Here is a 109193-nt window from a genome sequence, read left to right as displayed (position 1 = left end):
CAACACCAACACCAACACCAACACCAACACCAACACCAACACCAACACCAACACCAACACCAACACCAACACCAACACCAACACCAACACCAACACCAACACCAGTGGGCTGCCATGCTGCCTGGAGTGCTGCGACAGCCTATTCCAACGGTCAGCGTGTGACCTATGGTGGGCGTAACTACGAAGCCAAGTGGTGGACCATGGGGGAGGCGCCGGCCGCCAATACCGGCAGCGGCAAGCCCTGGGCAGAGCTGAGTGCTTGTGGGACACCGACGCCGACACCGACACCGTCACCGACACCGACACCGACACCGACACCGACACCGACACCGACACCGACACCCACCCCAACGCCAACGCCAACGCCAACGCCAACGCCCACTCCGGCCGCATACAAGCCACAGGTCCGGTTGATTGCTGCCCCGTCCGCGTATCCCACCGAGGCGCAGTTTGGCGCAGCCGAGCAGGCACTTGCCGGCCAGGCGGGTGCTGATGCGCAGGCGCTTGCCCGTATCCGCGCGGCGCTCAGGGTCAGGGCGGACAGCGAGGTGAACCTGGTGGTGCCCGGCCGTGCGGCCAACCCCGATAATGTGAAACGGATAGAGCAGCTACTGGGCCAGGCGCGGTTTGACCAGTTGTTCCCGGTACGCCATATCAACTACACCTATACGAATTTCCTGCGTGGGGCGGCCAAGTTCCCCGCCTATTGCGACAACTACAGCGATGGCCGCAATGCCGATGCCATCTGCCGCAAGCTGCTGGCGACCTCGTTTGCCCATTTCACCCAGGAGACCGGCGCCAATTGGCCAGCGCTGACCCCGTCAACAGCCCGGACCTATAGCGAGCACAACAACCCGGTGCTGGCCGCAATGCCACAAAACGAAGCCATACCCACCTATAAGCAGGCACTGTGGTACCTGCGTGAGTCAGGCTATAGCGAAGGGTCGGCAGTGGGCGCTTACCAGGATTGTTTCCGAGGCGCGGGCAGCTCCATTTTCTCCATCTTCTACCCCTGTGCGCAGGATGCGCAGAACCGCAACATTGACTACTTTGGCCGTGGTTCCAAGCAGCTGTCGTGGAACTATAACTACGGGCCGTTCAGCAAGTCGCTCTACGGCGATGCCGATGTGCTGCTCGATAATCCAGGGCGGGTGGCGGATAGCTGGCTGAACTTTGCTTCCGCCATCTGGTTCGCGGTCTACCCGCAATCACCCAAGCCGCCCATGACCTGGGTGGTTGATGGCACCTGGGTGCCCAACGCAGTGGACCTGGCCAACAATATGAAACCGGGATTTGGTGCCACGGTATTCATCATCAATGGCGGTATCGAGTGCGGTGGTGGCGGTGCCGAGAAGCAGCAGGTGGTCAACCGTATCGCCGCCTACCGCGAGTTTGCCCGAGAGCTGGGTGTAGCCATTCCCGCCGAGGAGCCGCTGGGCTGCGCTGCCATGCGTGGTTTCCAGGCAGGCTCGGCCGCTGCAACCAAGACCTATCTCGACAAGGATTGGGGCTATAACCCCAACAACCCGGGCGGGGTCAGCTGGGCCTGCAAGCTGGTGGATTACCAGATGCCCTTCAGCCTGGCCAATGCAGGTGACTATAAGCAATGCGTAGATTATATGTTCCGAGGACAGGTATTCTGGAATGGCACCAAGGTGATAGACAATACCCGCTAAAATCAGCGGTGCTGAGAGCTGAAATGGCATGCCGGGTGGCATGCCATTTTTTTCGTATTACTTTGATGGCGGATGGCGTCATATTGCAATGGAGCAGCTAGGGTGGTTCATCTAGGCCAAAGCCCTTATTCCCATGGCTGACGTCCAGAGTGTAGGCTGTTATGGAGAATCCCTCGATCCAGTTCCTGAAACCCGGTTTATCCTTAAGGCGTGCAGTGGCAGTTTTGGCCTGGCGTGACGAACTGAATACACCGATCAGCTTGGCGTCGTCACCGTATTCATCATCTTTGCGGGTATGCCAAACCAGATATACGCTGTGGAGTTGGTGCGTAACACTCTCTGTAATGGATTGGTGCGTGCGGCCATGTTGTTGCAGATTGGCAGCACGGCATTGATTTGTTTGGATTTTCTGTCGACTGTCTGCCGTAGTTTAAGGCCGTTGCAATGTCTGCGCTACATAAATTTCATCATGAAAAGCTATGAGGTTTCATGAATTGATCATTTAAATTTCTTACCCTATTGGGGTGTGTGAATGGCCTGAGAATACAAGTTGGATGAGCATCGGGTAATGGTGTGTTTTTCTATGGTGAAAGTGCTGTAAATATAAGCGGTTACAGCGGGATTTAAACCGGGATTGTGAGGGTTTTCTTGCTTGGATTTTGTTGGGTGTCAATACCACTTTGGCGTTTGTGACAATGCATGCAGTCAGGTATGGGAATAATGGTTGAATTGCTGCTTTGCATCAATTTGTAGTCATTTTTTCCGCACTACATTTATGGGTTTTTATTTTAAATGGAGAGGTAAAACATTTTGTATTTGTCATAGCATGATGGCGGCCTCGGTCTGGGCCTGAGTAGCCAGCGTAGCGATTCAGGCAGAAAGGGTAGCGTCCTTTGCATAAGGAGTGGCGAGGTCGAATGGGTTTCCCTGCCCACTTTGTTTCCAACATCAAGCACGGAGCAAACAACACCATGCAATTCCTTTGCAAGCCAAACCGGCGCTATGCCTTGCGCGCTGTCAGTCTTAGCCTCGCTACGGCAGGCCTGCTGTATGCCCCCCAGGCCATGGCGGCCAATTGCGCCACAGCATGGGCCGAGGGCAGCACCTATATGGTGAACACGCCGGCCTCTTACCTAAGCAAGAACTACAAGGCACTGCAGACCCATACGGCCCATGTGGGCGCCAACTGGAACCCGGCATCGACGCCTACCCTGTGGGGTTTTGTAGAGAACTGCAGCAGTACGCCGACACCGACACCGACACCAACACCAACACCAACACCAACACCAACACCAACACCAACACCAACACCAACGCCCGAGACCTGCTACAACGCCTGGAGTGCCGGGACGGCCTATACCGGCGGCCAGCGGGTGACCTATGCCGGGCGCAACTACGAGGCCAAGTGGTGGACCATGGGCGAGGTGCCCGCGTCTAATACCGGGGCCGGCAAGCCATGGACTGACCTGAGCGCCTGCGGAACCCCGACCCCAACGCCCACGCCCACACCCACGCCCACACCCACACCCACACCCACACCCACACCCACACCCACACCCACACCCACACCCACACCGACACCCACCTTCCCGGATGAGGCCTGCCGCCCCGATGGACTGGTACGGGTGGCGCAGGTGAACGTGCCCTACTGCCTGGCGTACGACAACCAAGGCCGGGAAAAGCTGGCCAATGGCAACAAGCGGCGCATCATCGGCTACTTCACCAGCTGGCGTACCGGCAAGAACGGCCAGCCGGCCTATCTGGCCAAGGATATTCCCTGGACCAAGCTGACCCATATCAACTACGCCTTTGCCCATGTCGATGGCAGCAACAAGGTTTCGGTCAACGAGATGGTGACAGGCAACGAAGCAACCGGCATGGAATGGCCAGGTGTGGCAGGTGCGGAGATGGATAGCTCGCTGAGCTACAAGGGGCATCTCAACCTGCTGACCAAGTACAAGAAGCTCAACCCCGGTGTGAAGACCCTGGTGTCGATAGGCGGCTGGGCCGAGACTGGCGGCTACTTTGGCAGCGATGGCAACCGCGTTGCCTCGGGCGGCTTCTACAGCATGACCACCCATGCCGATGGCAGCATCAATACGGCTGGTATCAATACCTTTGCCGACTCGGTGGTGGGCTTCCTGCGCAAGTATGGCTTTGATGGGGCAGATATCGATTACGAGTACCCCACCACCATGAGCAAGGCCGGCAACCCGCTGGACTGGGGCATTTCGGAGCCCAGGCTGAAGGGCCTGCAGGCGTCTTACCGTGAGTTGCTCAAGGTGCTGCGCAAGAAGCTCGACGAGGCTTCGGCAGCGGACGGCAGGTACTATCAGCTGACCATTGCCTCGCCCTCGTCCGGCTATCTGCTACGCGGCATGGAAACCTTCCAGGGCGTGCAGTATCTCGATTTCGTCAACATGATGACCTATGACCTGCACGGTGCCTGGAACGAGTTTGTCGGCCCCAATGCCGCGCTGTTTGACGATGGCAAGGATGCCGAACTGGCCAAGTGGGGCGTCTATACCGCCAGCCAGTACGGCGGCATAGGCTATCTCAATACCGACTGGGCCTACCGTTACTTCCGTGGCGCCTTGCCGGCTGGCCGCATCAATGTCGGGGTGCCTTACTACACCCGAGGCTGGAAGGGTGTCACTGGCGGCAGCAACGGCCTGTGGGGCACCTCGCCCAAGTCCAGCAACTGTGGCCCAGGCCTGACCGAGTGCGGTACCGGTGCCACGGGCATCGACAACCTCTGGCACGATCTGGACGCGCAAGGCCGCGAGATGGGCGCGGGCTCCAACCCCATGTGGCACGCCAAGAACCTGGAGAATGGCATCGCCGGCAGCTATCTTGGCGTCTACGGTCTCAGCGGTAGCGATCTGGTGGGCAGCTACAGCCGCCACTATGATGCCACCCTGGTGGCGCCGTGGCTGTGGAATGCCCAGAAGAAGGTGTTCCTGTCGACCGAGGACGAGCAATCAATGGCTCGCAAGGCACAGTGGATAGTCGACAACGGCATAGGCGGGGCGATGTTCTGGGAACTGGCGGGCGACTATGCCTACGATGGCATCAAGAAGGAGTACTACATCGGCCAGACACTCACGTCAATCTTGCACAACAGCTTCAAGTCGGCAACGGCCTATGGCAACAAACGCGCCAAGCAGACCATGCCGGCCGAGGCGCTGAACCTGCAGTTCGATGTGGTGGACTTCAAGCTGGGCGACCAGAACTACCCGCTCAACCCCAAGCTGCGCATCACCAACAAGGGTAGCGCAGCCTTGCCGGGCGGTGCCCAGATCGAGTTCCAATACCCGGTGGCCGCGCCCAACAATATGGCCGATCAGTCGGGGGCTGGGCTCAAGGTGGTGGCATCGGAGCATACCGGCAGCAATGTGGGTGGTTTCAAGGGCGATTTCCATACGGCGCAGTTCAAGCTGCCCGCCTGGCAGTCGGTGGCACCTGGGCAGTCGGTGGATATCACCCTGAACTACTACCTGCCCATCACCGGGCCGTCCAACTATGTCATCACGGTGGGCAGCAAGCGCTTTGCCATCAAGCAGGAGTATCCCAACCTGCCGGTGGGCAATCTGCCTTGAGGTGACCAAGGTGAGCTGACGGTGTTATCACGCGGGAAGGCCCTGCAACCTAGTTGCGGGGCCTTTCTGACATCAGAATGTCCTGGCTGGGCGTACAGTCTGCCCTTTGACGGGTTCTCCACGCGCTACTGGTTGATCGTCGGCCAGATACTGTACAAACTGCGCCGGCAGGCTGGCGGCCGAGCCGAAGGTCGGACCATCCTGTAGCTGGTAATGCAGGTGGGGCTCGGACGAGTTGCCACTGTTGCCACACTCACCTAGCAGTTGGCTGCTCACGACTATGTCACCGGCCTTGACTCTGGTGCTGCCTTGCCTTAGGTGGGCAAGCAGTGAATATTCGCCATTACCATGATTGATGATGACGTGATTGCCCAGCAGGGCGGCGGGATTCAGCTTGCAGGGCAGATTGTCTGCGACTCCATCTACAGCTTGCACCACCGTACCGCCGGCCGGGGCAAGTAAGGGTTTGCCAAAGCAGTAGTAGTCATCATTTTCCTGTGACTTACCGGCACGGCTGGTACCCGCTTGACTCACCAGCATATCGTAGGCAAAGCGCTGGTTGGCATGGGCCGCGTGATAGTTCTGCACTAATGTGCGGCCGCCCCAGAATACTAAGAAGGGTTGGTCGAAGGGGAGTCGTAGCAATGTCTTGGTCCGGTAGTTCTCATGCTTGCTGGCGGCGGGAATCTGACCGGCCTTGGCGGGGGCAATCTGAAAGCCGGCCACTTTGCCATCCGGTGTCAGTGCCCACTGCACGATGACGTAGCCTGAAAACTTACTGAACTTCGCCTTGCGCGTGTACATCTGCAGGCCCGCGTCGGTCTCGACGGTTTCCTCGATAACTGACTCCTCTACTCCCAGCTGATTCTCGACTTGGTCGCGAAATTCAGTCAGCGCTACTTGGCTTTTCATGGCAGCTTGCATCCTGTCGTCCATGCGTGACCACAGTGTAGCGATATCGCGGGCGTAGAACTGCTGGGTCAACGTCTTGCCATGCTCGGCTGGCCCTATGGGTGCAGCGGAAACAATCAAGGACAGGAGCGCCAATGCGACGGTCATGGATTGGTACATCTGCTTCACTCCTTTAGGTGTAGGCGGTCTGGAATTTCGGCGATCACTCTGCTCAAGTGCTGGCGATATTCGGACAAGGCGGTCAAGCCGGCCGCTGTGATGGCCAGCGTGGTCAACGGCCGCTTGCCACGGAACGACTTGTGTATGGTGATTAGTCCGCCTGCTTCCAGTTTGCTCATATGACTGGACAAGTTGCCCTTGCTAAGGCCGCTGAGTTTCTCGATAAAGCCGAACTCGACCGACACAGCTCCGGCCAGGATGGTGAGCACCATCAGTCTCGCAGGCTCATGTACTAGACGGTTTAGGTGTAGTGCGCAGGGTTCCATCGAGATCACTTAGCCATGGTTGCAGCATGCATCAGGATATCTAGCCTAGCCCGCAAGCGGAGGAAGCGGCGGTGATCGCGTAAGCCAACGATGATGCTTTGTACCGCGTACAGAGCAAAGAGCATGGCGATGCCGATCAGTGGATAAGACCTGCCGGTGGCTACTACAGCGGCCTGGCAGAGCAGGAATACGCCCATGATGTAGTCGAGCGGGTTGCGTAGGTAGCGCCACGCGACAAAGGGCATTGCCAGCGCAATACCTACATACCCCAGGCGGGTCCAATCCCAGGCGGCATTGCCCAATGGCTCCGCCACTATGATATTCCCCACAGCCAACCAAGCACAGATTAGCCCGGTGACGGCGACGCAGAAGTAATGACTGCGTAGTGAGCTGTGATCGGGCCGCTCTTCCACATGACCATAGGCTTGATAGTAATACCTGGCCATCAGCTGCTTGCTGACAAGCCAGACCAAGGGTAGTGCCAGCAGCACGGCGCGCAGCAGATCAGTCAGAGGGAGCAGCCCGCCTGCAAGGTAGGACATCAGACAAAGGACGCCACCGAGCACTGAGGATATTCCTCCGGCGCTGCGGGAGTAGCGTGCGTATTCAGCAGTGAGTTGCTGCAACTCGTCAAGATGATCGGCCTGCATGTTTGCTCCAATTTGTCTATGCAAATAAGTTTGTGATGCAAACCTAAGGATGTCAAGTATGCTGCTGCAGGGAGAGTCTGGAGGGAAGATGTCGATGGGCATGCGCTACTCTAGTTGCGCTGCGCAAAGGTGAAATACATGCACCCAGAGAGGCGCTGCAATAGGTGGGATATTCAAGCGGCAGCATCCCATACCAGCAGTCCGGGCGTTTGATGGCAGCAGAAACTCAACCTCTGATCGCTGCTGGAATCTGTACCCTTGCTCTCGCCAACGCGAGGGAGCCTCGCTGGTGCCCGATAGTGTGGGCTATTGCAGAGGCCCCTTAAGCACTATGCTGCGGGCATGGTGCAGACTGTCTATCAAATCATTCATCTCCATACCAAAGCCCCGGCCAAACCGGCCTGGGGCGAACCTTGCAACGGCTGTGGCGTCTGTTGCGCGGCCGAGCCCTGCCCGGTGGGGCAGCGCATCTTCGGTTTGCGCCAGGGCGCTTGCCCGGCCTTGGTCTGGCAGGCGCAAGCAGGCCGTTATGGCTGTGGCCTGTTGCTGCAACCAGGCCGGCATCTGCCTTATCTGCCCACGCCCTTGCACGGCCTGGCCCGCCGTTGGTTTGCCCGGCGCATCGCGGCAGGGCAGGGGTGTGATTCCGATGCGGAGGTCGGTGATCAGGCGCCTTGAGTGGGGCCGGGTACGGTATCGCAGTAGTAGGTCATGCGCTTGCGCGGATTGAGGTAGGTAAACACCTGCTGGGGCAACTGCCCCGGGCGTATGCTCTTGATGATGGTGAGCTCGGCCTCGCTCTCCAGATCGAGGATGATGGCCTCGTGTTTGGGTACGCTAGGGTCGTAGATCAGCACCGTGGGTTTGAGCGGTTTGCTGGAGTTTACCGCCATGACCAGCCCCAGCGCATTGTTGGAGAGCTGCACCAGGGTGCCGGGCGGGTAAACGCCCATGCAGCGGATAAAGATGCCCAGTGCCTGTGCCTCGAAACGAGCACGCTGCTGGCCGAACATGGTGGCAAGCGCTTCATAGGGCGTGAGCGAATCGCGGGGATTGGGGCGGTTGCAGAGGTTGTCATACTCATTGACGATGGCCACCAGGCGCGACAACGGCAATATGCCTTCGCCGCGCAAAGCATGGGGGTAGCCGCTGCCGTCCACGCACTCATGGTGCTGGAACACGATGGCCAGCGCCTCTGGCGACAGGCCCAGCTTCTTGCCTATCTCCAGGCCGTAATGGGTATGCCGCATCATCAGATCCTGCTCGCTGGGGCTGAGCGCATCGGTCTTTTGCAGCAACTGGCTGGGTAGCTCCATCTTGCCGATATCGTGGAACAGCGCCCCCATGCCGATCTCGGTCAGTTGCTCCCTGTCCATGTGCAGCTGCTTGCCCAGCATCATGGCCAGTACGGCGACATTGAGCTGGTGGAAATACACTTCCTCGCCGCCCAGCTTGTCGTTCATCAGGTGGATGGCGATATCGCGATCGGTGAGCATGGAATCCACCAGGCTGTTGATCAGCTCGGCGGCTTCTGCCATGGATTCGCCTGGGCGGGCGAACAGGTTGCGGGTAATGGTCTTGAGTGCCCGTGCGGCCCCCTGGAATTTGCGTTCGCATTCATTGAGGGCGGTGCGGTGCTGGGTGAGTTTTTCCACCCTGACCCGCTTGGCGACGATGGCAGCGTCCTGGGCCTCTCGCTGGGCAGCGGGCACGGCCGGTTCGGGTTCGGTCGGGGCGGGCAGGGGCTGCACATCGCTGCGTTTGACGTCGATGCGTATGCGTTCCAGCCCCAAGGAGCGCAGGGTGTCGATCTGCTCCTGCTTGGTGATCTTGAACTGGTTGAAGGTAAACGGGTGCGATAGCCAGTCGAGCTCCAACCTGACATACAGGCCAAGCCGCAATTGCGCAGGAACGATATACGTAGGTTGGCTGGGGCTGGTGTTTGTCATGGTGGCGATGCCGGTGGACTTAAGCAGTAGAATAGCAAGCCTGATCCGCTTCCCCTATTACGCCATGACAAACGAGCACGAATCCGTCATTACTGCCACCCGCGACTGGCTGGAAAAAGCCGTCATAGGGCTGAATCTCTGCCCCTTCGCCAAGGCGGTGTATGTCAAACAGCAGGTGCGCCTGGTGGTGAGCGATGCCCGCAATCTGGATGCCCTGCTGGAAGACCTGGACCGTGAGCTGGACAGGCTGGCCGAGGCCGACCCTGAAGAACTCGATACCACCTTGCTGATCCACCCCTATATCCTGAATGACTTCCTCGATTACAACGAGTTTCTCGATGTGGCCGACGGGGTGGTGGCCGAGCATGAGCTGGAAGGGGTGATACAGATTGCCAGTTTTCACCCGCAGTACCAGTTTGCGGATACCGAGCCGGACGACATCAGCAACTACAGCAACCGTTCGCCCTATCCCACCCTGCATTTGCTGCGCGAGGACAGCATAGACAGGGCGGTGGCAGCCTTCCCCGATGCGGCCGATATCTTCGAGAAGAACATCGCTACCTTGCGCGAGCTGGGGCAGACCGGCTGGGACGCTCTGGGCATGACAAAGGCATCGAAATAGGGGTGGAATCGACCGTTTGGCGCGTTTTTGGCAGGTATTTGACGAAATGCTTTGCCAAGCGGGTTTGATTCGCGTACAACGCACGCTGCAGGCAGTTCAAGTCGTAGGTTCCAGGCAGTTCTCATACCCTCGCGGTATTCCGATTCGCCCTCCTTTGTTTGATCGTCCGCACTCTTTACATTATTTCCAACAAGGAAAAGTATCATGGCAACCGGTACCGTTAAGTGGTTCAATGACTCCAAGGGCTTCGGCTTCATCACCCCTGACGAAGGCGGCGACGACCTGTTCGCTCACTTCTCGCAAATTCAATCCAACGGCTTCAAGTCGCTGGCTGAGAACCAAAAGGTCTCGTTCGACGTGACCACTGGCCCCAAGGGCAAGCAAGCTTCCAACATCAAGCCCGTCTAATTCATTAGACCTGTTTGAGTGGTAGCAAAAACCCGGCGCAAGCCGGGTTTTTTATTGCCTGATACCCCAATCCACCCAAGTTGGGCCGAAGTCATCAGTAGCCTATGAGCAGCGTGACGCTTCATTAGGCATTGGAGGCGGCCCCCATCTGTGCATGTGATACAGGTAGGCGAGTCGCGGGCCGAAGTGGGAGTGGCGATGGTTTGCCCACTCATTGCCATGCCAGAACAAGTGCGTGTTCCAGCGTCCCCCAGGCAATACACTCACCAGTGTTGGCAAACCTTGTCCATAAAGGTGAACACCCCAGGGTCAGGCGCGCCTGTCTCAGGTGCATCGGCGAGAGCCGTCTGCAGCCAAGCGTAGCAGTACAAGACCATACCATATAGCTCATGAGCAGCAGCCTCCTCGGGAAGCTTGGCCAAGATTGCAGTCGCCGCCAGCGCCTCAAAGCTTCCCAGTGCCACCAAGTGGTCGAAGTGTTCCTTGGTCAAATAAACGCGTTCCCGTTGCTCGGACGTCGCACCTCTCGTGGCGAGCAACACCTCTACAGCGGGCTAGGCAAGCATCTGCAACTGCCCCGTTAGCCCATAGCAACCGTGCTTGGTGTCCTTGAGCATCTACCGCCGCGGGCTGGTAAACCAAGTCGCGGTCCCAGCAAGGTGACGCTCGGCCATTGGAACTGAATCGACTGTGGCAGCTGTGCCGTTGGGAGCCCGTGTGCCACGTTTGTGGTTGCGCTTCGCTTGTCTCAGCAAATTCAACATGCACCTGCTACGCTGTCCCAAACAAAAGCAGCGTTAAAGGAGGCAAGCATGTGTTATTGGCATACCCCCCATCCTCTCGGGCTACCCAGCATCGCGCCGGACATACTCCGGCTGGAGCCCGCATTTTCTTCCGCTACGCCTTGCACGTAGGGGCAGAGATCCTGGCGCACATGGCCGAGCGCTACCGGCTCGGTAAGTGTGCACGATCCATTTCCAATCTGACGGATTGATTGCCCAAGGTTGCCGCATTCGTCGCCGATGGCGTGCCTGTGTCGATATGCGAGGTACCGCAAGCGATCTTCAACCAGACTTTTTCGATATTTAACCAAACTGATGAGGAGACAAAACCATGAAGTTAAAAACTGTCCGTTACGCATTGTCCAGTGCCGCGATCTGCCTTCTGCCCATGCTGGCGCAGGCTGCCGATGCGGGTGCCGATGTCAATGCGTGCGTTTATCTTCCCACTAAACCGTTGCAGCCCTTAACCGTGAACTTCATTGCTGGTGGCGCGACAGACCATTGTATGAATCATATCGGTAATAACGTCAGTGTCGTCGCATCGGCTCAAGGCATAACCTGCGGCTCTGTCGGATTCGTTCAGGAAAAAAATGGCGACAACCACGGCAAAACCTGCTTTGGCTCCAAGTCGAACTGGGTGCTCAGCTATACCATCCCCAACACACAGTATAGCGGCGCCACCAACGCGCATTTCAATTACGACTTCAGCCACTATCACGTAGATCTCAGCCCAGCTAAATCGGCCCAAGTATGTGCCAACGCAACACTCTGTGGCAGCACATCGCAAAAATGGGACAGCGGCACCAAGGGGCCTTTGTACATCATCTTCTCACCCGGCACAGCAAACTAAGGCTGAGTGCCGTCGTTTACCTCATTGTTGCTTGAACGAGTATTGGGCTTCATACAATCGATGACTCACGCCATACCGTCCCTGTCAGCCTTGGGACGGTATGGCTGCTGTCGACACCAAAATAGATGCGGATAGGAGGCGCTTATCATGAGCGGCAGCAGTCAATACCAGAATTCCCAAGCGTTTAACCAGTCTTTTTCTACCGCAGAATCCGTAAATCCTAACACCGGATCATTTTCCTTTTCCAAATTGCTCGTGAACCTTCGGGGTATCACCTCCAGCATAGGGCTCAACATCAATCTGTCCTACGCGTCAGGTACCACGGGCCTGATGGGCTTGCCGTCAGGGTGGAGTTTTGGCATTGCGTTCGTGGTGCCCGGCTCGTCCCTTACTACTCAAGGCCAAACCAGCATCGTTGACCTCACTTGGTCGGACGAAACTGGTTATCAGTCAGGGCTGCGTTACGTGAACGACCATGGGATCAAGTTTTCGCCAGTGGTGCCTGACCAGCCTCTACCCTCGGGCCAGCCGGGCACATATGCCTACACACTGACCTATGGCGATGGCGGATGCGACTACTACGATGCCACTGGCAAGCTGGTCGAGCACGCCGACTTGTTCGGCAACCACATCAATTACTTCTATACCGATCAGTTCAGCGGGGCATTGAACAATCAGCTTGATTACATCACCGATAGTTTTGGTCAGGTTGTGCGTTTTGGTTATGGTTCGAACGCAATCATCATCACCACTCCAGACGGCGGACAAAACACGATCAATTTTTCCTCGCGTGGCGTGGAAAACATCGTCGATCCTCTTGGCAATGCGACGGTGCTGAACTACACCGCCTTCGCTAACCAAACCGTGGTCTCGACTATCCAGTACCCCACGGGTCTGAATACCACGATGACGTACACCCGTATTCCCTATGTGGACGCCAATGGCGCGGAATCGGCTTTTCCTGCGGTCTCCATGCTAACCCACTTGGATAGTGATGCCAGCATCGCCGATTGCACGACGTATGCCTTCGGGACCGACAGCGACGGTAATACCTTTACCGGTTATGCGGCAGGGTATCGGATGTCGGCTGGGACCGATAGCCTGATGGACAGCAACAACACCTTGTATCTCTACGACGTATTGACTTCCAAGTGCGATGCAAGCGGTGCCCTGCTTTCGGCATCCAGGGTGTATTACAACTATCTGCACGCGCCGGTCCGCGAGGAACACTATCTAGTAGATGCCTCACACGAGGTCCAGTGCGGGTACCGCGCGCTATACAGCTATTTGATCAATCCGGATTTGCATGCACGCTCGGTCAATTACAACAGGCCTGTCACGACCGAGCAGTTCGTCTATTCCGCCGCCGTGAGCGACTACCTGCCGATACGAAAATCGACTAGCAGCTATGACGATTATGGGCAGATGTTGTCATCGGAAGAGCTTTGCTATGACCGGACTGCGCAGGCTTTCAAAAGCCAGATTGCTGCGAGCTTCAGTTATACGGTGGCATCCTGGGGCGGGGAGATGCCTGCCACAGAAATTTATATCGACAATGTCACCGGCTTTCAGCGGCAGGTCGCCTACACGCTGTCAGCCGATCAAAAGAGCCTGGCTTCGGCAGCCGTACTGTTCAGGACCAATGCACAGGATAGCTGGGCTCCCTGGAAAACCACCTGCTACGGCTACGACCAGCAAGGGAGGTTGATATCCACCGTGCTGGCTTGGTCGCAGGATGCAAGCTATTCAGAGGGCAGCGTGGCGTCGACCAGTTCGACCTGTGCCTATGCGTATGACCCCAGTTCTTACCTCCTGACGGTATCACTGACCAACGCCATAGGGGCCGTTACCAAGACTACCTATGATGTCACCAAGCCATCCGGTCCGGCGGTACTCATGACAACCCCGCTTGGCGAGAGCCAAACCTTCGAGTTCGACTTGCTCGGTCGCGTAAGCAAGCAAACTGATGCGCTCGGATTGACGACGTTGACCACCTACAAGCTGTTTGCAACCGATCAGGCTAACAGTGTCTTGAGCAGTGCTCCGAATGGCTATCTCACAGAACTGTTTTTCGACGCACTTGGCCGGCCGGTCAAATTGATGGATAACGGCGACCCATCCATGGAGGGGGGCAGCCCCAATCGCTGTCTGCGCCAGAAGTGCTATGGACCGCTAGGCAATCCGTCGCAGGATATCGATGAGCTGGGCCTTGTCACGCGTTACCAGTATGACAGCCTGAATCGCCTGGTTCAGTCTACCGATCCACTGGGCAATGTGGGCACCACCGTATTCGATGACGCGCAGCTCTCGGTGTCCGCTTACACCAACGATATCCTGCGCGATGTGACCCAGCTGGATGGATTGGGCCGGACCCAAACGTTGACGTCCTACCCCGACCCAGATGACAGCACCAGCTCGTACGCCAAGCTGAATGAATCCGAATATAGCGGGCTGGGCCAAATACTGCGTACGGTCATCAGCCAGCTTCCCAAGCAGGGTGGGAATCCGCAGGCGCTGTATGAAAACAGTTATAGCTACGATGTCGAAGCAAAGGTGATTACCGAAGTTTGCAGCGGATACAGCGGGCCGCAGCTTACAACGACCCGTAATACGTTTTACGACCTGTTCGGCAATCCGCTGGGGTACGCCAAGCAGACCGATTATGCGGATGGCCGGAGCTTCCAGAACGACGCGTGCATACCCCGTTACAACGCTGCCAACCTGCTTGTTTCGGTCACCAATCAATTGGACCAGGTCGAATCCTACAGCTACGACGACGACGGCCGGATGCTGACGCGGACCCGTTTCGACGGTACCGTCATCTCTTATAGCTATGACAAAGTGGGCAAGCTGCTACAGACCGCATGGAATGGTGGCAGCATCGATTGCAGCTATTACCCGAACGACCGTATCCAGAGCGTGACGCTCGGTGGCGCTGCCATTCTGTACGACTATTATCTGGACGGCAGCGCGAAATCCATCACCTACCCTGATGGTCGGTCGCAATCGTATAGCGTTGATACTTTTTCGAGGATCACTTCGCAAACTGATGCATCCGGCATGGTGACTTCCAATCTGTTCGATACCTATGGCCGCATCGCCAAGCGCACCAACGGCATAGATACCATCACCAACGTATATGGAACCATCAACCATACGGCAGGTGTGCTGCAAGGTGTTGAATTGACTGGATCGGGCCAATTCACGTGGCAGTATGCGTACAACGGCTTCGGGGAACTCAGTGCTACCGCCATCGCGAATGCTGCCGGCGCCAGCGTATTGAATACGCGCTACACGCGAGATACCGCCAGTCGCCTGATAGAAACCGCGGTCTCGTCCGCTACCTGTAACGATTCTGCAGTCAACTACAGCAGGAGCTACCTGTATGACGGGTTGAATCAGCTGGTCGGCACGACGACTACCTATAGCAACGGTAAGCCAGCCTTACAAATTGCCTTTGCCTATGACGGTAACAGTAACCCGCTCAGCAAGACTACCAATGGCGTGGTCAGCAACTACACCTATAACGCAATCGACCAGCTTGTCGGTGCCGGTATTGTGTACGACCAGAATGGCCGTATGACGTCCGACGGTAGCGGACGCCAATACGCCTACAATGCGCTGGATCAGCTGATTCAGGTCTCGGGTACGGCCCCCGCACCGGCTGACTATGACTACTACCCTGACGGTGCCTTGGCGTCGAACAGCAATACCGCAAGCGGCAGCAAACTGCAGTACTACTACAGCGGTGCAGTCAACGCGATCTTGTCGCAAAGTACCGCAGAGGACTGGACCAGCTTCCTGTTCAGCGGTCCTGACCGACTGGCAGCGTACGAAGGTCAGCAAGCATCCGGTTATTACATGGCCGCAGCGGGTTCGACGGCCTTGCTGCAGGACGCTAACGGTGAGAGTGCCATCTTCAGCTATGACCCCTATGGCGCAGTCACCAGTCAGGGGGATATCAGCGCCAAGCAGAGCTTCACCTGGAATCAGGAGTATGCGGATCCATCTAACGGATTGGTTTATTTGCGCGCACGTTGCTACCACCCAGGCTTGATGCGTTTCATGACCATGGACAGCGTGCTGAACGATAACCGCTACGCCTATTGTTCGGGTGACCCGATCAATCTGATCGATCCGACTGGGCACTCAGAAGCGGCCAACATTGCCGGCGCGGTCGTCGGTGGGATCGTCGGCAGTTTCGCTACCGTCTTCACCGGCTTTTTCGGCGGCATGGCAGCGGCCATGGTCTTCGGCCCAGAGAGCCTGCTTGCAAGCACCGGTGTGACGGCACTGGCCGGTGCAGCCGGTAGCATCACCGCCAACGGTTATCGTGCCGCTATCTCTGGTCAGAAACTCAGCGGTGGACGCGCCTTGATGGATTTGGCCAGCGGCGCGCTTGGCGGCGCTGTCGGTGCAGGGGTCGGCGGTTATGCTGGACGCGTTGCAATGCGTAACGCGCTGTCCCAAGGTTTGTCGCAAAGCGCGATTGCCCGTATCGGGTCTGTCTGCTCGGCGGGGATCGGCGGATTGGCCGGTGCCGCGACCTCGGCCGGTGTCACCTCGTTGGCGACCGGACAACCTTTTTTCAGCAAGACGACTGCACTCAGTATGACGGTCGGTTTCTTCGGCGGCGCGGGTGGTGGCCTACTGACGTCGGGCGCGTATCTGGGCTTGCTCAGCAACAAGATCATTCCAGTCCCTTTGACGGAAAGCGAACTGGATTTGATCACCCCTGCTCGGAATCAAAGAGGTGCTAGGCTGAGCAAGCGTCTATTGGTCATGGCGCCACAGGCCGAGGCCAATACAACCGCAGACAGATTCATCGCCCGTTATGGCAACTACGACGCGGCACTTACCCTTGATTATCAACCTGACTCGCAGACCTACGACACGATTGCTGCACATGGAGCCGGTAACACCATGTTTGCCAGTGTGGAATATAAGCCAGGCGGCATCCTGAACCGCGAGCCAAACATGGTGCGGCCAATCACAGGGAAATTGTTTGCCCGCTATGCGAGGGACGAATGGAGAGGCCGTGATGCGACTGAAGCTATCAAGGTGATGAGCTGCCACTCTGCTTTTTCCAATGCGCAAAGCATTGCGGACGCGTTCGGGTCTGAGACTTTTGGTGGCTATCCGGAGATCAACCGATATACGTTTACGGATTGGCAGGTGCGACAGCCAAGGCGTCAAGGCTAGTATTGCCGGCTGGTATTGGCAGGTAATCACCGGGCACCATCATTTACCCAAGTTTGACAGGCATTTTGGCTCGTGCCTGTCGTGCTGAGTACTAGGTCATGCGCGTATCAACAGCGGGTGCGGTGCAATGCGCTATGAACTGTTTGAACGCAATGGCAGCTGCATTTACCTGAATCGGCGTGATAACTCCGATGCTTTGCGCGGCTGCTTCCAGGTGCGCCTTTATGAGACGAGTGGTCAGCAACGCCAGAGCCGCATGGACCTTAACTTGGATGGATTGCCTGATGCCTTGATCGAGATTGTGTCAGGACGCAAAAAAAGCCGGCACATGGTGCCGGCTTTCTACTTAGCTGCTTGCAGCCTATTTGGGCGCCTTCTTTAGCAGCGCACCCAGCAGGCCCTTGGGTTCCGGGGCCGCTGCCTGGCCGCCCGAGGCCTTGCCGAAACGATCGGGTACATCGCTCTTGGCTAGCTTGGTGTTGATCTTCAAGCCGCGCAGCTTTTCCAGTTCAACTTTCTTCATGCTTTATCCTCAGTGATGACGGCCGGTAGGGCGGCGTCCTACGCCGGGTCCCCGGCTATTATGGTTGCCCGCCTGGGCTACCGGTTGGCGCGACTGGGTCTTGCCCTGGCCTTGGCTGCCAGCGGGCTTGCCGCTGCCACTGCCTTGGGGCTGGCGTGGTTGACCACTGCCACCACCGCTGCGGCCGCGCCCCTGGCCTTGACCCTGACGGCCACCGCCGCCGGAGCGCTGCTGGATGGGTTCGGGCTTGGCATGGGGATCGGGCTCGAAACCCGGTACGATCTCGCGCGGTATCTCGCGCTTGATCACACGCTCGATATCGGCCAGCAGCTTCTTCTCGTCCACGCAGACCAGCGATACGGCCTCGCCCTCGGCGCCGGCACGGCCGGTGCGGCCGATGCGGTGCACATAGTCTTCGGGCACATTGGGCAGTTCGTAGTTCACCACATGGGGTAGCTGATCGATATCAATGCCACGGGCGGCGATATCAGTGGCCACCAGTACCTGCAGGGTGCCATCCTTGAATTCACTGAGCGCACGGGTGCGAGCACCCTGGCTCTTGTTGCCGTGGATGGCCAGGGCGCTGATGCCATCCTTGTCCAACTGTTCGGCCAAACGGTTGGCGCCATGCTTGGTGCGGGTGAAGACCAGCACCTGGAACCAGTTGTGTTCCTTGATCAGGTGCGCCAGCAACTGGCGCTTCTTATCGCGGTCCACCGGGTAGATCTTCTGGGCGATGGTATCGGCGGTGGCATTGCGGCGCGCAACCTCGATCAGCTCTGGCGATTGCAGCAGGCTGTCTGCCAGGGCCTTGATCTCGTCGGAGAAGGTGGCCGAAAACAGTAGGTTCTGCCGTTCGCGTGGCAGCAGCGAGAGTATCTTCTTGATATCGCGGATAAAGCCCATGTCCAGCATGCGGTCGGCTTCATCCAGTACCAGGATCTCGACCTTGGAGAGATCCAGCGTACCTTGCTGCACGTGATCCAGCAGTCGGCCAGGCGTGGCGACCAGGATGTCGACCCGGCTGCGGAGTTGCTTGATCTGCGGGTTGATGCTGACGCCACCAAACATGGTCATGGACGTCAGCTTGAGGTATTTGCCGTAGTTACGCACGGACTCTTCCACCTGTGCTGCCAGCTCGCGGGTGGGGGTCAGTATCAGTGCGCGTACCGGTGGGCGGCCAGTGGAAGGGCCCTTGGCGGCGCGGTTGGCCAAGCGGTGCAGGATGGGCAGGGTAAAGCCGGCGGTCTTGCCAGTGCCGGTCTGGGCGCCTGCCAGCAGGTCACGGCCGGTCAGTACGGCAGGAATGGCCTGCAGCTGGATGGGGGTGGGCTCGGTGTAACCGAGTTCGGTAACGGCGCGAACGATATCGTCGGACAGGCCGAGATCAGCAAAAGACATGGAAACTCCGGGGCATCGGCCTGGCTCCGCGATGGAGCGCCAGTCTGCGGCGGATGACGAAGGGTATACAGCGGGAGTGCAGGGCACCAAGAGCGGTGAAGACCTGAGCGGATACGAAGACTGGAGCGTATCCGGCGGCGCCAGTATACCAGCTTGGTACAATCTGCACTTTGCTGTTTTGCAACAATCCTGTAAAATCAGTTTGTTATGCTTGACAAGGCATAATCAAAGCGCGGCGCCGTTGGGGTGCCGTGGGCCGGAGCAGGCGAAGTTTCACATTAGCTATGTGCCTGTGGCCGGTGGTTGTCAGTGAAATAAGGCAAGGGTTGCAACCGCCCGCGTACAGCTACCGCCCAGGTCTCACGACTTGTGACGGGATGCCGAAAGTGAAAGGAGCGTTATTATGGGTTGGTTAATCTACCTATTCCGACGTTAAGCCCGATTGGGTCCATCCCATCTGGGCGTCGTGTCCTGCGTCAGCAGGGGTTCCGACGAAAAAGCCGCGACGGTGCGTACCGCGCGGCTTTTTTATATGGGCTGAGGCCTGGACTCAGGGTTGCAGCCTGATGCTGCCCTCTATGGCTTGCTTGCCAGTTGGCTTTCCGCCCAGGCCAGCAGCTGTGGCGCACTCATCACACCGCTTTGGCGGGCGATCTCCTGGCCCTGATACATCAGCAGCAGGGTGGGGATGCTGCGTATGCCGAAATAGCGGCTGGCGGCAGGAGCCGCATCGCTGTCCACCTTGGCAAAGCGTATGCGTGGCTGCTGCCGTGCAGCTTCTTCAAAATGGGGCGCCATCATCTGACATGGGCCACACCAGGCGGCCCAGAAGTCAATCAGCACGGGCAGCTCGGTGTTGGCCAGAAAACCCGGCAGGTTGGCATCACTGATGTCCACGGGCTCGGCCGCCATCAGCGGCTGTTTGCATTTACCGCAACTGGGGCCATCGTCCAGGCGCTCATCGGGTATTCGGTTGGTGGCGCCGCAATACGGGCAGGCTAGATGCATATTGTGTTCTCCCTTGGCGTCAATCAATCCAGCTGGCCTGTTTCGACCAGCTCCCGTATCCAGCGTATGGCATCGATATCGGTATCACGATAGGCCGACTTCACATAGTCGGCAAAATAGGCGTCGCCGGCATCGGTATCCTGCGGGCCAGTTTCTGGCAGCGCAGTCTGGTAGCTGAAACGCACGAACAGGGCGCCCGGATTGGGCTCCTCAATGGTCATGGTAAAGCTGCCGCCTTGATGCTGTGCACTGGGCGCGGTATCGAAATGGATACGGACTTCGTCTTCCAGCGTGATGTGATCCTCTACCCGTAGCGGCCCCAGCTGCATATCGCGCTTGAGCCAGCCGTCACCACGTGCCGTGATGGCTACCGATTCAACCCCGACCAGGAACTCTTCCGGTTTTTCTACCCTGCGCAGCAGGCCTCGCCAAAGCTGGTTGCGACTGATGACCGAGAGCAAGGGGTCGTTGGCGTCGTTGATCTGGACGATATGTTCGTAATGCATGGTGTGCAGTCCGGCAGATGGATGCCCGATTATAGGGCACTTCCAGTTGCGTCAGACCGATGGTGGTGACAGACACTCATGCCCAGCCTGACACCGGTCGCATTGGCAGCGGGTTGCCGCAGCCCAGCGGCTATAGTGCTATCAAGTCACTCCCACGGAGGCAGGCCATGCGACGGTACATGCCGGCGGCGCTATTGTGCTGGCTGGGCGTGGCCTGGGCCCAGCCGTTGCTTGATCTGCCGCAATGGTTAGCACCGGGGTTCCACGGGTGCCTGGGTAGCATGTGCCTTTACGATATCGCCTGCCATTTTTTAGGTAGTGCCCCTGTCGAGCGTCAGCGAGGTTCCCCGCCGGCGGGCGGGGGTAGGGGTGGGAATCGATCAAGGTAGAGCCGCTGCTTGAGGTGCCACTATGGTTAGCACCCTGGCTCCCTGGGTGCCTGGGTAGCACGTGCGTTTACAATAGCGCCTGCCATTTTCTAGGTAGTGCCCCTGTCGAGCGTCAGCGAGGTTCCCCGCCGGCGGGCGGGGGTAGGGGTGGGAATCGATCCAGGTGGAGCCGCTGCTTGAGCTGCTACTATGGTTAGCACCCGGGTTCCCCGGGTGCCTGGGTAGCACGTGCGTTTACGATAGCGCCTGCCATTTTCTAGGTAGTGCCCCTGTCGAGCGTCAGCGAGGTTCCCCGCCGGCGGGCGGGGGTAGGGGTGGGAATCGATCCAGGTGGAGCCGCTGCTTGAGCTGCCACTATGGTTAGCACCCGGGTTCCCCGGGTGCCTGGGTAGCACGTGCGTTTACGATAGCGCCTGCTACTTCAAGGTAGGCTCAAGCCCTCAAGCCAGGCGCACCTGCCGGCTGTTCCAGTAGCCTTCCAACGTATAGAGCGCCAGTGCCGACCAGATCACGGCAAAACCGATCAATTTGCCGGTGCCGAATGGTTCGTGCCAGAGGAAGACACCCAGAGCCATCTGCAGGGTAGGGCCTATGTACTGCAGCAGCCCCAGCAGCGACAGGGGAATACGGCGAGCGCCGGCGGCGAAAAGCAGCAGCGGTATGGCGGTGATGGGGCCGGCCGCCAGCAGCAGGGCATGTGTGCTGCTATCGCCATTGACGAAGCCGCTCTGCCCCTGTGACGCCAGCCAACCCAGCCAGGCCAGTGCAAACGGTGTCAGCAGCAGGGTTTCCAGCGACAGTCCTTCCAGTGCGCCCAAGGGGGCCGTCTTGCGCAGCAGGCCATAGGTACCGAAGCTGGCGGCCAGCAGCAGGCCTATCCAGGGCAACTGTCCGGCCTGTACCGTCAGCCACACCACACCCGCGGCCGCCACGGCAATGGCGCCCCATTGGCCTGGCCGCAGCCGTTCATGCAGCAGAAAATAGCCCAACATCACGTTGACCAGCGGGTTGATGAAATAGCCCAGGCTGGCATCCACCACGCGGCCGTCATTCACCGCCCAGATATAGATGAACCAGTTGATGGAAAGAATGGCAGCGCTGGCGATGAAGCGACCGACCACGCGCTTGTCCTGCAGGGCGGGCTTGAGCCAGCTCCAGTGCTTGCGGACAGCCAGCACGATGGCGAGGAACACCAGCGACCAGACCATGCGGTGCATGAGGATTTCCATCGCGGGCACATGTTTGATGGCCTTGAGGTAGAGCGGCAGCAAGCCCCAGATGAAATAGGCTGCGGCGGCGTAGAGTATGCCGGTCTGCATGGAATGAAACTCCCCAGTGTGAGGCGGAATGATGCGCCCTATGGCTGCCGCCTGCACGTGACAGCCAGGTGACACCCTTGTGCACTGTCATGGTGGCTGCGCCCTGCCAATTGTTGACAGTGCGATTGCTGAGCCAGATTCAATGGTGGCCGAGAAAACCTCGATTGAGTCCTGATCGGGCGCCGCGCAGAATGCGGCGCATCACCTCTATCCACATCGGAGCGTATCCATGTCCTGTCTGTTTCAACCATTGACCCTGCGCGAACTGACCCTGCCCAACCGCATTGCCGTATCGCCCATGTGCCAGTATTCGGCCCATGAGGGCATGGCCAATGATTGGCATCTGGTGCATCTGGGAACCTATGCTGCTGGCGGCGCCGGTCTGATCATCAGCGAGGCCACTGCCGTGCTGCCGGAAGGGCGTATCAGTCCGCAGGATCTTGGCATCTGGTCGGATGACCATATCGCGCCGCTGGCGCGGATTACCCGATTTATCCGCTCGCAAGGGGCGGTGGCTGGCATACAGCTGGCACATGCGGGGCGCAAGGCGAGCTGCTACCGGCCCTGGTCGGGCAGCGGTGCCGTACCGCTGGATCAAGGCGGCTGGACCGTCGTAGGGCCAAGCGAGCTGGCCTTTGCAGATAACTATCCGCAACCCAAGGCACTCGATGCAGCAGGGTTGGCTGCCATTCCCCAGGCCTTTGCCGATGCTGCCCGACGCGCCCTGGCGGCGGGCTTCCAGGTGGCCGAGGTGCATGCGGCCCATGGCTACCTGCTGCACCAGTTCCTGTCGCCATTGAGCAATCACCGTACTGATGGCTACGGTGGCCGCTTCGAAAACCGGATTCGCTTGCTGCTGGAGACGGTGGAGGCGGTGCGGGGTGTCTGGCCCGATGGTTTGCCCCTGCTGGTGCGGGTTTCTGCCACCGATTGGGTGGAGGGTGGCTGGAATGCCGATGAGACCGTGGCACTGGCAGCCAGGCTGAAAAACCTGGGCGTGGATATGCTCGACGTATCGTCGGGCGGCAGTGCATTGGCACCACAGATACCGGTAGGGCCGGGCTACCAGGTGGACTTTGCGGCACGGGTACGGCGTGAGGCTGGCCTGGCCAGCGGCGCGGTCGGCATGATTACCGATGCTGCCCAGGCCGAGGCCATATTGGCGCAGGGGCGGGCTGATCTGGTGTTGTTGGGGCGGCAACTGCTGCGTGATCCGTATTGGCCCTTGCACGCAGCGGCCAGTCTGGGTTTGCCTGCCGCGTGGCCTGCCCAATACTTGCGCGCTGCGCCGCAGGGCAGCACGGCTCGTGCTACGGCCGACTACGCCCAGGGGTAGAATGGCGGCCTTGCCCAGAGAATTGCCGCTTATGCACCAGACCCCCCATCCCGGCACGCGTGCCGTGCTGTACCAACTATGCCGTGAGGACATGCCTGCGTTGCATCAGGCCACGCAGGACGCAGCAGGCCGGTGGCTGACGGGCTTGCTGGGCAATATTGTCCAGGCAGGGCTGCGGCGCGATGGTCAGATAGCGAGGGGGCATTGATGCAGGCAGAGGATAAGCCTGCGCTGGATATGCCAGTGCCGCGTGCCGTGGTGATAGGCCTGGTGCTGATCAATCTCGCCCTGGCGCTCAAGCCCTTGTTTGGCGGCTTCTCCGGCGAGCTGCTGCAGGCTGCGGCTTACGGCCTGTTCCAGCAGTTTGTGATGGTGCCGGCATGGTGTGTGGCCGGCGGGTTGGTGCTCAAGCTGCTCGACCGGCGTTTCAAGCTCAGCAATGCCTACCTGATAGGGCTGATTGCTGCGATAGCCTTTGCCATCAGGGCCATGCGTGGCTAACCCGCCGCCTATCGCCGGGCGGTCCACACCGCTTGGCGTGCCTATCCTGTGCATTCCTCACGGCCATTATTTCCCCGCAGGGCCGTGTCTCCAGCCTATAACTGAGTATCCCCCATACAGATGACTCGCAGGAGACACGCATGTCAGCACCTCGACTTGCCCATGTGCTGGTTGGCCGCGAAACGGGCGTATACCGTATGGCCTATCGGGAGTGGGGTGATGCGGCCAATCCACGGGTGGTGGTCTGCGCACACGGCTTGACCCGCAATGGGCGGGATTTTGAAAGCCTGGCCCATGCGCTGGCGGGCGATTTTCGGGTGGTGGCACCCGATGTGGTGGGCAGGGGGGAAAGCGATTGGTTGCGAGACCCCATGGGCTACCAGGTGCCGCTCTATGTACAGGACATGCTGGTGCTGATAGCCCGGCTCAATGTCGCTACCGTGCACTGGGTGGGCACCTCCATGGGTGGGTTGATAGGCATGATACTGGCGGCCATGCCGGGAACGCCCATTCGCCGGCTGCTGCTCAATGATGTGGGCCCGGTGCTGGCGGCAAGCGCCCTGGCGCGCATCGGCGAATACGTCGGCAAGGCGCCGGCCATGCCCTCTCGGGCGGCGGCAGAGGCGTATATCCGTGCGGTATCGGCGCCTTTTGGCCCGCACAGCGACGCGCAGTGGGCTTTTCTTACCGAGGTGATGCTCAAGCCGGACGGCAATGGTTGGCGCTTGAACTACGACCCCGGTATCGCCATACCGTTTCAGAAGGCGGCTGGCGATGACGTCAATCTCTGGCCGTTGTATGACAATATCCGCTGCCCTGTTCTGCTGACCCGTGGGGCCCAGTCGGATCTACTCAGCGTGGATACTGCCTGTGCCATGAGCGAGCGGGGGCCGAAGGCGGCGTGGGTGGATTTTGAAGGGGTAGGGCATGCCCCCACCTTTCTGCAGGAAGACCAGATTGCCGTGGCACGCAGTTTCTTGAAGGCAGAATAGGGCTGGTGATGTCTCGCCTATGGGTAGCGCTGCTGTGTTTGCTGGTACCGGCTACCACCTGGGCTGCGCCGGACAAGCTGATATTTGCCCTGCGCCCGCTACCCCCTTATATGGAAGTGACTCCGACGGGCTATGCAGGCTCCCACGTGGAGATCATGGCGCGCTTGGCCGAGCGCCTCAAGGTAAAGCTGGAGATCGTGGAGTGCCCCTTGGTGCGTTGCCTGCGCATGCTGCAGGAAGGGACGGCCGATGTCACCATGGGCCTGGCCATGACGGCAGAGCGTGAACCCATGATGGTGCTGCTGGAGCCACCCTATGCGGCTGGGTCGCCCACCTATTTCTTTCTGCGTCGTGATGAAAAGCGCAAGGTAAGGAAGTACGAGGATCTGTATCCCCTGCGCCTGGGCGTGATTCGGGGGCTGCACTACTTTGATGAATTCGATGGCGACAGCAAGCTCAAGAAGGATGAAGCACCTGACCTGATGACCAATTTCCGCAAGCTGGTGGCTGGCCGGGTGGATGTGGTACCGGCCGGTGCCAATGTGGCCGCCACCTTCCTGCAGAACCCACAGTTTGCCGGCAGGGTCAAAGCGGCGGAATGGGTGCGGCCCAACAAGGTCATGCGCTATGTCTCGATGTCGCGGACCTCGCCGTGGAAGGATGAGCGCGGCCGCCTGGAGCAGGCGCTTGCTGCCATGGTGGACGCTGGCGAAACAAAGGCTATTCTGGAGCGCTATGAAACGGCTTTTCTGGCAGCCTGCAAAAAGGCCCGCCGTTGTTGATAACTACCCTGTACCTGAAGGCGCACAAGCCTGAGAATACTGTCCATCCCTGAGTAGACATAGCCCGATGTTTGACCGCCTGCTACCAATTTTCCAGACCGACACACCCATACGTGAGTTGCGCCTGATTCTGGAGCGCTTGCCTGGCCAGCCCGTGATTGCGGCGCTGGATGGCCTGGCGGAAGCCTTGCGCGAGGGCATGGCGGCATCACCCAGCGGCCCGGCGGCCCGCAAGCTGATAGATGCGCTGGATCCAACTGCACGGCAATGGGCTGATCAGGCACTGGAGGAACTGGCGGCCAACAAGGACAATCCGGTACGACGTGACATGACCGGCAAGCGCCTGGCCTTGCTGGCCGACCAACTGGCCAATGCCAGCTATATCGAAGCGGTACGCGAGACGGTGCAATTGCAGAAGGGCACCGGACGTATCGGTGACCTGCGTGACTGGGCTGCCGGATATCTGCATTGGTTGGGCCTGGCCCACACGGCCAGGGCGCTGTATGACCCGCAACAGGCGGCAGTGATTTGGGCGGGACCGGTGGACATCTACCTGGCGCTGGTGCGGCACGGGGTATTGGGCCGCCATATCGGCGACAGCAAGGATGAGCCGGCCCGTGCCCTCGCCTATCTGCTGCTGAGTCATGATGCCTTTGCCGTGGTGGAAGGCCATGAGGTGGCATTGGCTGCGCGTTGTTGCCGCCAGCTCGCCGGCCATGTCTTTGTTGCCCCGGATTTTCACCGCTCGACGCCCCTGGTCATGGACCCGGATGCCAATGAGGCCAGCCGCCTGGTGGGCTGGGGTGGGCCCAGTGCGGCATCACCCGCGCTGTGCTTTGGGCTGGAGGCGGTGGCGCAGCAGGCGCGTTATGCACAGTCGGTGCTGCAGACAGGCGGCTTGCTCGATTGGCTGCCCGCCAATGCCCAGCCCGATGTGTTCGACAAACTGGTGCATGGCTGGGTGGCGCGTAGCGGGCGTTGTCCCAATATTGTCGCCTCCCGCTTGGGTCAGTTGCAGACTGCCTTTGATTTCCTGCGCATACGTGGCCTGTTGGGCCAGAAGAACGAGCGCATGCTGGAGAATGACCCTTACCTGCGCCGCGCGCAGGTGGAGGACATAGACGAGAACGGAGTGGGCCTGTTGTTGCCCGGTGATAGTGCCGCGCTGCTGGCCTCTGGCTTGATGGCCCTGCAGATGCCGGGGCGCGGGTGGTGGCTGGCGCGGCCGGTACGCAGCCTGCCCCAGGCCGATGGCTTGTTGTTCGTCACGGCACGCTGGCTGGGGCAGGAGGCACAGGCCATACGGTTGATTCCAGTAACGGGCGATGGCCAGCGGGCGCTCTATCTGCAACCGGGGCCAGCCAATGGTTACGAGGCCATCGTACTGCTCGACCACGACTGGCTGGCCACCGACCTGCCATGCCAGGCCGAATTGGGGGACAGCAGCCTGACTCTGGTGCCCACCGCCCCGGAGCCACTGGGGCCGGCGCTCTGGTGCTACCGTTGCCGACAGGTGTAGCAGGCCCCCGGCTTCCCGTTTCCAGTGCGCCGCCGGCCTTCAGCGGGCATCGTAGCGGAACTGGTTGACCTCGCCGCAGAGCTCATGGGTCAGCCGGCCTAGCATGCTAGCCGTTTGGTTCATGGCGGCCACAGCGGCGGTGTTTTCTTCGCTGATCTGGGCGACCTTCTCTACCTGTTGCGCTATCTGCTGAGTACCGGCCTTGTGTTCGTTCAGCGACTCGGCAATGTTGGCGACAGCCTGTTCGCTGGCATCCACCCCCTCGGTGATGGCGGCGATGGACAGCCCGGCGCGGCTGGCCAGTTCGGCACATTCATGGGCCCGCTCCACCGTGGTGTTCATTGCGCCGACAGCCTGTTCGCTATTACCGCCTATCTGGGTCACCATCTGCTGGATATCGATGGTGGCATTGGCTGTGCGCTCGGCCAGCTTGCGCACTTCATCGGCCACTACGGCAAAGCCGCGCCCTTGCTCGCCGGCTCGGGCGGCTTCGATGGCGGCGTTGAGCGCCAGCAGATTGGTCTGGTCGGCCACATCCTTGATGACGCTGACGACCGAGGTGATGCGCTGGGCGTCCTGACCCAGGGTAGTCACCTTGCCGGCGGCCTCGGACACGGCGCGGTCTATTGCCTGCATATGGCTGACCGTGGCACGTATCTGGTCTGCGCCGCTGGCTGCTTGCTGCCGGCTGGTGGCACCCAGCTCATGGGCCTCGTGGGCGTTGTCCGCCACATGGGCAATGCTGACGGTGACCTGCTCCACCGCCGCGGCCATGGCGCTGGTGGCCTCGGAACCTGCGTTGGATGCCAGGGCCACCTGCTGGGTGGTGTTGGCCAGTTGTTCGGCTTCGTGATTGACGGTGTCCACCGCCTTGGCCACGGCCTGTACCAGGGTTTGCATATTGTCGGCCAGGGTATTGTAGGCGCGGGCGATACTGTCTATCTCGTCGTTGGCGGTTACCGGTACCCGTAAGGTCAGGTCGCGCTTGTCGCGAGCCTGCCGCAGGGTTTCACGCAGCGTGCCGATCTTGCGGTTCATGCCATTCAGTAACCAGGCCGAAACACCCCCTGCGATCACCATGGCGGCCAGCAGGGTAATCCAGGTCACCATCCGTGTCTGGGCGTAGTCATCCTGAGCAGAGCCATAATTCTTGCGTGCCTCTTTCAATTGCAGCTCAACCAGCTTGGATATGCTGCCTGATATCGGGTCTATGGCCGGATAGAGGTCGGTGCGTGCGAAGGCATCAAGCCCAGTGGTGTCGCCAGCAGCCAGCAGCTGATCGAGCTTGGCCACTGCCATGTCGGCAGCCTTCATGGCGGTTTCAGCTTCGGCGACCAGCTGCTTTTCTTCCGCAGTGAGCTCAGTGGCGGCGTAGGCCTGCCAGTTTGCCCTTATCTGCTTGTTGGCTTCGGCGACGGCAGTACGAGCAGCTGCTGCGGTGATGGTCTGGTGATTGGCCTTGTGGGTGGTATCCACGATATTGACCGCATACATGTCGGCAACCACCTTGAGCTGATCCAGTGGGACGACGCGGTCTTTATAGGTGGTGGCAAAGGCGGCATTGGTGCTGGCCAGCCGGGTGAGGCTGTTGATGCCCAAACCCAGCATCATGACCAGAAGTCCCGTGACAAGAACAATCAGCTTGGCTCGCAGGGTCATGGTGGTACTCCTGTTATTCATTTGTCTTGTACGTCAGGGCTTCCTCCCGATCCGCTAAGCCTTATGCGTGCTAGCTTTGTAAACAATATATCCTTGTCATGGAGTTTAATCCATGACTCCGGTCGGCTTTAGGGCTTGCCGGGCAGGTTGACCACCGTGGTGGTGCCATGCCGGCGTTGCGGGCAGTACCTACATCTTGTCCGCTGGGTCTCGCTGGTGTGGCGGGTAGGCCAGTCAGGGACGGCTGCGGGCCAGCACCTCGGCCTTGAGTTTGGCCGCAGGGTCGCCCTGGCGCGCGGCAGCGGTGTACCACATCAGGGCCTGGGCGATATCGACCGGCTTGCCGTCGCCATGCTCGTACATGGAGGCAATCAGGTACTGCGCGCCCATATTGCCGCCCTCAGCGGCCTTCTCGTACCAGCGTGCTGCCTCGGCGTAATCCTTGGGTGCGCCACGGCCCAGGAAGTACTGAGTGCCTAGGTCGAGTTGCGCCTCGGTATGTCCTTGCTCGGCCGCCAGCTTAAACCAGCGCGTCGCCAGTACCTGCGATACGGGCACGCCATCACCACGCTCATAGGCCAGGCCCAAAACATAGTTGGCATTCATTACGCCGCCGGCGGCCGCCTTCTCCAGCCAGACCAGCCAGTCCTCCTGGGTTTGCCCGGCCTCACCCCGCCGCAGCATCATGGCGTAGTTGAACTGTGCCAGGGCGTGGCCCTGCTCAGCCAATTGGCGATAGCGCTGCAGGGCGACAGGCTTGTCGCCGCGTGCATAAGCGGCATAGGCCTCGTCTATGGGGGCTGCCAGGGTGGTGGCGCTGAGCAAGTACAGTGCAAGCCTAAGATGTGTCATGGACAACCTCACATGGTCAACACGCGGTGGATGGCCCGCGCTATCTGGCGCCGGGGTGAATAGATCGTGACCAGGCTCCAGGGGGACATAGCAAATCTGGGTCGCTCATGCCGCCTTTTTCTGACGCGGCGCACGCGGCGCGTGTCTGGGCCGCCCGTAGGCAGGCTTAGGTAGCCTATGCGTTGGCGCAGGCCTTCGGCCATCATGCTCTTTTCCTCGCCTGAGATGGTGCCAGCATTTCGGCTGCCATGCTGCTGCCCTGGGCGGCTTGGGCAAGCCCCTTGAGTACCTCAGCTATCTGGCGCATTTTGCGGCTGGCCTCATAGTCAGCTTATGCCATAGGAGGTAAGCAGATTGGCGTCGGCTAACGCACTCTGGCGGGTGTGGCTTATGCCAATGTGTATTTGTTCCAGCGACGCGTGTGCCGGACCATGCACTGTGCCGGCCTGCCGCTTTGCTGGCACGTGGCTTAGGCGCTATTGGTGATCTCGGTGGTATTTACATGTGCTTACAGGGGCGGGTTTCCCCTTGCAGCTGATCCGGCTTGTCCCGACTTCAGCCGGGTATGCCTAGCATGGGCACTCCGCTCCCTGGATGTTGATCTGGTGTGCGAGGCTAGCGGCATCACTTGTTGTAATTATCTGAATCAGCTTAGTGTGCGGCCCGCTGACTTGCGGTACGTGGGCGTAAAAAAACCGCTCCTGAGAGCGGTTTTTTTTCTTGCGCGAGACGACGACTTAATCGAAGTCTCGGTTGCTGAAGGACGGACGGCCTCCTGGGCGCTTGGGTGCGACGTTGCCACGATTGTCACCACCGCCACGATTGAACGATGGCTTACCGTTGCCATTGCCACCGCGGTTGCCCGGCTTGCGGTTACCGCCATCCAGCGGGCTGTGCAGGGTCAGGCGAGGCTGTTCCGAGTACACGGTGGCATCGGTTTCCAGGCCCTTGAAGTCTGCACGGCTGGCACGGGGCGCGCGGTTGCCAACGTTGTCACGGTTGCCGATGTTGTCGCGGTCGCCGTAAGGCTTGCGGTCGCCGAAGCTGCGGCCTTCGCCAGCAGGCTTGCGGTTGCCGTAGTTGTCGCGATCACCGGCAGGGCGGTCGCCGAAAGGCTTGCGATCACCAGCGGGACGATCGCCGTAGGGCTTGCGGTCACCAGCGGGACGATCACCGGCAGGGCGGTCGCCGTAGGCCTTGCGCTCGCCGTAGGTCTTTTCGCCGAAAGGCTTGCGATCGCCGTAGCTGCGGCCTTCGCCGGCGGGCTTGCGCTCGTCAAAGCGCTTGCCACCATCACGCGGCTTGTCGCTGAACTTGTTGCGGGCACCGGCGCCATCACGGCTGCCAAAGCGGCTGCCACCGTTGCTCGGGCGTGGCTCGAAGCGAGCTTCGAGGCCTTCCAATTGATACGGATTGAACTTGCGGCCAACAAATTTCTCGATGCGGCGCAGGGCAGGCACTTCGTGCTTGGCAGCGAAGGAGATGGCAATACCGTCACGGCCAGCGCGGCCGGTACGGCCAATACGGTGGACGTAGTCTTCGGCAAACTTAGGCAGGTCGAAGTTCACCACGTGGGTGATGCCGGCCACATCAATACCACGGGCAGCGACGTCGGTGGCGACCAGCACATCGATCTCGCCCTTCTTCAGGCGGGCCAGGGTACGGGTACGCTCGCGCTGCGGCATGTCGCCGTGCAGGGCGGCGGCCTTCTTGCCTTGGCCCAGCAGGCGGTCGGCAAGGTCAGCGGCGTCCAGCTTGGTGGCGATGAAGATGATGGCCTGGCCGACGGCTTCGTCTTCCAGGATGCGATCCAGCAGCTTGGCTTTGTGGGTGATGTCGTCAGCGTAGTGCAGCTTTTCGACAATCTGTTCCTGGCGCTTGGGCGGCGGGGCAATTTCAATGCGCTGTGGGTCGGTCAGCAACGACTGGGCGATGGTGGCGATATCGCCATCCAGCGTGGCCGAGAACAGGGCGGTGACGCGCTCCTTGGGCAGCTTGGTGGCGATATGGGCGATATCGTCGCGGAAGCCCAGATCCAGCATGCGGTCGGCTTCGTCCAGTACCAGCATTTCAAGACGGCCCAGGTCGATACGGCCACGGTCCATCAGGTCGATCAGGCGGCCAGGGGTGGCGACCAGGATTTCGACGGGGCTGGACAGCAGCTTGATCTGCAGCGGGTAAGGCATGCCGCCCACAACGCTGACCACCTTGGCGTGGCGGATTTGCTTGCCATAGGTTTCGGCAGCGCTCTTGATCTGGGCAGCCAGTTCACGGGTGGGCGACAGCACCAGAATGCGTGGGCCCTTGCCGGGGCGTTCGGTTTTTTCGGTCAGGAAGTTCAGTGCGGGCAGCATGAAGGCTGCGGTCTTGCCTGTGCCGGTGGCTGCCGAAGCCATGACATCGCGACGTTGCAGCAGCAGGGGAATGGCGGCTGCTTGGACTGGCGTGGGTTCGGTGTAGCCAGAGGTAACGAGGGTGTCAAGAATAGGCTGGGCAAGGCCGAGGTCGGCGAAGGTGACTTGTGTCAAAGCGGTTTCCTAGGTGGTGCTTGCCGATAACAATTAATCGGAAAGCGAACGAACCCGAGCACAGACGCCACGACTAAACAAGCCCCGTATTATGGGCCGACAGGCTAAAACCCGTCCGGCGCGGCATGCGCGTAGATTCGTAATTGGTTTACTAGCCTGGTTTTCCCAGGCTGACAAAGCTGAGATCGGCAGGGCCCGAACTTAGGCTGATATGCGGATCGGCAGCGCCACATCGACGCTAACCGAAAGAGCGCCAAAACGTTGAAACTGCAACGGCGCGGAGGTCAGGTATCGATGATCGTGCACCGTGTTTCGATGCAACGGGGCGCAGTATGCTGAAAACAAAAGAAAAAATCAAATACTTTGTGCGTTGCAGAAAGATCGGCATGCTAAAATGCTCCGTTTCCAGAATCGAAATTGACAGGTTTCTCTTATGAGCCGCGCATTACGTAACATCGCTATCATCGCCCACGTTGACCATGGCAAGACCACGCTGGTGGACCAATTGCTGCGCCAATCGGGCACCTTCCGTGAAAACCAGCAGGTCGACGAACGCGTGATGGACAGCAACGATCTTGAAAAAGAGCGCGGCATCACGATTCTGGCCAAGAACACTGCCATCGATTTCGAAGGCACGCACATCAATATCGTCGACACCCCCGGCCACGCCGACTTCGGTGGCGAGGTTGAGCGGGTGCTGGGCATGGTGGACGGCGTACTGCTGCTGGTCGATGCCGTCGAAGGCCCCATGCCGCAAACCCGCTTCGTGACCAAGAAGGCATTGGCCCTGGGCCTGCGCCCCATCGTGGTGATCAACAAGGTGGACCGTCCTGGTGCGCGCCCTGATTGGGTGCTGGACCAGACCTTCGACCTGTTTGACCGCCTGGGTGCGACCGACGAGCAGCTCGACTTCCCCATCATCTACGCGTCGGGCCTGAACGGTTTCGCCAAGCTGAACCTGGATGAAACCTCGGACAATATGCGCCCCCTGTTCGAGACCGTGCTCAAGCATGTTCCTACCCCGCCGGGTAACCCTGATGCACCGCTACAGCTGCAACTGGCCGCACTGGATTACTCCACCTATACCGGTCGCCTGGGGGTTGGACGCGTGATCAACGGCCGCATCAAGCCGGGCCAGCAAGTCGTGGTGATGAACCATGAAGAGCAGGTGGCTTCCGGCCGCATCAACCAGGTGCTGGGTTTCCAGGGCCTGGAGCGGGTGCCTGTGGAGTCGGCCGAGGCTGGCGACATCATCATCATCTCCGGTCTGGACGATATCGGTATTGGCGTCACCATCTGTGACAAGGAATCCCCGGTAGGTCTGCCGGTCCTGGGTGTGGACGAGCCCACCCTGACCATGGACTTCATGGTGAATACCTCGCCGTTGGCCGGCACCGAAGGCAAGTTCGTGACCAGCCGCCAGATTCGCGACCGCCTGAACAAGGAACTGCTGACCAATGTGGCGCTGCGTGTTGAAGATACCAGCGATGCGGATATCTTCCGTGTCTCTGGTCGCGGTGAACTGCACCTGACCATCCTGCTGGAAAGCATGCGTCGCGAAGGCTTCGAAATGGCCGTGGCCAAGCCGCGCGTGGTGTACAAGGAAATCAACGGCGTGAAGTGCGAGCCGTATGAAAACCTGACCATCGACCTGGAAGACAGCCACCAGGGCGCCATCATGGAAGAAATCGGTCGTCGCCGTGGCGAGCTGACCAATATGGAAAGCGATGGCCAGGGTCGTACCCGCCTGGAATACCATATTCCTGCCCGTGGCCTGATCGGCTTCCAGTCCGACTTCATGACCATGACTCGTGGTACCGGCCTGATGAGCCACGTGTTTGACGACTACGCTCCGACCAAGCCTGATATGCCTGGCCGTCACAATGGCGTTCTGATCTCGCAGGATGACGGCGAAGCCGTGGCCTATGCACTGTGGAAGCTGGAAGACCGCGGCCGCATGTTCGTGAGCCCTGGCGACAAGCTGTATGAAGGCATGATCATCGGCATCCATAGCCGCGACAACGATCTGATCGTGAACCCGATCAAGGGCAAGCAGCTGACCAACGTGCGCGCCTCGGGTACCGATGAGGCTGTGCGCCTGACCACCCCGATCAAGCTGACGCTGGAATCGGCCGTGGAGTTCATCGATGACGACGAACTGGTGGAAATCACCCCGGTGAGCATCCGTATCCGCAAGCGCCACCTGAATGAGCATGACCGCAAGCGCGCCCAGCGTGCTTCGGAAGGCTGATTGCAGCCTGTTTGGTGAGTGGAAAAAACGGCAACCCATCGGGTTGCCGTTTTTTTTATGTCCGATCGATGAGCGTGCCGCTCATCATCCGACGCGCTCACGCCCTTGCAGCAGCCGCAGCTGGCGCGGGCTGAGCCCCGTGGCCTGCTTGCATTGCTTATGCAAGGCGCTCTGGTCAAAGAAGCCGGTATCGACCGCGATGTCGGCAATGGAAGCCGACGAGGAACGAATGGCATGCAGTGCGGCTTCAAGCCGGGTGCGCCTGACGAACTCGCCGGTACTGACCTGGAACACCCATTTCATCCGTCGATCCAGTTGTGCGATAGAAAGACCTGCGATATCGGCTAGTTCCTGAAGGGTAAGATGACGGGCATAGTTGGCTTGGATGTAATCAATGGTGCGTGCGAATCCAGCATCAAGCAGGCCCTCGCGGCTCAGCTCGGTCAGATCCTTGGAGATGCAGACTAGCCCAAGCAGCCGGCCCTCGGCATCCTGTATGGGTTGCTTGTTGGAAACGCACCAGCCTGCACCTCCGTCGTTGTACAGCGTCAGGTCCAGGCTATCGACGATGGGCCGGCTGGCGGCGAAAACAAGGGCATCCTGCGCGCAGTAGCGTTTTGCCATGTGGCTGGGAAATAGATCATATGCGGTACAACCAATGGCCTCATGCTTATTCCGCAAGTGGCAGCGGGCAACACAGCCATTGGACATGGCGAGATAGCGTCCTTCCGTATCCTTGACGGAAAAGACAACATCAGGGAGCCGCTCGAACAACGATTCCACAAATAGCACGTCGTTCAACTGCCTCACAACATAGGGGCGATGGCTAGCCAGGATGCTGACTGCAAGCATGGGTAACTCCCAGGTATGCCGGGCGCCCGGCGGCTCGCAGCGAGGCATGGCCTGCTGCATGTCTTTGGGCTGCGCGCACTGCATGGTTCTGCAGCCGGCCCTCGCGGGATGGCCCGCCATCCCTGCCTATTTATTAGCAAAGAACAGGAAAAGCCACTGGAGGGCCCAGTGGCTTTTCAGGTACTGCCGAATCGGTTTACCTAGGTTCAGTCATACGTGGCGTTGATGCTAACCCCGCTGAAAGGCTGCTTGGCCTGCATCATGATGTATATCCACTGCTTGGTTGGTGGTGCTGCAACAGTGATACTCTCATTGTTGCCAGTGTGTATCGAAGACGCATCAAAAACTGTGGTGGTGGGATAGCGGTTGAAGCCTGCGTACAGATCGACATCACCGGTTCCGCCAGTGGTCCAGAGTTTCAGGTTGCGCGCACCGATAGGCAGCAGGATGTAGGCGTAAGAGCGTGTGCTGCTTGTCCAGCCACCGATCGAGCAACCGTTGCTCAGGTAGTAAGGGTGGTTGCAAGCCGGCAAGATAACATTGTTGCCTGGCATCGGTGGCTCCCCGGCTGTGGTGGCTGTTTGCGCCCACGCGGCGAACTCGGTGTCGTAGCTTGTACCGATCTGGCTCATGTAGGTCTGATAGCCGTTGTAATCACCGGTACGGAAGCGCGCAACCACGTTGTCCACATCGCTGCGATGGCGTTCAAACATGAACCGCGTTGCCATATAGCCCCAGCGATACGCACGGTTGGTGTAGTCGCTCATGGCGTAGTTGTTGCCGAAGATCTGGCTGAGCTTGTATTGGCCGTTGCGTGCAGCGTCTATGCTGGCCTGGTTGTTATTGCGCAGCGAGAGATATTCACCCAAGCCCTCTAGCCACCATACCGTGGGCTTCGCAACGCTGGCGCCAAAATCGCCATACATATTGAATCGGCCATCAAGGTAATGCACATACTCGTGCTCAAGGTTCCAGACCTTGAAGGTCGGGCGCAGCCATGAGGCTTCGTGGGCAATAAAGCGGGCCTGGTTACCAGCGGCGGCAGGGTTGCCTTCCAGGTACATGCCACCGTTGTCGGTGTCGATGTCGTAGATGATAGAGGCGTACTTGTCGTAGTTGGTGTAATCGTCGAACACCACGACTTCCAGCGATGTATTGTTATCGTTGGCCACCGGCGTACGGTTGGTCTGCATCATGTCGTGGAAGTACCCCTCCTCATTTTGCAGCAGCGTGCAGGATTCCTGCAGCTGTGCGGTGGTCATGTCCTGCGCACGGATGCGGATCGAGGGGCTGCAGGTGTGGTTGATGGTGAGTACTGCGTTGGCGACCTGCTCTTCGAAGTTGCAGACACCATACTGGGCGCAGTTGGCATTGTCGTAATACCTGACTGCCTTTGCTGCCGTCAGCCAGAGCGCGGAATCGGCGCCCGTCATGCTGGTAGTGGCCAGCATGTTCTGGATCATGGGCTTGACGGTGGGCTTGAGTTCGGTGAACTGCATCATGCGGAACGCTTCATTGGCCGCGTCGGTGAGATGGAAGGCGATGGCACCGCCGAGCAAGGCGGCCTTGTTGTTGACCACGAACTGGTTCAACGCAATCGCGTGGCTTGGGTTGGCCTTCAGGATCACTTGGGAATCGGATCTACCGCTGGCATAGAAATAGACGGTCAAGACACCGGTGAAGGCATCCCTGGCAGAGCGCACAAAGAGTGGCTGCACTGCATTGGGGGCACCCGTCGTGTTGGTGTAGCGCTGCACCAGCGACCGCATATCGTCAAGGTGGTAGGCCTCGTCGCGCAGGTTGGTGATCAAGTACATGGTTTCCATCGCAGTGGGCGGTGCAATGGTGTTGTTCTGAAATAGCGCGGTGCCCTGTACCAGCGACCTGATGGCTGGGCGCATGGTGCCGAGCAGCGTGCTCGACGGCCATGGCATCACATTCCCGTGGGCCAGGTAGTAGCCGGCACGCAGGTAGATGATCAGGTTGATGAGATTGCGGTTGCTGGCATTGTAGGCGGCAGCTTCCTGGGCAAAACGTGCTGCGACGGCATTCATGTTGCCAGCGCTATAGATCTGCGCGGCCTGGGCCGCATTGAGCGAAAACAGGCCGTAGTGGCACTCGTAATCGGGTAGTGAGACGATATAATTGGCCAGATCGTTGCCGGAGTAGCTGGCCAGGCGGTTCATATCCCGGCATTCAGGCGTGGTCGCCAATGGCGCTACGTTCGGGTCAAAGCGGAGGTGCTGCTTGGGCAGTTGCAAGTCTGTCCTGGGCTTGCGGCTTTCACTCAGGTTGTAGAGGCTTTGCTCTACCGTTGGTGGGAGGACTTGGCGCGTATGCGGCTTGGGGAGATTGCGCTCCGCCTTGTCGGGGTGCGCTTGCGCCAGCGGGGTGAGACAACCCAATAGCAAGGCGGCCAGCAAGGGCCGGTGGTATGCAGGTTTCATCAACTCTATCCTTTTATTCCGTAGACGATCGCCTGGGCCCTGGCTTTGCGAGCAGTGCGACTCGCGCCGGTAACCTGGCCTGTGTTGTTGCGGTGCTTACTATGCGGCAAAGGAATGATTGGAATCTTGTAGCGGTTCATTGCCGGAACAGTGTTTTTTGACAAGTAGAGGTTGCGCGGGTTTGTCCATGACTTGTCCTGGCTTGGGTAGGCCGGATGCCACGGCTAAGAACGTTTGTTTTTGTTGTTTTTCAATGATTTAGGCGAAGTTCGCCATGGATGAGGTGATATGAGAAAGCTGTATGAGGCGGCCAATGCCCTCGAGGCACATATGATTCTTAACCTGCTGGAGATGGAAGGCCTCAGGGGCAGGGTGGATGGCGAATACTTGGAGGGTGGGGTTGGGGAGCTACAGGCCCATCCGCTGGTGCGCGTGATGATCGAGGAAGCTGACTATGAGCGAGGCAGGGAGATCATTGTCCGCTGGGAGGCAGAGCAGCCCGCTACTGTGCAGGAGCCCAAGCGGCTCGGAAAATGGGTATGGCTGGGGCTGGGCGCCTTCGCTGGTGCGGCATTGATGGCGCTATCTCTACGCCCGCCAGTAACCACAGACGGGATCGATTTCAACCGAGACGGCGTGCTGGAAGAAAAATGGAGCTTTTCGGGGGCTGCGCTTCAGAAGGTAGAGCGTGACCGTAACCGCGACGGCAAGATGGACTACGCGAGCGACTATGATCGGCGCGGCATGATCGATGCTTCAGAGCAGGACGATGACTTCAATGGCACCCTGGAAACGCGGGCGCGGTATGAAGAAGGCAGTATCGTGAGTTCCGAACGCGATATCGACGGCGACAGCTTCTTCGAATACAAGGAATTCTTCGAGCATGACGTGCTGGCGCGGACCGAAATACTGCACCCTAATACCGGCCTGCCGCGCAAGATTGTCTACTACGTGAAACTGAGGATGGATTACGTGGAGCTGGATACGAACGGAGATGGCACGATGGATACAAGGGTGCGGTATGACCCGGATGGCGAGCCGGTATCGCGAGAAGCCATCGCGCCGAAGACAAGCTGAAGACCCACCCAAAAACCGTTCAGGCACATCGCCGGATATGGGGTGCCTGGCATCAGGTAGTGACGGCGGATGGGTGCAATTCGGGTTCGCTTGGGTTAAAGAAGAAGACCATGCCAAGTTTGGCATGGTCCTGCTGGTGGCTGAGTGGTGCGGCCGAGTTTGCGGATAGGCTGCTTAAAGGATGGGGAAGTTGCTGCGGACAAACGGCGCCACGTTCTCGCTAAGCAGCTTGTGGGTACGCGTGGTCGGATGCAGGGTGTCCCAGAACACGAAGGTGTCGGGGTTGCTGCACTCGTTGCGCGGCGACTGGCTGCTCAGGTAGCTGAGGCTGCTGTCGCTGTTGATATTGAGGCAAGAGGTGGTGGTGTTGGTCATGCCATAGCTGGCTGGGCTGTTCAGCACGCTGTTGAACAGGGTATAGGTATCAAATACCCGTATGTTCAGGCTGCTGCCGTACTGCGCACGCAGGCTGGCGATCATGCTGTCCAGGCGGTTGTTGTAGTCCAGCACCTTGGCGGCCACCTGGGCAGGGTTGCCCTTGATCTTGAATACCGGTGCCTTGGAGACATCGGGCAGCTTCAGCAGCAGCACATTGCGGGCACCGGTATTGAGCAGATTCTGTAGGGCGCTGGTTTCGCCAGCAATGACCTGATCCACGCTACGGTCATAGTTCACGAAGTCATTGCCACCTATCAAGACCGTGAACAGGGTTTTCTCCGGCCGGTAGGCCGCGGCCTTCTGCATGTACTCCTTGTACGACTGCACTTGGTCGGTTACGCCGGCAATGACGTATTTCTCGGTATTGACGCCGGCACCACCCACGGCCCAGTTATAGAGCGGCAGGCGCAGGCTGTCGGCCAGGTATTCAACCCAGTTGTTGCCGTTGCTGAAGCGGCCCAGGAACCAGCTATTGCGGTTGGGCAGCAGCCATTGCGAGGCGTTGTACATGTTCTGGGTGTCGGACAGGCTGTCGCCAAAGGCCACGATGCGGTTGATGCCGCCCAGCTGGGCAGCACTGTCCTGGCTCCAGACGGTGTAGTTGAACGACAGCGAATTGTCGGCCGCAGCCCACATGGCCACATTGGAACCCAGGCCCTTGCGGCTGAGTGTGCTCTGGCACACGGACTTGAGGGTGTCCTGGCTGGTATCGCTGTAGAACATATTCTTCCAGGCCAGCATGCTGCTGGACCACCAGCTACCGTAGACACGGTAGTAATCGCTGTTACCGGTATTGAGCGCCCACACATAGTTGGTGGTCGGCCGAAGCTTGGTGCCCGTGGCGTAGTAGCAGCGCAGATAGGTATAGGTGCTGCCTGACGCCCGTATGGTCATGCCGTCCTGGCTCAGCTTGTTGCGCTTGAGCTTGTACAGGGACTCGGCGGAGGCCGGGCCGTGGGGGGACAGGTAGCTGCCCAGGATGGGGTCGGGGCGGATGTCGGCCGCGTTGGTGGGGGTGGATGCGTGGGCCCATGAGGACAGTAGCAGGGCGCCAAGCAGCAGGGTTTTGTTTTTCATTGTTGTCTCCTCGTTCTGGGGGAAATCACCAGCCCGATAGCGGGACGACGCCCGTCGCAACACGGGGCCAAGCTGTCGTACCGATGGGGGTGACGGATGGAGGCGAACCTCAGCCTCCGTGCCCGAGTGTTGCGTACCGCGTGATTCGAGCAAGCACTTGGGCAGGTGCGGATCATAGCGCGTGATTTTACCTGTTGAGCGTTTGCTCTAATTTTGTCGCATGGCTGCAACTATTTGATGTTGATCAAAAAATCAAGCAGGTATTGCAGGTTGTGGCAGCTGCGCCAAAGCAGTACGGGTGTGCAATGCACCGTGCTGGTGCGCCAACGGGCAGGCCGGAGCCGGTGCGGCAGTGAGACATGCTGCGCCGCACAATCGAGCGCTTGCTTGACTAAAAAATCACTGGGACGTATGTTTCAAACAACCGTTTGATTGAATCGGCTATGCTTATGGGTAAACCAGACCCGACACAGCTGCGAAATCGGCGGCGCAGAACAACACGGCAAAAACAATGAATGGCTTAGGCGAAACACGGCAGCTCGATACCGCGACACGCATTCTCGATGCGGCCGAGGCACTGTTTGTGGAGCATGGATTCGAGGCCACTTCGATGCGCATGATCACACAGCGTGCCGAGGTGAACCTGGCTGCGGTGAACTACCACTTTGGTAGTAAGGATGCCTTGTTCCAGGGGGTGTTCACCCGTCGGCTGACACCTTTGACACAGCTGGCAGTGCAGAACCTGGACAGGCTGGAAGCCGCGGCCCAGGGAGAGCCTGTGTCGGTGGAGCGCATCATGCGTGCCTTTATGGACGCGGCACTCGATATTGCCCATGACCCCAAGCGGGGCGGGGTGATTTTCGTGCGCCTACTCAGCCGTACCTTTATCGAGGCGCATCCAGTACTACGCGAGAGCCTGCCCTGGCACTACGAAGAACTGGTTGCGCGCTACGCCAAGGCAACCGCCAAGGCACTGCCTGAGCTGGATGCCATAGAGCTGCAATGGCGGCTCAATTTCGCTTTTTCGGCGATTTTCAATGCGTTTGCTGGCAATAACATTCTGCGGCTGTTTGTTATCGATCCGGTGGTCAACGCGCGGGATCCGCGCCTGATCGCCACTTATCTCGTGCCCTTCGTCGTGGCCGGCCTGACAGCGCCGGTTACTGCAAAGGGTGCGGGTTCAAGCTTTTAACCTCCTGGGAAGGAAGACCTCATGGCACTCACCATCCTGATCGTCATCGTTGCGATACTGGCGCTAGGCTATCTACGCGCGCCGCTGATCGCCTGGACCATTGCGGCATTGGCCGGCATCGCTTACGGTGTTTACGGCGGCTGTGGCCTGCATCTGGGCTGGCTGATCGGCGCGGGCGTGATTGCAGCGATATTCAATATTGTTCCGCTGCGTCGTGCACTGTTGACTGGCCCTATCTTCGGCATCTTCAAGAAGATTACCCCTGCCATGTCGCAGACCGAGCAAGAAGCCATCAATGCCGGTACTGTCTGGTGGGATGCCGAGCTGTTCTCGGGCAAGCCTGATTTCAAGAAACTGCATGGCTACAACGCGCCCAAGCTGAGCGCCGAGGAGCAGGCCTTTCTGGATGGCCCGACCGAGCAGCTGTGCAGCATGATCGACGATTGGAAGATCACCCATGAGCTGAAGGATCTGCCGCCCGAAGTGTGGCAGTTCATCAAGGACAATGGCTTCCTGGGCATGATCATCAAGAAGAAATACGGTGGCGTGGAGTTCTCCAACTACGCGCATGCCCGTATTGTGACCAAGATTGCTACCCGTGGTGGTACGGCCGCTGTTTCGGTGATGGTGCCGAACTCGCTCGGACCGGGGGAGCTGCTGCAGCACTATGGCACCGAGGCGCAGAAGGACTACTACCTGCCTCGTCTGGCCAAGGGCCTGGATATTCCCTGCTTTGCCCTGACCAGCCCCTATGCCGGTTCCGATGCGGGTGCCATCCCCGACTTTGGCGTGGTGACCCGTGGCTCGTATACCGATCCGCGTACCGGCCAGCGCCATGAAAACGTGGTGGGTATCCGCCTGAGCTGGGAAAAGCGCTGGATTACTCTGGCGCCCATCGCCACCGTGCTGGGCATGGCTTTCAAGCTGTATGACCCTGAGCATATCCTGGGCGACAAGGAAGACATCGGTATCACCTGTGCGCTGATTCCGACCGAGCACGAGGGTGTGCAGATCGGTCGTCGCCATGCGCCACCGGGCTCGGCCTTCATGAATGGCCCGACCATGGGCAAGGATGTGTTCATTCCGCTGGAGTGGATCATCGGTGGCAAGGACTACGCCGGTCAGGGCTGGCGCATGCTGGTAGAGTGCCTGTCGGTGGGCCGCGCCATTTCCCTGCCCGCCATGTCGGTGGCCTCGGGCAAGTTCGCCAGCTTTGTGACCGGTGCCTATGCCCGGGTGCGTGAGCAGTTTGGCCTGTCCATCGGCAAGTTTGAGGGGGTGGACGAAGCACTGGCACGCATCGGTGGTTATACCTACCAGATGGATTCGGCCCAGCGCTTGGCCTTGTCTGGCCTGGACAGCGGCGAGAAGCCGTCTGTGATTTCCGCCATCCTGAAGTATCACAACACCGAGCGCATGCGTAAGGTGCTGAACGACGCCATGGACATCCACGGCGGCAAGGCAGTGGTGCTGGGGCCACGCAACTACCTGGGCAATGCCTACCAGACCATTCCGGTCGGCATTACCGTGGAAGGCGCCAATATCCTGACCCGCTCCATGATCATCTACGGCCAGGGTGCCATCCGCTGCCATCCTTTTGTGCTGCGTGAAATGAAGGCTGCCATGGCCAACAATGGCGCCGAGTTCGACAAGGCCTTCAGCGGCCATATCGGTTTCGTGTTCGATAACGCCATCCGCAGCTTCGTGATGGGCGTGACCGGCTCCAAGCTCAATTCCGCCCCTGTGGGTGGTGATCTGGCCCAGTACTACAAGGACATCGAGCGTCTGTCGGCGGCCTTTGCCCTGGCTTCCGATATGGCCATGTTCAGCATGGGTGGCTCGCTCAAGTTCCGCGAGAAGATCTCGGCGCGACTCGGTGATGTGCTGTCCAACCTGTACATTGCCACCTCGTCGCTGAAGCGTTTTGCGGATGACGGCAGCCCTAAGGACGACCTGCCGCTGCTGAAGTGGGCTGTGCTGCAGGCGCTGCATGATGCTCAGGAAGCGCTGACTGGTTTCCTGGCCAACCTGCCTAACCGTCCGCTGGCCTTTGTGCTGAAGTGGATCATCTTCCCGCTGGGTCGCCACTTCACTACGCCGCGTGACCGTCTGGGCACCAAGATCGCCCGCCTGTTGATGCAGCCTGGTGCTGCCCGCGACCGCCTGACCCGCGATGTCTATGTGCCCAAGAATGAGGCTGATGCCGTTGGTGTGCTCAACTATGCATTGAGTGCCCATATCGAGGCCGAAAGCACTGAAGGCAAGCTGCGTCGCGCCCAGCGCGACGGCAAGCTGAAGGCGCTGAATGCCCAGGGCCGCCTGGATGAAGCATTGGCCAGCGGCCAGATTACCCAGGCCGAGCATGAGATTGTGACCCGTGCCCGCCGGCTCAAGCGCGAAGTCATCATGGTCGATGATTTCGACAAGATGCTGGATCAGCACGATACCGAAATCAGTGCCCGGATTCCGGTGTAATACCTAGCTTATTCGTGGGTGTGAAAAACCAACGAGAACTGTAGTCGAAAAGCCGCGTCAGCCCAGTCTGGCGCGGCTTTTCAGCAAATTACGCACAGGTGCTGTGCTATGCTCGCCACATTCTCGGCCGAGCGCTTGAATGAATTGGCTGAATCGGCCGAAGAGCTGTTTTACCTACCACAACGGAGACAACAAATGACGATGCACGCACTTCGTGTTACCGCGCTGCTGGTTGGCGCTGCTTTCGCCCACCAGGCCTACGCCTCGGGGTATCACTTCGGTACCCAGTCGGTCAGCGCCCAGGGCACGGCCAATGCCTCCGGTGCGGCGGCAGAAGATGCCTCCACCCTGTTCTACAACCCCGCCGGCCTGAGCAACCTCAAGGGCACGACCATGACGGGCGTGTTGAACGTGGTAGTGCCGAACGGCAAGTTCACTGACGAAGGCTCGCATACCAACCCGATACCGGGTGTTGTGCAGGGTGGCCGCAGCACCGCCAATGGGCAAAAGAACAACAACGGTGGCGACTTTGTCGAGCCCACCGGCGTGCCACACGCCTATATGTCGCATCAGATCAGCGATCGCGCCACCCTGGGCTTTGGCCTGTTCGTGCCATTCGGTTCCAAGACCCAATACGATGACAACTGGGTAGGCCGCTACAACATCATCAAGACCGAGCTCAAGACCATAGCCTTGAACCCGTCGTTCTCGCTCAAGGTCAACGAGAAGGTCTCTTTCGGTGCAGGTATTACCGCCCAGCATATTGAAGGCAAGCTGATCAAGGCGGCTGACTTTGGTACCGGCGCTATCGCTGCATTGTTGCCCGCCGTGCAGGCTGGCCAAGTGCCTGCCTCCATGCTGCAACTATTGGGCAATGTTGGTGTTGGCAAGGGTCCGCTGCCCGGTAACCCTGAGTACGACGGTCGCGTCAAGATCAAGGGCGATGACTGGGGCTTTGGCTGGAACATGGGTGTGATGTTCAATATCGATGAAGACACCCGTATTGGCATGGCCTATCGTTCCAAGATTTCGCACAAGCTCACCGGTACGGCTGAGTGGACGCTGCCGGAAGCCAACCTCAAGGCCTTGCCGGCTGTGGGCAGTACCGTATACAACGGCCTGATTGCCCGTGGCTATGTCAACGGCGCAGCCAACCTGGCGGTGGATACGCCGGAGTCGATCTCCATTTCCGGCTACACGAAGATCAGCGACCGCCTGGCGCTGATGGGCGACATTACTCGTACCCGTCACTCGCGCTTCCAGGACCTGACAGTGAACTTCACCACGGGTCTGGCACCGTCCAATACGCCGGAAGATTGGAAAGACACCACCAAGGTCTCGTTCGGTGGTAGCTACAAGCTCAATGACAGCTGGTTGCTGCGTGCTGGCCTTGCCTACGATGAATCGCCGGTCAACGACAACAACCGTACGCCTTCCATTCCTGACATGGATCGCAAGTGGTTCTCGGTCGGTGCCAACTGGGCGGTGAGTAAGCACAGCTCGTTCGACCTGGCCTACTCCTATGTCCACGTCGGCGAGCCGACCATCAACAACTACGATAACGGTGGCCTGGCCCCCGGCGTTTGCGACAGCACCAAGAACACCTCGAGCTGCGCAACCGTCAAGGGCCGCTACGATGTGTACTCGCACATCCTGGGTATTCAGTACAACCTGGCGTTCTAAGCATTATGATCACACCCGCACGGGCCAGTTGGCCCGTGCGGGTGTTTTTTGCCCGCCAACTGGCTTGCCGACCGGCCGGGTGTAACCTGTTGTAACGGATGGCTGGGAAAATTCAATCGCCCAAGTTTGTCGAATTATCGAGCAAGCGCTTGGCAGAAACGAACGTTTGCATTAATGTCTACACTAAGCAAACTGGATAGGCTCTGAGGCGGGTGTTTTTGCCCCCAAGAACATCGCGGTTGAATTTTGCGAGCCCCCGATCGACTCCCCAAAATCGAGGAATACCATGTCCCAATCCAAATTCATCGTCCGCAAGGTGGCCGTACTCGGCGCCGGCGTGATGGGCGCGCAGATCGCTGCCCACCTCGCCAATGCCAATGTGGAGGCCATCTTGTTCGACCTCCCGGCCAAGGAAGGCCCCAAGAACGGTATCGCGCTCAAGGCCATCGAAGCCTTGAAGAAGCAGAACCCGGCGCCGTTGTCCTCCAAGGGCCGCGCCGATTTCATCACCCCGGCCAACTATGATGAGCACCTGCATCTGCTCAAGGATTGCGATCTGGTCATCGAAGCCATCGCCGAGCGCATGGACTGGAAGCTGGGTCTGTACGAAAAGGTTGCTCCGCACCTGGGTGCGCAGACCATTTTTGCAACCAATACCTCCGGCCTCAGCATCAACAAGCTGGCCGAGGGCTGCCCTGAAAGCATGCGTGCGCGCTTCTGCGGCATCCACTTCTTCAACCCGCCCCGCTACATGCACTTGGTGGAGATCATCCCCTGCGTGACCAGCGATGCCGAGATGCTGGATCAGCTGGAAGCCTTCCTGGCTACCACACTGGGCAAGGGCGTGATCCGCGCCAAGGATACCCCCAATTTCGTGGCCAACCGCATCGGCGTGTATTCCATGCTGGCGGCTATCCACAATGCGGAGAAGTTCGGCATCCGCTTCGACATCGTTGACGACCTGACCGGCCCGCGCCTGGGTCGCCCGAAGTCGGCGACCTTCCGTACTGCCGACGTGGTGGGCCTGGATACCTTCGCCCATGTGGTCAAAACCATGCAGGACACCCTGCCCAACGACCCCTGGCACAGCCTGTTCCAGTCGCCGCAATGGCTGGCCAAGCTGATCGAAGCCGGCGCGCTGGGTGCCAAGACCAAGGTCGGTATCTACAAGCGTGAAGGCAAGACCAAGCTGGTGCTGGATCCTGCGGCCGGTGCCTATGTCGAGGCCAACAAGAAGGGCGACGACGCGGTCAAGGAACTGATGAAGATCAAGGATCCGGGCAAGCGTCTGCTCAAGCTGCGTGAATCCGCGCATCCGGAAGCCCAGTTCCTGTGGGCCTGCTTCCGCGATGTGTTCCACTACATTGCCTTCCATCTCGACACCGTGGCTGACAATGCCCGCGACGTTGACCTGGCCATACGCTGGGGCTTTGGCTGGAACGAAGGCCCGTTCGAGACCTGGCAGGCTGCTGGCTGGAAACAGGTTGCCGAGTGGGTGAAGGCCGATATCGAAGCCGGCAAGACCATCAATAGCTCGCCCCTGCCTGCCTGGGTGTTTGAGCGCGATGGCGTGCATCAGCCTGAGGGTTCGTTTAGCGCCAGCAAGAACGCGCTGGTGCCGCGCTCCAAGCTGGATGTCTACCAGCGTCAGCTGTTCCCCGCGCAACTGGTCGGCGAAGCCGCACCGGTGTACGGCGAAACCGTGTTCGAGAACGAGGGCGTGCGTGCCTGGACCTCGGGCGACGGCGTGCTGGTGATCTCCTTCCTGAGCAAGGCCCATGCCATTGGTCCGGCCGTGCTGGAAGGCATCAATAAGTCCATCGACATTGCCGAAGCCCAGTTCAAGGGCGTGGTGGTGTGGCATCCGGAAGAGCCGTTCTCGGTCGGCGCCGATCTGTCGTCCATGCTGCCTGCCTTCATGGCGGGTGACTGGGCCAGCATCGAGAAGATGCTGAGTGACTTCCAGGCCATGACCATGCGTCTGCGCTACAGCCAGATTCCGGTGGTGTCGGCAACCCGTGGCTATGTGTTTGGCGGCGGCTGCGAAGTGGCGTTGCACTCTGACCGCGTGGTGGCACACCTGGAAAGCTATGTTGGTCTGGTCGAAGTGGGCGTGGGCCTGCTGCCCGGTGCCGGCGGCACCAAGGAATTCGCCCTGCGCGCCGCACAAGAGGCCCGTGGTGACGTGTTTGCCGCACTGAAGGATCGCTACATGACCATCGCCACCGCCAATGTGGCCAAGAGCGCCGAGGAGGCCAAGCATCTGGGCTTCTTCCGTGACTCGGATGTGATCGTGTTCAACCAGTACGAGCTGCTGCACGTTGCCAAGCAACAGGCATTGTCCATGGCCGAATCCGGCTACCGTGCGCCCCTGAAGGTCAAGGGCTTCCCGGTTGCAGGCCGCTCGGGCGCGGCTTCGATCAAGGGCCAGCTGATCAACATGATGGAAGGCGGCTTTATCTCCAAGCACGACTACCATATCGGCGCGCTGATCGCCGACATCATCACCGGTGGTGATGTCGAAGCCGGTACGCTGGTGGACGAGCAGTGGATACTCGATCTGGAACGCAAGGGCTTCCTGTCCCTGCTGAAGAACGAGAAGACCCAGGAGCGTATTGCCTACATGCTCCAGTACAACAAGCCGCTGCGTAACTAATTCGACCCTTCCCCTCGAAACGGGGGAGGGTGGCCTGCGCCAGCCGCAAGCCCTCTCTCTCCAGAGAGTCGTACCAGATTTGGAGAACTGACATGACCAAGCAAGTTCAAGAAGCCTATATCGTCGCTGCCACGCGCACGCCGGTGGGCAAAGCCCCGCGCGGCATGATGCGCTTTATCCGCCCCGACGACATGTTGGCACACACCATCCGCGAAGCCATGGCCCAAGTGCCGACGCTGGACCCGGCCCTGGTGGAAGACGTGATCGCCGGCTGTGCCTTCCCCGAGGCTGAGCAAGGCCTCAACATGGCCCGTATCTCGGCCCTCTTGGCTGGCCTGCCACACACTACCGGCGGCCTGACCATCAACCGTTACTGCTCGTCCGGCATCAATGCCGTGCAGATCGCCGCAGACCGCATCCGCATGGGTGAGGCCGACGTGGTGATCGCTGGTGGTGCCGAATCGATGTCGCTGGTGCCCATGATGGGCAACAAGGTGTCGCTCAACCCCGAGATCTTTGCACGGGATGAGAATCTGGGCATTGCCTACGGCATGGGCCTGACCGCCGAAAAGGTGGCCGAGCAGTGGCAGGTGAGCCGTGACGATCAGGATGCCTTCGCGGTGGAATCCAACCGCCGCGCCATTGCGGCTATCGAAGGTGGCGAGTTCAAGCAGGAAATCAGCCCGATCGAAGCCATCTACCGCAATCCCAACCTGAGCACTGGCGAAGTCGAGATCATCAAGAAGATACTCGACACCGACGAGGGCCCGCGTGCCGGCACCAGTATGGAAGGCCTGGCCAAGCTCAAGACAGTGTTTGCCGCCAAGGGTTCGGTCACTGCCGGCAACAGCTCGCAGATGTCCGATGGCGCGGCCGCCGTGGTGATCGTGTCCGAGAAGATACTCAAGCAGTTCAACCTGGTACCGCTGGCTCGCTATGTGGGCTTTGCCGTCAAGGGTGTGCCACCCGAGATCATGGGTATCGGCCCCAAGGAAGCGATTCCCGCCGCACTGAAGGTAGCCGGCCTCAAGCAGGACGACATTGCCTGGATGGAGCTGAACGAAGCCTTTGCCGCACAGGCACTGGCCGTGATTCGCGACCTGGGTCTTGATACCAGCAAGGTCAACCCGCTGGGCGGCGCCATTGCACTGGGCCACCCGCTGGGCGCAACCGGTGCAATCCGTACCGCTACTCTGGTGCACGGCATGCGTCGCCATGGCCAGCAAGGCAAGTACGGCATGGTAACCATGTGTATCGGCACCGGCATGGGCGCCGCAGGCATCATTCAGGCGCTGTAAAGCCAGCTTGAGCCAGAATCAGGGCCGGACGGGATAATCCCATCCGGCCTTTTTTACAGCCGCGCAGTATCGGCTATGATACGGGGCACGCTTTTCAGGGCCATCGGGTGGTCTGCAGGTATTGCAGCATGTGCTTGCCATGGCTACCCGGTACACCCTTCTGGCGGCATAGTCCGCACAAACCGAAACGGAGCGAGAAAATATGAAAAAAGCGGTTGCAGTAATGTTGATGGCGGCCAGCATGGCCGTAGGCGCTGCCGAAATCGGTGGCGTGAAGGTGGATGATGGCGTCAAGGTGGCCAACAGCGACTTGGCGCTCAATGGCGGCGGGGTACGGGTCAAGTATGGCGTGGCCAAGGTCTACGTCGGCGCGCTCTACCTGGCGCAGAAGTCCGGCGACGCCAATGCCGTGATCAACGCGGCCACCCCGCGCCGCATGCAAATCACCATGCTGCGTAATGTGGATGCAGAAGACCTGCACGCGTCCTTTATCGACGGCCTGGAAGACAATACCAGCAGCGCCGAGTTTGCCAAGTTCAAGCCGCGTATCCAGGAAATGAACGCGATTTTCCAGGCTGTGAAGAAGGTCAATACCGGTGACGTGATCGCCCTCGACTTCATTCCGGGCAAGGGCACCCAGATCACCGTCAAGGGCCAAGTGAAGGATGTCATTGCTGGCGATGATTTCGCCAGTGCGCTGCTCAAGATCTGGCTGGGTAGTGACCCTGTCAGCGGCGACCTGAAGAAGCAATTGCTGGGCGCCAAGTAAGCGTTAGCTGCGACAACAAAAGCTGCCTTCAATGAGGGCAGCTTTTTTATTGCTATGGCGAGTGGTGGCGGTATGGGTATCGCCGCAAAATGCATGTTGCATTGGACGGAAAAGCGCGTAGCGTGGTGGCTATAGCGGCGACCAAGAACTGACTGGCATTTGTTGTGCATATTGGCCGCAAGCAGCTGCTGCGTACCGATACCTTGAGGGTGCGCGGATTTCTCTCTGGAAGGTGATCATGACCAATACCCACGCCGAAGCTCCACCGCAGCCAGACAGCGGCGGCTATGCCCCCTTGCTGGCCGAGGCTTTGACCGAGACCACGGCCAGAGTGGCGGAAATGCACCATGCCATTGCCCGAGTACCGTTCTCGGTGCTGGCCAGAATACCTTTTCTGGCCCTGCCATCCCGCTTGGTACAGGTGGTGCATGACGGCATTGCGGGCAAGGTCTATGGCGCAGTCGCCAGCCTGGGGAGCCGCGCCATTCTGGCCTCAGACAGGCTGCTACCTGCACCCGACGGGCCTGCCGGGCGCCTGGCCGTGGGGGTGCGCAGTGCCGTCAATGGGGTGTTCGGTGACCATCTGGCCGACAGCGATAGCCGCCTGGGCTACCAGATGGGGCTGTTTGCCGATGGCAGGCCGATATCGGTGGCACCCGATGCACTGACCGCCTTGTGGCCGAAGCCACCGAGGCGGGTGTGTCTGCTGATACATGGACTCAGCTGTGATGAATCGTGCTGGTCGCCTGGCCCTGCCATGGCGGCAGGCTATGGCAGCCGGCTTGAGGCCGACCTCGGTTATGCGCCCTTGTATGTACGTTACAACAGCGGTTTGGCCATAGATGACAACAGCCAGCGCTTGGCCGCGCTGCTGACCATGCTGAGCCTTGGCTGGCCCGGCGGGCTGGACGAGATCGTGCTGCTGGGGCACAGCATGGGGGGCTTGCTGGCGCGCGCGGCATGCCAGCATGCACACGAACAGCAACTGGCCTGGTTGCCCAAGGTCAGCAAGGTTATCTGCCTGGGATCACCACACCAGGGTGCCCGGCTGGAGCAGTTGGGTAGGCTGGCTACCTTGGCACTCAATGCCATACCCATTACCGCACCCTTGGGGCGCATCGCGCAAACGCGCAGCATAGGCATCAAAAATCTGGGGCAAGGCTTGCGTAGCCCTGCCTGGCAGGGCAAGACCCCTCCCTTGCTGGAGGGCATAGCCTATCGCTTTATCGCCGGGAATCTGCACACCAATCCCAACCATCTGCTTGGCCACCTGCTGGGTGATGGCTTGGTCACCTTGGGCAGCGCCACCGAAACCGGTCTGCATGGCGACATTGCCCGGGTACGCCTGGGGGCGGTGGGGCATATGGGCCTGCTGCACGATGAGCGCGTCTATGGCTTGCTGCGGCAATGGCTAACGGAGTAGGGCTATAGGGGGAAGGTAAGCCCTAGAACCTAACGCTTTGGGTTTGCCGCAGTGCCAAAGGGCTTGGCAGTGCTGGCCAATGCCGCTACCATGCGCGGCACTGATGCGGTGACAGACCGCATTCACCGCGCAACCCCCCTTCCATCAAGGAGAACGAAGTGCCCCGCACGTCCAACATCATTGCCTGATGCCGACGACACCCTGCATAGCAGTGTGACGATGGCGCCTACGCGTAATCGCCCTGCTGTGCCTGCGGAAAGCTTCTTTCCCCTCTGCTAAACCCGCGCACTCGCTGCCAGGCTCCGGCCTGAGTGGATTGCCCTGTGCGCCAGTCGTCGGCTCCGATACTTGTTACGGAGACGATCATGACGACTCAATCCCTGTTCGAGGTACGCAACCTCGATCTACTGAAATACCCCCGTACACCCCATCTGCAAGGCTCGCGCCTGCAGGCCGGGGATGAAGGCCATGACCAGGTGCCCTACAGTGCGCTGGCGGGCCGCTATATCGTGGTGGAAGAAAAACTCGATGGCGGCAATGCCGGCCTGAGTTTCTCGGCCGGTGGCGAGCTGTTGCTGCAAAGCCGTGGCCATTACCTGAGCGGCGGCGGCCGTGAACGCCAATTCAATCTCTATAAGCGCTGGGCGACAGCCCACGAGCAAAGTTTGCTGGCAGGCCTGGAAGACCGCTACCTGATGTTCGGCGAGTGGCTGCATAAAAAGCATTCAGTGTTCTACGACTGCCTGCCGCACTACTTTTGCGAGTTTGATATCTGGGACTGGTCCCGGCAGTGCTTCCTGGCTACGGCGGAGCGCCATGCCCTGCTGGCGGGCATGCCTGTGCTGCCGGTGCCGGTGCTGTACGCGGGTGAGGCACCAAGGAGGCTGGATACCTTGCTGGATTTGCTGCAGCCCTCGCTGGCGCGCACGGCGGACTGGCGTATGGCCTTCGAGGCCGACGTTCGCCTGGGTGGGCTGGATCTGCCACTGGCCTGGCGGCAGACCGATCGTTCCGATCTGGCAGAAGGGCTTTACATCAAGGTCGAGGAAGATGGGCGCACCGTGGCGCGCTACAAATGGGTACGCCGCGATTTTGTGCAGACAATACTGGACTCGGGCCGCCATCATGCCGAGCAACCCTATATTGCCAATCGGCTGGCGCCTGGTGTGGATCTGTTCGCGCCCCAACTAAGCCATGGCTGGGCAGGGCAACTGGAGGCCGTATGGACTTGCTGACCTTGATACAGGCGGACAACCTGATCGCACTCAAGCAGCCTGTAAGTCTGCGTGGGCCGGCTTATGCCGAGCTGCAGCAACTGGTGGCACAGGCTGGGGCCGAGCCGGACTGGCAGGCCGTATTGGCGGCCTTGCCCTGTTTGCTGCCATTGGCCCGCACCCCGCAAGACCCTCGTTACCATGGCGAGGGCGATGTGTGGACGCATACCCGCATGGTGGTGCAGGCATTGTGTGCCGGCGAGGACTATGCCCAGGCCGATGCCGAGCGACGCTTCGTGTTGTTCTACGCGGCCTTGCTGCACGATATGGCCAAGCCGGCGACCACCACGGTGGATGCTGTCAATGGCCATATAGGCCAGCCGGGGCACTCGGGCCGTGGTGCTGTGGATGCACGCATCCTGCTCTGGCGCAGCGGCGTGCCGTTTGCACTGCGCGAGGCCATTTGCCGACTGATTGCCGTACACCAGTTACCGTTCTACGCCTTGCGCGGTAGCCGCTCCGGCCAGACTGCCGAGTTCATTGTGCGCAAGTTGTCGCACGAGCTCTGCATTGCCGAGCTGGCCGCCCTGGCGGAGGCCGACATGCGCGGCCGCTACTGCGCCGATGCGGATGAGGTGCTGCTGTATATTGAGCTGTTCCGCGAGTTGGCGCGGGAAGAGGGCTGCTATACCCAGGCACGGGCCTTTGCCGACAGCCATACCCGCATGCGCTACTTCAATGGCGACGATGTCCATCCGGACTATGCGTATCACCGCGAGCCAGGATCGCGGGTCACCGTGATGTGTGGTTTGCCCGCGACCGGCAAGAGTACTTGGCTGGCACAGCACTGCAAGGATTTGCCGCTGGTGGGGTTTGACGATGCGCGGGAAGAGCTGGGCCTGAAATATGGCGAGAACGATGGGCGTGCCGTGCATCATGCGGTGGACAAGGCCAAGGCCCTGCTGCGTGCGCGCAGCGATTTCGTCTGGAATGCCACCCATCTGTCGCGGCAGATGCGAGCCAAGACATTGGACCTGCTGTTTGCCTATGGCGCCACGGTAGAGGTGATCTACCTGGAGCAAGCCGAGCGTACGCTGCTTGAGCGCAACCGGCGGCGGGACAGCAGCCTCAGCAATACCGGCTTGCTGCGCATGCTGCACCGCTGGGAGGTGGTATTACCCAGCGAAGCGCATAGCGTGCGTTACCTGACGGCAGTGTGAGGCCGGCCCAAGCTGCCTTCCGGGGCTTGGGCCATGCTGCTTGCCGGGCTAGAACTTGAGTTCCAGCATCATGGTCCATTGGGTATAGGTGGGCGTGGTGCTGCGGCTCTGTACTGCACCTGTGCCCGTCTGGCGGCTGCGGGTCTCGTAATCCTGGTGCAGCAGGTTGTTGCCGGCCAGCCGCAGCTGGACGGCTGGGCTGAAGCGCCACTGGGCGTAGATATCCACCTGGCGCTTGGCATCGATGTCCCGCCATTCATCGACGTCGGTGCGGTTGGTATAGGCCGGCACCAGGTTGAGGCTGGCGCCCACCGTGAGAGGCACGGCCTTGAAGCGGTAGTCCAGCCCCAGGTTGAACAGCTGCGGCACCTGCTCATCCAGGCGGTTGTTAGGGCCGGGTATGTTGTCTACCCGCGACCAATAGCGGCTGTAGTTGGCGCGCAGGTCGATGGGGGGGGCATCACCCATGATCTCGGCCAGCCGCAGCTTGGCCTCCAGTTCTATGCCGTAGCTGGTGGCTTCGCCCACATTGCGGGGGCGGGATACCCAGCGGCCACTGCCCGCCGTTTCGAACTGGGTCTCGCGCCGTATCAATCCTTCTATCTGACGGCTGAACAGGCTGGCACTGACCAGCCCGCCCTGGCTGAAGTAGTGTTCATAGGCGAGGTCCAGGCCCCAGGCCAGTTCCGGCTTCAGGTTGGGGTTGCCGGCGCGGTCGGGGTCGCTGCGGCTGTTTTCTTCGTCCGACAGTACCGGGCGGGTAATCAGATCGCGGGTATTGGGCGCCTTGTAGCTACGGGTCAGGCTGGCGCGCAACTGATTCTTGCTGCTGCCGGGTATGCGGTAGACGGCATGCAACATGGGGCTCCAGACGCTGCTGTTGCTGCTGGTGGTGCCCAGGGCGTCTTCACTCTCGGTGCGTATGCCTTCCCAGCGTATGCCGGCATAGGCCGACCATTGCGGCCCCAGGTTCCATTCATCCTGGGCAAAGACCGCCAGCTTGCGTACGCGGGCCACCACCAGGTCGCCCGCGTCAGCCACCTCGGGCAGGCCGTTGACCAGCTTTACCCGGTGTTCCTCGCGGCGGCTTTGTTCCAGATCCCAACCCATGGCCATGCTATGGTCCTCGCCCAGCGGGCGTGACCATTTGCCGCCGGTGCTGAAGCCTGTCTCCTCTATCTCGCTGTCGTCCAGCCGGATTTCCTTGCGGCTGCCATCGCCCAGGAACTCCTGCCGCTGGTTTTCGCTATCTGAGCGGCTGCTATTGAAGCCGAAGCGCACATCGAGCTTGGCCCCTTCACTGAGATTGCGCTTCCAGTTGCCAAAGCCACGCAACATGGTTGATTCCGATTCGCCGTGGGATTCGGCGCGGGCGTAATCGGCCGCCGGGCCGCTCAGCCGGGTAATTGTAGAGAGGCTGTCGCTGCTGCTTTGATTGCGCATCAGAAAGGTTTGCAGGCTGACGGTGTTGCCCGGCTCGATACGCCAGGTCAGCCTGGGCGAGAAGTTCAGGTGGTAGCCGCTACCGCTGCTTTGGCTGGCGGTGACCTCGTCGTAGCTTAGTCCTGTCCGGCCATCCGTGCCCTGTCGGCTACCGCTGCTGTCGTTGCTGCGGCTGTTGCGGTTGTAGCCACCGCCGATATTGTAGTTAAGCGCATCCACCTGGGCGCCCCACTGCACGTCCAGCCTGCCCTGCAGGCGGCCGTCCTCTTCGCTCAACGCCATGCGCAGCTGGCTGGGTTGCTTGGCCTTGTAGTCCTCGCGCAGGACGATATTGATGGTGCCAGCAATGGCGCGGGCACTGTGCTCGGCCGTCGGCGCGCGCATGACCTCGATGCGTTCTATGGCATCGGGCGACAGTGAGTCAAACGAAAAGCCACGGGCAGCCGCTTCGCCATTGATCAATATCTGAGTATAGCCCTCACTCATGCCGCGCATGCGTATGCCACCACCACGGCCCGGCCCGCCGCCGACACTGACGCCAGGCAGGCGTTTCAATACTTCGGCCACGGTGCTGTCGCCGTATTTATCCAGTTCATCACGGCCGACGATGATCTTGCTGGCAGGCTGATTACGACGAATATCGCCCTCATTGGCGGCCTTGCCGGTGACCTTGATCTCCTCGGCCACCGGGGTGGGCTGGGCATTGGCGGCGGCAGAAGGGCGAGGGATTTCCTCTGCCCAGGCGCCTAGGCAGGCCAGGGTCAGGGTGGCGAGTTGCAGCGCGAAGCTGGCGTGCTGGGACTGTGCGGTATACATGGCTCGAATGGGAATGAGAATTCATCGCCAGTATCGCTCAAGCCGTGGCGGGCTACCTTGGGCAAAAGGTTACAGTTTGTAAAAACTGCGTGGGTGGCCGGGGATACGGGGCCTATTGCGCCGTATCGCATCGCTAGCGTAGGGGAGATGCGCAGGTAAATTCCAGCTGCCTTAAAGCTCGGGGCGAAAGGCCCCCAGAGGGTGCTCGAAGCAACTCACCCAACTTAAGCCAGATTCATGGTGAGATATTTAGTCTAAATAATTGACATTAATAATGTAATTGTAGATTCCCGCCTCGCTGCAGGCGCTGTTTTCTCGACCTGGTCGCGCACCTGTATTCCGACGCCTTCCGCGATGGCGCTCGGCAAGCCGAATATCCCCCCCCCTTCACCGGCTCACGCAAGCTGCACTGTTACGCCACGTCTCCGAGCAAGCCCTTGGTAAAAAAAGTGCGCGCTATACTGTCCGCCGACGCACTCCTACAATTCAACGACAAACTCATTCGGCGCTCCGATCCGCTGATACCGGGATGGCGTGGCTTGCGCCTGGTCGCCAGCGACGGCTCTCCTCTACACTTTGGCAAGCCTAGCCACACAGGCAATGCAGACGACACCCGCGGAGCACCTCATTCACCGCGCTTATGCCTATGCGGTGCTCAAGCCTATCCTGCCGCTGTTGCTTTTGGGCGCCTCTTGGGCGGCTGATCTTCTAGCTCTACCCGTCTGGGCTGCCATTTATCACACTAGTTGGCGCCTCCATCCCTTAGTCAGGGTCGTTCAAACCACCTCTCTCAATGGCGCCGCCCTGAGAGATTAAATCCACCAAAACCGCTTCTAGCAGCTCTGTGTGTGGCACAAAATCGGCAGGCGGCTTATCCCAGAAATCGTGCTTCGCTTCCAGGTGTACGCCAGTGATAAACACCTTGCCCTGGCCATAACTAAACTGTGCCGCCGCAATGCCGCCGTGATGGGCGACTTTGCCAGTGGAGGGCAGGTAGTGGCCAAGAACTTCTACTCTTTCCTGACTTGGCAACAATTGCAAAACCGATCCTGCCTGGAAGTAGGCGCCGATGATTTGCCCTGTTGGCAACCAGCGTACCTTTTCGATCCGTTCGACGGCGTCTTCATCAGCGAAATTGTCAGCCGTGATTGGGGCGATATTTAGCGCCTTAAAGGAGGATAGGCCGTCCTCGTATTCAGCCTGCGCAACGATGGCGCCGCCACAGATGCCGACATAACGGCCACCTGCACGCAACCAGCGTTGGATAGCTACGATGGTTGGCCGGCTCATCTGTTGCGGCCCGCTCGCCCAAGCGCGCAGATCATCATCTGTGCCGGGAATCAACAGCACCGAGCGCGGCGGCAAGGTTTTCAGAGCCTTGGGAATATCCGCCCAGCTTCTCAGCACGCGTGCCTTGGGGGCCAAGGCTTTCAGTGCCGGGGTTTGGGGCTGCTGCAGTATTTGCAGGATCGGCATTTCGCAATCCCGGCACACCGGCGGGCCGGCATAAATCAAAACCACTGGCGTCGCTGTCGATACCCCTTCGTGCCGTGGTGGTACTGACTGCCCACTAGCCTGCAAGGGCAGACACGCGCTCAGACCGAACCAGACCATGCCATAAAACCAATAATGTCCCATCTTTGCTCCGCTACCTTGTGATTTTTCGCGCCAGTCACTGAGCGGCAGCATCATATAGGCTGCCTGCCTCAAGGCACAAACACCACAATAATCCCGCCCAATATCACCAGACTCACCGCCGTCAGCTTAAGGCTGGTGGCCAGGCGAAAGCGCAGGCTGAAGAACAGCACGTAGCCCAACAGCGAAAACAGCAGCGTCAGGATGGCGGTCAGGTCTATCACCCAGCTCCAGGCGGCGCCGCTGTTCTTGCCGCGGTGAAGATCGTGCAGCATGGTGGTCAGTGTGGCGGCTTCTATGGTGGCTTCTACCTGGCCATCCTGCAGGTTGATAAACAGGTCGGATTTGCCGCTGACGCCTTCGAAGCGCACCTGGGCTTCGCTATCCATCAGTTCGCCGCTTTTGTATTCGCCTTTGAGCGGCAGGCGTTCGGCCACGATGGCGGCGGCGGCCCGTACTGGGTCGTCGCTGCGCTGGGCCTCAATCAGCTCGGCCGGTGTGAGGGTAAGCGTGTGCTCCTGGCTCTCGGCTTTGCCCTTGAACCAGTCCGGGTGGTTCAGCAACAGGCCGGAGAGTGAGAACAGCATCAGCGCGATAAAGGCGAAGGCGGACAGATAGGCATGCAGCATGCGCGACTGGCGGTAGAGCCAGCTTTTGTCCAGGCGGGGGCGGGAAGGTGTGTCGGTCATGATGGGCGGGAAGGGATGCAGTGGCCGGCTTGGGACATGGCCTTGTAGAGGGGGCTGGCGGCTACCTTACCGAAGTCCTTTGCGCCAGGAGTGGGCAAAGGGGTATGGCGGCCGCCGGGGGCGATGATGGCGGCCTCTGCTGGCATTGACGCCAGCCAGGCACGTCTGGCTTGGTTGGCGTTTGGGGGCCACCTGGCAGTGCAAGGCAGGGTTGTGTCTCTGATGAACTCAGGCGGACTTGCCGTAGCGTAGTACCACGCCACCGAGTTCGTCCTTGGCTGCTTGCGGCAGGCTCAGCGGCTTGCTGCCCAGTTCGATTTCGAAGGTCTGGTAGGTATGGCCGCCGTGTTCGCGCGCGGCCTCGATATGTACCAGGTATTTACCCTGGCCCACCTTGCGGCCGGCTTCGTCCGTGCCATCCCAGGCCAGCGAGTATTTGCCGGGCTTGCGCGTGGGCTTGGTGACGGTGTCGAGCTTTTCTATCTTGCGGCCATAGCGGCGCCACCAGACATAGTTGGAATCTATCCACTTTTCCTGGTTGCCCAGGTGGGTCAGGTTGCGAACGATGGCGCGATTCTGGTCGGTGATCCAGATGGCGACGAAAGGGGCTTTGTAGTTCTCGGCTTCTATCTTGGGGACTTCATAATCGATACTGGCAGTAAAACCAGCAGGCCACGGGGCAGTGGCGGCGTCGGCCGTGTAGATGAAGCGGGGAGCCAGGCTGCTGCGCGCTTCGGATATGTCTTGCCAGGCGGCGGATTGCAGCTGGCTGCCATCGGCCAGTTGCAACAGGGTGGCCACGCCGGGCAGGCGGTCTGCCAGGGCCAGGCTTTGCGCGGCAGGCATGACGGCAAAGGCGGTGGACAGGGCGTCGGCATCGGCGGCGCGGTCGGCGACCACGGTGACGCTGCTGACTTCGGTGACGGCGGCGCCGGTTTGTGGGGAGACGATATGGGCATGGGCCATGCCATTGATCTCAATATCGCGCTGGCCACGGCCACTGGTGGCGACGGCCTTGCTGCCCAGTTGCAGGGTGGCGACCAGTGGGGCGTTGTCCTGTGGCTGGTTTGCCTGTGCCACACCCAGTTGCCAGCCGCTGGCCTGGGGTGCGCGGCCCCAGCTGCGGATGTCGCCGCCGATATCGATCAGCAGGCCATCCAGGCCTTCGACCTGGTTGCGCACGGCTTGCATGGCGCGGTCGATGATATAGCCCTTGGCCAGGGCATCGGGTGCGAACACGACGTCAGCGGGGCGTGTGATGGTACGGCTGGTGGGGTCCAGCTTTACCTCGGCAGCTTCGGCGGCCGCCACGGCGCGGGCAATGGCGTCGGTATCGAGCTTGCCGCTGAAGCCGGCATCCTGCCATAGTGCCAGCGCCACACCCAGGCGGGCGCTGAAGGCACCCTGGGTACGGGTACGCCATTGCTCGCAGGCGGCCACCACCTCATACAAGGCTTCGGATGCCTGCATCTGTTCGCACTGGTTGAGCGCGGCCAGTTCACTATCGGCGCGGTATCGGCTCAGCACCCGATCCAGCCTGTCTATCTCTGCCTGTGCCACGGCCAGGGCTTCACGACCTGTGGCCTCGTTGCCGCCTACGGTGATCAGATCCAGCGAGGTGCCCAGTACGTGATCGCGGTGAAAGCGCCAATGTGGGGCGACCTGGGTTTGGCTGGCCGTGGCGGGGGTGGTTGCGGGCATGGCTGGCAGGGAGGCGGCCTGGCTGGCCTGGGGCAGGAGCAGGCCGGCGGCGGCCAGGAGCTTGCTGCCCAAGGAAAGGCGTAAAGGCCATGGGGTGCGCTGCATGAGTGGTTTCTCCCTGTAGGACGATGCCCGCTGGCTTGGGCTGATTTGGAATGGCGACAGGGCGTGATTGTCTTGCAAATGAGAATTCGTTTCAATATCATTCATGCATATTTTAATGCAAACCGGGTATCTGGAAAGGGCACCATCGTGATGAAGCGAGCAGGCGGGCAGATCAGGCAATCGGCAGTTTGGGCTGGGGTGTTGGCGATGCTGTCGGCTCCGACGGTGTTGGCGCATGGCGGCCCCTATCTGTTGCCGACAAGCTTTGAAGTGAAGCGCGACTATGTATCTATACAGGGCGCCATAGGCAACGAGGTGTTTTTTGTGCCTACCGGCCCGATACGGGGTGCGAGCTTTTACTCGGTCAGCCCGGCGGGTACCCGGCAGAAGCTGGATACGGTGACTAACCTCAAGGATTACAGCGTGATAGAGGCGCCGGTAACCGAGAAAGGGACTTACAAGATCACCCTGGGGGATGAGCATGCCCGCGTCAGCCGCTATGCCTTGATCGAGGGTAATTGGCGAGTGATACGCCCGGCCAATATGGGCAACAATGCGGCTACACCGCGCCCGGCTGCGCCCGCAGCTGTCGCGCCTGCGGCGGCACCTGCTACGCCGGCCCAGCCGCCCCGTCCGCCGCGCTTTGTGGAAGAGGCTGCCGTACCCAAGGATGCCAAGATCACCGAAGTGCGTAGTCTCAGCCGTGCCGAGGTGTATGTCAGCAAGGGCGCGCCCAGCGAGGCCACAACCAAGCCCAGTGGCCAGGGTTTTGAACTACGCCCGCTTAATCACCCCAATGACCTGTATCTGGATCAGGGATTCGAGTTTGAGCTGCTGGAGGATGGCAAGCCGCTGCCTAATGTTGCCGTGGAGATTGCCCGCGCCGGTAATTTCTATGACGAGAAGAAAGAATATGCCGAGCTGAAGACGGACGCCAATGGGCGTGCCAAGGTGAACTTTGACAAACCGGGTGTGTACGTACTGCTGACCAACTATCCGGCACCGCAGCGCGACCGTAGCGAGGTGCCGCCCGCCCGCAGCTATAGCTACACGCTGACGTTCGAAGTGAATCGCTGATAGCCGCAAGGCCTGCCCGGCGCCGTAGCCAGCCGCGCTGGCAGTTGCCTGACCGTGTCTACTGCCCCGTACTGGTATGACCAGGCGGGGCAGTACTACGTGGGGCGGCTAGTTCTGCGGGGCGGCCAGTTCCGCCTGCCAACGATCAATCTGGCCGCTGGACCTGAGCCTTGCCAGGCCCTGGTTCAAGGCGGCCAGCCAGTTGGCGGCGTCGGGGTGGCGACGATGCAGCAATACACATAGATTGTGCTGGCTCAGGGGCTGGGCAAGCTGGGTGACCATGTCCTGCCAGACGGCGGGCGCTGCCTGACGCAACAGGTACAGGCCAACCTGCCGGTCTACCGGGTAGGCGTCGATGCGGTCGTTGAGCAGGGCTTGTATGCCGGCCTGGTCGCTGCTCAATACCAGGGGTGGGACACCGCTGGCCTTTAGCAACCGGGCATAGGCGGGAATGCCTTCGTAGGCATACATATCGGGGTAGGCCAACCTGAAGCCGAGCGCTTTGTCGGGGTGTTTCAGATCCAGCACCCGGCCCACCCGCCGCAGCAGGACGACCTCGCTGCGGATGACGGGCTGGCTGACTAGGTAATCGGGCTGGGAGCCTTCATCCCGGCAACTCCACAGGATGGCACCGTCGGCCTTGCCTTGCCGTGCCATCTCCAGGCCGCGCTTCCAGGACAGGCGCAGATCGCTGACCGACTGACCGGAGGCCGCAAATGCGCTAGTGATGATGTGCTCGGCCAGACCGCCATGAGGCAGGGTGGCACCGGCATAAGGTGGCCATTCACCGGTTGCCAGCCGTATTGGCTGCGCGGCCTGGGCAAGCAGTGGCAGCAGCAACAGGATGACGGCGAGCTTGGGCATGGGGGCCTCCTGGCTATTCCCTTTGCAAGCATAGAAGTTGCGCGTGAACTTGGCGGGTAGCGCAGCACCGCTGGTCGATACGGGGAGTATTTGATACTTGCACTATCGTGCAATAGTTCGCGAGCCTTCATCCATTTGGGTGAGGGCCGATGCGGGCGATTCGGCTAGTATTGGCTTCTTTCATGGCGCTATCGGCTGTCATCAAATCGGTAGGGGGCACACCACGGTGTGCGTCGTAGAGTGAGATGGCAAGGCTGTGCCAGTGCCAGTGCCTTATTGCAGGCCACCATAAAAACAGTTTCAGGGGAAAAAATGCGGCCTGGTTCCACCAAGGTTGTTGCGTGTACGCATTGCCGTGCCTGGTTGCGCTGCCAAGCTTTGGATCTGGCAGTAAGGCAGTCGGCGGAGGTCTGGTCTGACCTGCGCGTGCGGCACGCCTTCTGGTCCACCCCCGTGGACATCGTTGCCTGTCCTGTCTGCCGGGAGCTGTTCCGGCGCCGCGACGCTGTCGAGGTGGGTGTATTGCCTTCGAGCATAGAGGCACTGGACTTCAAGGTGAACGATGGCTGGCGGCTGCTACCGCGATTTGGCAAGGCTCGGGAGCTGGCCCAGCTGGAGCGCTTTATGGCGGCGCCGCTGGCCGAAGAGCTGCCGGCGGACCAGGTCGAAGCGGCGCTGGCCAGCATGGCAGGGGGTGTTCCCGACGATGAAATGGATCTGCGCCTGCAGCAATGGCGCCACCACAATGACTTGCGGCGGGCCGAGCCCGGCCGTGAATGGTTGCGCATAGAGCCCCTGTTCCTGATTAATGCCCAGCGCTTGTTGAGCATGCTGGTGATAGGCGGAGAACTGCAGCAACTGCTGGCGGCCGAGATCAATCGGGAGCTGGGGCAGTTCCATACGGCCATGCAGTGCCTGTCACGTGTGCAGAAAGGCTACGGGCACCAGAAGGTGGCACTGATGAGCTGGATTGTGGAGGGGAGAACCGAGCTGCAGGTGTATTACTGATTGTGATTACCACTGCCGGAAACTGCGCCTGCTTCGCGTGTCTTACGCGGTCTAGCCCTGTCAAAACCCGCCTATGAGGAGGCATCTGATATGCAATCAAACTTGACGCTGGCCTTGTTGCTGAGCCTGTGCGGATGGGCACAGGCTGCTGCACTACCTGTGGAGCTCATGCAACTGGGGCCGAGCGACCCGGCTACGCAAAGCTATAACTTGCAGGAGCTTCGCAATGTGCGCGTTTTTGCGCGCTCTGCGGCGGGCTTCAAGCAATCCAGGCTATTTTGGCAGCAGCGGGTCGATGGGCAGTGGCAAGCGCCCCAGCCGCTGCCGTTTACTGACGCACGCTGGCGTGATTCAGACCCGCACCTGAGCGGCAATGGCAAGACGCTGACCTTCATTTCTGACCGACCGGCGGCGGGGGAGCAAGCCCTGGGACAGTTGGACCTGTATGAGTCGAACTTTTCCGAGGGGCAATGGAGTGTGCCACAGCGCCTCAGTGAGTCGCTGCAAAGCAAGGCTTATGAGCTTGGGCCGGAGCGCTATGGCGATAAGTTGTATTTTGCCTCCTACCGCCCAGGCGGCCCGGGAAAACTATCGGTATACCGTAGTGATAGGCTGCAAGATGGTGGCTATGGCGCCCCGCTTGCACTCCCGGCGCCGGTGAACGAGGGGTCATCCAACAGCGATTTTACGCTGACGCCTGATGGTCGCTATGCACTGTGGTGGAGTAATCGGCATGCTGGCACTAACCGTGGTGATGCCGATATTTTCATGGCTGAGCGTGTCGGTGAGGGCTTTGGGCCTGCTATCCGCCTGCCTGAACCGATTAATGGCCCAGGCTTTGAATTCACCCCTTCCGTCAGCAGCGATGGCCAGTGGCTGATGTTTGCCTCAACCCGCCCTGGTAAGCAGGATGCCGGCTTGTCGCAGCTCTATCGGGTTAGCTGGCCCGCGCTGCTCAAGGCGCTAGGCCCGCAAGTCGAGGCACATAGCCAGTTGGAGCTGGAGCAAAAGCACAGCGCCCTGTGGCGGGCAATCAGCCACAAGGCGGGCGAGGCAGCTGATATCGGGCTGCTGGGCTCATTGCTGCACCCGCAGGCACAAGTCTGGGGGCAGAGTCTGCGGGCGGCCAATCTGGATATCAAGGCCTGGTCTGGCAGCGAGTTTCTGGCCATGCTGAAAACACCTGCCCCAGAGGCACTGTTTGAGTGCGAGGTGCACCGCGAGATACGCCGCTATGGCGCCCATGCCGAAGTCTATAGCGTGGTGGAAAGCCGACGCCGCAGCGACCAGGTGCAAGCTGATGGCGTGGGGGTAAATAGCGGCCAATGGCAGCTAGGGCCGCAAGGCTGGCAGCTGCTGTCACTGCACTATGCGATGGCGCTGCCAGGCCAGGCGCCACCGCCACAGGCACGGCAGAGTGGGGACTGCATGGCTTGAGTGGGGTACAGGCCCCGGCGCATGCCCAGCCCCTTTGCACCGACCAATCACTTGTATTCAGATGATCAAGTTAGGCTCTTAGGGAATTCTTAAGTCTTAATTAGCGGCGATTTAGCAAAGCGCTGGACGCCCAGCATGCACACTTCATCTCACTTACTCGGCACCTAAGCCGGGATGGGAGAACCGAGCATGCAAGCCAATTATCGCCGTTACGACATCTATGCCCTGATGCACAAGGGGCTGCGCGCTTACCTGAGCCATGTGTTGCTCGAGGTTGGCCGTACCGACTGGCGCGATATCGCCAACCGCAGTGCCAGCCTGATGGCGGTGCGCGAGTTGCTGGGTGTCTGCTCGGCCCATCTGGAACAGGAAAATGCCCTGATCCATACCGCCATGGAGTCGCGCCAGCCGGGTTCAACCCGCCAGGCTCAAGTCAACTACGCCGCCCATATGCATGCCATTGAGCAGCTTTACGATGTGGCGACCACCGTGGAGTCAGCCAACAACTACAACCTGGAGAGTGCAGGCGAGTGGTTGTACCGCGAGTTGGCCATGTTCGTGGCGGACAACTTTGAACATATGGCGATTGAGGAAAGCGTGAACAACCGGGTGCTGTGGGAAACCCATAGCGACGCCGAGATTGTGGCACTGGAGCGTGAGGTGATGGCCGCGGTTCCGGCTGACCGCATGTTGCCCCTGCTGCGCTGGACAGTACCCAACCTGGCCCCCGATGAGCGCGCCCTGATGCTGGGCGAAATGCTGCGGCATGGCGCCCCTGCTGAAGTGTTTGATGGCGTGCTGGCCATGCTGCGCGCCCTGTTGCCCCCCAAGGACTGGGGCCGCCTGACGGTGGCGCTGAGCAACAACTGAGCCGATTGCTCCGTATTCTGCCTCGCTCCCCTGTCGAGGCGGAACACCAATCCGGCGTAAGCCGAGAAACCGGATTGGTTTTTTATGGCCGCAACTGCGGCCTATTTTTTTGTCTGCCTTTTGTAGGGACCGATCGTGATGCACGCACATGCCAAAACCTGGGTCTACCTGGCGCTGGTCTACTTTCTGGTGGCCATCTTCCTGGGGGTACAGATGGGAGTAAGCCAGGATTACGCCCTGCGCTCCGTTCATACCCATGTCCATTTGCTGGGTTGGGTGTCGTTGACGCTGACAGGGCTGGTCTACCATTTCTTTCCCCACGCAGGGCAAAGCCGCATGGCGCATGTGCATTTCTGGCTCTACAACAGCGGCACCCCCTTGATGTTGGTGGCTCTGGCCTTGTTTGCTCGGGGCCAAGGGGCGGCTCAGCCAGTGATTGCCATCGGCAGCGTCATGGTGTTGCTGGCGGTGGTGCTGTTTGTATTCAATGTGCTGCGGCACCGGGGGTAGTGCGGGCGCGGTGCGGGGCCGCCAGGGCAAGCCTGGCGTTGGACGTCAGCGCTACCTGTGCCGGTACGCGTGACGCTGTCGCTTAACCGTAGGTATCCACAACCGGCGCTCAGACCTTGAACAGGCTTTCAGGCGTCGCTGGTCACTTCACCGTCTACCAGGCGCACCGGTCGTTCCAGTCGCAGGCGGAAACGGCCTCGGCCGAGTTTTTCCAGGCCCAGCCAGTCGCAACGCTCTGCCAGCCGACGCTGAAGCAGTAGCAGGCGGGTTTCCAGGTTGTCGTCGAAGTCGGGCAGGCGCAGGCGTGGGTCCAGCCGCAGGGCACGGTTGCTGGATTCGCTGCGGCCTTCGCGCTGGTGATCGTTGAGCAGCAGCCAAAGCACGGCGCCCGCCACCCCCTTGATCAGGTAGTCATCGTCCAGGAAGACGCTTTGGGTGGTACCAAAATACCGTATGGTGACCGTGGGGCCAATGGCAACCGGCGCACTGCGAGGCGGCTCTGGTAGGGGCTCGGCGATCTCGGTGGGCCGCGTAAGCCAGCGCATGGCCAGGCCCAGTTGCTGGGCGATGGCGACCAGGGCGTCTTCGTCTTCGAAATCGAAACGGCGCGATTCGGCGCTTTCCACATACAGTACGCCCGCCAGCCAGCTACCAGCCTCTATCGGTACGGCTAGGCGACTGTGTGGGTGATGCAGGGCGGGGATGGGGATTTCCATGCCCAGCAAGGGGGGCAAGCGCTGTAGTGCCGGCAGATTGTAATCGTTGGCCAGGCCACTGATTCGTATGGGCATGCGCAACTGGGCAACGCTGCCTATCATGCCACGGCCTATCTCCACTTCCGATCCCACGCCAGACTGGGCGTAGCCTCGGCTGGCCACGGTATACAGCCAGCGGCCCGATTCATCCACGCAGAGTACCAGTGCGTGATCCATGCCCATCAGTTCGGCTAGGCTGTTCAGCACCAGATCGAAGGCCTGCGAGAGTTCATCGGCAGCGGCCAGTTTCTGCGACAGCAGCCGTACTGCCGCCAGGCGATTGCAGGGAGCGGGCGGCAGCGGCAATTGCGGGCCGGGCAGGGCTTCAACCGTGAGCACCCGGCAGATGTCGGCACCCAGCAGAGGCACGCCTTGGGCCACGCCGTTGAGCCGCGCCTGCATGGCGATATAGACCGCACCGTCCGACTCGGTACGCAGGTATTCGATGGCCAGCCGGTAGCGTGCTGCGGTATCGGGATGCACCACGGTGGCGGCAGCGCGCGGATTGCCCAGCAGGTTTTCGCGTAGCGTGGTGGTATAGCAATAGGGCAGGGCGATATGGTTGGCGTCAACAAAGTGCAATTGCGCCAGTTCACAGATGTCGGGCACGCCCGTGGCCGAGCTGGTGGCCAGTTGTGCGGGTAGGCTGCCTTCCAGGCAGGCACGTACCTGTTCTGCGTCGAGTCGGCTCATACTGCGCTCCTTTGCAGCATGCCGGACAGTGGGCGTATCAGCTCCGCCAGGGTGAAGCGCACGCCAACCAAGTCTTGCTGATCGTCGCACAAGGCATAGCTGTAGCGGGTGCCAAAGCCTAGGGGCAGCAGTTCCGCGGCCACGGCCTCCCGTTGAGCCTCTATGCAGGCTTGGGCGTTGTCAGGCAGGGGGACTTCCTGGGCATCGCGGCCCTTCAGTTGCAGCTTTTGTGGTTGCCCCGGCTGGCTGGCCAGCAAGGCGATATGCGGGTTGCCAGCAATATCAGCCAGCAAGCGGCCGGCCTGTTTGCGCGACAGCAGCACGGTCACGGTACGCTTGTCCCCGTCGACCAGGCAGGCCAACGCAGGTGCGATGGTGGGCGAGAGGAAGGCGTCGCAGGATGCCAGGGCAAGCAGGCGGCCGCCTTGCAGGAAGGCGATCAGTTCTTCGGTGAGCGTAGCGTGGGCAGACATGGCGTGCGGATGATAGCGGGGGCCGGCTTGCAGCGAAACCGCTAATGTATATTCCGCCTATGACAGTTGGCGGTGCGCACGATCCGCCAGCCGGAAAAACCAGCCCATACGGTCGGCGCATCTGGCTTGCTGTCGCCAACTATACCCAGCATGGCGGTTCTGGCGGGGTATGTGAGCTCAGGCGTGCGGTACTTGCCGGATGGCCTCCCTGCGGCAAAAACGCGACAAGTGCTATGGCTTCATTCGGCGTGCAGTGCCTCAAGAAAGGCGAGACCGTAACGCTCCAGCTTTTGCGCGCCTACACCGGAGATGTGGGCCATGTCGGCCAGGGTGCCAGGCTTGGCATCCAGCATGGCTTTGAGGGTGGCGTCGGTAAAGATCAGGTAGGCCGGTACGCTTTGCTCATCGGCCAGCTCGCGCCGCTTCTGTCGCAACCGCTGCCACAGCGCTTCATCCTGCGGGGCAATGTCCTGGCTGGCTGCACTGCGTTTCTTGTCGCGCTCGGTCTTGTCACGCTTCTTATCTGGCAGGCCGCGCAGCCGCAATGCCTGCTCGCCACGCAGCAAGGGCCGGGCAGTGTCGGTCAGTTGCAGGCCGCCGAATTCGGGTTCGGTCTGCAGGTAGCCTGCTGCCAGCAACTGGCGCAGGACCGAGCGCCAGCCAGCCTCTGGCATGTCGGTGCCTATGCCAAAGGTGGTGACGCGGTCATGGAAGTGCTGCTTGACCTTGTCGGTGGCCTTGCCCAGCAGCACGTCGATCACATGGCCCGCGCCGAAGCGCTGACCGGTACGGAACACGCAGCTGAGCGCCTTGCGGGCGGCTTCTGTGGCATCCCATGTGGTGGGTGGGTTCAGGCAGTTGTCGCAGTTGCCGCAGTCGGCTGATTGCTCGCCAAAATAGGCCAGTATGACCTGGCGCCGGCAGGCAACAGTCTCGGCCAGGCCCAGCATGGCATTGAGCTTTTGCCGCTCAACCTGCTTTTGCGCTTCGGGTGCCTGGCCACTTTCTATCATTTCCTTCAGCTGCATCACATCGTTCAAGCCATAGGCCAGCCAGGCGCTGGAGGGCAGGCCGTCGCGGCCGGCACGGCCGGTTTCCTGGTAGTAGCCTTCCAGGCTCTTGGGCAAGTCGATATGGGCAACGAAGCGTACATCCGGCTTGTCTATGCCCATGCCAAAGGCAATGGTGGCCACCATGACGATACCTTCCTCACGCAGGAAGCGCGTCTGGTTGCGGGCGCGCAGCTCGGCATTCATGCCGGCATGGTAGGGCAGGGCGGTGATGCCGTTGTCGCAGAGGAACTGGGCCGTCTCCTCCACCCGCTTGCGCGAAAGGCAGTAGACAATACCGGCATCGCCATCGTGCTCGCGTTCGATAAAGGCCAGTAGTTGCTTGCGGGCATTGTCCTTTTCGACGATGCGATAGCGGATATTCGGGCGGTCGAAACTGGAGACGAACTGGGCGGCATCTTCCAGTGCCAGTCTTTGCACAATCTCACGCCGGGTAGCCGCATCGGCCGTGGCCGTCAGGGCAATGCGCGGTACAGCCGGATAGCGCTCGTGCAGCAGCGAGAGGCCGATGTACTCTGGCCGGAAATCGTGGCCCCACTGGCTGACGCAGTGCGCCTCGTCAATGGCAAACAGGGCGGCTGGCGTATGCTCCAGCAAGGCCAGGAATCGGGGAGTCAGCAGGCGCTCGGGTGCGACATAAAGTAGCTTGAGTTCGCCGCGCAGATAGCGTTGCTCCACCTCACGGGCGGCATTGTTGTCCAGGGTGGAATTCAGGAAGGCGGCTTCCACCCCCAACTGGTGCAGGCCCTCGACCTGATCCTGCATCAGTGCGATCAGGGGGGAGACCACCACGGCGCAACCGGGGCGCATCAGCGCGGGAATCTGATAGCACAGCGACTTGCCGCCGCCGGTAGGCATCAGTACCAGCGCATCGCCGCCTTGGGCAACATGCTCGACGATCTCGGCCTGGCGGCCACGGAAGTGGTCGTAGCCGAAGATGGTTTGCAGCAGGGAAAGGGCAGAAGAGGCGGACACGGCACTAACAGATGGAGGCAAGCGTCGATTATACCGGTTGCCTGACTTACATTCCCTGTTGTCGTACCGGTTTGATTCTGGTGACAATGCTGGGCAGTTCAATCGGAGGGAGGGCGGCATGTCGATACGTCAGCGCGGTGGAGCGAAGCTGGCCGGTAGTGGATTGGCTTTTGCGGGTGTCTTTTATGCCGTGCTTCAGCACAAATCCTTGGGCAGCAGCCATGCCGGCCCCATTGCCTTGATTGCCATGGGCGCCCCTGGTGCATTTGCACTGGTTGGTTTGTTTGAACTGGTGAGCGGCCTGCCTTTTACCAAGGCTGCCGAGGCCTGGGACAGCCTGGAGGGATGGCAGCGGGGTGTGTTGGGGCTGATGGTGGTAGTACTGGCCTTTGCCTTAGTGATCGGTGGCATGGTGCTGTATGCCACGCTGAACGGCTAGTTCATGCCAAGTGCTGGAGCCAGTTAAAAGGGATAACGAGCGTCAGCGAGGCACCCGCGCGGCGGGCGTGGGGTAAGTCAGGGAAGAGCACCATGTATCAGGCTGCCTGCGTCTGATCCGTTCGTCATCAACCATCGACGACGTGCATCCATGACAGGCTATCAACGGCTAGCCAGCTGTTTGCTCGGCCGGTAGTCGCTGTAGGTCTGTATCAGGTTCTGCTTCAGCTCCTTCACACCACCTATATTGCCTTGCAGTATGGTCTGGGCGCGGGCAGGTAGCAGGGCACCGCTGGCGTGGCGGCTGAAATCCACCTGTATGCTGAATTTCTCTATCTTGGCGACCAGCTTGGCCCGGAACGGCTCGGGGTTGTAGAGCAGGATGCTGGCTATTTCACCGGTCGGTGCCAGGGTCAAGGTGCCTGCCAGTTGCTCGGGGTCGACCTCGGTGAGGCTGTCATTGGGTTTGACATTGAAGCGATAGCGCAGCGGTTTGGGGCCGGCATCCAGCGGCGTCAACGAGGCGGCATCAACCAGGTCGCGAAAGCGCAGGGTGCGGCTGTTCTTTTTGCGGCGCTCCTGATAGCTGGCCTGCTGCTCGGCCGTGGCGGGCTTGCCGTCTATCAGCTCCAGCTGCCATTCCTTGCCGATGTTGTCCGGGTCATGCCGTATCAGACGATTGCTATCCCCCGACTCCTGCACGCGGTAATGCCACTGATAGCTATCGTGTTTTTTCAGTTCGGCCAGGGCATCCTGCGCGGGATTGGCGGCGGCGTTGGCGGCAAACAGCAGGCTGAGCAGGGCGAGTAGGGATTTCATGGTGTCCTGGGCTAGGTTGGCGTAACGATCAGAGCAGGATGCGTGGCGCGGGTTCCTCAGGATATATAAAAAACAGCCCGTGATGACGGGCTGTTGGGGGGAAACGCGAACGGTTCGGTTTTTTTGCGACAGTGGCTTATTCGGATGGGCTGCGAGCCTGTTCCGGTACGCTGATCTGCATACGATCTCCCTGCATGGTGACTGCCAGGTGCTTAAGGGCGCTCATGCCCAGCAGTACCTCATCCGGGTCGCCAAAGTTGGGGCTCATATTGGCGGGGATGTCGCGCAGGATAATGTCTCCCAACCGCAGCTCGGCGATGCGGGTGAGGTAGCCCTCCACCTCGCCATTGGCGGTGGAAATGGCAATGGCGCGCCCAGGCTGCAGGCCCAGCTTCTGGGCCAGGCGCATGTCCATGGCCACGCCGGTGGCGCCGGTATCCAGCATCAGTTTGACGACCTGGCCGTTGATCTGGCCTTCCAGCCGATAGTGGCCGTCGCGGGCGCGTTGCAGCTCCAGCACTCTGCCCGACAGATTGCTGATGCGGTTAGGCACCTCTTGCTGCTCTAGCAGGCTGCGCATGCCAAGAAACAGCATGGCCAGAACAAGCAGCCAGAGCCCAATATTGGGCCCCCAGTGCTGCCACCATTGCCGGCTTAGCATGTGCGCGCCATCCGCCTGTCAGCCCAGCCACTTGCGGGCGTTGCGGAACATGCGCATCCAGCCGCTATCTTCGCCCCAGCTTTCCGGATGCCAGCTGAGCGTCGCCGTGCGGAAGGTACGCTCGGGGTGCGGCATCATGATGCTGAAACGGCCGTCGCCGGTGGTGACGCCAGCAATGCCGTCGGGCGAGCCATTGGGGTTTTGCGGATAGGTCTCGGTGGCCTGGCCACGATCATCGACGTAGCGCAGCGCGGTGATGACCTGCTTGCGCTGGCTGGATTCGGCGAATACGGCCCGGCCTTCGCCATGCGAGACCACGACCGGCATGCGTGCACCCTGCATGCCCTCAAAGAACAGGCTGGGACTCTTGGCGACTTCGGCCATGACCAGCCGGGCCTCGAACTGCTCGGAGGCATTGCGGCGGAACTTGGGCCAATCCTGCGCACCGGGGATGATCTCGGCCAGGTTGGACATCATCTGGCAGCCATTGCAGACGCCCAGAGCAAAGGTGTCGCTGCGTCCGAAGAAGCGGCTGAACTCTTCGCGGCCCAGGCTGTTGAACAGGATGGACTTGGCCCAGCCTTCTCCCGCGCCCAGTACATCGCCGTAGCTGAAGCCGCCGCAGGCGGCAAAGCCCTGGAAATCCTGGAGCGAGAGCCGGCCGCTGAGGATGTCGGACATGTGCACATCCAGCGCGGTAAAGCCGGCGCGGTCGAATGCGGCAGCCATTTCGAGATGGCCGTTGACGCCTTGCTCGCGCAGGATGGCGATGCGTGGCTTGATGCCCTTGGCGATATAGGGGGCGGCCACATCCTCGCTGGGATCGAAATTCAGGTCGGCGTAGAGGCCCCTGGCATGCTTGTCGTCGAGGCGGGCGTACTCGCTGTCTGCACAGGCGGGGTTGTCGCGCAGGCGCTGCAACTGCCAGCTGGTCTGCGACCAGGCCTTGTGCAGATCGGTGCGGCTTTCGCTGAACACCAAGCGATTGCGCTTCTTGATCTTGAGCTTGTCGTCGTCGTTGGGCGAACCGATCACGTGCAGCTGGCTACGAATGCCCACGGCAAAGAAGGCCGCCATGACAGCGTGGGTGTCGCTGCGGCGTACCTGCAGCACGGCGCCCAGTTCTTCGTTGAACAGCACGCCCATCAGACGGCCGTTTTCGGCGCGAGCCACCGATTCGGGGTTGATCTCGCCGTATTCGCGTTCGTTGCGGCGGCGCTCTATGCACAACTCGTCCACATCAAGCGTTACACCGACATGGCCGGCAAACATCATCTCGGCCACCGTGACCAGCAGGCCGCCATCGCCACGGTCGTGGTAGGCCAGCAGCTTGCCCTGGGCATTGAGTTGCTGGACCACGCCAAAGAAGGCGGCAAGGGCTTGCGGGTCTTCCAGGTCTGGAGCGTGGTTGCCTACCTGTTTGTAGACCTGGGCCAGGGCCGAGCCGGAGAGGCGGCATTTGCCGTTGCCAAGGTCGATCAGGATCAGGTCGGTATCGCCCTGATCGGTCTTCAGCTGCGGGGTCAGGGTGCGGCGTACGTCACTGACTGGGGCAAAGGCGGAGACGATCAGCGACAGGGGCGCAACCACGGCCTTGTTCTCGCCCTTGTCCTGCCATACGGTCTTCATGGACAGACTGTCCTTGCCCACCGGTATGCTGACACCGAGGGCAATGCTGAGATCACGTACGGCCTCGACGGTGTCATACAGGCGGGCATCCTCGCCGGGGTGGCCGGCGGCGGCCATCCAGTTGGCCGACAGCTTGACGTCGCCCAGCTTGGCCACCGGTGCGGCTGCCAGATTGGTGATGGCTTCACCCAGCGCCATGCGGCCCGATGCAGGGGCAGAGATCAGTGCCAGTGGGGTACGCTCGCCCATGGACATGGCCTCACCCAGGCAGGTCTCGTAACCCATGGTGGTCACGGCCACATCGGCCACCGGCACCTGCCAGGGGCCCACCATCTGGTCACGGGCGGTCATGCCACCGACCGACCGGTCGCCTATGGTGATCAGGAAGCTCTTGTCGGCGACGGCAGGCAGACGCAAAACGCGGTAGGTGGCATCGTGCAGGTCCAGGCCGCTAGAGTCGAACATGGGCAGGTCGGGGTTGAGCCGCTGTACGTCGCGCGTCATCTTGGGCGGCTTGCCCAGCAGCACGTCCATCGGCATGTCGACCGGCTTGTTGCCGAAGTGGCTGTCGGCCAGTTCCAGCTGCTTTTCCAGGGTGGCGGTTCCCACCACGGCGAAGGGGCAGCGCTCGCGGTCGGCCATGGCCTTGAAGGTGGGCAGGTCGGCTGCTGCAATGGCCAGGACGTAACGCTCCTGCGATTCGTTGCACCAGATCTGCAGCGGGGACATGCCCTTTTCTTCGATATGGATATCGCGCAGCTTGAATTGGGCGCCGCGATCCGAGCCATGCACCAGCTCGGGCAGGGCATTGGACAGGCCCCCTGCGCCCACATCGTGAATGCTGAGGATGGGGTTCTTGTCGCCGAGCTGCCAGCAGCGGTCGATGACCTCCTGGGCGCGGCGCTCGATTTCGGGGTTGCCGCGCTGGACAGAATCGAAGTCCAGGTCGGCTGCGTTGGCACCGGTATCCATGGAGGAGGCGGCGCCACCACCGAGGCCGATGAGCATGCCAGGGCCACCCAGCACGATGATGAGGGCGCCGGCCGGGATATCGTGCTTGCCGACATGGTCACCGTCGATGTTGCCCAGGCCGCCGGCGATCATGATGGGCTTGTGATAGCCGCGCATCTCACCCAGGTGGCTTTCTTCGTAGGTACGGAAGTAGCCGGTGAGGTTGGGGCGGCCAAACTCGTTATTGAAGGCCGCACCGCCGATAGGTCCGTCCAGCATGATCTGCAGGGCAGAGACGATGCGGGCGGGCTTGCCATATTCGAGCTGGGTGTCGGAGTGGACTTCCCAGGGCTGCTTGAACCCAGGGATATTGAGGTTGGACACAGTGAAGCCGGTCAACCCTGCCTTGGGGCGTGAGCCACGACCGGTGGCGCCCTCGTCGCGTATCTCGCCGCCGGCACCAGTGGACGCGCCAGCGAAGGGGGAGATGGCGGTGGGGTGGTTGTGTGTTTCCACCTTCATCAGGATATGGGTGGGGCGGGCGTTGTAGCGGTATTCCTGGCTGCCCGGCTGGGGATAGAAGCGCAGGATGCCAGCGCCTTCGATCACCGAGGAGTTGTCGGAGTAAGCGACCACGGTGCCCTCAGGGTGGGCCTTGTGGGTGTCGCGTATCATGCCGAACAGGGACTTGGCCTGGGCTTCGCCGTCGATGACGAAGTCGGCATTGAATATCTTGTGGCGGCAATGCTCGGAGTTTGCCTGGGCGAACATCATCAGTTCGATGTCGTTCGGATTGCGGCCCAGTTTCTGGAAGTTTTCTACCAGGTAGTCGATCTCATCGGCCGACAGCGCCAGGCCCATGTCGCGGTTGGCGGCTTCCAGTGCCGGCCGGCCGCCGCCGAGGATGTCCACGCTGGCCAGTGGCTGGGGTTCGACGTGGCGGAACAGGCCGGCTATGCCGTCGAAGTCCGGCCAGACGGTTTCGGTCATGCGGTCATGTGCCAGTTCGGTGAGCTTGGCTAGCTCGGCGGGGCCAAGGTCGCGACCGGCGTACAGGGCCATGCCACGCTCGATGCGGATGACTTTGTCCAGGCCGCAGAGGCCGATGATGTCGGTGGCCTTGGATGACCACGGCGATATGGTGCCCAGTCGGGGGGTGATCAGGACCATGCTGCCCTTGGCGCGGCTGGCGTCGGCGGCATTGTCATCAGACAGGATGCGGTCCAGTTTATGCGCCTCGTCGGCGTCCAGGTCTGCGCTCAGCTCGACGAAATGCCAGAACTCGGCATAGGGCGCCAGGCCGGTGATGCCGGCGTCCTTCAGGCCATTGATCAGTTTTTCGAGACGGAAAGCGGAGAGGGCGATACCGCCGCGAAGCTTGAGGAGGGTGGGCATAAGGAGCGAACCGGTCCGTTTGATCGGGGATGAGGCGGCGAATTTTACCGGAAAAGTGGCGCGGCTTGGAGCCGTTGGGCAGAAGAAGATGCGGATTTAAAAGCAAAAACGGACGATTGCTCGTCCGTTTTTGCTGATGCTGCCAGGGTAATGCTGGCTCAGGCGGCCGTCTGGAGTGTGTGGCTCAGGCGCTTGAGCACTTCGTCCTTGCCCAGCAGGGCCAGTACCAGATCCACCGATGGAGTCTGGGTGGTGCCGCACAGGGCGGCACGTAGCGGCATGCCGACCAGGGGCATCTTTACCCCTTCGGCGGCCACAAAGGTCTTGATGGCGGCAGAGAGGGTGGGGGCATCCCAGGCGGTATCGGCCAGCACCTTGTGAAAGCGTGCCAGTCGGCCGCGGGCTTCCTCGTTCAGATGCTGGGCGGCCAGTTCGGCTGGCGCGGCATCGTGACGGTAGAAATAGGTGGCTTGCGCTGCCAGGTCCATCAGGTTGGTGACGCGTTCCTTCAGCAGGCTGATCACCTCGGCCAGTGCAGGCCCCTGGGTGCTGTCGTAGCCCAGCTTGGTCAGGAAGGGGGTGGTCAGCTCAGCCAGCCGCTGGTTGTCGGCTGCCTTCATATGCTGCTGGTTGATCCACAGCATCTTGTCGCGGTCGAAGCGCGAGGGGCTGGGGCTGACGTTCTTCAGGTCGAACCACTCGACGAACTGTGTCATGGTGAAAAACTCTTCGTCACCATGGCCCCAGCCCAGCCTGGCCAGGTAGTTCAGCAGGGCCTCTGGCAGTATGCCCTGCTCACTGTAATCGACCACGCTGACCGCGTCGCGTCGCTTGCTCATCTTCTGGCCGTTGGCATTCAGGATCATGGGCAGGTGGCCATAAACCGGCAGCGGGGCGCCGAGCGCTGCCAGGATATTGATCTGGCGCGGGGTATTGTTGACATGGTCGTCACCGCGGATGACGTGGGTGATGCCCATGTCCCAGTCATCGACCACTACGCAGAAGTTGTAGGTGGGGGTGCCGTCGGGCCGGGCGATGATCAGGTCATCCAGCTCCACATTGCCGATCTCGATGCGGCCCTTGACGGCATCGTCCCAGGCCACCACGCCATCTATGGGGTTGCGGAAGCGCACCACGGGTTGCACGCCTTCCGGTACGGGCGGCAGGGTCTTGCCGCGCTCTGGGCGCCAGGTGCGATCGTAGCGGGGCTTCTCACCACGCGCTTCGGCCTCGGCGCGCATCTGATCCAGCTCTTCCTTGGAGGAGTAGCAGTAGTAGGCGGTGCCAGCGGCCAGCATGTCCTGTATCACCACCTTGTAGCGATCCATGCGCTGCATCTGGTAGAACGGGCCCTCGTCATAGTCCAGGCCCACCCAGTGCATGCCATCCATGATGGCCTTGACGGATTCGGGGGTAGACCGTTCCAGGTCGGTGTCCTCTATGCGCAGTACGAACACGCCTTGTTGTTTGCGGGCGTAGGCCCAGGAAAACAGGGCGGTGCGGACGCCACCGATATGCAGGAGGCCGGTGGGCGAGGGGGCGAAGCGGGTGCGGACGGTCATGATGGGCCGGGTGTGCGAGAAAAGCGCACATTTTACCCGGTGACGAGAGGGGTGGCGAATCGTCTATGGCGGCCGAGGCTGGCGGGGGGCCTGGCCAGGGTGTCGCGCGCCCCTGCCGAGGCGCGCGCATGGGTGGTGCTAGCGGTAGTTGAAGCGCAGCATGCGCTCGCCGCCGGGATTGCCCTGGCCTACCTGATTGAGGAAGGGGCTGAGTACGGCCTCGGAGCCAGGGCTGGCTTGCAGGCCAACTTCGGCCGCCAGACCTTGGCTGGCCTCCCAGTGACCGCCGCCGTTCAGTTGCAGGCGGCCACCCAGGGTGGCCAGCTGGATGCGCAGGCCCTCGCCAGCGGGGCTCAGGGTCAGGCGATAGTCGCCCAGAGGAGAGACCATGGGGGCCAGGCTGGAGTTGGCGCCCAGCCAGTCCAGCGTCAGGGTGCCGGTGGGCTTGCCCGCCTGGTAGCGTAGTTCGGGGCTGGCCAGCCGCAGCTGGCCGCTCAGGCCATAGGGTTTGACGCCCTTGTCGAGCTGAAACACGGGTGCGGCGGCTACGGCCAGGTTGACTTCCTGTACGGCCAGGCCGCCCCAACCGATGGAAACAAGCCCTTGACCGCCGTCCAGCGTGATCTGGTAGGCGAGCCTGCCCTTGAGCAGTGCCTTGGGTTGCCAGGCCCAGTCCAATCTTTCGCCCAGGGCTGCGCCCTGTAGCAGTGGCTGGGCCGAGCCATGCCAGAGACTGCCTTGGGCGCCGGCCAGTTGCAGCTTGTCCTTGGTCTGGGCCGCAATGATGCTGCCCATGACCGTGGCGGGCAGCCGCAAAACCAAGAAGGCTGTGGTCAGCAGGGTCAGCAGCAACCACCAATGCCAGGAGAGGCGTTTCATCGCGTCCACTCCACGTCGGCATCGACATTGCCACCTTCGACGCTGCGCACCGAAAGCTTGCTGAGCGACCAGCCCTGTGCCTGGCTGCTGGCGAGCAGGGCGGTGACGGCGCTCCAAGCGACAGCCTTGGCGCTGAGGCTGCTGCGTTGGTTGTCGGCGCGGCTGATGCTAACGTTGTCGCCGCTCAGGCCCGCTGTGGCTGCCAGTGCGCCGATGTCAGCGGCGACGGTTGGGCCAGCTGGGCCGCCGGTGGCCTGGGCCAGATCGCGCTCGAAGCGGGCGGCATCGGCGCGCAAGGTCGGCAAGGTGCGTTGCAGGCGGCTGTGCTCGCTGAGCAGGGGGGAGACGATGGCGCTATAGATCAGGACCAGTAGAAGAATGCTGCCGCCCGCTGCCAGGATGGCTCTTTCGCGGGCATTGCGCTGCTTCCAGAATACTGTGAGCTGGGCGAGGACGTTGTTCATGATTGGGGTGTCAGTATAAGCCGGGTGCGATCAGTGCCGGAGGGGCGTACCTCTACCTTGCCGTTGGCGCTGAGCGCCTGTACGAGGTTGCCTAGTTGATCTGGGGCGGCCTGGTATTCCGCTTCGACCCGGCCTTCCAGGTAATCCAGCGTGACCAACGGTACACCAGAAGCCTGCAACTGGGGCGCTACTTTGAGTAGCGGCGCCAGACTGCCTGCTTGCGGGGCGAGTGCCGGGGTGGCGTTGCTTGCCAGCTTGGCTTGCAGCTGCAGGCGGGCATCCACCAGCGGTTCCTTGGGGAAGGCTTTGGTGTAGGCCGTATCTATGCCTTGTCGCAGGCGTTGCTCTTCGCTACGCCAGGACAGCCATTGGCCAGTGGTCACCAGGAGTGCCAGCAGCACGGCGCTGCCAGCCAGCCAGGCGGTGGGCCTAAGGCGGTTCCAGTCCACATCGAACTGGGGGCCGGCGGCGAATTCGCCTTGCAGCAGCTCTACGGCATCACCAGCTACGGCATTGCTGTAGGCATCGCCGTCGGCGAGTTGAACGGGGCGGCCGAGCGCAGCGGTCCAGCGATCCAGTGCAATCTCGGCCCGGGCGGTCTTGGGTGCGGCCAGCTCAAGCTGAGGCACATCGCCCAGCAGGGCGACCAGCAGCGGAGGCGGGTCTGCCGGGCTGACGGCGTCAAACCACTGCGATGTTTCGCCGGTACGGCGGGCCCAGCCGTTGCCGCACCAGAGCAATACGCTGCCATCGGCAGCTACCAGGGCGTCGGACGCCCAGGCGGCGCGTGGGCGGCGACCAACTTGGGTCAGGGTGTTCATCAGTTCGGCCAGCAGCTCCCTCTGAACTGCGGCTACACGGCATTGCTCGCCTACCAGTTGGTGGGCCAGGTGTTGCTCGGTGGGCTCGGCTAGTAGTACCTGATCCAGGGCAAACGGCAGCAACTTGCTCGCCTGTTTACCTGCGCCTTTGGGCAGGCTGACCGTGGTGCGCAGCACGCGGGCCGGTGGCAGGAATAACTCCACCCGGCTGGCTGCTGGCAGGGCACTTAGCGCAGAACGGCCGTGGCCGGATTGCGGGCCGTTGAGAGTGCGCCATTCCACTTCGGTGGCGGGCGAGGCAGGTAAAGCGGCTTCGGTGAGGAAGAGTCGTAGCGTGGTCACGACAGTGGGCCGTAGGGAGTGTTGTATAAAGTGTGCGCGAGTATGACACAGCGTTTCGAATTGTTGGCGCCGCCAGTATGCACCGTGGCGGCGTACAGACAGCTTGCACGGCGCGCTGCAGGGCCGTCGAGGGCGGTGAGGGATGGGGTTTCGGCGGGTGTCTGGACGGCCGCTTGATGACCGGGTTTGTTATTTACCCAATCTCTCGCCTATAATCCTCGATTCGTTACGCGCCGCGTGTCGTGTCCAGGCATGGTCCGACCTAAAGACGCAGCGCCGGGAAGCGAGAGTGGCGGAATTGGTAGACGCACTGGATTTAGGTTCCAGCGCCGTAAGGTGTGGGGGTTCGAGTCCCCCCTCTCGCACCAGGATACGCTGACGCCGACGCTTGGTCGGTATTGATTGAAACAGAACTGTCTACACGCAATACAGGATTACTGACATGCAAGCACAACTGGAAACGCTGGGCCAACTGGAGCGTCGTCTCGACTTCGCCATCCCGTCCGCCGACATCGAAACCGCCGTGGATGCCCGCCTGAAGCGCGTGGCTCGCACCGCTCGTATTCAAGGCTTCCGTCCTGGCAAGGCCCCGATGAAGATCGTGGCTGCCAACTACGGCCTGCAAGTTCGCGAAGAAGTTTTGGGCGAACAGGTTCAAACCGCTTTCGCCAGCGCTGTGCAAGACCAGAAGCTGCGCGTCGCGGGTTTCCCCCGTTTTGAAGGCAAGCCTGCCGAAGGCGATGCATTCAAGTTCAGCGCCACCTTCGAAATCTACCCCGAAGTGGTCGTGGGCGACCTGACCGCTGTTGAAGTGGAGCGTCCGGTACTGAGCGTGACCGACGCCGAAGTAGACAAGACCATTGAAATTCTGCGCAAGCAGCGTACCCGTTTTGACCGCGTCGAGCGCGCTGCCGAGAAGGGCGATCGCGTGATCGTCGACTTCAAGGGCACCATCGACGGCGTGGCATTTGCTGGCGGTTCCAGTGAGAACTACGCCTTCCTGGCTGGCGAAGGCCAGATGCTGCCTGAGTTTGACAGCGCCGTGATCGGCATGAAGGAAGGCGACACCAAGACCTTCGACCTGGCCTTCCCGGCTGATTATCAAGGCAAGGACGTGGCCGGCAAGACCGCCCAGTTCGAAGTGACCGTCAAGAACGTGGCTGGTGCGACCATGCCCGAGCTGGACGCTGCCTTTGCCAAGACCCTGGGTGTGGAAGATGGCAGCATCGATGCCCTGCGTGCTGAAATCCGCAAGAACGTCGAGCGCGAAGTGAAGCGTCGTCTGACCGCTCGCGGCAAGGAAGCCGTGATGCAGGCCCTGCTGGACGTCAGCCCGCTGGAACTGCCGCGTGCACTGGTTGGCCAGGAAATCGGCCGCTTGATCGAGAACGCCCGTCAGGAAATGCAGCAACGTGGCTTCGATCCCAAGGAAATGCCTTTCCCGCCTGAGCTGTTCGAAGAGCAGGCCAAGCGTCGCGTCAGCCTGGGTCTGATCCTGGCTGAAGTGGTGCGCGCCAACAATCTGCAAGCCAAGCCTGAGCAGATTCAGACCATCGTGGCTGAATTCGCCGAGAGCTACGAGCATCCGGAAGAAGTGGTCAAGTGGTACTATGCCAGCAGTGATCGCCTCGAAGGCCCGGAGGCGCTGGCGCTGGAAGACAACGTGGTTGAGTTCGTCTACTCCAAGGCCAAGACGGTTGAGAAGCAACTGGCGTTTGACGAACTGATGGGTCAGCAAGCCTAAGTTTGCGTCCTACGCTTGAAATCGGGCTCGTCCGCCTTACCTTTATAGGTAAGTGCCGGCCGGGCCCTTTTTTATCCGGCTTATCCGGCCCCCTACACGACTTGCCGACAAGAAGGACAGCATGAGCAACTTCAATCCCGCCGATTGGCGCAACACCCACACCGAACCGCAGGGCTTGGGCTATGTTCCCATGGTCATCGAGCAAAGCGGCCGTGGCGAGCGTGCCTACGATATCTATTCGCGCCTCTTGAAGGAACGCGTGATCTTCCTGGTGGGGCCGGTCAACGATGCGACCGCCAACCTGGTTGTGGCGCAGATGTTGTTCCTGGAGTCGGAGAATCCGGACAAGGATATCTTCCTCTACATCAACAGCCCCGGCGGTTCGATCTCTGCTGGCATGTCCATCTATGACACCATGCAGTTCATCAAGCCCGATGTCTCCACCTTGTGCGTGGGTATGGCTGCCAGCATGGGCGCCTTCCTGTTGCAGGCGGGTGCCAAGGGTAAGCGTTTTGCCCTGCCTAACTCCACGGTGATGATTCACCAGCCCCTGGGTGGTTTCCAGGGCCAGGCGACCGATATCGAGATTCATGCCAAGTACATCCTGAGCCTGCGTGAGAAACTGAATGCCCTGATGGCCCAGCACACTGGCCGCAGCATCGAAGAAATTACCCGTGACAGCGACCGTGACAACTTCATGACCGCGACGGAAGCCCAGGCCTATGGCTTGGTCGACCAGGTGATCTCCTCGCGTCAGGCGCTGGCCTGAACCCGACAGTCGGGAGTTCGTTCCCGGCTGCCTTATTAGATAGAACGTGGCCGCCTGGCGGCCACTTGCGATGGCGAGGTTGCCATGACCGAAAAAGAAAAACTCCTTTACTGCTCCTTCTGCGGCAAGAGCCAGCACGAAGTGCGCAAACTGATCGCTGGTCCACAGGTCTTCATCTGTGACGAATGTATCGAGTTGTGCAATGACATCATCCGCGAAGAACTGCAGAGCGGCACGGCAGTGACCGGTGCGGCCAAGACCGGTGCTGCCGGCAAGCTGCCAGCGCCGGCCGAAATCCGTGCCTCGCTGGACCAGTATGTGATCGGGCAGGACAAGGCCAAGAAATCGCTGGCGGTAGCGGTGTACAACCACTACAAGCGGCTGGCCAATCCGGCTGCCAAGACTGGCGACGTCGAGCTGGCCAAGTCCAATATCCTGCTTATTGGGCCAACTGGTTCGGGCAAGACCTTGCTGGCACAGACCCTGGCACGGCTGTTGGATGTCCCCTTCGTGATGGCGGACGCCACTACGCTGACCGAGGCCGGCTATGTGGGCGAGGATGTCGAAAACATCATCGCCAAGCTGCTGCAGAAGTGCGATTGGGATATCGAGAAGGCGCAGCGCGGCATTATCTATATCGATGAAATCGACAAGATTTCGCGCAAGTCCGACAACCCGTCCATTACCCGCGATGTTTCGGGTGAGGGCGTGCAGCAGGCTTTGCTGAAGCTGATCGAAGGTACGGTGGCGTCGATACCGCCGTCGGGTGGCCGCAAGCACCCGAATCAGGAATTCCTGCAGGTTGATACCACCAACATCCTGTTCATCTGCGGTGGCGCTTTTGATGGCCTGACCAATGTGATACGCCAGCGTTCGCAGAAGGGCGGTATCGGTTTTGCTGCCTCGGTGCACTCCAAGGACGCCAGCAAGGATGTAGGCAAGACCCTGCGTGAGACCGAGCCGGAAGACTTGATCAAGTTTGGCTTAATTCCCGAGTTCGTGGGCCGCCTGCCTGTGGTGGCGACCCTGGACGAGCTGGATGAGGCTGCCTTGATTACCATTCTGACTGAGCCCAAGAACTCGCTGATCAAGCAGTACCAAAAATTGTTCGAACTGGAAGGTGCCGAGCTGGAAGTGCGCCCGGAAGCGCTGAACGCCATTGCCCGTAAGGCACTGGCGCGCAAGACCGGTGCCCGGGGCCTGCGTTCCATCCTGGAAGGTGCGCTGCTTGACACCATGTACGAGCTGCCGTCGCAACACGATGTGCAGAAGGTAGTGATCGATGAGAATGTGATTGATCACGCCGGGCAGCCCCTGCTGGTGCATGGCGACAAGGATAAGTCACAGGCGCAGGCTGCCTGAGTCCAAGCTGCCGCGCGAATTGTCGCGGGCGGTCGCTTGTTGGACGAAGCCCCGTAAGAAATTCCATATGAACGCTGTTTTTTTGGGATTTCCTGCCGCAGCTTCAACCTTATCATGCTGATGTTGCAGGATGGTGTGCAAGCGCTAAGTCGTTCAAAGCAAAAGAAACCGCCCTTAGGGGCGGTTTCTTTTTGTGGCGGGTGGTTGCCGAGCCGGGCTTTTATCAGTCAAGATGGACTTGCACCACGTTGAAATCTGCGTTCTGCGCCCCATCTTCCAGACATAGACTCTCGCACTGGATACCCCATGTCCCAGCACACTGAACTGCCAGCCCACTCTATTGACATGCCACTGTTGCCTTTGCGCGACGTGGTAGTGTTCCCTTTCATGGTCATACCGTTGTTCGTCGGCCGGCCCAAATCCATACGTGCGCTGGAAGCCGCCATGGAGGCAGGCAAGCAGATACTGCTGCTGGCTCAGAAGAACGCGTCCAAGGACGAACCGGTAGCGACCGATATGTACGACGTCGGCACTGTTGCCACCATACTGCAGATGCTCAAGCTGCCTGACGGCACCGTCAAGGTGTTGGTCGAGGGCAGCCAGCGCGCGCTGGTGGAGACCATTACCGAGGACGACGGCCACTTTACTGTGACTGCCCAGCCCGTCCCGATGGATGCGGTCGAGGACACCGAGACAGAAGCCATGCGTCGCGCGTTGCTGGGCCAGTTTGACCAGTTCGTCAAACTGAACAAGAAGATTCCCCCCGAGGTGCTGACCTCCTTGTCCGGCATCGAACGCGCCGGACGTTTGGCCGACACCATCGCAGCCCATCTGCCGCTGAAGCTGGAGCAGAAACAGGACATTCTGGAGATGTTCAAGGTCGGCGAGCGGCTGGAGCACCTGCTAAAGCAGTTGGAAGCTGAAATTGACATCCTGCAGGTGGAAAAGCGCATCCGTGGCCGTGTGAAACGGCAGATGGAGAAGAGCCAGCGCGAGTACTATCTGAATGAGCAGGTCAAGGCTATCCAGAAGGAACTGGGCGAGATCGAAGAAGGCGCCGAGCTGGATGAGTTGGAGAAGCGTATCAAGGCTGCAGGCCTGCCCAAGGATGCCAAGACCAAGGCGGATGCCGAGCTGAAGAAGCTGAAGATGATGTCGCCCATGTCGGCCGAGGCCACCGTGGTGCGCAACTACATCGATACCCTGATCGGCCTGCCGTGGAAGAAAAAGACCAAGATCAGCAAGGATCTGGCCGAGGCCGACAAGATACTGGATAGCGATCATTATGGCCTCGACAAGGTCAAGGAACGCATCGTCGAGTATCTTGCCGTGCAACAGCGGGTTGAGAAGCTCAAGGCCCCCATCCTTTGCCTCGTCGGCCCTCCCGGCGTGGGCAAGACCTCGCTGGGTGAGAGCATCGCCCGCGCCACCAACCGCAAGTTCGTGCGCATGGCGCTGGGCGGGGTACGTGACGAAGCCGAGATTCGCGGCCATCGCCGTACCTATATCGGCTCCATGCCCGGCAAGATATTGCAGAGCATGAGCAAGGCCGGAGTGAAGAACCCGCTGTTCCTGCTCGACGAAGTGGACAAGATGGGGGCGGATTTCCGCGGCGACCCTTCCTCAGCCCTGCTCGAAGTGCTGGACCCGGCACAGAACCACGCCTTCAGTGATCACTACCTGGAAGTGGATTACGACCTCTCGGACGTGATGTTCGTGGCGACGGCCAACTCGCTGAATATCCCGGCCCCACTGCTGGACCGGATGGAAATCATCCGCCTGGCGGGCTACACCGAGGATGAAAAGGTCAATATCGCCGAGAAGTACCTGGTGCCCAAGCAGATGACTGCCAACGGCCTCAAGGAAAACGAACTGATCATTCAGGAATCGGCGCTACGCGATATCGTTCGCTTCTATACCCGCGAAGCGGGTGTGCGTAGCCTGGATCGCGAAGTGGCACGCATCTGCCGCAAGGTGGTCAAGGCTTTGCTGCTCAAGCCATCGGATAAGAAGGTGACGGTCAACGCCAAGAATCTGGACAAGTATCTGGGCGTGCGCAAGTTCACCTACGGCCTGGCCGAGGAAAGCAACCAAGTGGGCCAAGTTACCGGCCTGGCTTGGACTGAGGTGGGCGGCGAATTGCTGACCATCGAGGCGGTGTCGTTGGCGGGCAAGGGCAAGATGATCACCACCGGCACCCTGGGTGAGGTCATGCAGGAGTCCATACAGGCGGCCCTGTCGGTGGTGCGTAGCCGTGCCGAAAGCCTGGGGGTGGATCCGGACTTCTACCAGAAGCACGATATCCATATCCACTTGCCCGAGGGCGCAACACCCAAGGACGGGCCGTCGGCAGGTATCGCCATTACCACCGCGATGGTTTCCATCCTGACCGGCATACCGGTACGCGCTGATGTGGCCATGACCGGCGAGATCACCCTGCGCGGCGAAGTGTTGCCCATTGGTGGCTTGAAGGAGAAGCTGCTGGCGGCACACCGTGGCGGCATCAAGCATGTGCTGATACCGGATGGCAACACCAAGGACCTGGTGGAGATTCCGGATAATATCAAGCAAAAGCTGGAGATCCACCCGGTGAAATGGATAGACCAGGTGCTGGCCTTGGCGCTGGAAAGGCAGCCCACGCCGCGCGTGATTGAGCCGGAAGCGCCAGCAGAGGCCGCTACTGCGGCCCCGGTGGCAGTGCCCAGCAATACGCCGACCAAGCATTAATAGCCGCTAACAAAACCCTTCTGGCGTTGTTGTGCGAGCTTGCCGTACCTACGTACTGTCAGCTGCGCGCGCCATCGCTCGCACGCCTAGCCAGAACCGCTGCGCTGGGTTTTGTTAGCCGCTCTAAGGTTGGGACAAGAGGCTGCCTGTATAGGCAGCCTTTTTGTTATGTGGGCGCGGAATCGGCAGCGTTGCCAACCTGAGTGGGTGCTGGCTGGGCGGCTATATTGCCTGGATGCCCGCAAATCCAGCAATGACGCGGCTTTGCGCTTGACACACGAAAAATCCACTTGCTATAAAGTCTAGGGAATCCCTGCGTGCGCCCCTGGGTGCGAGATGGCAAGACCGTGCCATTGCGCCATGGGGTGAGCCCCCACACATCCATCGCCCCGCAGCATGCCATGGCGCGGCAATGGCAGGGGTGGAATGAGGCAGTGTGAGCTGTAGCTGCCTTTTGCGCGAAATGATCTGCTCTGCCAGGCGCCGTGCCCATGTATCGAGCTTGATGCTTGTTCAGCGCCTATCGCTGTGTTTGACCTGTATTGCTGTTGCTCCATCCTACCAACTGAAAGGGGACATATAGTGAATAAGTCGGAACTGATTGACGCTATTGCGGCCGAAGCGGGGATATCCAAAGCCGCAGCAGGGAAAGCACTGGATGCAACCATCGCCTCGGTGACGGCTGCGCTCAAGGGCGGAGATATGGTGACGCTGGTGGGTTTTGGCACCTTCTATGTAGGGGAGCGCAGCGCCCGTAGCGGCCGTAATCCGCGCACCGGCGCGACCATCAAAATCAAGGCTGCGAAACAACCTAAATTTCGTGCTGGTAAATCGCTAAAAGATTCCGTACAATAGCTGGCTTACTTAGTCCAAACCCTGAAGTTCGCTTGGACGAGGCCTGCTGAGTAGTTTGTTGGTAGGTTCAGGGGTGGTTAGCTCAGTTGGTAGAGCGTCTGCCTTACACGCAGAATGTCGGCGGTTCGACCCCGTCACCACCCACCAGTTTTTTTGCCTTTGGTTGATTCAAGCAGCGCTTTTTACTGACTGACTTGGCCAAGTGGAACTTGGAGCGGTAGTTCAGTTGGTTAGAATACCGGCCTGTCACGCCGGGGGTCGCGGGTTCGAGTCCCGTCCGCTCCGCCAAATCAAAAAAGGGTGAACGCAAGTTCGCCCTTTTTTTTTGCCTGTCATTGAACCATTGCCCTAGCCGGGTGTGGAGATGTCTACCGATGTTCGAGTTCGTACAAAAGCACCGTGGTTTCGTGGGTGTGGCCTTTGGCCTGGTGATTCTTGGCTTGATGATGACCGGCGGCTCCGCCACCTTGATGGGGAACGGCGGTGCCGGCACCCTGGCCAAGGTCGATGGGGTGGAGGTCACCGAGCGTGATCTGCAGACATTGGCAGGCGGCCAGCAAGTGCCCGAGGCCGAAAAGCCCAAGATGGTGGAACAATTGGTTCAGCGTCAGTTGATGATGAACCAGGCCAAGGAACTGAACGTGCTGGCTGCGGATGCGCAACTTCGCGAGCAGATCGGTAAGATCGACGCCTTCAAGGGCGAAGACGGCAAGTTCAGCATAGAGCGCTACAAGAGCATGCTTGCTAGCCGCAATATGACCGTAGCCCAGTTCGAGCAGCTGTTGGGCGAAGACATGCGGATGCAGACATTGGTGGACAGCCTGGGCTCCAGCGGCTTTAGCTCGCGCCTGGCGGCTGAGCGCCTGGTCACTGCGGTGACCCAGCCGCGCGAAGTGACGGCACTGGTGTTTGGCGCAGACAAGTTCATGCCACAGGCCGTCGTGAGCGACGCCGAGGTCAAGCAATACTACGACAGCCACCAGGCGGACTACCGCCTGCCAGAGCGGGTAAAGCTGTCTTATGTGGTGCTTTCGCGCGAGGCCTTGCTGCCCACAACGGTAGTGACACCGCAGCAGTTGCAGGATTACTTCGAGAAGAATAAGGCTGAGCTGGTTCAGGAAGAGCGCCAGGTTCGCCATATCTTGATCGTCGCCGACACCGCTGCCAGCAAGGAGGTCAAGGCGGCTGCCAAGCAAAAGGCCGAAAAGCTCCTGGCTGAGCTGAAGCAAAATCCGGTCCGCTTTGCCGACCTGGCCAAACAGAATTCCGAAGACCCGGGTTCGGCCGCGCTGGGAGGGGATCTGGGATACAAGCGTAAGGGTGAGATGGTAAAGGCTTTTGGTGATGCCGCTTTCAAGCTGGCCAGGGGCGAGTTGAGCGGCGTGGTTGAGACTGAATACGGCTACCATATCCTGCAACTGCAGGATGTGCGTGGTAAGAGCTTCGACGAGCTCAAGCCCGGCATTGAGCAGTCGCTGCGCGCCGAGCTGGCCCAGAAGCGTTTTGATGCAGAAACCGAGAAGTTCACGGACATGGCTTACCAGCAGGCCAACAGCCTGCAGCCCCTGGTGGATGCCTACAAGCTGCCGCTGGTGCAGAGCGACTGGGTGAGCCGCGAGGCCAGTGCCGACCCGATGCTGAATGACAAGGTACGTGAAGCCGTATTTGGCGATGACGTGCTGAACAAGAAGCACAATTCCGAAGCCATTGAAGTGAGCAAGGGTACGCTGCTGGTGGCACGCGTGGCCGCCCATGAAAAGGCACGTATCCCCCCGCTGGCTGAAGTGGCTGGCAAGATCAGCGATCTGCTCAAGCGTGAGAAGGCAGTCAAGCTGGCACAGGCAGAAGGCAAGAAGACCCTGGCAGCGTTGCAAGCCGGTACGCCAGTGGCACTGGAATGGACGCCTTCGCGCCCCATCAGCCGCCTGCGTAGCGAAGGCCTGGACAAGCCCGCCATCAATGCCATCTTCGCCGCCAAGCTGCCTGGCTATGCCGGTGTGGAGAACAAGGACAGCTACATCGTCTTCAAGGTGAGCGCCGCGACCGCTGCGCCTATGGACCCGGCCATGCGCCAGAATCTGGTGGGTTCGCTGGAGCAGGTGACCGGTCGCCAGACGGTAGAGGCTTATATTGCCGAACTGCGTAAAAAGCAGAAGGTGGAGATTGCCCAGCCCAAGTAAGCACGCTGGCCGTACTTACCAAGAAAAGCGCCCTGTCTTTGCAGGGCGCTTTTTTGTTGCCTGTCGCCTGGCGGCTAGCGGGGTTTCTCCAGCTCGTACACCGTCTTGCCGCGTAGCTTGAACAGATGGGCGGCGTGATAGAGGTTCTCCGAGTGGCCTACGAACAACAGGCCATTGGGCCTGAGTAGTGGGGCGAATCGTTCCAGTATCTTTAGCTGGGTGGCGCGGTCGAAATAGATCATCACGTTACGGCAGAACATGGCGTCGAATGGGCCACGCACTGACCAGAGCGGGTCTATCAGGTTCTGCCGGCGAAAAGTCATCATCTCACGCAACTCGGCCTTGATTTCGTAATGGCCGTCGGCCCGCTTGTTGAAGAAACGCCCCAGTTGCTGCGGTGTCAGTTTGTCTACCTTGTCCGCGCTATACATGCCCGCCTGGGCAATCTTGAGTACGCTGGTGTCCAGATCGGTGGCAATGATCTTGACGGGTGGCCTGAGGCTATCAAATGCTTCGGCTGCCGTGATGGCCAGTGACCAGGGTTCTTCACCGGTAGAAGCGGCGGAGCACCAGATATGCTGGGTGCCGACACTACGGTTGGCCTTGAGGTGTTCCAGTAGCACCGGGAAGTGGTGGGTCTCGCGGAAGAAGGAGGTGAGGTTGGTAGTCAGCGAGTTGATGAACGCTTCCCACTCGGCCTCGTCGCCTTTCTCCAGTAGTACCAGGTATTCCTGAAAGGTGCCAAAACCATGCGCCCGCAAGCGCTTGGCCAGGCGACCATAGACCATGTCATGCTTGCTGTCGTTGAGTGCGATACCGGCATAGTCGTATATCAATTTCTTCACCCGATCAAAATCCTGCTGGGTGAACTTGAACTCCCGCACGGCGGGGGTACTCATGGCCGGTATGACGAAGGGCGGAGGGCTGGTGCGGGTATCTTTCATCGTCTTCTTATCTTAGAGCCTGTTCATGATTTTTTCACCCCGAGGCCGGCCCGCCCGGTTCCGGGCATTGCCGGCAGCGACCGCCGCGGTAGCGACCGCCGCGGCAGCGACTGGCGTTACCAGCCGCTTGCGGTACCCGTACCGCGGCACGGCTTATGCCTTGTCCGCCATCCGGCACAGCCCGGAAAGCCGGGGTGAAAGGATCGTGAACAGGCGCTTGGCAGCCCGGTTGGGGATGCAAAGCCCCGTTGGCACCTAGCACAGCGATACAGCCGATAGTTGCTGATGCAGCGTTGGTCTGGGGGAAGGGCTGTTTTGAGCAACTTCTGCAAGGCCAGCCAGGCACAGGATGGGTATGCTGCGCGTGGCTAATCAGGACAAAGCGACATGGCGACAAGGATGGCGGCGTACTACACAAGGCTGCGCAAGGTACTGCGACATATAGATACGCATCTGGCGGATGAATTGACCGCGGTACACCTGAGCGAGGTGGCGGCCTTGTCCAAATACCATTTCCACCGGCAGTTCTCGGCCTTGCTGGGTATAGGCGTCTACCGCTACATCCAGCTCCGCCGTATGAAGCGGGCGGCATTTCAGCTGGCGTTCCGGCTGGAGCAGCCCATTACCGACATCGCCCTCGCCAATGGCTACGATAGCCCCGAGGCGTTCTCGCGAGCGTTCAAGCGCTGCCTGGGCCAGACACCGTCGGGCTTTCGGCGCTTGCCGCAATGGTGGGCGTGGCACGAGGCCTACCATCCCATACTGACATCGGAGGCCAGACATATGCAGCATTTGATACCGCAGGAAGCCGTCAGCTTGATCGAGTTCCCAGCAACGCGCTTGGTGGCCATGGCGCACCAGGGACATCCAGCCCTGATCGGTAATACCGTTCGGCGCTTTATCGCCTGGCGCAAGGGCAAGCAGTTGCCGCCACATCGTCACGCCACCTTCAACGTGCTCTATACCGACCCTGCAGAAACGCCACCTGCCGATTTCCGCATGGATATCGGTGTCGCCACCGAGTTATCAGTCGCTGGCAATGGCGAGGGCTTGTTTGAAATCATCTTGCCGGCAGGCCGCTGTGCGGTATTGCGGCATATCGGCTCTGACGACACCCTGGCCGCCAGCGTGCACTATCTCTACGCTGTATGGCTGCCGCAGAGTGGTGAGACGCTGCGGGATTTTCCGCTGTATTGCCAGCGTGTCCGTTTCTTTCCTGATGTGGCAGAGCATGAGGCCATCACCGATATCTTCCTGCCATTGCAATAGGGCAGAGGTGTACGCGCTGCCCGCCTGCAGGTGCGGGGCGGTGGCGTGCAGGAGATCGGTACCGACCATCGGCATTTATCGATATTTATCTTGTATTGATAATTTATCTTGATAGAATAATTCCAGATAAACGCCGATGGATGGAGTAAACCGTGTCTGTCTCTGCTGCGTCTGCAAGATATACCTTCAGACGACCCTGCCTGGCCGTGGGCTTTTGTGAAGCCTTATCAGGCGAAGGGCTGCTCGATGCCCGTTCAGGCTTGTTCCTGGCGGCACAGCGCCGTGTGGGCAAATCCACCTTCCTGCGGGAGGATCTTATCCCCACCGCCGAGGCGCGTGGCTGGGCCACTGTCTACGTGGATTTGTGGTCGGATAGGGCCAGCGATCCTGCCGAACTGATTGCCGATGCCATCAAGCAGAAGATCGCCGAGTTCCATGGTCTGGTCAGTAAAGCGGCCAAGGCCATAGGCCTATCCAAGATCACGATTGCCGGCTCTCTCTCGCTGGACCTGACCGTCCCTGGCCTGCCCGCCGGAGTGACCCTGCATCAGGCCTTGGAGCTGCTGCATGGCATCGCCAAACGCCCCGTCATGCTGGTGGTGGATGAAGCCCAGCATGCCCTGACGACCCCCAGCGGCCTGCAAGCCATGTATGCACTCAAGGCCGCCCGAGATGCCATGAACCGCTCTGGCGATGCCCCAGATCTGATGCTGGTGTTCACCGGTTCCAGTCGCGACAAGCTGGCCCATCTGGTGATGAGCGCCAAGATGCCGTTCTATGGCTCCCGTGTGACGCCGTTCCCCTTGCTGGGGCGTGAGTTCACCGACGAGTACACCACCAGTGTCAACCGTGCACTGGCGGCCGATAACCAGCTCGACCCGGTCGCTGTGTTCGAGGCTTTCGAGATGGTGGGCAATCGCCCCGAACTACTGCGCAGCCTGGTGGCCGATATTGCCCTGGCGCAGGAGTCGCCCAATCTCAGTATGCGGCTGAGGGCTGATGCCTACTTGGTGCAAGACCGGGTGTGGCAGGAGGTCAAGAGCGACTTCGAATCGCTGACACCGCTGCAGCAGGCCGTGGTGCGCGTCATGGCCAGCAAGGAAGGGCAGTTCTCCCCCTTTGGCGAAGCCTCAATGAGTGCGTACAAGGCCCTGCTGCCCGACACCGTGCCGCTGAGCACCGCCACCGTCCAGAACGCCATCGATGCCTTGCGCGAGCGCGATATCATCTGGAAGGAGTCACGCGGCGCGTACGAGATAGAAGACCAGGCCTGGGTAGCGTGGCTGCGTTTGAGCGGTCGGGCCTGACGGGCCTGCGCGCCGGGCCACCTCAAGCGAACAGTACTAGACCGCTGACACGGCCACCATCGGCCTGTGGCGGGGCAGGGCCCCCTTTCATCTTTCGGCAGGTAACCCCATGCATAGTCTACAAGGCAGCGTAGCGCTGATTACCGGTGGCACCACAGGCATAGGTTTGGCAACGGCACAGGCCTTCATCGCCAGGGGCGCCAGAGTGGTCGTGGCAGCACGCAGTCGGGAGCAGGGCGAGGCCGCAGTGTCGATGTTGCGCACGCAGGGCGAGGCCGCTTATCAGCCCTGCGATGTTACCGACCCACTCTCCGTCGCTGCGCTCGTGGCCTTTACCCTGGACCGTTTTGGCAAGCTGGACTGTGCAGTCAATAGCGCCGCCTGCGACGTACAAGCCATGGCCACCCACGAAATGGCATTCGACGAGGCCTGCCGCAGTACCTCGACCGATGTGCTGGGTGTCTTCAACTGCATGAAATACCAGATCGAGGCCATGCTCCGTCAGGGCGGTGGCACCATCGTCAATGTCTCTTCCATCAACGGCTTGTCCGGCGCACCCACTGCAGCCATGTATAGCGCAGGCAAGCACGCCGTCATCGGCCTTACCCGCTCCACGGCCAAGGAATACATCTCGCGCGGCATACGCATCAACGCCGTCTGCCCAGGGGCCACCGAAACGCCACGCCGCACACGCCGTACCGCGCACCTCGACGCCACCGCGCTGCTAGCACACCGAGAGCAACTGGCCCAAGCCATCCCCATAGGCAGGCTGGCCCAGGCCGAGGAAATCGCCAACGCCATCCTGTGGCTAAGCTCGCCGGAATCGTCTTATGTCGTGGGCCACAGCCTGGTGGTGGATGGCGGCCTGCAGGCTTAGCGCCGCTTGTAGCGTCCCGCTGGCGTTGTTGTGAGGGCTTGTGTCACCCACGGTAAGCCGCGGTGCTTGCCTAGCCCGAAACGCTGGGTTGTTGCTTACCGTGCCTCTAGCACGTGCGCCTGGGGCCTGCTTGTAAAGGACAATGCGGAGCGCCTTGAGGTGCATGCGCAAGGTTTTAGCGCCGCCTTCCCCGGGACCACGTACTCTTGCGAAATAGTGCGCACCTAGTTCCAACCATCAGCGTCCGCACGATAACCGCCGACGCGGGGCATGGTTTCGTCCGACTTACAGAGTTGCCGGCAACCGAAAACCAATATAGTCCAATGGATTCAGAAGGAAGCAGTGAATACAAGTACCGATAGACACTCACGGGCCGCAGAGAAGGATACGGTGGGTAACATCCCAGGGCGAGCTATACCAGCTTGCCGTCGAAACGCCAGCGGTACAGGCAGCGCTTGCCGCCTGTGGCATCGAGACACGCAAGCTGGCCGAACACTAACGCGGGACGGCTAGATCAGTCAGCGGGATGTGATGTCGCTAGATTGTGTACTTTTGGCCTGCTTGTAGGTACACAGAAAGGTACACAAAAACTTGGATCTGGACACACCTTCATGGACGCACAAGGACAACAAAAAACCCGCATCGCTAGCAACGATACGGGTTTTCTGGAATTCCTTGGAACTACTTGGACTGTATTCTGGTGCCCGGAGCCGGAATCGAACCGGCACGGCTTGCGCCGAGGGATTTTAAGTCCCTTGTGTCTACCAGTTTCACCATCCGGGCGGTGAGGCAAGCTGCTGGTGGGTGTGGAGGCGGGTCAAGAATCGAACCGACGTAGCGGGATTGCCGGTCTGCATCGTCGTTAACGATATCAACGACTTGCGAAAATCCTCACTGCGCGCTCCAAGCTTCCTACCTTTTCAGCAGCGTACCCCTGAAACTTTGTGCGGGCCGCAGTATATCAGGCCAGCTGTATTTTCGGGAGGTCGCTTAGGTAAGTGAGACACGATCAGTGAGCGCGCATTTAACCCGTAGTAAGGGCGTTCGGCGCCCTGTCGCCTGGCTGGCGCAACACGCTCCGAACCGGCACATGCGGTATCACCTGTACTTTGGCCTTGTGTTCCCATCCCTCACACTAACCATCAGGGTAAGTAGCGCTTCCGCAGCTTAGCCAGTTCGCCATTTTCCGCCATGGCATCGATGCCGGCGTTGAGCAGGGTCAGTAAAGCGCGGCTGCGGGGGGTGGCGCGGGATAGCATCATATGGAAGCTGGTGGCGGTGACGCCGGGTACGGGCGCGCTGGTCAGGCGGGTGTCGTGCAGCAGCCGCTTCATCTTGGCGTCGGTCAGGCTAAAGCCCACCATGACTTCGCGCTTCTCGATAAACAGGTCGCAATGCCCGGCATGCAGCTTGGCAATCAGCTGCGGGAACTGCGAGGTGCCCCGGTCCACGTCCTTGGGCCCAAGGCCATAGGTTTCGTAGTTGTAGCCGTGCAGGCCGCAAACGCGATACTTCTTCAGGTCGGGTAGCTGTTGTACAGCCAGGCCTTTGGGGTAGCGCTGGCGGCTGTAGAAATAGACGCTGGTGGTCTGGTAGTAGGCGTGGCTGAGCATGTAATCCCGTTCCCGTTCGGGATTGAGGGAGGCGCCCAGGGCCAACTCGTACATACCGCGTTTCAGCAGCGCCTGGCAACGCTCCCAGGGCAGCATGTCGATTTTGAAATCCAGCCCGGCATCGTCGGCAATCCGCTTGAGTACATCGACAGAGTAGCCTTTCAGGATGGGGGTGCCATCGGCCGTGCTGCCATCCTGCCAGATATAGGGCGGCCAACCGCCGCCGTCATCGCAGATGCGCAGGGTCTCGGTACCGGCGGGGCTGGCAGCCAGCGCGGCAGGGGCAAGCAGGGCAAGGATCAGAGGCAGCAATCGCATGGGCTAGGTGCAGCACGGGGACTGCCTCAAGCATAGTGCTTGTCATGCCGGCCTGCTGGTAAGCAAGGAGATAACCGCCGGATGGCGGCTACCTCTTGCATGGGCGTATCAGGCCAAGGTGCTGATCAGGTACTGCTTGATGGCATCCGCGTCGTTGGGCATCACGCTGCTGCGCTGGGGGCGGCTTTCCAGATCGGCCAGCTCGGCGGGGCGCGGGGGCTGTTCGCCCAGGGCTTCGAGGATGGTGGCCTCGAACTTGGCGGGCAGGGCGGTTTCCAGAGTGACCATGGGCACGCCAGGACGGCGGCTTTCCAGTGCGACCTTGACGCCATCTGCCGTATGCGGGTCGAGTACCACGTTCCAGCGCGATTTGGCGCTGCGTATGGTGGCGATACGGTCGGCATGGGTGCTCTTGCCAGAGCTGAAGCCGAACTCGCCCACCATGCGGGCAAACGAGGGCGTTTTGCCAAAGTCGAAGCCGCCGGTGCTGTCCACTTCGCGCCAAAGGCCGGCCAGCGCGGCACTGTCGCGGTCTATCAAGTCAAATACAAAGCGTTCCAGATTGGAGGCCTTGGAGATGTCCATCGAGGGGCTGGAGGTGGCATGGGTGGCGGCGGACCCCCGCACGGTGTAGCGGCCGGTCTTGAAGAACTCGTCCAGCACATCGTTCTCGTTGGTGGCGACCACCAGCTTGCCTATGGGCAGGCCCATCTGGCGGGCGATATGGCCGGCGCAGATATTGCCGAAGTTGCCGGAGGGCACTACGAAGTCCACTGGATCGCCTATCTTGCTGGCTACCTTGAGGTAGGCGCGGAAGTAATACACCACTTGGGCAACGATACGGCCCCAGTTGATGGAGTTGACGGCGCTGATCTTGTAGCTGGCCTTGAAACTGGCGTCGTTGTTGATGGCCTTGACGATATCCTGGCAGTCGTCAAAGGTGCCTTCCACGGCCAGGTTGTGGATGTTGGCATCCTGCAGGCTGAACATCTGTGCCCGCTGAAAGGGGCTCATGCGGCCATGAGGGCTGAGCATGAAGACATTGACCCCCTGCTTGCCGCGCATGGCGTATTCGGCAGCGGAACCGGTATCGCCCGAAGTTGCGCCGACGATATTGACCGATTCGCCACGGCGGGCCAGGACGTACTCGAACAACTGGCCCAGCAACTGCATGGCAATGTCCTTGAAGGCCAGCGTGGGGCCGTTGGACAGGTGCAGCAGGTGCAGGCCGGGTTCCAGCTCGGTCAGCGGGGTGATCTCATCGCTGCCGAAGGCATCGCGGGTATAGGCCGCTTCCACCAGGCGCCGTACATCGGCAGCCGGGATATCGGTGGCAAAGCGCGATACGATCTCATAGGCCAGTTGCGGGTAGCTCAGGCTACGCCAGGCTTGCAGCGTGGCATTGTCTACCTGGGGGTACACTTCGGGGACGACCAGGCCACCATCGGGTGCCAGGCCGCCGAGCAGGATGTCGCTGAAGGCTTGCGGGGCCATGCCGCCGCGGGTGCTGATGTATTGCATGTCGGTTTCCTGTGAGTGCCTGTGCTGCCAGTGGTTTGCTGGGTGTTTCATCACTTCGGCGTCGTGGGCCGGCTTGTCGCAATAGGCCTGGGTAGCGCTTCTGGCTGGACCTGGCTGTTCGCGTCCTTGTCATGCATCACACCTGCTAGGCAGGGCTTTGTTGCGTTTTGGTGCGGTTGCCGGGGCGCGGGTCACACCCCATGAAACTATGGTTGGCGGCTGTTTCCTAGACACGCTCCAGCTTATGGTAGGGCAGGGGCGGCAAGGTCAGCCGGATGGTATCGCCAGGCCGTACCACGCCGCCAGCCCGGACTATCCCCATGATGCCCGCCTTGCGCACCAGGTTGCCGGCTTCATCCCGGCCCAGCACGGCGGCCAGCAGGCCAGGCTGGAAGGCCTCAATCTGGGTGCAGGGATTGCGCAGGCCGGTGATTTCCACTTCGGCTTGCTCACCCAGATGCAGCACGGTGCCGCGTGGCAGGTGTATCAAATCCAGCCCACGGGTGGTCAGGTTCTCGCCCAGTGCGCCCGGCGCCACGGCAAACCCTTGCTGCTGCAGTTCGTCGAGCAGCTCTGCCGCCAGCAGATGTACCTGCCGCAGATTGGGTTGATCGGGATTCTGCCGTACCCGCGAGCGGTGCTTTACGGTGGTGCCCATATGGGCATCGCCCTCCACGCCCAACCCAGCCAGCAGGGTGATCTGCGCCGTGCATGGTTTGCTGAAGCCATGCTCCGGATGACGGCAGACGGCCAGCACCTCGCCTTGCATGTGCGGGCCCGCTTACTTGTCCAGGTTTTCCAGCCGCAGCTTGGTGACGCTGCCGGCTATGGTGGCCAGGCCTTCGATACGGGCGATGGCTTCGTCCACCCGGCGTTCCAGCGCAATATGGGTGAGGATGATGATGTCCACCACCTTCACGCCTTCGGCCGGTTCCTTCTGCATCATGGCATCGATGGAGATATCGGCGTCGGCCAGGATGCGGGTGACATCGGCCATCACGCCGGCCTTGTCGTGCGCCTTGAGCCGCAGGTAATAGCTGGTTTCCACGGCATCGATGGGCAGGATGGGCAGGTCGACCAACCGGTCTGGCTGGAAAGCCAGGTGTGGCACACGGTGTTCCGGGTCGGCTGTCAGCAGGCGGGTCACGTCGACCAGATCAGCCACCACGGCCGACGCTGTTGGTTCGGAGCCGGCGCCACGGCCGCAGTAGAGGGTCTGGCCCACGGCATCGCCCTGTACCACCACGGCGTTCATGACACCGTCCACATTGGCGATGATGCGCTTGGCCGGGATCAGGGTGGGGTGTACCCGCAGCTCCACACCATTGGCCTTGCGCCGGGTAATGCCCAGCAGCTTGATGCGGTAGCCCAGCTGTTCGGCGTAGGCAATGTCTTCCTGGGTCAGTCTGGAGATACCCTCCAGATAGGCCTTGTCGAACTGCATGGGTATGCCGAAAGCCAGGGCCGACAGTATGGTCAGCTTGTGGGCGGCATCGTGGCCTTCGATATCGAAGGTCGGGTCGGCTTCGGCATAGCCCAGCTGTTGTGCTTCGGCCAGCACATCGGCAAAGGCGGCACCCTTGTCGCGCATCTCGGTCAGGATAAAGTTGGAAGTGCCATTGATGATGCCGGCTATCCATTCGATACGGTTGGCGGTGAGGCCCTCACGCAGCGCCTTGATGATGGGGATACCACCGGCTACCGCCGCCTCAAAGGCCACGGTGACGCCGCGCGCCTGGGCTGCGGCGAAGATCTCGTTGCCATGCAGCGCCAGCAGCGCCTTGTTGGCGGTGACCACATGCTTGCCGTTGGCGATGGCACGCAGTACCAGCTCCTTGGCCAGGGTGGTGCCGCCTATCAGTTCGCAGATGATGCTGATTTCCGGGTCGTCGACCACGGCGTGGAAATCGTTGCCGAAGGCCAGCCCCTCGACCACGGCAGCCGGCGCAACGGCACGGGCCTTTACAATATTGCGGACAGCGACACGTTTCACTTCGATGGCGCGGCCGGCGCGACGGCCGATTTCCTCGGCATTGCGGGCCAGTACCTTGGCGACGCCGGAGCCGACCGTGCCGAAGCCCAACAGGCCTACTTGGATGGGTTTCATACGGGTTTGCCTAGTCGTTTGAGAGAGGTTTGCAGAAATTGAAACAGGCTATGCCCAGGCCTTCGCGGAAATAAAAGCGATGGGCCCGTTCACGTTGCGTACCTGAGTCGAGTATGAAATTGCTGGCGCCACGGCGGCGGGCATCTTGCTGCAGCCAGTCCAGCAGCAGCTTGCCGGCCCCGCGAGAGCGCTGGGCCTCGGTGGTGACCAGATCATCCACATAGAATTTGGTGCCGGAAAAGGTATCGCGGTAGCAGCGGTAGACGGCGACGCCCAGCACGGCCTCGCCTTCTATGGCCACGACCATTTCACCACCATCGGCAAAGATGCCGGCCATTTGTGCGGCGTAGTCTGCCGCCAGTTGCGGTCGCAGTTCGCGGTGTACTGCTTCCGCCCGGGCCAGCCAGGCGGGTTCGATCAGATTGCGGTTGTCGTCGGTCAGGCGGAGGGCGCGCATGCATGGCTTTCGTGACGTTTTCGGTAGGCCGCCAGAAAGCGCTCGATGCGATCAAGGGCTTCTTCCAGCTCGTCCATATGGGGCAGGAACACCACCCGCAGGTGGTCGGGCGAGTGCCAGTTGAAACCGGTGCCCTGAACTAGTAGCACTTTTTCTTCTTCCAGCAATTCGGTGATGAAGGCCTGGTCATCCGCAATCGGGTAGACCTTGGGATCCAGCCGGGGGAACAGGTACAGCGCCCCCTTGGGTTTGACACAGCTGACACCTGGGATGGCGGTCAGCCGCTCCCAGGCCAGATCGCGCTGGCGAGCCAGCCTGCCGGTCGGCGCCACTAGCTCGTTGATGCTCTGGTAGCCGCCCAGCGCGGTCTGGATGGCGTGCTGGGCGGGCACGTTGGCGCACAGGCGCATGGAGGCCACGATATTGAGGCCGTCGATGTAGTCCTGGGCATGACGCTTGTCGCCGCTCAGTATCATCCAGCCGGCGCGATAGCCGCAGGCACGATAGTTCTTGGACAGGCCGCCGTAGGTGACGCAGAACACATCGTCAGCCAGCGAGGCGATGCTGGTATGGGTGTGGCCATCGTACAGGGTCTTGTCGTAGATCTCATCGGCGTAGACGATCAGGTCATGCTCGCGGGCTATCTGCAATATGCCCTGCAATATCTCGTCGGGATATAGCGCGCCGGTGGGATTGTTGGGGTTGATCACCACGATGGCGCGCGTGGTGTCGGTGATCTTGGCGCGGATATCGTCCAGATCGGGCAGCCAGTCATTGGCTTCGTCGCAGAGATAATGCCGGGCCGTACCGCCAGACAAGGACACGGCGGCAGTCCACAGCGGGTAGTCAGGTGCGGGCACCAGCACCTCGTCGCCATTGTTGAGCAGCGCGTTCATGCTCAGCAGGATCAGCTCCGATACGCCGTTGCCGATATAGATGTCCTCGACACTGACGCCCTTGATGCCTTTTTGCTGGGCATAGTGCATGACAGCCTTGCGGGCAGGGAAGATACCCTTGGAGTCAGCATAGCCACCGGCCTGGGGCAGGTTGTGGATTACGTCACGGACGATCTCGTCGGGGGGCTCGAAACCGAAAACCGCCAGATTGCCGATATTGAGCTTGATGATGCGCTGGCCATCGTCCTCCATCTGCTTGGCGCGCGCCAAGGCGGGGCCGCGGATTTCGTAACAGACGTTGTCGAGTTTCTGGGACTTTTTGACGGCGCGCATCGTGTTCTTGGCTGCAGGCGTTATGGGGAGCGTTCGATAGTAGCAAAGTTTGTTGCCCTGCAATATTCGCTTTGCACCTAGCACTTATTCCACGACCGCAGGGGTAGAATACGGCCTGGATAGACTGATAGCCCGCCATGAAACTGCACGCCGACAAACCTACCCATCTCAATGTCTTTACTGGCTATGGTGCCGACTTTGTCAGCGTCAACGAGCAGCGGCGCAGCGGCAGCCTGGTGGTAAGCCCCACCAGCGTGGATCCCTGGCGGCCTGCCAGCTTTGCCGAATTGACTGAGGCTGATTTTGAAGCCTTGCTGGCATTTCAGCCCGAGGTGGTGCTGCTGGGTACTGGCAGCCGATTGCAGTTTCCGCATCCTCGCCTTAGCCGTGCGCTGATGCAGGCGCAGGTCGGTGTGGATGCCATGGATATCTCGGCCATGTGCCGCACCTTCAATATCCTGGTGGCGGAAGACCGTCGGGTGATTGCCGCCGTACTCTTCGAGTAAGGGCTTTTTACGGACTCCAACGGGCTGCGCACCCGGCTTTGTGTTGAACAATCCGACAAGCGGTGGGTTGCGCTGGATCGTGGGTTTGCCTGTTTATTCTCAACTAAAGCCATGATTAATAATGGATTGATGCTGCGTCCGGTGCGGGCTTTTGCATTTGCGTTGTCCCGATTATCTCGGCGACAGCATCTATCGTACTAAAGAACCGCTGACAAAACCCTGCTGGCTTAGGGGGAAATTGACGTGTGCAATCAGCAGTACCCAAACAGTACGGCAAGTTTGCGCAACAACGCCCAGCCAATGTTGTGAGCGGATTCGAGCGTTATTGAAAAGGAGCGCTGCTGTGATGCCTACCCCTATATTCAAGATACTTCTGCTGGCCTTGATAGGTCTGAGCGCCCAGGCGGCCAATCTGTCGGGTGCAGGTTCCACATTTGCCGAGCCGCTCTACCGCAAATGGGCAGAGCAATTCCAGAAACAGGCCGGCGCCGGCTCGGTCGTCAACTACGAGGCTGTCGGCTCGGGTGAGGGGATCAAGCGCATCGCTAGCAAGCAGGTTGATTTTGGCGCCTCGGACGAGCCGCTGAAGCGGGCGGAGCTAGACGAGAAAGGCCTGCGGCAGTTTCCTGTCGCCATGGGCGCGGTGGTGCCGGTGGTCAATCTGCCCGGCGTGCCGGCCGGCTCGCTCAAGCTCAACGCCGACGTGTTGGCCAAGATCTATACCGGTCGGATCAAGCGCTGGAACGATCCTGAGATACTGTCGATGAACGAGGGTGTACCAGCCAAGGCGCTGGATCTGGCCATCAAGCCGGTTTACCGGGCTGATAGCTCGGGCTCTTCTTTTGCATTCAGCTATTACCTGAACGCCCGCTCGCCGGACTGGAAGAAAAACCAGGGCGTGAGCAAGGAGTTGAAAGGGGTATCTGGCACTGCTGCCAAGGGTAGCGGTGCGGTGGTGGAGGCAGTGAAGGCCACGCCAGGCGCAATCGCTTATGCCGAGTATGGGCGGGCGCTACGCGACAAGCTCAATATGGCCCAGTTACCCAACCGCGTTGGCGTCCACATGAAGGCCAGCCCGGAGTCCATACTGGCAGCAGCCCAGTTCGATGCCGAGAAGTTGCTCTATAGCGCCGACCCGGATTTCTACCTTGTGCTGGCAGACAACGACACCTATGCCGGCTGGCCTATGACCACACTGACCTTCACCCTGGTACCCAAGTCAGGGCCGGGGGCGCAAAAGGTGCTGGAGTTCATCTACTGGGGCTACAAGCATGGTGACAGCGCCAGCCGCGAGCTGGGCTATGTACCCCTGAGCGACAGCATGAAGATAGGGGTGCGCAAGGCCTGGAGCAGGCAGTACGGCTATAAGGCCGGGCTCTGAGTCGGTGAGCGGGCTCGGTACGGGTGCAGGCATGTCAGTTCGTCGTTACAGGGTGCAATTGGTCTGCCCCCATGCCGGTTTATCGCATGGTAGCTGTAGACACAGGAAGCGCCGACTAGTATCTGCCCTGCAACGTTGATCTCCCCTGAAATGCGTTGATTGTGGTCGGTCTTGCCACGCGCGATCCGCATCGGCACCGAAAGACTAGCCTGCCGCCGGCCAGCAATGGCCGGCGTTTTTCTTGCTGGGGTTACAATGGCGGCTTGTTGCCTAACCAAGACTTGCTGCTGCCATGACTTTGACGCCTCCCCCAGCCCATCTGATTGCCCAACAAGTTGCCGCCGCGCTGGCAGAGGATATCGGCTGTGCCGACTGGACTGCCATGCTGATAGCCGCCGAGCGGCCGGGTAGGGCAACCGTACGGGTCAGGCAGGCGGCGGTGGTGTGTGGCCAGGCCTGGTTCGAAGAGTGCTTTCGGCAGGTGGATGCCGGCGTATCTATACGCTGGCTGGTGGCCGAGGGCGCCCAGGTGGGGGCTGATACGGTGCTGTGCGAGATTACCGGCCCGGCCCGGGCCTTGCTGACGGCGGAGCGTAGCGCACTCAATTTCCTTCAGACACTCTCTGCCGTAGCAACCGAGACCCAGCGTTATGTGGCCGCCATCGCCGGTACCCGCGCCCGCATACACGATACCCGCAAGACCTTGCCTGGCCTGCGGCTGGCGCAAAAATACGCAGTCAGGGTGGGTGGGGGCGAGAACCAGCGCATCGGCTTGTACGATGGCATCCTGATCAAGGAAAACCATATCGCCGCCGCCGGCAGTATTGCAGCGGTATTGCGCGAGGCCTTCAAGCTGGCGCCAGCGGGGGTGGGCATACAGATCGAGGTCGAGAACCTGGCCGAGCTGGATCAGGCCCTGGCCGCCGGTGCGCAATCGGTATTGCTGGACAATATGAGCCACGCCGACATGGCCGAGGCGGTACGCCGCAGTTCGGGCAAGGCCGTGTTGGAGGCCAGCGGCGGCGTGGATATGTCGACCGTGCGGGCCATCGCCGAAACCGGTGTGGACCGGATATCAATTGGCAAGCTGACCAAGGATGTCAGCGCCATCGACCTGTCCATGCGCTTTGCTTTTGCCGATTGAGCCTCACATAGAAATTGTTCACGATTTTTTCGCCCCGGCGCCGTGGTGAAAACATTGTGAGCAGGCGCTTAGGGGCATCAAGGTTTGTCGGGGTAGTTGCCCTCGGCATCAGCGCCATACTTCCGCCACAGCGGCTTGAGCACGCCGGCTCGCTGCATCTTGTCCAATAGCTGATTCAGCTCGTCCACAGTAGGGCGCGCGCCCCGGCGAACAATGATGCTGTGGCTGTAGGGCTGGTCCTTCTTCCTGGAGATCAGCAGCCGGTCTTTGTCCTGCGGATTGCGTATCAGATAGCCGGCCAGAAAGGCCTCGGTCACTACGGCAACATCACCGCGCTCCATCAGCAACAGGCGCAGGGTGGCCTCGTTGTCATCGGTGAACGACATCTGGAAGCGCTCCCGCAGGAAGGCAGGGTCGTTGTTGAAGCCGGCAAAACCATAGTGATAGCCCCGCATGCCTATCATGCGCTTGTCGCTCAGGTCGGCGAAGTAGCTTTCGTCACGGCCGTGCCTGGCCAAGGCCACATAGACTTCGCCACCCCGCAGGAACACCTTGGTGGCGTCCACGGCGCGGTCTTTCCAGCCCCAGGCCAGGTTATCGTAGAAGGAAAGGTCGTACAGGCCCTGGTCGAAATCGTGGAAGCGGCGTAGTGGCCCGCTGACCACCGGGACGAAGCGGTAGTCCCGCTGGAAGTTGTTCATCAGCTCCAGTAATTCCACCCGTAAGGTCGAGCCATTGGCATTTTGCTGCAGGACGATGTAGGGCGGGAACAGCACGACACCCACCTTGACGATGCGGCCCGCCTGGGCCTGGCCAGCCAGCATTAGCCAGGCCAACAAGGCCATGCCGAATATTCGCTGCATGCTTATACCCCCCTGGTCCCGCTTTGTTCTTGGTCACATCATAGCTGCTGGCGTCGCACTCTGCGCCTACGGCTTCTGCAATATCGGTTACCGTTTTGGCAGGGCCGCGTGGCGGCGGTTGCGCCGTTGCCTGCCTACAGGCTGTGCTGCTCGCCTGGATGGGAACTGTGCCTGTGCAGGCACAGGCACCCCAGGCATCATGGCGCCTTACATCCTCAGGGTAGGCCATGGCGACGACGACACTGCGACACCGCTTTCCCCTCGTGGCACGTTTGTTCAGCCTGCCATCGATGGCCTGGATACTGGCCGCCACCGCATTCATCAATCGCATGGGCGCCATGGCCAAGCTGTTCATGGCCATCTACCTGCGCGAATCCCTGCATCTGCCTCTTCCCACTATAGGTTTGCTACTGGCCGGTTATGGCGCTGGTACGCTGGTCGGTGCCTACGGCCTTGGCGTACTGAGCGATCATGTCTCGCCCAGGCGCTTGGCTGTAGCCTGTCTGTGTGCTTCTGGGCTGGGCTTGCTGCTGCTGGCGCAGACCAGTTCGGTGGCTTTGCTGGCGGCCTTTCTGTTCGTGGGCGGTGTGGCCGATGCCGGCTACAGGCCGGTGGTACAGCGGCTTATCATGGAGGCATGCGAGCCTGCAGAGCGTCCCCGTGCGCAATCGCTGCTCCGTGTTGCCATTAATCTGGGCTTTGCCGTAGGGGGCTTCTTTGGCGGCATGCTGGCGGGATGGGACTACCGCTATGTCTTCTGGGCTGATGCTGCCACTAGTTTCGCTGCTGCAGCCTGGCTGGCCTATGCCTTGGCGCGGATAGCACCGCCGGTGGATGCGGCCGCTACCGCAAAAAGCACCCCTTCGCTGGATACCCCCGGCGCTTCACCCTATCGCGACCGGGTGTTTCTCTGCTTGCTGCTGGCGGCGCTGCCGCTGGGCATGATGTACGACCAGGTCAATGGTCTGTATGGCGCCTATCTAAGGGAGCACCATGGTCTCAGCCCCGCCTGGGTGGGTTGGCAGCATGGTATCAATGGCTTGCTGGTGGCGCTTTGCCAGCTGCCCCTTACGGCCTGGAGCCAACGCTATGGCGTGCGTGGGCCGGTGATCTGGGGCTGTGCGCTGATGGTGGCGGGCCTGGGCATGTTGCCCTGGGTCAGTGGCCTGGCTGGCGTGCTGGCCTCTACGGTGATCTGGACGGTGGGCGAGATGCTGTGGATGCCCACGCTGGGTGTCATCATCATGCACCGGGCCGAGGGGCGGCGGAGTGGGCACTATTTCGGCATGCAGTCTGCCATGTGGAGTACCAGCACCTTGCTGGCACCGCTGGTGGGTAGCCGGCTGTATGCCGCCTGGGGTGGCGACGCGCTTTGGTATGCCGTGCTGCTGGCCGGCATACCTGCAACGGCGGTGCTGGCCTGGGCGGTGGGGAGGATAGAGCAGGAAGCTCTGGTGGTTTAGCGCCGCTCCCTTGTGCGTTGTTAGCTGCGCAGGGGAGCAGGCCGGACCTGGGCATGGAAGCAAGATGGCGATGTTTGCCAAGTCGCGGCTAGCCCCTTGTTTCAACCACGCAGGCGCAGCGTCAGGCCTTTGAGGAAGTTACGCAGGAATTGGTCGCCGCAACGGCGGTAGTTCTTGTGGTCCGGGTTGCGGAACAGGGCGCTCATCTCGGGTTTGGAAACCTTGAAGCCAGCCTTGTCCATGATCTCCATCAGGTCATCTTCCTTGAGTTCGAAGGCGACGCGCAGCTTTTTGAGCACCACATTGTTGTAGAGCGGCAGGGTGACCGGGGGCAAGGGGCGGTTCTCATCGCGGCCACGCTTGAAGACGATAAGGCCATCCAGAAAGTGGGCGAGTACCTCGTCGGGGCAATCCAGGTAGCCTTCTTCCTCGTCCTTTTTCAGGTAAGCAATCACGTCGGCCTTGGCAAGCTCAAAACCGGTCAGCTTGGCAATGTCAGCAATCTTGCCGTCGGTGATGTTCAGGCTGTAGCGCAGGCTGCGTAGTACGTCGTTATGGATCATGGTTTCTTCTCTGGCATGGGCGAACCCGTGCGGGGTGGTAGGGTGGTCTGGTACTTGCGGTACAGGGCGGTTTCGCTTTGCTCCCGTATCAGTGCCAGTTTTTGCCATATGCGCTCGGCCGGCTCAGGGTGGCTGGCCACGAAGGCACGGCTGAACAGCAGGAAGTAATCGCGGGAGGTCAGTGGTGGGCCGACTTTCTCCACATCAGTAATGCCTTCAGTCTGCAGATAGCTGTCGGCCGAGGGTTCCAGCGCCGCCATGGCGGCTACCCGGCCCAGCCGCAGCTTGGCGAAGTTGCCGGGATGATCCGGTGCACCGTCGTCTACTGCAAACCCCATATCGCGCAGGGTGCTGACGATGACCCAGCCCTTGTTGGCACCAATAGGGCCATCCAACTGCTCGAACTGCCGGCCATCCCAGTTCACCGTGCTGCCCACGCGGCGGTAGATGCGATAGCGTATATGGGTGGCGCGAAGACTGGCATTGGGTTTATCACCGAGCATGGGGTAGGCAAAGCGCTTGGCCCGTTCTTCGTTGTACGAAAAGATAAAGGCGCCATCAATTTTCCCGGTTTCCAGCAGATGCAGCATGCGTAGCTGCGGTAGGCGCTGCAAGTTCAGTTTCAGCCCGGCATCACTGACGGCGCGCTGAACCATCTCTACCGCGATACCGGGTGGGTCGGCGACTTCCGGGCCACGCCCCAGCTGGAACGGGGCGGAATCCACGTCGACATAAGCCAGTTGCAGGGTCATGGGCGCGTCTGCCGCGCTTGCCCTGGCGCTGGACAGCATCATCAGCAGTATCAGCCTGCAAATCATGCGTAGGGTCATGGCTCTGTCCTCTCTCACCTGGCTGCACCGTGCAACCGGGGCCGCAAGCGCCCTGCTGTATTTAATGTTAGACCGGCTGGACGAGCGCGCTGCCCCGACTTGACCGTGGGCTAGCAGGCTCTTAGCGCCGGACCACGGCAATCACGCCAGCGACCTGCTTGACGTGCTCCATCACCTTGCGTAAGCCCTGGGCGTCCCGTATCTCCAGGGTGAAGCGCATGCGGGCGATCTGGTTGCGACTGAGCGTTTGCGCAGCGGTCACGTTGATCTTGTCGCGCGAAAACAGGTCGGAGATATCGCGCAGCAGGCTGGGGCGGTCGTGGGCTTCGACTTCCACGTCTGCGGCGAATACCTGGCCGTGCTGGGCACCACGCAGTTTCTCGCCCCAGTCAGCTGTGATCAGGCGCTCGGGCGCATTGGCCGACAGGCGCTTGAGGGTGGCGCAATCACTACGGTGTATGCTGATACCGCGGCCCTTGGTGACAAAGCCGACCACCGCATCCGGCGGCACAGGCTTGCAGCAGCGGGCCAGCATGGTCATCAGTTTGTCCACGCCCTCT

At 60.5% G+C, this 109193-nt stretch carries 86 protein-coding genes and 4 tRNA genes (1 of these 90 running past the window's edge); 47 read left to right on the top strand and 43 right to left on the bottom strand.

The window, feature by feature from the left end:
- The first annotated feature begins 158 nt into the window (after window positions 1–158).
- Together QQK16_RS17875 and QQK16_RS17870 are read left to right on the top strand one after the other, a co-directional pair.
- Window positions 159–1676, top strand: a complete 1518-nt coding sequence (locus QQK16_RS17875; RefSeq protein WP_284197841.1) for a glycoside hydrolase family 19 protein — start codon at window positions 159–161, stop codon at window positions 1674–1676.
- A 971-nt stretch (window positions 1677–2647) separates the two neighbouring features.
- On the top strand, window positions 2648–5275 hold the full coding sequence (locus QQK16_RS17870) for a chitinase C-terminal domain-containing protein (protein ID WP_284197840.1): 2628 nt from the start codon (window positions 2648–2650) through the stop codon (window positions 5273–5275).
- 72 nt (window positions 5276–5347) lie between these two features.
- Here the strand turns inward: QQK16_RS17870 and QQK16_RS17865 are convergent, their stop codons facing one another.
- From QQK16_RS17865 to QQK16_RS17855, 3 genes are read right to left on the bottom strand one after another with little or no spacing between them, the layout of a single operon-like run.
- The gene (locus tag QQK16_RS17865; protein ID WP_284197839.1) at window positions 5348–6346 is read right to left on the bottom strand and encodes a M23 family metallopeptidase; all 999 of its coding nucleotides are present in this window, start codon (window positions 6344–6346) and stop codon (window positions 5348–5350) included.
- Window positions 6347–6351: 5 nt separating this feature from the next.
- Window positions 6352–6618: a transcriptional regulator gene (locus QQK16_RS17860; RefSeq protein ID WP_368860144.1), complete on the bottom strand. Its 267-nt coding sequence runs from the start codon at window positions 6616–6618 to the stop codon at window positions 6352–6354.
- A gap of 59 nt (window positions 6619–6677) precedes the next feature.
- On the bottom strand, window positions 6678–7322 hold the full coding sequence (locus QQK16_RS17855) for a hypothetical protein (RefSeq protein WP_284197837.1): 645 nt from the start codon (window positions 7320–7322) through the stop codon (window positions 6678–6680).
- 342 nt (window positions 7323–7664) lie between these two features.
- On the opposite strand from QQK16_RS17855, the gene QQK16_RS17850 reads away from it, so the two are divergent.
- Window positions 7665–8000: a hypothetical protein gene (locus QQK16_RS17850; RefSeq protein WP_284197836.1), complete on the top strand. Its 336-nt coding sequence runs from the start codon at window positions 7665–7667 to the stop codon at window positions 7998–8000.
- Here the strand turns inward: QQK16_RS17850 and QQK16_RS17845 are convergent.
- A complete protein-coding gene (locus tag QQK16_RS17845) occupies window positions 7988–9271 on the bottom strand; it encodes an HD-GYP domain-containing protein (RefSeq protein ID WP_284197835.1) in 1284 nt (427 codons plus the stop codon). The genes QQK16_RS17850 and QQK16_RS17845 overlap by 13 nt on opposite strands.
- A gap of 64 nt (window positions 9272–9335) precedes the next feature.
- Between QQK16_RS17845 and QQK16_RS17840 the strand changes: the two genes are divergently transcribed.
- Together QQK16_RS17840 and QQK16_RS17835 are read left to right on the top strand one after the other, a co-directional pair.
- Window positions 9336–9893: a DUF1415 domain-containing protein gene (locus tag QQK16_RS17840; RefSeq protein ID WP_284197834.1), complete on the top strand. Its 558-nt coding sequence runs from the start codon at window positions 9336–9338 to the stop codon at window positions 9891–9893.
- 204 nt (window positions 9894–10097) lie between these two features.
- Window positions 10098–10301, top strand: coding sequence for a cold-shock protein (locus QQK16_RS17835; RefSeq protein ID WP_284197833.1), 204 nt, complete (start codon window positions 10098–10100; stop codon window positions 10299–10301).
- Between the two features lie 263 nt (window positions 10302–10564).
- On the opposite strand, the gene QQK16_RS17830 is transcribed toward QQK16_RS17835, so the two are convergent.
- A complete protein-coding gene (locus tag QQK16_RS17830) occupies window positions 10565–10792 on the bottom strand; it encodes a hypothetical protein (RefSeq protein ID WP_284197832.1) in 228 nt (75 codons plus the stop codon).
- A gap of 622 nt (window positions 10793–11414) precedes the next feature.
- Between QQK16_RS17830 and QQK16_RS17825 the strand changes: the two genes are divergently transcribed.
- The 3 genes from QQK16_RS17825 to QQK16_RS17815 all read left to right on the top strand — a co-directional run bounded on the left by QQK16_RS17825 (window position 11415) and on the right by QQK16_RS17815 (window position 17517).
- The gene (locus QQK16_RS17825) at window positions 11415–11933 is read left to right on the top strand and encodes a hypothetical protein (RefSeq protein WP_284197831.1); all 519 of its coding nucleotides are present in this window, start codon (window positions 11415–11417) and stop codon (window positions 11931–11933) included.
- Between the two features lie 147 nt (window positions 11934–12080).
- Window positions 12081–17135, top strand: a complete 5055-nt coding sequence (locus tag QQK16_RS17820) for an RHS repeat domain-containing protein (RefSeq protein WP_284197830.1) — start codon at window positions 12081–12083, stop codon at window positions 17133–17135.
- Window positions 17136–17262: 127 nt separating this feature from the next.
- Window positions 17263–17517, top strand: coding sequence for a hypothetical protein (locus QQK16_RS17815; RefSeq protein WP_284197829.1), 255 nt, complete (start codon window positions 17263–17265; stop codon window positions 17515–17517).
- Here QQK16_RS17815 and QQK16_RS17810 read toward each other — a convergent pair.
- The 5 genes from QQK16_RS17810 to rarD form a co-directional block, all read right to left on the bottom strand.
- Window positions 17497–17658, bottom strand: coding sequence for a hypothetical protein (locus tag QQK16_RS17810; protein WP_284197828.1), 162 nt, complete (start codon window positions 17656–17658; stop codon window positions 17497–17499). The two genes, QQK16_RS17815 and QQK16_RS17810, sit on opposite strands and share 21 nt — an antisense overlap.
- Before the next feature lie 9 nt (window positions 17659–17667).
- Window positions 17668–19059 (bottom strand): DEAD/DEAH box helicase, encoded by a 1392-nt coding sequence (locus QQK16_RS17805; RefSeq protein WP_284197827.1) that lies wholly within the window; start codon window positions 19057–19059, stop codon window positions 17668–17670.
- A gap of 576 nt (window positions 19060–19635) precedes the next feature.
- Window positions 19636–20067, bottom strand: a complete 432-nt coding sequence (gene trxC, locus QQK16_RS17800; RefSeq protein ID WP_284197826.1) for a thioredoxin TrxC — start codon at window positions 20065–20067, stop codon at window positions 19636–19638.
- A 23-nt stretch (window positions 20068–20090) separates the two neighbouring features.
- Entirely contained in the window at window positions 20091–20573 is a 483-nt protein-coding gene (locus QQK16_RS17795; protein ID WP_284197825.1) for an SRPBCC family protein, read from the bottom strand.
- Window positions 20574–21402: 829 nt separating this feature from the next.
- The gene (gene rarD / locus QQK16_RS17790; RefSeq protein ID WP_284197824.1) at window positions 21403–22281 is read right to left on the bottom strand and encodes an EamA family transporter RarD; all 879 of its coding nucleotides are present in this window, start codon (window positions 22279–22281) and stop codon (window positions 21403–21405) included.
- Between the two features lie 229 nt (window positions 22282–22510).
- On the opposite strand from rarD, the gene QQK16_RS17785 reads away from it, so the two are divergent.
- From QQK16_RS17785 to QQK16_RS17760, 6 genes are all read left to right on the top strand, one after another.
- Entirely contained in the window at window positions 22511–23617 is a 1107-nt protein-coding gene (locus QQK16_RS17785) for an NADH:flavin oxidoreductase/NADH oxidase (RefSeq protein WP_284197823.1), read from the top strand.
- A 31-nt stretch (window positions 23618–23648) separates the two neighbouring features.
- Window positions 23649–23825, top strand: a complete 177-nt coding sequence (locus QQK16_RS17780; RefSeq protein ID WP_284197822.1) for a hypothetical protein — start codon at window positions 23649–23651, stop codon at window positions 23823–23825.
- Complete coding sequence (locus tag QQK16_RS17775; RefSeq protein WP_284197821.1) at window positions 23825–24118, top strand: hypothetical protein; 294 nt, start codon at window positions 23825–23827, stop codon at window positions 24116–24118. The genes QQK16_RS17780 and QQK16_RS17775 overlap by 1 nt, the downstream gene beginning before the upstream one ends.
- A 140-nt stretch (window positions 24119–24258) precedes the next feature.
- Window positions 24259–25110, top strand: a complete 852-nt coding sequence (locus tag QQK16_RS17770) for an alpha/beta fold hydrolase (RefSeq protein ID WP_284197820.1) — start codon at window positions 24259–24261, stop codon at window positions 25108–25110.
- Between the two features lie 8 nt (window positions 25111–25118).
- On the top strand, window positions 25119–25892 hold the full coding sequence (locus QQK16_RS17765) for a substrate-binding periplasmic protein (protein WP_284197918.1): 774 nt from the start codon (window positions 25119–25121) through the stop codon (window positions 25890–25892).
- A 67-nt stretch (window positions 25893–25959) separates the two neighbouring features.
- Window positions 25960–27411, top strand: a complete 1452-nt coding sequence (locus QQK16_RS17760; RefSeq protein WP_284197819.1) for a hypothetical protein — start codon at window positions 25960–25962, stop codon at window positions 27409–27411.
- Window positions 27412–27450: 39 nt separating this feature from the next.
- Here QQK16_RS17760 and QQK16_RS17755 read toward each other — a convergent pair whose 3' ends face one another.
- The 3 genes from QQK16_RS17755 to QQK16_RS17745 all read right to left on the bottom strand — a co-directional run bounded on the left by QQK16_RS17755 (window position 27451) and on the right by QQK16_RS17745 (window position 32450).
- Window positions 27451–29070 (bottom strand): methyl-accepting chemotaxis protein, encoded by a 1620-nt coding sequence (locus tag QQK16_RS17755; RefSeq protein WP_284197818.1) that lies wholly within the window; start codon window positions 29068–29070, stop codon window positions 27451–27453.
- Window positions 29071–29304: 234 nt separating this feature from the next.
- Window positions 29305–29922, bottom strand: a complete 618-nt coding sequence (locus QQK16_RS17750; RefSeq protein WP_284197817.1) for a tetratricopeptide repeat protein — start codon at window positions 29920–29922, stop codon at window positions 29305–29307.
- A gap of 737 nt (window positions 29923–30659) precedes the next feature.
- Window positions 30660–32450, bottom strand: coding sequence for a DEAD/DEAH box helicase (locus QQK16_RS17745; RefSeq protein WP_284197816.1), 1791 nt, complete (start codon window positions 32448–32450; stop codon window positions 30660–30662).
- A 433-nt stretch (window positions 32451–32883) separates the two neighbouring features.
- Here QQK16_RS17745 and typA point away from each other — a divergent pair, with 433 nt between their 5' ends.
- Window positions 32884–34701, top strand: coding sequence for a translational GTPase TypA (typA, locus tag QQK16_RS17740; RefSeq protein ID WP_284197815.1), 1818 nt, complete (start codon window positions 32884–32886; stop codon window positions 34699–34701).
- A gap of 84 nt (window positions 34702–34785) precedes the next feature.
- Here typA and QQK16_RS17735 read toward each other — a convergent pair whose 3' ends face one another.
- Window positions 34786–35553, bottom strand: coding sequence for an AraC family transcriptional regulator (locus tag QQK16_RS17735; protein WP_284197814.1), 768 nt, complete (start codon window positions 35551–35553; stop codon window positions 34786–34788).
- Between the two features lie 206 nt (window positions 35554–35759).
- A complete protein-coding gene (locus QQK16_RS17730; protein WP_284197813.1) occupies window positions 35760–38000 on the bottom strand; it encodes a M9 family metallopeptidase in 2241 nt (746 codons plus the stop codon).
- Between the two features lie 288 nt (window positions 38001–38288).
- On the opposite strand from QQK16_RS17730, the gene QQK16_RS17725 reads away from it, so the two are divergent.
- Entirely contained in the window at window positions 38289–39077 is a 789-nt protein-coding gene (locus tag QQK16_RS17725; protein WP_284197812.1) for a putative signal transducing protein, read from the top strand.
- 174 nt (window positions 39078–39251) lie between these two features.
- On the opposite strand, the gene QQK16_RS17720 is transcribed toward QQK16_RS17725, so the two are convergent.
- The gene (locus tag QQK16_RS17720) at window positions 39252–40592 is read right to left on the bottom strand and encodes an SGNH/GDSL hydrolase family protein (protein ID WP_284197811.1); all 1341 of its coding nucleotides are present in this window, start codon (window positions 40590–40592) and stop codon (window positions 39252–39254) included.
- Between the two features lie 511 nt (window positions 40593–41103).
- Between QQK16_RS17720 and QQK16_RS17715 the strand changes: the two genes are divergently transcribed.
- From QQK16_RS17715 to QQK16_RS17675, 9 genes are all read left to right on the top strand, one after another.
- Entirely contained in the window at window positions 41104–41784 is a 681-nt protein-coding gene (locus tag QQK16_RS17715) for a TetR/AcrR family transcriptional regulator (protein ID WP_284197810.1), read from the top strand.
- Window positions 41785–41805: 21 nt separating this feature from the next.
- Window positions 41806–44259 (top strand): acyl-CoA dehydrogenase, encoded by a 2454-nt coding sequence (locus QQK16_RS17710; protein WP_284197809.1) that lies wholly within the window; start codon window positions 41806–41808, stop codon window positions 44257–44259.
- 195 nt (window positions 44260–44454) lie between these two features.
- Complete coding sequence (locus QQK16_RS17705; RefSeq protein ID WP_284197808.1) at window positions 44455–45942, top strand: OmpP1/FadL family transporter; 1488 nt, start codon at window positions 44455–44457, stop codon at window positions 45940–45942.
- 286 nt (window positions 45943–46228) lie between these two features.
- Window positions 46229–48598 (top strand): 3-hydroxyacyl-CoA dehydrogenase/enoyl-CoA hydratase family protein, encoded by a 2370-nt coding sequence (locus QQK16_RS17700; protein ID WP_284197807.1) that lies wholly within the window; start codon window positions 46229–46231, stop codon window positions 48596–48598.
- A 92-nt stretch (window positions 48599–48690) separates the two neighbouring features.
- Window positions 48691–49896 carry an acetyl-CoA C-acyltransferase gene (locus QQK16_RS17695; RefSeq protein ID WP_284197806.1) on the top strand — a complete coding sequence of 402 codons (1206 nt, stop codon included), beginning with the start codon at window positions 48691–48693 and terminating at the stop codon, window positions 49894–49896.
- Between the two features lie 202 nt (window positions 49897–50098).
- A complete protein-coding gene (locus tag QQK16_RS17690; RefSeq protein ID WP_284197805.1) occupies window positions 50099–50665 on the top strand; it encodes a chalcone isomerase family protein in 567 nt (188 codons plus the stop codon).
- A 238-nt stretch (window positions 50666–50903) separates the two neighbouring features.
- On the top strand, window positions 50904–52088 hold the full coding sequence (locus QQK16_RS17685) for an esterase/lipase family protein (RefSeq protein ID WP_284197804.1): 1185 nt from the start codon (window positions 50904–50906) through the stop codon (window positions 52086–52088).
- 365 nt (window positions 52089–52453) lie between these two features.
- Window positions 52454–53323, top strand: a complete 870-nt coding sequence (locus QQK16_RS17680) for an RNA ligase family protein (RefSeq protein WP_284197803.1) — start codon at window positions 52454–52456, stop codon at window positions 53321–53323.
- Window positions 53311–54522, top strand: a complete 1212-nt coding sequence (locus QQK16_RS17675) for an AAA family ATPase (RefSeq protein ID WP_284197802.1) — start codon at window positions 53311–53313, stop codon at window positions 54520–54522. The genes QQK16_RS17680 and QQK16_RS17675 overlap by 13 nt, the downstream gene beginning before the upstream one ends.
- A gap of 48 nt (window positions 54523–54570) precedes the next feature.
- Here QQK16_RS17675 and QQK16_RS17670 read toward each other — a convergent pair whose 3' ends face one another.
- From QQK16_RS17670 to QQK16_RS17655, 4 genes are all read right to left on the bottom strand, one after another.
- The gene (locus QQK16_RS17670; protein ID WP_284197801.1) at window positions 54571–56781 is read right to left on the bottom strand and encodes a TonB-dependent receptor plug domain-containing protein; all 2211 of its coding nucleotides are present in this window, start codon (window positions 56779–56781) and stop codon (window positions 54571–54573) included.
- A 762-nt stretch (window positions 56782–57543) separates the two neighbouring features.
- Window positions 57544–58473 (bottom strand): hypothetical protein, encoded by a 930-nt coding sequence (locus QQK16_RS17665; protein ID WP_284197800.1) that lies wholly within the window; start codon window positions 58471–58473, stop codon window positions 57544–57546.
- A 14-nt stretch (window positions 58474–58487) separates the two neighbouring features.
- Window positions 58488–59105, bottom strand: coding sequence for a PepSY-associated TM helix domain-containing protein (locus tag QQK16_RS17660; protein WP_284197799.1), 618 nt, complete (start codon window positions 59103–59105; stop codon window positions 58488–58490).
- A 228-nt stretch (window positions 59106–59333) separates the two neighbouring features.
- On the bottom strand, window positions 59334–60911 hold the full coding sequence (locus QQK16_RS17655; protein ID WP_284197798.1) for a DUF2271 domain-containing protein: 1578 nt from the start codon (window positions 60909–60911) through the stop codon (window positions 59334–59336).
- A 150-nt stretch (window positions 60912–61061) separates the two neighbouring features.
- On the opposite strand from QQK16_RS17655, the gene QQK16_RS17650 reads away from it, so the two are divergent.
- The gene (locus QQK16_RS17650) at window positions 61062–61988 is read left to right on the top strand and encodes a DUF4198 domain-containing protein (protein WP_284197917.1); all 927 of its coding nucleotides are present in this window, start codon (window positions 61062–61064) and stop codon (window positions 61986–61988) included.
- 108 nt (window positions 61989–62096) lie between these two features.
- Here QQK16_RS17650 and QQK16_RS17645 read toward each other — a convergent pair whose 3' ends face one another.
- Window positions 62097–62852, bottom strand: coding sequence for a substrate-binding periplasmic protein (locus tag QQK16_RS17645; RefSeq protein WP_284197797.1), 756 nt, complete (start codon window positions 62850–62852; stop codon window positions 62097–62099).
- A gap of 312 nt (window positions 62853–63164) precedes the next feature.
- Here QQK16_RS17645 and QQK16_RS17640 point away from each other — a divergent pair, with 312 nt between their 5' ends.
- From QQK16_RS17640 to QQK16_RS17625, 4 genes are all read left to right on the top strand, one after another.
- The gene (locus tag QQK16_RS17640; RefSeq protein ID WP_284197796.1) at window positions 63165–63860 is read left to right on the top strand and encodes a hypothetical protein; all 696 of its coding nucleotides are present in this window, start codon (window positions 63165–63167) and stop codon (window positions 63858–63860) included.
- Between the two features lie 90 nt (window positions 63861–63950).
- Window positions 63951–65297: a TolB family protein gene (locus tag QQK16_RS17635; RefSeq protein ID WP_284197795.1), complete on the top strand. Its 1347-nt coding sequence runs from the start codon at window positions 63951–63953 to the stop codon at window positions 65295–65297.
- 189 nt (window positions 65298–65486) lie between these two features.
- On the top strand, window positions 65487–66167 hold the full coding sequence (locus QQK16_RS17630) for a hemerythrin domain-containing protein (protein ID WP_284197794.1): 681 nt from the start codon (window positions 65487–65489) through the stop codon (window positions 66165–66167).
- 135 nt (window positions 66168–66302) lie between these two features.
- Window positions 66303–66677 carry a hypothetical protein gene (locus QQK16_RS17625; RefSeq protein WP_284197793.1) on the top strand — a complete coding sequence of 125 codons (375 nt, stop codon included), beginning with the start codon at window positions 66303–66305 and terminating at the stop codon, window positions 66675–66677.
- A 128-nt stretch (window positions 66678–66805) separates the two neighbouring features.
- Here the strand turns inward: QQK16_RS17625 and QQK16_RS17620 are convergent, their stop codons facing one another.
- The 3 genes from QQK16_RS17620 to recQ form a co-directional block, all read right to left on the bottom strand.
- Window positions 66806–68125 (bottom strand): GAF domain-containing protein, encoded by a 1320-nt coding sequence (locus QQK16_RS17620; RefSeq protein WP_284197792.1) that lies wholly within the window; start codon window positions 68123–68125, stop codon window positions 66806–66808.
- A complete protein-coding gene (locus tag QQK16_RS17615) occupies window positions 68122–68598 on the bottom strand; it encodes a pyridoxamine 5'-phosphate oxidase family protein (protein WP_284197791.1) in 477 nt (158 codons plus the stop codon). Before QQK16_RS17615 ends, QQK16_RS17620 begins: the two co-directional genes overlap by 4 nt.
- Window positions 68599–68837: 239 nt before the next feature.
- Window positions 68838–70643, bottom strand: coding sequence for a DNA helicase RecQ (gene recQ, locus QQK16_RS17610; RefSeq protein ID WP_284197790.1), 1806 nt, complete (start codon window positions 70641–70643; stop codon window positions 68838–68840).
- A 118-nt stretch (window positions 70644–70761) separates the two neighbouring features.
- On the opposite strand from recQ, the gene QQK16_RS17605 reads away from it, so the two are divergent.
- The gene (locus QQK16_RS17605) at window positions 70762–71082 is read left to right on the top strand and encodes a hypothetical protein (protein WP_284197789.1); all 321 of its coding nucleotides are present in this window, start codon (window positions 70762–70764) and stop codon (window positions 71080–71082) included.
- A 161-nt stretch (window positions 71083–71243) separates the two neighbouring features.
- Here the strand turns inward: QQK16_RS17605 and QQK16_RS17600 are convergent, their stop codons facing one another.
- From QQK16_RS17600 to gspL, 7 genes are all read right to left on the bottom strand, one after another.
- Entirely contained in the window at window positions 71244–71900 is a 657-nt protein-coding gene (locus QQK16_RS17600; RefSeq protein WP_284197788.1) for a hypothetical protein, read from the bottom strand.
- Window positions 71901–72036: 136 nt separating this feature from the next.
- Window positions 72037–72480, bottom strand: coding sequence for a retropepsin-like aspartic protease family protein (locus QQK16_RS17595; RefSeq protein ID WP_284197787.1), 444 nt, complete (start codon window positions 72478–72480; stop codon window positions 72037–72039).
- Between the two features lie 99 nt (window positions 72481–72579).
- On the bottom strand, window positions 72580–76536 hold the full coding sequence (gene purL / locus QQK16_RS17590; protein WP_284197786.1) for a phosphoribosylformylglycinamidine synthase: 3957 nt from the start codon (window positions 76534–76536) through the stop codon (window positions 72580–72582).
- 158 nt (window positions 76537–76694) lie between these two features.
- Window positions 76695–78098, bottom strand: coding sequence for a glutamate--tRNA ligase (gene gltX / locus QQK16_RS17585; RefSeq protein WP_284197785.1), 1404 nt, complete (start codon window positions 78096–78098; stop codon window positions 76695–76697).
- A gap of 138 nt (window positions 78099–78236) precedes the next feature.
- Window positions 78237–78977, bottom strand: coding sequence for a type II secretion system protein N (locus QQK16_RS17580; protein WP_284197784.1), 741 nt, complete (start codon window positions 78975–78977; stop codon window positions 78237–78239).
- Window positions 78974–79441 carry a type II secretion system protein GspM gene (gspM, locus tag QQK16_RS17575; RefSeq protein ID WP_284197783.1) on the bottom strand — a complete coding sequence of 156 codons (468 nt, stop codon included), beginning with the start codon at window positions 79439–79441 and terminating at the stop codon, window positions 78974–78976. The genes QQK16_RS17580 and gspM overlap by 4 nt, the downstream gene beginning before the upstream one ends.
- Window positions 79438–80604 carry a type II secretion system protein GspL gene (gene gspL, locus QQK16_RS17570; RefSeq protein ID WP_284197782.1) on the bottom strand — a complete coding sequence of 389 codons (1167 nt, stop codon included), beginning with the start codon at window positions 80602–80604 and terminating at the stop codon, window positions 79438–79440. The genes gspM and gspL overlap by 4 nt, the downstream gene beginning before the upstream one ends.
- Before the next feature lie 283 nt (window positions 80605–80887).
- Between gspL and QQK16_RS17565 the strand changes: the two genes are divergently transcribed.
- The 9 genes from QQK16_RS17565 to QQK16_RS17525 all read left to right on the top strand — a co-directional run bounded on the left by QQK16_RS17565 (window position 80888) and on the right by QQK16_RS17525 (window position 90241).
- A tRNA-Leu gene (locus QQK16_RS17565) sits at window positions 80888–80972 on the top strand.
- 74 nt (window positions 80973–81046) lie between these two features.
- The gene (gene tig, locus QQK16_RS17560) at window positions 81047–82348 is read left to right on the top strand and encodes a trigger factor (protein WP_284197781.1); all 1302 of its coding nucleotides are present in this window, start codon (window positions 81047–81049) and stop codon (window positions 82346–82348) included.
- Between the two features lie 121 nt (window positions 82349–82469).
- Window positions 82470–83117 (top strand): ATP-dependent Clp endopeptidase proteolytic subunit ClpP, encoded by a 648-nt coding sequence (clpP, locus tag QQK16_RS17555; protein ID WP_284197780.1) that lies wholly within the window; start codon window positions 82470–82472, stop codon window positions 83115–83117.
- An 84-nt stretch (window positions 83118–83201) separates the two neighbouring features.
- The gene (gene clpX / locus QQK16_RS17550) at window positions 83202–84479 is read left to right on the top strand and encodes an ATP-dependent Clp protease ATP-binding subunit ClpX (protein WP_284197779.1); all 1278 of its coding nucleotides are present in this window, start codon (window positions 83202–83204) and stop codon (window positions 84477–84479) included.
- 306 nt (window positions 84480–84785) lie between these two features.
- A complete protein-coding gene (gene lon / locus QQK16_RS17545; RefSeq protein ID WP_284197778.1) occupies window positions 84786–87206 on the top strand; it encodes an endopeptidase La in 2421 nt (806 codons plus the stop codon).
- Window positions 87207–87788: 582 nt separating this feature from the next.
- Window positions 87789–88061, top strand: coding sequence for an HU family DNA-binding protein (locus QQK16_RS17540; RefSeq protein WP_284197777.1), 273 nt, complete (start codon window positions 87789–87791; stop codon window positions 88059–88061).
- A 71-nt stretch (window positions 88062–88132) separates the two neighbouring features.
- Window positions 88133–88208, top strand: a tRNA-Val gene (locus QQK16_RS17535).
- A gap of 64 nt (window positions 88209–88272) precedes the next feature.
- Window positions 88273–88349, top strand: a tRNA-Asp gene (locus QQK16_RS17530).
- Between the two features lie 86 nt (window positions 88350–88435).
- Window positions 88436–90241, top strand: a complete 1806-nt coding sequence (locus QQK16_RS17525) for a peptidyl-prolyl cis-trans isomerase (protein WP_284197776.1) — start codon at window positions 88436–88438, stop codon at window positions 90239–90241.
- 74 nt (window positions 90242–90315) lie between these two features.
- Here the strand turns inward: QQK16_RS17525 and QQK16_RS17520 are convergent, their stop codons facing one another.
- Window positions 90316–91185 carry a CheR family methyltransferase gene (locus tag QQK16_RS17520; RefSeq protein ID WP_284197775.1) on the bottom strand — a complete coding sequence of 290 codons (870 nt, stop codon included), beginning with the start codon at window positions 91183–91185 and terminating at the stop codon, window positions 90316–90318.
- 387 nt (window positions 91186–91572) lie between these two features.
- Here QQK16_RS17520 and QQK16_RS17515 point away from each other — a divergent pair, with 387 nt between their 5' ends.
- The 3 genes from QQK16_RS17515 to QQK16_RS17505 all read left to right on the top strand — a co-directional run bounded on the left by QQK16_RS17515 (window position 91573) and on the right by QQK16_RS17505 (window position 94638).
- Complete coding sequence (locus QQK16_RS17515) at window positions 91573–92454, top strand: AraC family transcriptional regulator (protein ID WP_284197774.1); 882 nt, start codon at window positions 91573–91575, stop codon at window positions 92452–92454.
- 152 nt (window positions 92455–92606) lie between these two features.
- Complete coding sequence (locus tag QQK16_RS17510) at window positions 92607–93761, top strand: hypothetical protein (RefSeq protein ID WP_284197773.1); 1155 nt, start codon at window positions 92607–92609, stop codon at window positions 93759–93761.
- 109 nt (window positions 93762–93870) lie between these two features.
- The gene (locus tag QQK16_RS17505) at window positions 93871–94638 is read left to right on the top strand and encodes an SDR family NAD(P)-dependent oxidoreductase (protein WP_284197772.1); all 768 of its coding nucleotides are present in this window, start codon (window positions 93871–93873) and stop codon (window positions 94636–94638) included.
- Between the two features lie 698 nt (window positions 94639–95336).
- Here QQK16_RS17505 and QQK16_RS17500 read toward each other — a convergent pair.
- From QQK16_RS17500 to QQK16_RS17470, 7 genes are all read right to left on the bottom strand, one after another.
- A tRNA-Leu gene (locus QQK16_RS17500) sits at window positions 95337–95421 on the bottom strand.
- A gap of 359 nt (window positions 95422–95780) precedes the next feature.
- Window positions 95781–96569, bottom strand: coding sequence for a substrate-binding periplasmic protein (locus tag QQK16_RS17495; RefSeq protein WP_284197771.1), 789 nt, complete (start codon window positions 96567–96569; stop codon window positions 95781–95783).
- A 108-nt stretch (window positions 96570–96677) separates the two neighbouring features.
- Entirely contained in the window at window positions 96678–98090 is a 1413-nt protein-coding gene (gene thrC / locus QQK16_RS17490; RefSeq protein WP_284197770.1) for a threonine synthase, read from the bottom strand.
- Between the two features lie 226 nt (window positions 98091–98316).
- Window positions 98317–98859, bottom strand: a complete 543-nt coding sequence (locus tag QQK16_RS17485; RefSeq protein WP_284197769.1) for an MOSC domain-containing protein — start codon at window positions 98857–98859, stop codon at window positions 98317–98319.
- 12 nt (window positions 98860–98871) lie between these two features.
- A complete protein-coding gene (locus tag QQK16_RS17480) occupies window positions 98872–100197 on the bottom strand; it encodes a homoserine dehydrogenase (RefSeq protein ID WP_284197768.1) in 1326 nt (441 codons plus the stop codon).
- 10 nt (window positions 100198–100207) lie between these two features.
- Window positions 100208–100654 carry a GNAT family N-acetyltransferase gene (locus QQK16_RS17475; RefSeq protein WP_284197767.1) on the bottom strand — a complete coding sequence of 149 codons (447 nt, stop codon included), beginning with the start codon at window positions 100652–100654 and terminating at the stop codon, window positions 100208–100210.
- On the bottom strand, window positions 100636–101883 hold the full coding sequence (locus QQK16_RS17470) for a pyridoxal phosphate-dependent aminotransferase (RefSeq protein ID WP_284197766.1): 1248 nt from the start codon (window positions 101881–101883) through the stop codon (window positions 100636–100638). The genes QQK16_RS17475 and QQK16_RS17470 overlap by 19 nt, the downstream gene beginning before the upstream one ends.
- A 137-nt stretch (window positions 101884–102020) precedes the next feature.
- On the opposite strand from QQK16_RS17470, the gene QQK16_RS17465 reads away from it, so the two are divergent.
- From QQK16_RS17465 to nadC, 3 genes are all read left to right on the top strand, one after another.
- Window positions 102021–102389 carry an Mth938-like domain-containing protein gene (locus tag QQK16_RS17465; RefSeq protein WP_284197765.1) on the top strand — a complete coding sequence of 123 codons (369 nt, stop codon included), beginning with the start codon at window positions 102021–102023 and terminating at the stop codon, window positions 102387–102389.
- A gap of 346 nt (window positions 102390–102735) precedes the next feature.
- Window positions 102736–103770: a phosphate ABC transporter substrate-binding protein PstS gene (gene pstS / locus QQK16_RS17460; RefSeq protein WP_284197764.1), complete on the top strand. Its 1035-nt coding sequence runs from the start codon at window positions 102736–102738 to the stop codon at window positions 103768–103770.
- A 292-nt stretch (window positions 103771–104062) separates the two neighbouring features.
- Window positions 104063–104914 (top strand): carboxylating nicotinate-nucleotide diphosphorylase, encoded by an 852-nt coding sequence (gene nadC, locus QQK16_RS17455; RefSeq protein ID WP_284197763.1) that lies wholly within the window; start codon window positions 104063–104065, stop codon window positions 104912–104914.
- Between the two features lie 77 nt (window positions 104915–104991).
- Here nadC and QQK16_RS17450 read toward each other — a convergent pair whose 3' ends face one another.
- Window positions 104992–105777 (bottom strand): substrate-binding periplasmic protein, encoded by a 786-nt coding sequence (locus QQK16_RS17450; RefSeq protein WP_284197762.1) that lies wholly within the window; start codon window positions 105775–105777, stop codon window positions 104992–104994.
- Between the two features lie 227 nt (window positions 105778–106004).
- Here QQK16_RS17450 and QQK16_RS17445 point away from each other — a divergent pair, with 227 nt between their 5' ends.
- Window positions 106005–107240, top strand: coding sequence for an MFS transporter (locus QQK16_RS17445; RefSeq protein ID WP_284197761.1), 1236 nt, complete (start codon window positions 106005–106007; stop codon window positions 107238–107240).
- Window positions 107241–107341: 101 nt separating this feature from the next.
- Here QQK16_RS17445 and QQK16_RS17440 read toward each other — a convergent pair whose 3' ends face one another.
- The 3 genes from QQK16_RS17440 to QQK16_RS17430 form a co-directional block, all read right to left on the bottom strand.
- Window positions 107342–107803, bottom strand: a complete 462-nt coding sequence (locus QQK16_RS17440; protein WP_284197760.1) for a DUF1456 family protein — start codon at window positions 107801–107803, stop codon at window positions 107342–107344.
- On the bottom strand, window positions 107800–108633 hold the full coding sequence (locus QQK16_RS17435; RefSeq protein ID WP_284197759.1) for a substrate-binding periplasmic protein: 834 nt from the start codon (window positions 108631–108633) through the stop codon (window positions 107800–107802). The genes QQK16_RS17440 and QQK16_RS17435 overlap by 4 nt, the downstream gene beginning before the upstream one ends.
- A 121-nt stretch (window positions 108634–108754) precedes the next feature.
- Window positions 108755–109193 carry the 3' portion of a RelA/SpoT family protein gene (locus tag QQK16_RS17430; RefSeq protein ID WP_284197758.1) on the bottom strand. 1766 nt of this gene lie beyond the right edge of the window, so the window shows 439 of its 2205 coding nt (coding positions 1767–2205); its start codon lies off the right edge, out of view; it ends in the stop codon at window positions 108755–108757.

The organism is Chitinimonas prasina (genome assembly GCF_030160395.1).
In the GTDB taxonomy this organism is placed as follows: Bacteria; Pseudomonadota; Gammaproteobacteria; order Burkholderiales; family Chitinimonadaceae; genus Chitinimonas; species Chitinimonas prasina.
The sequence above is the reverse complement of the archived record's forward strand: the minus strand, read 5'-3'. Positions and strand labels throughout refer to the sequence as shown.

What these genes read in the sequence shown, in the direction of transcription:
- QQK16_RS17870 (WP_284197840.1), top strand. Translation starts at nt 2,648, where the DNA reads ATGCAATTCCTTTGCAAGCCAAACCGGCGCTATGCCTTGCGCGCTGTC.
- QQK16_RS17865 (WP_284197839.1), bottom strand. Translation starts at nt 6,346, where the DNA reads ATGTACCAATCCATGACCGTCGCATTGGCGCTCCTGTCCTTGATTGTT.
- QQK16_RS17860 (WP_368860144.1), bottom strand. Translation starts at nt 6,618, where the DNA reads ATGGTGCTCACCATCCTGGCCGGAGCTGTGTCGGTCGAGTTCGGCTTT.
- QQK16_RS17855 (WP_284197837.1), bottom strand. Translation starts at nt 7,322, where the DNA reads ATGCAGGCCGATCATCTTGACGAGTTGCAGCAACTCACTGCTGAATAC.
- QQK16_RS17850 (WP_284197836.1), top strand. Translation starts at nt 7,665, where the DNA reads ATGGTGCAGACTGTCTATCAAATCATTCATCTCCATACCAAAGCCCCG.
- QQK16_RS17845 (WP_284197835.1), bottom strand. Translation starts at nt 9,271, where the DNA reads ATGACAAACACCAGCCCCAGCCAACCTACGTATATCGTTCCTGCGCAA.
- QQK16_RS17840 (WP_284197834.1), top strand. Translation starts at nt 9,336, where the DNA reads ATGACAAACGAGCACGAATCCGTCATTACTGCCACCCGCGACTGGCTG.
- QQK16_RS17835 (WP_284197833.1), top strand. Translation starts at nt 10,098, where the DNA reads ATGGCAACCGGTACCGTTAAGTGGTTCAATGACTCCAAGGGCTTCGGC.
- QQK16_RS17825 (WP_284197831.1), top strand. Translation starts at nt 11,415, where the DNA reads ATGAAGTTAAAAACTGTCCGTTACGCATTGTCCAGTGCCGCGATCTGC.
- QQK16_RS17820 (WP_284197830.1), top strand. Translation starts at nt 12,081, where the DNA reads ATGAGCGGCAGCAGTCAATACCAGAATTCCCAAGCGTTTAACCAGTCT.
- QQK16_RS17815 (WP_284197829.1), top strand. Translation starts at nt 17,263, where the DNA reads ATGCGCTATGAACTGTTTGAACGCAATGGCAGCTGCATTTACCTGAAT.
- QQK16_RS17810 (WP_284197828.1), bottom strand. Translation starts at nt 17,658, where the DNA reads ATGAAGAAAGTTGAACTGGAAAAGCTGCGCGGCTTGAAGATCAACACC.
- QQK16_RS17805 (WP_284197827.1), bottom strand. Translation starts at nt 19,059, where the DNA reads ATGTCTTTTGCTGATCTCGGCCTGTCCGACGATATCGTTCGCGCCGTT.
- trxC (WP_284197826.1), bottom strand. Translation starts at nt 20,067, where the DNA reads ATGCATCTAGCCTGCCCGTATTGCGGCGCCACCAACCGAATACCCGAT.
- QQK16_RS17795 (WP_284197825.1), bottom strand. Translation starts at nt 20,573, where the DNA reads ATGCATTACGAACATATCGTCCAGATCAACGACGCCAACGACCCCTTG.
- rarD (WP_284197824.1), bottom strand. Translation starts at nt 22,281, where the DNA reads ATGCAGACCGGCATACTCTACGCCGCCGCAGCCTATTTCATCTGGGGC.
- QQK16_RS17785 (WP_284197823.1), top strand. Translation starts at nt 22,511, where the DNA reads ATGTCCTGTCTGTTTCAACCATTGACCCTGCGCGAACTGACCCTGCCC.
- QQK16_RS17780 (WP_284197822.1), top strand. Translation starts at nt 23,649, where the DNA reads ATGCACCAGACCCCCCATCCCGGCACGCGTGCCGTGCTGTACCAACTA.
- QQK16_RS17775 (WP_284197821.1), top strand. Translation starts at nt 23,825, where the DNA reads ATGCAGGCAGAGGATAAGCCTGCGCTGGATATGCCAGTGCCGCGTGCC.
- QQK16_RS17770 (WP_284197820.1), top strand. Translation starts at nt 24,259, where the DNA reads ATGTCAGCACCTCGACTTGCCCATGTGCTGGTTGGCCGCGAAACGGGC.
- QQK16_RS17765 (WP_284197918.1), top strand. Translation starts at nt 25,119, where the DNA reads ATGTCTCGCCTATGGGTAGCGCTGCTGTGTTTGCTGGTACCGGCTACC.
- QQK16_RS17760 (WP_284197819.1), top strand. Translation starts at nt 25,960, where the DNA reads ATGTTTGACCGCCTGCTACCAATTTTCCAGACCGACACACCCATACGT.
- QQK16_RS17755 (WP_284197818.1), bottom strand. Translation starts at nt 29,070, where the DNA reads ATGACCCTGCGAGCCAAGCTGATTGTTCTTGTCACGGGACTTCTGGTC.
- QQK16_RS17750 (WP_284197817.1), bottom strand. Translation starts at nt 29,922, where the DNA reads ATGACACATCTTAGGCTTGCACTGTACTTGCTCAGCGCCACCACCCTG.
- typA (WP_284197815.1), top strand. Translation starts at nt 32,884, where the DNA reads ATGAGCCGCGCATTACGTAACATCGCTATCATCGCCCACGTTGACCAT.
- QQK16_RS17735 (WP_284197814.1), bottom strand. Translation starts at nt 35,553, where the DNA reads ATGCTTGCAGTCAGCATCCTGGCTAGCCATCGCCCCTATGTTGTGAGG.
- QQK16_RS17730 (WP_284197813.1), bottom strand. Translation starts at nt 38,000, where the DNA reads ATGAAACCTGCATACCACCGGCCCTTGCTGGCCGCCTTGCTATTGGGT.
- QQK16_RS17725 (WP_284197812.1), top strand. Translation starts at nt 38,289, where the DNA reads ATGAGAAAGCTGTATGAGGCGGCCAATGCCCTCGAGGCACATATGATT.
- QQK16_RS17720 (WP_284197811.1), bottom strand. Translation starts at nt 40,592, where the DNA reads ATGAAAAACAAAACCCTGCTGCTTGGCGCCCTGCTACTGTCCTCATGG.
- QQK16_RS17715 (WP_284197810.1), top strand. Translation starts at nt 41,104, where the DNA reads ATGAATGGCTTAGGCGAAACACGGCAGCTCGATACCGCGACACGCATT.
- QQK16_RS17710 (WP_284197809.1), top strand. Translation starts at nt 41,806, where the DNA reads ATGGCACTCACCATCCTGATCGTCATCGTTGCGATACTGGCGCTAGGC.
- QQK16_RS17705 (WP_284197808.1), top strand. Translation starts at nt 44,455, where the DNA reads ATGACGATGCACGCACTTCGTGTTACCGCGCTGCTGGTTGGCGCTGCT.
- QQK16_RS17700 (WP_284197807.1), top strand. Translation starts at nt 46,229, where the DNA reads ATGTCCCAATCCAAATTCATCGTCCGCAAGGTGGCCGTACTCGGCGCC.
- QQK16_RS17695 (WP_284197806.1), top strand. Translation starts at nt 48,691, where the DNA reads ATGACCAAGCAAGTTCAAGAAGCCTATATCGTCGCTGCCACGCGCACG.
- QQK16_RS17690 (WP_284197805.1), top strand. Translation starts at nt 50,099, where the DNA reads ATGAAAAAAGCGGTTGCAGTAATGTTGATGGCGGCCAGCATGGCCGTA.
- QQK16_RS17685 (WP_284197804.1), top strand. Translation starts at nt 50,904, where the DNA reads ATGACCAATACCCACGCCGAAGCTCCACCGCAGCCAGACAGCGGCGGC.
- QQK16_RS17680 (WP_284197803.1), top strand. Translation starts at nt 52,454, where the DNA reads ATGACGACTCAATCCCTGTTCGAGGTACGCAACCTCGATCTACTGAAA.
- QQK16_RS17675 (WP_284197802.1), top strand. Translation starts at nt 53,311, where the DNA reads ATGGACTTGCTGACCTTGATACAGGCGGACAACCTGATCGCACTCAAG.
- QQK16_RS17670 (WP_284197801.1), bottom strand. Translation starts at nt 56,781, where the DNA reads ATGTATACCGCACAGTCCCAGCACGCCAGCTTCGCGCTGCAACTCGCC.
- QQK16_RS17665 (WP_284197800.1), bottom strand. Translation starts at nt 58,473, where the DNA reads ATGATGCTGCCGCTCAGTGACTGGCGCGAAAAATCACAAGGTAGCGGA.
- QQK16_RS17660 (WP_284197799.1), bottom strand. Translation starts at nt 59,105, where the DNA reads ATGACCGACACACCTTCCCGCCCCCGCCTGGACAAAAGCTGGCTCTAC.
- QQK16_RS17655 (WP_284197798.1), bottom strand. Translation starts at nt 60,911, where the DNA reads ATGCAGCGCACCCCATGGCCTTTACGCCTTTCCTTGGGCAGCAAGCTC.
- QQK16_RS17650 (WP_284197917.1), top strand. Translation starts at nt 61,062, where the DNA reads ATGAAGCGAGCAGGCGGGCAGATCAGGCAATCGGCAGTTTGGGCTGGG.
- QQK16_RS17645 (WP_284197797.1), bottom strand. Translation starts at nt 62,852, where the DNA reads ATGCCCAAGCTCGCCGTCATCCTGTTGCTGCTGCCACTGCTTGCCCAG.
- QQK16_RS17640 (WP_284197796.1), top strand. Translation starts at nt 63,165, where the DNA reads ATGCGGCCTGGTTCCACCAAGGTTGTTGCGTGTACGCATTGCCGTGCC.
- QQK16_RS17635 (WP_284197795.1), top strand. Translation starts at nt 63,951, where the DNA reads ATGCAATCAAACTTGACGCTGGCCTTGTTGCTGAGCCTGTGCGGATGG.
- QQK16_RS17630 (WP_284197794.1), top strand. Translation starts at nt 65,487, where the DNA reads ATGCAAGCCAATTATCGCCGTTACGACATCTATGCCCTGATGCACAAG.
- QQK16_RS17620 (WP_284197792.1), bottom strand. Translation starts at nt 68,125, where the DNA reads ATGAGCCGACTCGACGCAGAACAGGTACGTGCCTGCCTGGAAGGCAGC.
- QQK16_RS17615 (WP_284197791.1), bottom strand. Translation starts at nt 68,598, where the DNA reads ATGTCTGCCCACGCTACGCTCACCGAAGAACTGATCGCCTTCCTGCAA.
- QQK16_RS17605 (WP_284197789.1), top strand. Translation starts at nt 70,762, where the DNA reads ATGTCGATACGTCAGCGCGGTGGAGCGAAGCTGGCCGGTAGTGGATTG.
- QQK16_RS17600 (WP_284197788.1), bottom strand. Translation starts at nt 71,900, where the DNA reads ATGAAATCCCTACTCGCCCTGCTCAGCCTGCTGTTTGCCGCCAACGCC.
- QQK16_RS17595 (WP_284197787.1), bottom strand. Translation starts at nt 72,480, where the DNA reads ATGCGCAGCCTGCTAGAGCAGCAAGAGGTGCCTAACCGCATCAGCAAT.
- purL (WP_284197786.1), bottom strand. Translation starts at nt 76,536, where the DNA reads ATGCCCACCCTCCTCAAGCTTCGCGGCGGTATCGCCCTCTCCGCTTTC.
- gltX (WP_284197785.1), bottom strand. Translation starts at nt 78,098, where the DNA reads ATGACCGTCCGCACCCGCTTCGCCCCCTCGCCCACCGGCCTCCTGCAT.
- QQK16_RS17580 (WP_284197784.1), bottom strand. Translation starts at nt 78,977, where the DNA reads ATGAAACGCCTCTCCTGGCATTGGTGGTTGCTGCTGACCCTGCTGACC.
- gspM (WP_284197783.1), bottom strand. Translation starts at nt 79,441, where the DNA reads ATGAACAACGTCCTCGCCCAGCTCACAGTATTCTGGAAGCAGCGCAAT.
- tig (WP_284197781.1), top strand. Translation starts at nt 81,047, where the DNA reads ATGCAAGCACAACTGGAAACGCTGGGCCAACTGGAGCGTCGTCTCGAC.
- clpP (WP_284197780.1), top strand. Translation starts at nt 82,470, where the DNA reads ATGAGCAACTTCAATCCCGCCGATTGGCGCAACACCCACACCGAACCG.
- clpX (WP_284197779.1), top strand. Translation starts at nt 83,202, where the DNA reads ATGACCGAAAAAGAAAAACTCCTTTACTGCTCCTTCTGCGGCAAGAGC.
- lon (WP_284197778.1), top strand. Translation starts at nt 84,786, where the DNA reads ATGTCCCAGCACACTGAACTGCCAGCCCACTCTATTGACATGCCACTG.
- QQK16_RS17525 (WP_284197776.1), top strand. Translation starts at nt 88,436, where the DNA reads ATGTTCGAGTTCGTACAAAAGCACCGTGGTTTCGTGGGTGTGGCCTTT.
- QQK16_RS17520 (WP_284197775.1), bottom strand. Translation starts at nt 91,185, where the DNA reads ATGAAAGATACCCGCACCAGCCCTCCGCCCTTCGTCATACCGGCCATG.
- QQK16_RS17515 (WP_284197774.1), top strand. Translation starts at nt 91,573, where the DNA reads ATGGCGACAAGGATGGCGGCGTACTACACAAGGCTGCGCAAGGTACTG.
- QQK16_RS17505 (WP_284197772.1), top strand. Translation starts at nt 93,871, where the DNA reads ATGCATAGTCTACAAGGCAGCGTAGCGCTGATTACCGGTGGCACCACA.
- QQK16_RS17495 (WP_284197771.1), bottom strand. Translation starts at nt 96,569, where the DNA reads ATGCGATTGCTGCCTCTGATCCTTGCCCTGCTTGCCCCTGCCGCGCTG.
- thrC (WP_284197770.1), bottom strand. Translation starts at nt 98,090, where the DNA reads ATGCAATACATCAGCACCCGCGGCGGCATGGCCCCGCAAGCCTTCAGC.
- QQK16_RS17485 (WP_284197769.1), bottom strand. Translation starts at nt 98,859, where the DNA reads ATGCAAGGCGAGGTGCTGGCCGTCTGCCGTCATCCGGAGCATGGCTTC.
- QQK16_RS17480 (WP_284197768.1), bottom strand. Translation starts at nt 100,197, where the DNA reads ATGAAACCCATCCAAGTAGGCCTGTTGGGCTTCGGCACGGTCGGCTCC.
- QQK16_RS17475 (WP_284197767.1), bottom strand. Translation starts at nt 100,654, where the DNA reads ATGCGCGCCCTCCGCCTGACCGACGACAACCGCAATCTGATCGAACCC.
- QQK16_RS17470 (WP_284197766.1), bottom strand. Translation starts at nt 101,883, where the DNA reads ATGCGCGCCGTCAAAAAGTCCCAGAAACTCGACAACGTCTGTTACGAA.
- QQK16_RS17465 (WP_284197765.1), top strand. Translation starts at nt 102,021, where the DNA reads ATGAAACTGCACGCCGACAAACCTACCCATCTCAATGTCTTTACTGGC.
- pstS (WP_284197764.1), top strand. Translation starts at nt 102,736, where the DNA reads ATGCCTACCCCTATATTCAAGATACTTCTGCTGGCCTTGATAGGTCTG.
- nadC (WP_284197763.1), top strand. Translation starts at nt 104,063, where the DNA reads ATGACTTTGACGCCTCCCCCAGCCCATCTGATTGCCCAACAAGTTGCC.
- QQK16_RS17450 (WP_284197762.1), bottom strand. Translation starts at nt 105,777, where the DNA reads ATGCAGCGAATATTCGGCATGGCCTTGTTGGCCTGGCTAATGCTGGCT.
- QQK16_RS17445 (WP_284197761.1), top strand. Translation starts at nt 106,005, where the DNA reads ATGGCGACGACGACACTGCGACACCGCTTTCCCCTCGTGGCACGTTTG.
- QQK16_RS17440 (WP_284197760.1), bottom strand. Translation starts at nt 107,803, where the DNA reads ATGATCCATAACGACGTACTACGCAGCCTGCGCTACAGCCTGAACATC.
- QQK16_RS17435 (WP_284197759.1), bottom strand. Translation starts at nt 108,633, where the DNA reads ATGACCCTACGCATGATTTGCAGGCTGATACTGCTGATGATGCTGTCC.